The following is a 113,291-nucleotide window of genomic DNA, read 5'->3' as shown; positions in this document are numbered from 1 at the left end:
TCTCGGTCTTCTCACCGATCAGGTAGTCCGGCTTGTCGGCCGGGTTGTTCGCCCAGAACTCGACGAGCGTGCCGAAGATGTCGGCGGTGGACTCGCTCAGGCCGCCGGACTCGCCGCTGTTGAGCAGGTTCGCGGTCTTGTAGTCCAGGCCGTGCGCCACCTCGTGCCCGACCACGTCGAGCGAGGTGAACGGCTTGCCCGCCGGGCTGCCGTCACCGAACCGCACGCACTGGCACGAGTTGGCCCAGGACGCGTTGGCCTCGTTGCGGTCGTTGTGGACGTACGCGGTGATGCCCTTGCCGTCGCCGGCGATCCCGGAACGGCCGAACGTCTCCCGCAGGTAGTCCCACGTCTTCGCCATGCCGTAGAGCACGTCCGCGGCGTCGGTGGCACGGTCGGCGCGGCCGCCGTCGCCCCACTCGTTGTCCGCGTCGGTGAACTCGGCGAACTTGGCCGGGTTGGCGAAGTTGTCCTCGTTCAGGGCGTCGCGGACGGTGTTGCCGCCACGGTCCGGGTCGATCAGCGCGTAGCTGCCGTCGTCCCGTTTCGTGGTGCTCAACGGCACGTCGCCGTTGTGCAGCCCGTGCCCGGTGCCCGACTCGGCCGCGTCCACCAGGTCGAAGTCGCGCCGGATCGTCCCGGTGGTCGCGTCCACGATCACCACGTGATCGCCGTCGGTCACCTCCCAGGCCAGCGCGGGCTTGCCGGCGAAGGCGTCGACCACCTTGCGGGCGGTGCCGCCGCCGGCGATCTCGACGGCCCTCGCGCGGCTGATCTCCGCGGTCGTCGAGACGTCGATCTCCTGCTGCTGCGCCACGGTCGCGCCGGTGAACCGGCCGGCCGCGGTCGAGTGGACGACGAAGTCGCCGCCGAGGACGGGCAGGTCCTGGTAGGTCCGGTGGAAGCGGACGTGCTGGTCACCGCTCGGTTCAACGACGGTGTCGACAGCCTTGTACTTCTCGCCGGGAGCGGCCTTGACCGCGACGGCGTTCTGCTTTATCTGGGTCCGCGCGTTCTTGGCCGCCTTGGTGGGCGTGACCGCCGGAGTCACCTTTGTAGACTTTTCCGGTTTTTCCGGTTTTTCCGTTGCCGCAGGCTTTTCCGGCGTTGCGGTCGTTTCCGGCGGTGCAGTGAACACTGCCGCTTCTGTGCTGTTCCGGTCATTTGCGATCGCGACCCCACCGCCGGTCAGAACCAGCAGAAAGGTGAGCGCGATCAGGCCACGGCGATGCCGCACTGCCATCTCATCATCCCCCGTCGATCATCGATGACGGTGGAACGATACCGGACCGACCTTCTTAGCGCGTCACCGGCGCGGCAGCGCTGCGCGCAGCCTTCGCGACAGGGGCCTCTCGACGAAGCGGTGCACCAGGTAGGAGGCGAGCAACAGGATCGCGATGACCAAAACCAAGGTGACGTACGGGGGGAGCTCGCGCCGCAGTCCGTAGACCAACACCCAGCCGATCTGCTGGTGCAACAGGTACAGCGGGTAGGTCAGCAACCCGGCAGTGGTCAGAGCGCGCCATTTGATCCAGGACAGGCGGCCGAGGGCGACGGCGGCGATCACGACGAACACCAGCGTGACGAACGCGGCGATCGCGAGAGCCTGGTCGGTGTCGACGCTCTTCTTGGCGAAGCCGTGCGGGAAGTAGACGGCGTGGTGCTGACCGATCAGCCAGGACACCCCCACGATGCCCCAGAGCGTCAGGTCCGAGCCGAAGCGGCGGATCATGTAGAACGCGATACCGGCGACGAAGAAAGGTGCCGCCGACGGCTGGACGATCTCGGTGAGCAGCGCGTTGTCGACCGACATCGCGACCGCCGCGGCCACCGTCCAGGCGCAGCAGAACGTGACCACCCGCTGGTAGGTCAGGCCCTTCGCCACGACCAGCGCGAACAGCAGGTAGAACTTCAGCTCCGACCAGAGCGTCCAGTACACCCCGTCCATCGCCGGCACGCCGAGCGGCTCGTGCAGCATCGTCAGGTTGACCAGCATGTCGTTGAACCGGACGTTGCCCCGCATCATCGGCCAGATGCTCACCACGGTGAACGTGAGCAGCACCGCCGCCCAGTACGCCGGGTAGACGCGTACCACCCGGGAGCGGAAGAACTCGCCCAGGCTGCGGCCCCACGCGCTCATGCAGATCGCGAAGCCGCTGATCACGAAGAACATCTCCACGCCCAGCCACCCGAACTGCGTCACCTTCTGCAGCAGCGGGAAGACCTCGCGGACCGACTCGCCCCACGCCTGGGTCGGCCCACCGGCCGGCCGACCGGCCAGGTGGTAGAGCAGCACCATGAACGCCGCGATGAACCGCAGCCCGTCGAGCGCGACGATCCGGTCACCACGCTGCCCGATCTGTTGCGAGGCCGGCGCCGGCGCGGCGGGCTGGGACGGAACGGACGTCAGCGTGGAGGACGACATGAAACCTCAACCGGGGGGTGATCTAGACGGGGCGGCTGGTCAATATACCCGGCGTTCATCTCCCGGAAAGATCGTCCATCCGGTTCGCGGATTTCGGTAAACCTTCCGCCCGGGCTGCCGCGTGTAAGCCGTGTGACCCCCCGAACCGAACCGACGGATACGACCGACGACGGCTTCACGGCGTTCGTCGCGGCCGGCTGGAGGCGCTACCTCTGGACCGCGAGCGTGCTGACCGGTGATCGGCACGCCGGCGAGGAACTGCTCCAGGAGTGCCTCGTCAAGCTCTACACCCGCTGGCGGCGCGTGGCCCGCGACGGCGACCCGCACGCGTACCTGCGGCGCATGCTCGTCAACGGCAACGTCAGCCGGTGGCGGCGCTGGCTGCGCGAGAGGCCGATGGCCGAGACACCGGACCGGTCCGACGGCCGGTCGGCGCCGGTCGAACCGCACGACGCACTGCAGCGTGCCGTCCTGCGGCTGCCACGGCAGCAGCGCGCCGTGATCGTCCTGCGCTACTTCGAGGACCTCACCGAGAAGGAGGCCGCCGCCGTGCTCGGCTGCTCGGTCGGCGCCATCAAATCCACCCACTCCCGCGCCATGGCCAAGTTGCGTGCCGAATCGGCGCTCCTCGAGACCCGCGGCTGATCCCACCCGTTCTGGAAGGAATCCGATGAACGACATCTCCACCGCTCTGCACGACTGGGCCGAGCGGACGCCCGCCGGAGAACCGCCCGTGGCCGGCCTCATCGCGGCGGGCACCAGGCGGCGCAACCGGCGTCGCGCCGCGTCGGCCGGCGCCGCCACCCTCGCCCTCGCCGCCGTGGTCGGTGTGGCCCTCACGACGACCGGCGGCGCGACGGCCCCGCAGTCGCCCCTCGCGCAGGCCGAGACCTCGCCCGCGATGGAGCTGGCGGCGGCCGCCACCTCGACGGCGGGCACCAGCTTCAGGTTCCGGATCGACTCGACGCTGACGCTGTCCGAGTGGCAGATCGACCACGTCACGACGACCTGCACCGGCGCCGTCGACCCGGTCAAGGAGTCCGCGCACCTCGAGTCGCACCCGGTCGAGGCGCGCCTGGTGAACGGCCGGCACTTCATCAGCAAGGACGGCGAGCACTGGGTCGACCGCGGCAAGGGCACCCTCGCCGGATTCATGCTCTGCGGCGACGAGAACGTGCCGTCGCTGGTGGCCTCCGACCCGGCCACCGCACTGAAGAGCCTGAGGAAGGCGAGCATGGTCACCAAGACCGCCGGCGGATACCAGGTCACCGACGACGCGTTCACCGGCACGGTCAAGGTGTCCGGCGGCAAGATCACCGAGTTCAGCTACGCGGTCGACCAGAAGAAGACCAGCGACTATCCGGCGTACACGAAGAACGTGACCATGAAGCTCTCCGGCTATGGCTCGAAGGTCTCGGTCAAGAACCCCCTCTGAAAACGGCGAGGGGGTACGGCCGCCGGCCGTACCCCCTCGTTGGTCCGTCGTTCAGCAGTACAGGTTCCCGCCCGGGGTCACGCCCAGGATGCTCGTGAACCGGTTGTACGCGTCCACCCGGCTCTGCACCTGTGCCGGGTTGCCGCCGTTGCACTCGAGCGAGCCGTTGATGCTGCGGATCGTCTCGCCGAAGCCTCGGCCGTTCACGATCGCCTCGTGCGGCGTCATGGTGCCCGGGCCACGCTGCGTCATCCAGTACCAGACGGCGGTCTGGTAGGCCACCGACGACTCGTTCTTGACCCGGTCCGGGTTGTTGAGCAGGTCGATGCCGAGCGCGTCACCGGCCGCCTTGTAGTTGAAGTTCCAGCTCAGCTGGATCGGCCCACGCCCGTGGTACGCGCTCTGCCCGGCCGGGCACCCGTACGGCTGGCTGCGGTCGCAGTAGAGCGGCCAGTTCGCCTGGTTGATCTCCTCGACGTAGACCAGGCCGCCGGACTCGTGGTTGACGTTCGCCAGGAACGCCGCGGCCTCCTGCTTCTTGACCGTGTCGCTGCCGGTCTTGGTGAACGCCGGGAACTTCTTGATCGCGTCGATCAGCCCCGAGTACGAGTAGAAGGCGATCCGGTTCGGGAACATCTGGTTGAACTGCGCCTCGCTGACCGGGAACCCACCGGATCCGCCGCTGGGCGGCGGGGTCGTGGTGCCGCCACCACCGGAGCAGGTGTACGGCGACCAGTACCAGGTGCTGATGATCGGGTCGTAGCCCGGGTTCGCGTTGGTGGCCCGGTAGTAGAGCCCGTTGGTGTACCGCACGATCGAGCCGGCCGCGTAGTACTGACCCGCCACCCAGTTCGGGTAGTTGCAGCTCGTGCCCCCGCCCGGGGGAGTCGTGGTACCGCCACCGCAGGCGCCGTTGTCGGCCCACACCCCGGACCCGCCGGTGCTGGGCGTCTCGCCCTGCGTCCACCACTTGGCGGTCCAGTTGCGACCGTTGTACGAGGCACGCTGCCCACCGGTGTACACCGCCGAGCTGCTGTACGCCGCCACGCAGGCCTCAGCCGCGTTCGACGCTGTCATGGGCAGAATCGCCGCGGCGGCACCCGCCAAGGCGACGCTGATAGTGGCCACGATCGACAAAAGCCGTTTTCTGGGCATGGCTCACCTTCCGTGCGTCGGGGGACACACTGGCGCGAGGGGGATGAAGTATGCATCGACTCAACTAGATCCCAAGACCCCTCGTCAAGGTATCTGTTAAGAAAGTTCAAAACTTATTGCCCTCCGGACTCGCCCCGCTCCGGATTTCCGCGCTGCAAAGGTGTCATTGACACAAATCGATTGATGGCTGACTCTGGGAGCGCTCCCGTTCCGAGAGGGGAATTTGCCGTGCGACGTCGTGTGCTCGGGTTCCTGGTGGTCGTCTCGACAGTGTTGTCGGCAGCGGTGTCAGCGCCGGCGGCGCAGGCAGCGGTCGGTGACGGCACGCCGAGTGACACCAACATCAGCTTTGTGGGGCGCTGGAACAGGTCCAGTGCCTCGGCGTACGTGCCCTACTGGGCCGGTGCCTACCTGCGGGTCGGGTTCACCGGCCGGACCGTGAAGCTCAAGCAGCGGAACACGATTCAGCTGTGGGCGAGCATCGACGGTAAGGCGTTCACCGCCTTCAGTGGCTCCGGCACGATCAACCTGACCCCGACGGCGCTGGCCGCGGGCAACCACACGTTGATCGTGAGCTACCGGCAGGTGGCCGGCTCGTACACCGGCGACGCGGTCTTCCAGGGTCTCGTGCTCGACTCCGGCGCCACCACGTTCAAGGCGCCGGCGCGCACCCGGCTGGTCGAGTTCGTCGGTGACTCGATCACCGCGGGGACGACGAGCAGCCAGCTGGCCGTGACCGGATACGGCTTCAAGACCGGCGAGCGGCTCGGGTACGACCACACGCAGATCGCGATCGGCGGCATGTGCCTGGCCGAGACAGCGGACGGGTGCTGGGCGCACGAGACCCGGTACTGGATGTCCAGCGGCGGGCAGGCCGGCAGCGATCAGTGGGACTTCTCCCGATACGCGGCCGACGGAGTGGTGATCAACCTGGGCACCAACGACCGGAGCCACGGGGTGGGCAGCGCGGACTTCCAGGCGAAGTACACGAACTTCCTGACGAGAGTCCGGGCGAAGTTCCCGAACGCCAAGCTCTTCGCGCTGCGTACCCTCATCGGTCGTTATGCGTCGGAGACGCAGGCCGCCGTGCGTGCGCGAAACGCCGCGGGTGACCCCAACGTGTTCTATGTGGACACCACCGGATGGTTGCCGTCGGACGGGCTCAGCGACTCGGTCCATCCCAACGACAAGGGTCACCTGGCCATCACCGACCGGCTCGCCCCGATCCTCGCTGCGAGGCTCGCATGAGAAGAACACTGCTGGTCCTGACAGCCACCGCACTCACCGTCGCGGCCGGAGCTCTCGGCGTCTCCAGCGCCGGTGCGGCCGCCACCGCGTGCCGCGTCGACTACCGGATCACCAATCAGTGGACCGGCGGCTTCGGCGCCGATGTCACGCTCACCAACCTCGGCGACGCGGTGACCGGCTGGACCCTCGGCTGGACGCTCGCCGCCGGTCAGGGCGTCACGCAGGCCTGGAACGCCACGGTCAGCGTCTCCGGAACCGCGGTGACCGCCAAGAACGTGGGCTACAACGGCTCGGTGGCCACCGGCGGATCGGTCACCTTCGGCTTCAACGGCACGTGGAGCGGCAGCAATCCGGTCCCCTCGTCGTTCACGCTGAACGGCACCGCGTGCACCGGCGGCACGTCGTCACCGTCACCGACGCCGTGCACCGGGCCGAGCACCCCGCCCGCCACCGCACCGGTCACCGTCTGGATGGCCGGTGACTCGACGATGATGAACGCGAGCGCCTGCCCGATCGGCTGGGGCAGCCAGTTCGGGCCGAACTTCACCAGCGCTGTCACCGTGCAGAACAGCGCTGTCGGCGGGCGCAGCATCCAGACGTGGCTCTACGAGGGCAACGTGACCACGGTGAAGAACTCGGCGGGCGAGTGCACGCTGAGCTCGACCGCGTACAGCTCGCGGTGGACGGCGATGCTGAACGGCTTCAAGTCCGGCGACTACCTGATCGTCCAGTTCGGCATCAACGACGGCGACTCGGCCTGCCCGCGGCATGTCGGCACCGCGCGCTTCAAGGAGCTGCTCGGCGTGATGGCCTCGGCGGCGAAGGCCCGCGGCGTGCGACCGGTCCTCGTCACGCCCGTCGCGGCGATCACCTGCAGCGGCAGCGCCGCCGTCGGCAACCGCGGTTTCGTCACCGAGACGAAGGACGCCGCCGCGGCGAACGGCGTACCGGTGATCGATCTGCACGCGAGGAGCGTGGCGCTGTACAACTCGCTGCGGCTGTGCCCGAACAACGGCGACTACACCACCGGCGCGGTCGGCGCGTTCTTCTGCAACGACCACACCCACTTCGAGGCCGCCGGAGCGCGACAGATCGCCGGCCTGATCGCCACCGCCCTGCGCGAACAGGGCATCCCCCTCGCCGCCTACCTCAAATAGCCGCTATCCGGATCAACGCGTGGAAGCTGTACCGCGCCGGACCGCCGTCAGCGGGCACGGTCTTGGTCAGCAGGTGGCCGGCTCCCAGGTTCTCCAGGGAGGCGGCCACCTCGGCGTGGTCGGTCCCAGTCGCGGCCGTCGCGTCGGCCGCGGTGAAGTCAGCCGTGCCGCTCATCAGCCGAAGGAGCTGCCGGTCCGCGGGCCGCAGCGCACGGAAGGTGGCGGCGAACCTGGCACGGACGTCCAGGTCGGCGACGCGCAGCTCGTCGAGCCGCCGTGACTCGTCCCGCAGCAGCGCGGCGAGTTCCTCCAGCGGCCGGTCAGCGGCGCGGGCGGCGGCCACCCGTACCGCGAGCGGCAGCAGACCGCACAGCCGCACGATCTCGCTCGCCACAGTTCGCTCCTCCTCGTCCGGTTGCCGGCCGAGGACGTTGGCGAACATGGCGATCGCCTCCGGCTCGGCGAGGCAGCCGAGCCCGACGAACTGGGCGCCGTCGAGGCCGGCCAGGCGCCGGCGGCTGGTCACGAGTGCCGCGCAGTCGTCCGTGCCGGGCAGCAGGGCGCGTACCTGGGCCTCGTCCGCCGCGTTGTCGAGCAGCACCAGGACCCGGCGGCCGGCCAGCTCGCTGCGCAGCATCCCGCTGCGCTCGTCGCGGCCGTCCGGAACGCATCGCGGCGGCACACCCAGCGAGCGCAGGAAACGGTAGGCGATCTCCGCGGGGTCGGCCGGTTCGAGCTGGTCGCCCTGCAGGTCCGCATAGAGCTGACCGCCCGGGTACTGGTCGCGCACCCGGTGCGCCAGCGTCGTCGCCAGCGCGGTCTTCCCGGCGCCGGCGAGGCCGGAGATCGCCAGAATCGGCAGCGTGCCCTCCTCGGCGGAGGTGAGGATCCGGGCGCCCCGGGTCAGCTCCACCGACCGGCCCACGAAACCGGCGGCCGCGGGCGGCGTCAGGCAGGGCGCGCTGCGGATCCAGGGTGCGGGCCCGACCGGCTCCCCGGTCAGGATCGCGCGGTGCAGGCCGGTCAGCTGCGGGCCGGGCTCGATGCCTAGGTCGTTGGTCAGCGCGGTACGGGCCGACCGGAAGACCTCGAGCGCCTCGGACGAGTCGCCGCTCTGGTACAGCGCCCGCATGAGCTGCGCGTACGCCCGTTCCCGCAGCGGCTCCTCCTGGATGCTGCGGCGCAGCACCGGGATGACCTCGGCCGGCCGGCCGAGCATCAGCCGGCACTCGATCAGATCCGCCGTGACCTGCGCCCGGTCCTCCTCCAGGTGCGAGGCGAACGTGCTCAGCGCCGAGCCGTCCCGCAGGTTCTCCAGCACCGGCCCGCGCCACATCGCCAGCGCCCGCTCGAAGTGGTCGACCGCGGCCAGCGGGGTGCCGTCGTTCATCTTCGCCCGGCCGAGCCGTGCCTGGGCGCGGAAGTCGTCGAGGTCGAGGTAGTAGCCGTCACCGGTCAGCGCGAGCTGGTAGGCGCCAGGCTTCGCGATCACCTGGACGGTGGCCGGCCAGGCGTGCATGGAACGGCGAAGACCAGCCACATACGTACGCACATTGGCGGTCGCCGACGGCGGTGGCATCCCGCCCCACAGCTCCTCGACGATCTCCTCGATCGGCACCGTCCGGTTCGCGTTGACCAGCAGGTACGCCAGCAGGACGCGCGGCTTCACTCCGGAGAGCCGCACCGGCCGGTTCTCGCGGCGGATCTCCAGCGGGCCGAGCAGACGAAAGGTCAATGTCACCGCCACAGGCTCGTGGCGCGCGCTTACCCGTGGCTTACCCGCGCGAGGTCGTCGCAGGTCAGACAGCCTTACCCCGATCTTGACAGGCTGCCATTGATCGAGCTCCTAGAATGGCGCGGTGCGCCTCCCTTCTGGATGGTGGTCCGCCTGACCATCGAATTTCGGGTACTCGGCTCCGTCCAGGTGACTGTCGACGGCAGCCCGGTTCCCCTCCACGGCAAGCAGCGGACGGCCCTGTTGGCCGTACTGCTGCTGCACCACAACCGGGTGGTCAGCACCGCGCGGCTCGCCGACGTGCTCTGGGACGCCCGGCAGCCCCGCACCGCCCGGTCCGCCCTGCACGTACGGGTCTCCCAGTTGCGCCGCGCGCTGGCCGAGGCGAACGCCGGTGACGAGCGCCTGGTGCACCGCCCGCCCGGTTACCTGATCCGGGTAGAGAAGGGCGAACTCGACCTGCAGCGCTTCACCGAGCTCGCCGACCGCGGCCGCGAGCTGCTGGCGGGCGGCGACGCGGAACGCGCGGCCGAGTCACTCGGCGAGGCTCTGGCGCTGTTCTCGGGGACGCCCTTCGAGGACGTCGCCGCGCCCGCGCTGGAGGAGCAGCGCACCCGGCTGCTGCAACGCCGGCTGGCCGTCCTCACCGATCGCATCGAGGCCGACCTGCGACTGGGCCGGCACACCGCGGTGATCGAGGAACTCGGCACTCTGGTCGGCGACCACCCGCTCGACGAGGGCCTGCGCGGCCGGCTCATGCTCGCGCTGCACCGCAGCGGCCGTCGCGGCGACGCGCTCGCCAGTTACCGGGAGCTGCGGCAGGCGATGGCCGACCGGCTCGGCCTGGAACCGGGCGAGGAACTGAAACGCCTGCACAAACAGATCCTGACCGCGGACTCCGCGCTGAGCCTCGCCGAGCCGGCGACCGCGCAGGCGGTCGCGCCGGCCCAGCTGCCCGCCGACCACCCGCACTTCACCGGCCGCGTGGAGAGCCTGCGCAGGCTGGACGCGCTGCTGCCCGGCCGGGCGGCTTCGCCGGCGCCGGTGGTCATCTCGGCGATCGCCGGACTCCCCGGTGTCGGCAAGACCGCGCTGGCCGTGCACTGGGCCCGCCGGGTCAACGCGTCCTTTCCCGACGGACAGCTCTATCTCAACCTCCGCGGCTTCGATCCGTCCGCGCCGGCGGTCACCCCGACCGACGCGCTGCGGGTGCTGCTCGACGGGCTCGGCGTTCCACCGCAGCGGGTTCCCTTCGGGCTGGAGGCGCAGGCCGGTCTCTACCGCAGCATGCTGACCCACAAGCGGATGCTGGTCCTGCTGGACAACGCACACGACGCCGAGCAGGTCCGCCCGCTGCTGCCCGCCTCGCCCGGCAGCCTGGCGCTGGTCACCAGCCGCAACAGGCTGACCGGCCTCGTCGCGACCGACGGCGCGCACGTGCTCAGCCTCGACGTGCTCACCCCGCCCGAGGCGCGCGAGATGCTGATCGGCCGAATCGGTCACGCCCGGGTGACGGCCGAGCCGCAGTCGGCCGACGAGATCATCGAACGGTGCGCCGGGCTGCCGCTCGCGCTGTCCGTCGCCGGTGCCCGCGCTGCCGCGGACCCCGATCTGCCCCTTGCGGACCTGGCCGCCGAGCTGCGGGCCAGCGAACTGGACGCGCTGGCCGTCGGTGACACCGCCAGTGACGTACGGGTCGTCTTCTCCTCGTCGTACCGGATCCTCGGCGCCGGCGCGCAGCGACTGATCCGGCTGCTCGGGCTGCATCCCGGTCCCGACATCACCGTGCACGCCGCCGCCAGCCTGGCCGGGGTCACGCTCGCCGACGCCGAGGACAGCCTGACCGAGCTGTCCCGGGCCGCCTTCCTGACCGAGACGGTGCCGGGCCGGTTCGGGATGCACGACCTGATTCGGGCGTACGCGATCGAGACGGCCGGGCGTCACGAGGACGAGCTCGCCCGGCAGGCGGCGGTCGAGCGCCTCACCGATCACTACCTGCACACCGCCTGCGTGGCGGCGCACCTTCTCATCCCGCACAGCGATCCCTTCGCACCCGGAGAGCCGTCGTCCGGCGTCCTGCCGGAGACGTTCGCCGACGTCAAGGAGGCGACCGCCTGGTTCACCCGCGAGCAGGCCGTGCTGCTCGGAGCGTTCCGCACCGCGGTGACGGCCGGGCTCGACCGTCAGGTCGCCGAGTTCGCGTGGTCGCTGGCGCGCTTCTTCGACCTGCGCAGTCGCTACCACGACATGGCCGCCACCCAGCGTGAGGCACTCGCGGCGGCCGAACGTCTCGGCGACCAGGCGCGGCAGGCTCGGGCGCACCGACTCATCGGTCTCGCCGCCAGCCGCGAGGCCAGGTACGACGAGGCCCGTGAACACCTCGTCCAGGCGCTGGCCATGAACCGGGACCTCGGCGATCACGTCGCGCAGGGGCACACGTCGATGACGCTCGGCCAGCTCCACGCCCGGACCGGTTCGTACACCGACGCCCTCGGGTACGCCGAAGCCGCGTACGCGGCGTTCCAGGCCGGTGGCCAGCGCTACGGCCAGGCCAACGCGCTGAACTCGATCGGCTGGTACCACGCACAGCTCGGCCACTACGACGAGACGCTGACCCACTGCGGCCGGGCCGTGGAACTCGCCCGTGAGCTCGGCGACAACCGCAGCATGGCCGCGGCGTGGGACAGCCTGGGCTACGCCCACCTCCGGCTGGCGAACCAGCGGGAGGCGGCGGACTGCTACCGGCAGGCGGCGGACCTGTTCGCGGAGATCGGCGACGCGTACTTCGAGGCCGACACGCTGCTTCATCTCGCCGACGCGCTCCGCGCCCAGCAGGAGATCGGCGCGGCGGTCACGGCGGCGGAGCGCGCTCTCGAACTGCTGGAGGCGCTGGGTCATGCGGAGGTCACCCGCGCCCGGGAGATGCTGCAAACCCTCAGCCCGCCCTCTGGTAACCGGTCGCCTGAAGGCTGAACAGCTCCGCGTACCGGCCGCCGGCAGCCATGAGCTGGTCGTGACTGCCGAGCTCGGCCACCCTCCCGCCGTCGAGCACGGCGATGGTGTCCGCGTCCCGGACGGCGCCGAGGCGATGTGAGATCAGCAGGCTGGTGCGGCCGAACCGGTGCGCGTACAGCCTGCGGTGCAGGGCGTGCTCGGCCTCGGCGTCCAGGCCCGCGCTCGGCTCGTCGAGGATGAGCAGGTCCCGGCCCTCGCGGAACAGCGCCCGGGCGACGGCGAGCCGCTGCCACTGCCCGCCGGAGAACACCACCCCGGTGGCCGGCGCGTGATCGGCGTTCCCGTCGGTGTAGATGCGGCTCAGCATCGTGTCGTATCCCCTGGGCAGCGCCTCGATCGCCGTCGCCACCCCGGCGTTCTCCGCGGCGGCGGCGATCAGACGCGGGGTTCCGGGTGCGGGCTCGTCGAGATGCCGTACGTCACCGGCCGCGATGTTCTCGCCCACCGTGAGGTCGTATCGCATGAAGTCCTGGAACACCGCGCCGATCCGGTCGCGGAGCTCCGTCACGTCGAACTCGCGGATGTCGATCCCGTCCCACAGCACCGCACCGCGCTGCGGGTCGTAGAACCGGCACAGCAGGTTGACGAGCGTGGACTTGCCGGCGCCGTTCAGGCCGACCAGCGCGGTGGCACCGCCCGCGGCCACGGTGAGGTCGAGCCCGCTCAGCACCCAGGGCAGATCGTCGGCGTAGCGGAACCAGACGTCGCGGAGCTCTATCCCCCGGCGCAGCGGCGGCACCGGCCGCGTGTGCCCGGACGGCGCCGGTTCGAGGTCGGGCGCGACGTGAACCACGTACTCGTACTGCTCGAACAGCAGGAGTGCACGCCGGCCCTGGCCGATGGCGGCGATGGCGTTGCGCAGCGCGGCCTGCACCCCCGCGACCGACGCGACGAAGATCGTCACGTCGCCCGCGGTCAGCCGACCGGACCGAGCCGCCAGCACCGCCCAGACCAGACCACCGCCCGCCGCCACGGCGCCGAGGGCCGCCAGCAGCGCCTGGGTACCCAGCTCCCGGCGGTCCGCCCGGCGGTTCTCGCGGTCGATGACCCGCGCCTCGGCCAGCATCCGCCGGCCGAAGAAGTCGCCCAGGCCGAAGAGGCGCACCTCCCTGGCCGCCGTGACACTTGTCAGCAGCTCGGTGTAGAAGAACTCGCGGCGGCTCACGTTGCCCAGCTTCAGATGCATGGCGGTCCGTTCCCGGGCCAGCATCAGCTCCGCGTACAGGGTCGGCCCGGCCGCGATCACCACGACGAGGGCCATCCACGGGTTCAGCAGCGCCAGGGTGACGAGGAAGCCGGCGACCGTGACCGCGCCCTGACCGAGGCCGAGGCCGCAGCCGACGAGATCGGCCGGTGCGCTGCCACCCATGCCGGCCATCCGGAGCCGGTTGTGGAAGGCCGGATCCTCGAACCTCGCCAGGCCGCCGAGTCCGCTGATCGCCGTGTAGAGGCGTCGCTTGGCGGCGATGGTCACCGCGCGGCCGAGCTCACGGTCGGTGTGGTTGAGCAGGTGCGGCAGGACGACGGCCGCCAGGCCCGCGGCGGCCAGGGCCAGCACCGCAGGCAGGAGGCTCGCGCTGGTCGTGGCCCCGGTCAGGGTGTCGAGGACGGCCTTCGTCAGCCAGGCGACCGCCACCGGAGCGGCGCCGGCGGCCACGGCGAGCAGCACCTGAACGGTGAAGATCGACCGGGAAGCTTGCCACGCGTACCCAATGGCGGTCTTGACTTTCATGCTGTTGCGCGGATGGGCAAGGCCTCCATGTTCAGCGCGCCCGCCGCGACCACCCCGTCGGCGTCGACCACCGCGTAGGCCGGGAAAGCGTTGACCCCGAACGCCAGGCTGACGACCGGCTCCTCACCCTCGCGCACGACCCTGCCGACCACCTGGCCGAGCTCCTCGCAGAGCGCCCTCGACGACTCCGCGGCACCCATGACGACCGCGACCGTCCGGTCCGGCCCACCAGGCCAGGAAGCCGCCAGCTCCAGGAACTGGGCCAGCTGTGTCGCGCAGGCCTTGCAACCCGGTGAGAAGAAGCCCATGAGCGTGCCGTCGGCGAAATCGCCGCGCCGGAACGTCCGGCCGTCCACAGTGGTCGTGGTGAAATCTTCGGCGGTCTCCCCCGCCTGCCTGATCGACGGGCCCGGCGGCACCCGGTTGGCCAGGAGTTCGGTGTGTTCGCGCAGCCGCCGGATGACGCCCAGCGTGAGCACGAGGTTCGTCAGTCCGAGTGCGCCGACCAGTACGACCGCCGCTACCAGGTAGACCATCGTCGGTTCCTCTCGTTGCAGGGGGTCCGGGCCGCTGCTGGAGCGGCCCGGACGTGGTGTCTCTTGTTTCTTAGGTGCAGCTTCCGATGGCGTAGAGCCAGTAACAGCGCTCGTCACAGCTCGCCAGCAGGTGGCATTCGAGCTGGTAGAGCGTGCCGCAGCAGTTGCACTTCTGCGGGTAGTACGTCTGGGGCCGGCAGGCCGCGGACGCCTCCGCCTTGGGCACAAGGAACCGGAGCATCCGGTCCGCCAGGGCATTCACCATGACGCCTCCTTCGTAGTCGGTGTACGGACTGTGGCAAAGCCGCATACATCCCGAATACAGGCGATTACTGCATCTTTCGTCTCACGACTCCGAGGACCCGGTCCAGTGGCAGGTAGCCGAGCTGGCGCGAGTCCAGGCTGTGCGTGACGTCGCCGAGGACCAGCAGGCTGCCGGGCGGCACCGGGCCGTCCGGCACTGCTGACATCAGGCCGTCCGGCACCCGTTCGCCCGGTGTCGCGACGACCCGTTTGACGAGCCACCGGCGGCCGCGGGCCCGCCGTCCGGGCGGCGTGCTCCATCCGCCGGCGTCGTCGGGGCGCTCGATGACGACCAGGTCACCGGTGCGCACCCGGCGCCCGGCGACCCGACGCACCAGCACCAGATCGCCGGGTCTCAGCGTCGGCGCCATCGAGCCGCCGACGACCTCGACCTGCGTGTATCGGAGCCTTGTCACCACGACGGCTATGGAGACCGCACCTGCCAGAAACGCCAACACGTACACGAGTCGCCAACGTAGGCAGGCGGTGTACAGCGCTTATACATGTCGATGCGGGTTACCGTCGCGCCTCATGAGTTACTTCGTCCTGGGCAGCGCGATCGCACTGGCCGTGGTGTTCCTGGTCTCCGGGATCAGCAAGGTCCGTGACTGGCCGGCCTTCCTGGAGTCCACCGCACAGCTCCTTCCGCCCGGCTCGCTCCCGGTGACCCCGGTCGCCTGGGTGGTGGTCGTGGCCGAGTTCGCCGCGGTGGCGCTGATGCCGGTGGTGCCCGCTCTCGGCCTCGGCCTCGCCGCTCTGCTGCTGATCGCGTTCGGGATCGCCACCGCGGTGGCTGTGCGACGTGGGCAGCGCGCGGCGTGTCGTTGCTTCGGCGCTCTGTCGGGGCGGCCACTCGGTGTCGGGCATGTCGTTCGCAACGGTGTCCTGGCCGTGCTGGCACTTTCGGCGCTTTTGGCGCTTTTTCGGGGCGGCGCTCTGCATCCGGCGGGGATTGTGCTGGCCGTGGTGGGCGGCTCCGTGGTGGCGGCGCTCGTGGTCCTCGGCGACGACATCGCCGATCTGTTCGTCCCGGATCGTCTGTAACTCAGCTGTATGTCGGGTTCCTAGGGTCGTTCTCATTGCTCACGCCGGTTAGCCGGCACGGTGTGCCGGTTCAGCCGGCTCGGGGAAAGGACACCACCATGCGCAGGAACATCGCTCGCCTGGCAGTCACGGGCACCCTCGTCGCAGGCGCCGTCGCCGCGGTCGCCGTGCCGGCCTTCGCCGCGCAGCCGTGGACCCGGCACGGCTTCTACTCCTCCTACTCCGACTGCTCGCGCGACGGCAGTGCGGCCGTCCGCGGACCGGACTGGTCGGAGTACAACTGCGAGTACGCGGGCCTCCGGGGTTATGAGCTGTGGCTCCGCTGAGCCTCGCCTGAACCTCCGCGGGAGCCGTGACCTCAGACCCTCAGGTCACGGCTCCCGCCGGTCAGCGCCAGGCGTAGCCGTTCGGTCTTTCGCACACCGAACCGCTCGGGCACCTCAACGTCCTCGGCCCCTTGCGCCTGGAACCAGACGAAAGCGTGTTCACCCGCGCGGACCGGCAGGGCCGGGAAGTTGTTCTCGGCATACTCCGTCCACAGGACACACTCCGCACCAGTGTTCTGCCCCGCGAACCACTCCGCGAACGCCTCGTCGAACGGCCGGTCGCGGTACCAGATGGTCGCCTTCTGGTCGGCCTTGATCGCTTTCACACTGCTGCTGTCAATGGTCCTCAGCAGCAGCACGTCGTCGGAGTCGATCATCGTGGCGTTGGCCGCCGGCCCGTGCTCCTTCCACACCGGCCCGCCGTAGAACTCCCGCAGCCCCCGGCCCCGCACCTCCATGTCGGCGAAGCCGCGCAGCCACACGAACATGTCCGGCCGGTCGAGATCACGGAACCGGCCCAGCACGGCCATCCCGAGCTCCTCCTGCGACTCGACGAACTCCCGCTCGAACAGCTCGATCAGCTCGTCCCGCCGCCCGGGGTGCAGGGTGTACCGCCGCAGCTCAACGATCACGCCAGGATCCTCTCCAACATGCCGGCGATCGTGCGCCGCGCCAGCGCCGCCTCGAACGCCGCGGTCGCCTCGTCATAGACATCTGTCAGAACCGGCCGGATACCCCGGCCCACCGGGCACTCCTGGTTCGGCTCGGTGTGATGCAGGCCGAGCAGCGGCTCCGCGGCGACGGCCTGCCACACGTCGAACATGGTGATCTGCTCGGCGGGCCGAGCCAGCGAGAACCCCGCCCCGGTGCCACGCCGGGCCGTCACCAGGCCGGCCCTACGCAAATCACCGAGACTGCGCCGCAGAATCACCGGGTTCGTGTTGACACTGGCCGCCACCTCGTCGGAGGTGAGCGACGGCCGCCCGCGCCGGCGCGCAAGCTCAAGCCACGCGAGCGCATGCGCCGCGATCGTCACCCTGCTGTTCGAAGCCATCGTAACTATGTTTATTACATTGTGCTGCGGTCCGCAACACGGGTGGGCACGCTTGGCGGGATCCGGTCAGGCCACCTATGTCCGCGGTACCGCCAGCCAGGTTGCTCGTCTCAGGTTCACAAGCAATCAGTCAAGCGAGATCAGCACGATGTACGGGCGCATTGAGCGGCCGATCTGGGCAAATGTCGGCCTGTCGGAGGATCATGCGGTGGCGCTCACCCGGACCGCGCTCGGTGCGACCGGTCTGATCGACGAGATCAGCGACGACGACCTGGTTGCGACGTCGGTTCAGATGTTCGTACACGTCGTCGAAGACATGGAGCCAGAAGGCGCGGGGACACCCACGCGCCATCGCTATTGCGTGAAGCCCCCCAGCCGCAGCAGTGCCGCCGCCGCGGTGACTGCCGATCGTGGGCTGGTCAGCACCTCGCCGTCGATCAGGTCTGCTGCGGGTGCCATGCTCGCCTGCGCCAGCACGACCACATCCACCGACGGTGCCACCTTTCGGGCCGCCTCGGCGATCTCCTCGTAATAAGCCGGGAGATCTCCGGCCTCGAAGTGCCGCCAAGCCTCCGAAACCACCACCGGCACCACAGTCACCGACGGCGGGAACAGTGCCAGCGTTGGATCCAACGTGGACGGCGTGGTGACGATCACGGCGATCCGGGACCCCGCCGCCACCGCGGCCTCGGCCATCGGGCGGTCTGCGCGGATCACCGGGACGCCGATCTCAGCCGCCGCTTCCTCGGCGATGCCGCCGATGGTCGAGCACGTGCACACGATCAGACCCGCGCCGGAATCGGCCAGCGAGCGCAGCTGGGAACGCACCCGCTCAACCAGAGCGGGCGTCAACCCGTCGTCCCGGGCACAGGACAGCAGGCTCGGGTCGACCAGATGGCGCACTTCCACATCCGGAGCGATCTCCGATGCCAAGTCACCGAACGTCGCCACGTGTACTTCGGCTGTGTGCAGGAAACCGATCACTCGAAGATCACCGCCGCTTCGGGCACCTCACGGGCTCGGGCCACCTCGGCGGCCTCGGCCTCCACACGCTTGCGATCGACCCGGTCGAACAGGGTGACCGTCAGATCAACCCGCTTGCGTCCCGCCATCCGTGCGCGCCACACCCCGGCGACCTCACCGTCGACCAGCAGGATGCCCGGGTTGCCGAGCGTTCGCCACACCTCTTTCTGCTGGTCGCGTGACGGCACGAGCAGATCACGATCACGGGCCTGCAGGAACGGGTCCATGGCCGGCAGCCACCGCACGCCGCTCGGGGTCGAGGCCGTGGTCAACGCGGAGACCTGCTCGTCTGGAATCCACGCCTTGCGGCCGTCGAGATCAACCTGGGCCAGGTCCGCGGGCCAGACCGCGCGGAGCGCGGCGGTGGAACTGCCCAGATATTTCGCCACCGAGGCCGGCGTGGCCGGGCCGAGGAAACGCAGGTAGGTCGCGATCAGGTCGGCGATGCCGACATTCGACGTCGGGATCGGCGGGGCGTCCGGCAGTGGCCCGAGCTGGGCGTCGCGGCCACGAGACAGCACTTCGACGCCGCCAGCTAGGCCCGCATGCTGCCAGACGTTGCCGGCGACGTGGCGTGCCTTGCAGCTGCGGCAGTCATAGGTCAGCGAAGGTGGCACCAGCCGGGACACACCCGTGCTGGCCTCGCCTCGGGGCATCGGAGCGGTCACGACCTCGCGCAAGGCTGACGCCGTCGCCGTGAACGCCTGGATGCCGAGCCGGACCCCGTCGGGGATCTGGGCGCTGTTGATCCGGGCGCTCGCGTCGGCGTCCGAGACGGGCCAGAGTTGTTCGACCAGGGAGCCCAGGTCGGCACTGCGGTGCAGGTGTGGCGCGCCGCGGGCGGCCCAGACGGTGGTCAGGCGGTCGTCGGCCGGATCGGCGGAGGTGCGGGCGGTGAGGGCGACCTGGGCGGAGCCGGGTGTGTACTCCTGGATGCCGAGATCGAGCACCGGCAGGTCGGCGGGCCGGTCACCGCTGCGGTCGGTCAGGCCGAGAGCGGCGATCCGGTACGCCAGAACGCGTTGCCGGTCCACACTGATCATCGACGCCCACCGTACCGCCGGTAGGCGACATTTCTCTGCCGTTCCGGCCTGGTAGCCGACCTGCCGTCGACGTATTCCCAGGTCTCCAGGCGGGTCGGCCCGTACGGACCTTCCTGCACTATGGGAGGCTCGCCGGTCAGCCAGTATCCACAGCGGCGGGCTACGAGGGTGCTGGGCACGTTCGCCGGGTCGATTCTCAGGAGCAGCCTTCTCAATCGGAGCGTGCCGCACGCGTACCCCGAAAGGGTTGACAATGCCGCCGACGCGAGGCCTCGCCGCCGATGAGGGTGACCCACCAGATAGCCGAGCTCCGCTTCGCGGAGATCGTGATTGACGCTGAAGAGCAGCACCTCACCGAGCGGGCGGCCACCGTCCGTCGTGATCGCGAGCTGGATGCGGCTGCCGCTGGTGCGACCCTGATGGGCGCGTTTCAGATAGGCCTTGCCGGACTCCTCGTCGAAGGGTGACGGCATCGGCGTCCAGCGCGCTATCTCCGGTTCGTCGAGCAGGGCGATCAGGTCCGTCAGATCCTCGGGCTGCCACTCCCGCAGCACGATGCCGGTGCCCGTCAACCTCAGCGGGTAGGGCAGAGGGTCGGCGGTCACTGGAGAATCCTGCCCATAAGGATTCGGATGCGGCTAGTAGCGTGCGAATCACACTCGCCTCCGCCGGTCCGATGGAATCGCTCGTGACCAGCCGGGGCCGTTGGTGAGCAGCGCCGCTTTGCGTTGTTTGCGAGATCTTCGCGCTGAGATGATCAGGCCATGCCGGATCACTGGGCTGAGTACAACGCACGTCAGGCCACACGCGACATCCGGCCACTGTGCCGCCGGGCCATGGATCTGGCCGGTTCGGGCGCCGGGCGCACGGCCATCGACCTGGGGTGCGGCGGTGGCCGCGAGACGCGGGCGTTGCTCGAGGCAGGATGGCGGGTCACGGCCGTGGACAACGAGCCGGGCACGCAAGCGCGCCTGTTGCGCACCGTTGGGGGCATTCATGCGGCTCTTACCGTACGGGTGGAAGCGTTCGCAAAAGTGAAGGATCTACCGCCGGCCGATCTCGTCTACGCCGGATACTCCCTGCCCTTCACCGGCCCCCCGTCCTTCTCGGCCCTGTGGACGCTCTTGCGGTCGACGCTGCGCCCCGGCGGCCGGCTGGCCGTGAACCTGTTCGGGGTCCACGACTCCTGGGCCGGCCGTCCGGAAATGACATTCCTCGACGCCGCCGGGGCACGATCGCTGGTGGACGGCCTCGACATCGAGTACTGGGACGAGGAGGACGCGCCGGGCATGGCCTACAGCGGGCCCAAGCACTGGCACGTCTTCTCGATCATTGCTTGCTTGCGGTGATCTCCATCCCGGCCGTGCGGAGGCGGTCGACCAGCGCGTTGCCGATTCCGGTCGCCGGGGTCAGCACGCCGCCGCCGGACGACGGCAGCCGGTCCCGGTCCAGCGCGAGGGCCAGAGCTGATTCGCCGAGCATGACGGCCGTCGCCGCGTACCCTGGATCGCCCTTCGCCCGGAAGCGGGCCGTGTAGCGCGAGCCGTCCGTCGTGGTGGTGAAGATGTCCATGGTGAAGTGGCCGTTCTGCTGCGTCTGCTCGCTCGGGCCGGTGCCCGGCTTCGGCAGGAAGCGATCCAGCACGAACCGGGACGGCGGCACCGCGAGCCCGACAAACAGGCTGTTCAGGCCAGCTTTGATCACGCGGGCGCGCATCGGTGAGCTGACGCGCATGACCTCGCGATAGCGGAACTGGCGGCCATACGCCCAGTTCAGGAGCGCGTTGCTGCGCCGGACCACGCGCGTGTTGTAGGACGCCATCACGAACGGCGCGAGATGACCGCGCAGACCGGGATCCACTTCGGAGGCGGGCATGGCGAGCATGTCCGGCTGGCGGCCCAGGTCCGGCTCCGCTTTGCGGTCCGGGCTGAGGGAGTACGCGCTCGCGCCGATCGCCCGCAATCGCCGGTCCTTCTTCATGACGTCGACCTGGTAGCGCATCGAGTCGATCGTGCCGCCGCTCACACCACCGCGTAGGTGTGTCACCACCAGCGTGGTGTCGGTCAGTTCGCCCGCGTTGTCCGCACGCACCCGCTCGTGCAGGACGAAAACTCCGATGTCGGACGGGATGGAGTCGAAGCCGCAGGAGTGGACGATCCGCGCGCCGGTGCGTTTCGCCGTCTCGTGGTTGTCGTCGATGCTGTCGCGTGCGAACAGGACCTCGCCGGTCAGGTCCACATAATCGGTGCCCGCTTCGGCGCAGACACGGGCCAGGATCCGGCCGTACTTCGCATAGGGACCCGCGGTGGTGATGACGACGCGCGTGCTTCCGGCCATCGTGGCCAGCGCCTCCGCGTCCGTGGCGTCCGCGACGACGATCGGCCACTCGACACCGAGACGGGCGCGGACCGACTCCAGTTTCTCCGGTGAGCGTCCGGCGAGTGCGATCCGGGTGCCGGCCGGTGCGTTCGTGGCCAGGTGCCGTGCCGTCAGGACACCCACGAAGCCGGTGGCACCGTAGACGATCACGTCGAACTCGCGTGCTGGATCGCTCATGGGTGCCGATTGTGCACTGTCGCTGAAAAATTCGCACCGCCGCGACGCGCCGCAAGAAATCTGCTGATTAAGTCACACAAAAGAAGATCAAAGCGGCTAATTTGGGTGAACAAGGTCACCGGCCCCGCTTGCAGGCATGGCCAGCCTGGTCGGGTGGTGGCTACCGTCGGCAGTCCGCAATCGCGGATTCCGTGGCCGGAACGCCGAGTCCTGCCGCCGACCACGGATCAAGACACAAAGGCATGGAGCGGGGGACCCAAGAGTTCCTCGGCGCTACGGCGCCTCGGGGTGAAGCCGCATCGCGCGGCCGGGCACCTCTGCCCGAACCCGACAGCTGACCTCGCAGGCGTGGAGGACAAAAGTCATGGTTCACATCAAAAAGCGGGTTCGTCGTGCCCTGGGCGTGTTTGCTGTCGGGCTGGCTTTCGTCGTAGTCGGGCCCACACCCGCCGCTTCCGCCGCGTCCAACGTGAATTGGGACGCCATCGCACGATGCGAGTCCGGTGGACGTTGGAGCATCAACACCGGCAACGGGTACTACGGCGGCCTGCAGTTCAGCCGCGGGACGTGGCGCTCCTACGGCGGCACGAAGTACGCGAGAACCGCCAACCTGGCCAGTAAGGCCGAACAGATCTCCATCGCCGAGCGGGTGCTGCGGCGCCAAGGGCTCGGTGCGTGGCCGCATTGTGGGCGGCGTAACGCGTACAAGCCGCAGAGCCAGCCGGCGCGGGCTGCGGCGACCAGCACCACGGCGTCTGCGCGTACCCATGTGGTCCGGCCCGGGGACACGTTGGCGAGCATCGCGGCTCGTTATGGGGTGTCGGGTGGGTGGCGTGCTCTTTACCAGGCCAATGACGGTGTTCTGAAGAGCCCGCATCTGCTGTACGCCGGTCAGCGCCTGGCCGTCTGACGGGTTTCGCTCTCGTTCGGGCGGCGGCGTCGTGCCGCCGCCCGTTCATCACTCGCCCAGCAGGCCGGCCAGGACACGCGACACGGTGTCCTCGAAGCTCGGTGCCGGCACGAGCGAACCGCGGCTCAGCGCCGCCGTCAGGTGGGCGTGCCGCCCCGCCGCGATCACGTGGGCCAGGTAGGCGCCCTGCCTCTGACGAGCAGCGGAGCCACCGTTGAGCTCGTTCAGGGCGAGCGCGGCGGTGAGCGTGGTCATCACGGCGTACGTCTCCAGCTTGCGCCCCACGCTCGCCGGATGTTCGGCGAGAACCGCGAGCACGTGTTCCAGCAGGTCGGTGCCGTGCGGGCCGAGTGCCGAGCGGGTGAGCACCAGTTCCGGCAGCCAGCCGTGCCGCAGCATCAGCTCGCGTGCCTGCCGGCACACCTCCAGCAGCCCCGGCAGCCACGGACCACCCGGCGGCGGCAGCTGATACCCGGCGGCCACCTCGTCGATCATCAGGTCGAGCAGGTCGTCGCGGCTGTCGACGTAGCGATAGAGCGACGCGGCTCCGGTGCCCAGCTCAGCGGCGACACGCCGCATCGAGACCGCGGCCAACCCCTCGCGATCCGCCAGCGCGATCGCCGCGGCCGTCACCTCGGCCCGGGACCGCTCTGCGGGCCGGCCCACTCCCGCGCGCCGTTCCCGAAGCCATACCGGCACCGCCTCCATGCGCCCACCCTATCGTTCCGATACAGTGTTCGCGAACACCGTTCCCGAATAGGTGAGGCGGCCATGACCCGAACCCCGTGCACCGCACGCAACGGCGACGTACACCTCGCCGTCGACGACCTCGGCGGCGCCGGCGGCGACCCGCTGCTGCTGATCATGGGCCTCGGTGTCTCCCGCTTCTGGTGGCCCGACGGCCTGGTCGACGCGCTCCTGGACGCCGGCTTCGGCGTCGCCTCGTTCGACGGCCGCGACTCCGGCGGCTCCACGCGCTTCGACGACACCCCCGCGGACAACCCGGTGACCGCCCTGTTCCGCCGGCGCCCACCCGCCTACACCGCCGAGGACATGGCCGACGACACCGTCGCGGTCCTCGACGCGCTTGGCTGGCAGCGCGCGCACCTGTTCGGCGTCTCCCAGGGCGGACTCGTCGCCCAGCGCACGGCACTACGCCATCCCAGCCGTGTGCACACCGTGACCTCGTACGCCGCCGTCCCCAGCGACGTCCGTGGCGCCGCCGTCCTTCGCTACGTCCGCCTACCGTTCCTGGCCCGCCTGACCCGGATGCGCCACCCCGCCGGTCGCGACGGCGACATCGCGGCCGGACTGGCCCTGCTGCGGGCTCTCGCCTCTCCCGGCCACCCCTTCGACGAGCAGGACGCCCGCCTCCGAGTCGTTCGCGAACTCGACGCCGGCCTCCCCAGCGGAGTCCGCGACAGCCGAGCCCAGGCCCGGCAGACCGCAGCCACCTGGCACGGCCCCCGCCTGCGCGAACTCCGCGCACCCACCCTGGTCGTGCACGGCGCCCAGGACCCCTTGATCCGCCCAGCCGCCGGCCGCCGCACCGCCTCATCGGTGCCGAACGCCCGTTACGTCGAACTCCCCGGCGTCGGCCATGACCTACCCCGCGAGATCTGGTCGGCGGTGGTCCGCGAGATCCGCTCGCTGGCCGGCTCGACCCGTCTGGGTTGATCCAGTTCTGATGGTATAAGCGGATTTCGTCCTGGTTGGACAGTTGGTCAACCTTCGAGCGGGTTCGCTTCGAGGCCGGCCGGGATCAGATCGCTGCGCAACTGCCGGGCGCGCTCGGACCACGTCGTGTCGGCGCCGTCGAGGCGGGCGAGGACCTGCGCGGCGTCGAGTTCCGCCCAGGGCAGCGGCTCCGGACCGGTGGCCATGCGGTGGGCGGCCTCGGCGGCGTCGCGTGCGCGGTTCAGGTCCTCTTCGTCGCCCGTCGCGATGAATCGGTCCGCGGCGATACGCGCCTGAACGGTCAGGCCCGCCGCGTGCGTGATGACCAGATCACGGGGTGCCGCCGCGTCGATCGCCTCGGCGGCGTGAATGTCAGCGGTGTCCAGGTCACCGCTCACCCGGTCCCGCTCGGCTGCCAGCACCAGGGCGCCGGCCAGGTCCGGCAGGTTGTCACCGGCCCGCAGCGTGGCGAGGGCGGCGTTGACGTGCGTCGCGGCGCGTACGACGTCGCCCGCTCTCAGGTCGAGAGCGGCGAGGATCGCCCGGCAGCGGGCCGCGTCGCTGTGGAGCCCGTGTTGCCGGCATACGGACAGGTTGGCCTCGGTCAGCGTGCGCGCGGCCGCCGTCCGGCCGGTCCGTGTCAGATGTTCGCCCCACCAGACCCCGGAGATTCCGTAGAGCAGCGCACCGCGGCGACCGGGCATCAGCCCCGCGGCTTTGCGGACGTGCGTGTCGGCGATGGCCGTGTCGCCGGCGAGGCCCGACACCCAGGCGACCCGGCTGTGCGCGACCCAGAGTTCCGCCGAGTCCGAGGTCCCGGTGGCCACCTCAAGCGCCTCCGCGGCCGTGTGGCTCGCGATCAACAGGTGCCCCTGCTGCCCAAGGCAGCGTGCCAGGTTGCCGAGTACGCGGGACAGGCCGAGCTGCTGAGTGCTGTTCCGGAGCAGCTTGATCGAGTCGCTCAGATGGGTCACCGCCGCGGTCATGTCCCCGGCGGTCATCGCGAGCAGACCGGCCTCGTTGACGAAGAAGACCAGATGCCGGCTCGAAAGCGCCTTCCGGCAGTCGTCGCGTCGCACGGCGGTCGCCACGAAAGCGGTGGCCACCCGCTGCCCCAGCCACGCGGCCGGAAGGTTGAACCAGACCTGGCCGTTACGGGTCCGCCGCCGGTAGAGATCCTCGGCCGCACGCCACTGACCCGCGTCCAGGGACAGCTCGATCGCCTCGGCCACGCGGAGGGCCTCGTCCCGGCTGGTCAGCACCGAACTGGGCAACCCGGCCAGGGTGACGTCCGCCGCGACGCCGGCCGCGCCGAATACCAGCGGGCGGAAGGTGTCCCGGATCAGCGGGTGGGCCGAGATGGTTCCGTCCGGGTGCTCGGACAGCAGGCCGGCCAGCGGACCCCGCACGGCAGCGCGGATCCGCATGCTGTCCCAGCCCTCGAACAACCGCGCGAGGTCACGATGATGGGCGACAGCCAGGATCTGCTCGGCGGTGACCGGCCTGGTGAAGAGCGCGACGATCCCGGCGAGGTGCCCCTGCGGCGACGTGAGCCGCTCGGCATAGAACGTCAGGACCCGGCCGATCTTCTGCCGGGTACGGGTCGTGGTGGCCAGCCGGGAACGCAACTCCGCGGCGGTGTCCGCGTCCGGCTGGGTGGCCAGCAATGAGGCCATCACGGCGACCGCGAGCGCATGGCCGTCGACGTGGGCGACCAGGTCCCGAAGGCCGGCATCGGTGAAAACGCCCGGTGCGGCCTCGGCGAGCAGCGAGGCGCCCTCGGCGGGGGTGAACGGCGGCACGTCGAGCACCCGCAGGCCGGAACCGTCGAACCGCTGCAGATCGGCGAAGGGGAACCGGCTGGTCAGCACAATCAGTGAGGCGTGCCGGCGCCGGCACGCCGCGGTCAGCACCTCGCGCAGCAGACCGTCCAGCAGACGGCCGTAACCGCCGCTGTCCGGGCCCTCCTGCACCACCTCGAGCCCGTCGAGCACCAGGATCACCGGCACCTGGTGCAGAAGCCGTACCAGCGCGCCGGCGATCTCCTCGGGTGCCTCGGGTGGCGGCGGCGCCGAGAACGTGGCATGTGCCCAGGCCAGGAGCCGTGCCGCCCACTGCTCGGCGGACGGGTCGGTGTAGAAACTCCAGCCGAACATCGCCACCGCACCCGCGCGCCGGCCCAACCCGCCGGCATCGCTGAGCCAGTGCGTGACCAGGGCGGTCTTGCCGGCGCCGCCCCAAGCGTTGACGGCGACCATCCGTACCTGCGGGTCGGCCGCCCACCGGTCCAGCCGGGCCAATTCCTCCGTGCGGCCGACGAACCGCTGCGCGGGCTGTGCGCCGTGCTCCCACAGGGCCGGGACCGTTGCGGGGCGCGCGGGTGCCGGTGAGGGCAGGGCGGCCGCGGCCGGTAACCCGGGATCGGCCAGGGCCTCCAGCAGGATCTCCAGCGCTCCGTGGTCCTCGCCGCGCACGGGGTAAATGACCAGGTCAGCACCGAACTGCGTGGCGGCCAGCCGTCGCAGCATCTGCAGGTCGCGGCCGGTGCCCGGGTCCCAGGGCAGCACCGCGACATGGCGCGCCTCACCGTCGGCCCCCGGGTAGACGCCGGTGCTCTCGGCCGCCGCCTTCAACATCGTCGTGAGGTGGCCGTCGCTGTGGTCGAAACCGAGCCAGACGACGTGCTCGTCGTCGATCAGCCGGCGCAGCACTGGCGCGAGCCGGCCGCCGTACACGTTCTTCAGGTCGGACTCGACCAGCAGCAACGAATCGGGCTGGTTGTGGTGGCCGTTTCCGTACAGCACCGGCAGTTCGACGTCCTCGAAGACTCGGCCCTTGCTCCATCGCCGCAGGCCCGCGTCGTCGATCCAGGAGGTGAAGCCGGTGCCGGACGCGTACGGGCGGACCCGCATCCGGGCATCCACGATCCCCGGGTCGAAGGTGGTCGTCAGCACCCCACGCAGCGCCCATCGGCAGATCAGTTCCTGGATCGGCGTCCAGGTGCGGCCGGTGTCCGGGTTCCGGCGAGGGCGCATGGCCTCGCGAACCACCGCCTGATAGGAGTCCAGATCGAGCAGCTCCCGTACTCGCGCGATCGCCTGATCAGGCCGCGCTGACTCGACGAAGGCACGGCATTCGGCCGCCGCCTGCTCGTCGAGGCCGTGCTCGACGGCGCCCTCGACCAGGTCAGCGACGGTCTGCCGCCGCGCCGGATAGAGCGGCATGGCGGTACGCGGCCCGAGCACCGCCACCAGGTTTCCGGTCCGCAGGTAACGGCGCAGAGCGGCCAGCCCGGCCCGGTTGACCTTCCGCAGTGCGGCGGCATCCGCGGCTGTCAGCCCCGTCAGATAGCCGTCCGGGAACGGCCGGTCGTCGTCCACGGGCATCGTCACCGGGTCCGGGGCCGCAGCCCCGAAGACCTGCTCCCATTGCGCCGACCCGGAGTCGTGCGGCATGTCGGCACCCTGCAGCCACATCGCCACGGGCGTGGCCAGGCCACCGAGGTCGGAGTGTGGGTCCCGGGTCGCCTTCACGACGCCGACCACCGCACGCCGCCGCGGGCAGAGCAGCGGCGCGCCGGAAAGCCCGGGTGCAACCTGCCCACCCTTCAGGCGCAGGAAGCCGTCGCCGTCGACCCCTTCGAACCGGAACGATGCCGGCGAGCCGGGGCTCTCCCGTCCCCGCCGGGGATAGCCCCAGGCGTGAAGGTCCACGTCGGACGCGGGGTCCTCCTCAGGGCGATCGTGCAGACGTACCCAGGCGTGCTCGATCGGATCACGCAGGCGCAGCACCGCGACGTCGGGGAAGGGCCAGAGGTCGCGTTCCGGGCCGGGCGGTGCCGAGGAGAACTCCACTTCGGCTTCCAGCGACGCGCCGCGGTGCGGCACGACACGGACGGTGTCTCGCCCGCCGACGACGTGTGCGCAGGTCAGAGCACGTCCGGGAGCGAAGAAGAACCCGGTGCCGAGCACACCACCCGCCGGGTCATCGACACGAATCACGAACTGCGGCAGCTGCCGGGAGTTGACCGTCGGCAACGGCTGCACCGGCTCTCCCGTCTGAAGTCGAGAACCAACAAATAGCCGATCCACAACCCACACGGAACACCCCGATCGGATCACACCGTCGCTACTTCAGGACAACAAGACCCCCAGTTGACCCCAACGCGTGCTTCAGAATCGGCGCATCACCTACAGCTGCGGCGGCAAAGGCACCTTCGTGCACCCCGACGCCTTCGACCTGCTCTGCGGCGTGGTCCTACAAGAACCGATCACCGAGCCGGAGTTGCATGGCCGGGTTGCCGCGTACCTCGCCGACCAGCAGCCCATCATCCGAGGCTTTCCACGCCCCCGCACCGGTCGAGGCAGTGACGATCCCGTCACCAGCCGCCCCTTTGGCGAGCGCTTACGAGGGTCGCCGCCGCACCGCTAAGCGGACGCCACACGAAGATCCCATCACCAGCGCCGACATCTGGAGCCGGACCAGGAAGCATTAATCGACATGGGTATCACGTCGATCTCGTTGCGGTCGAGCCAGTACACCCATTCGAGTTCGGCGATGCCGGGTGAGCGCTGTTCGTAGGCGTCGTCGACCGCAACCGAGGCGGACTCCGACGCCCGAAGACGCCGGAGCGCGCAAACAGAGACGACTATGCGGTGGAAGGTTGCGGTTCCCGTACCTTCTCCTGATATCGCTCTAATAGATCGACGAGCACGTCCGTTAACCCAGCCTCGCAGTCTGCCGGAACCCGGTCAAGAGAAATCTCGCCCTCCAAAATGCCAGCCACCTTGGTAGAAGCGATCAGGTAGGACCAATGAACGGTGGAGCCGTGACCGAAGATCCGATCCGCGACATAATCGCGGAACCCAGCCAAGGGCACGCCATCGAACGCGGCGTTGTATCCCTCAACGAACGCGACCGCCGTAGCGAATCGATCATCCAATAGATACATCCGCCGCCGGTGCCGAAGATGGAAGCACAGCTCAGAGACGTTCACGATCCATCACCCCACCGGAGTAAACGAAAGGTACTCACCATACTCCCATTGGGCGCGATACGTATCCAATGGCATGCCTGTTCGCCCGGTGAACCCATCATAGACCGTACCATCCTTAATGACAGCATAGTGCTCAGTCCACTTGCCATGGGGATCACGAACTGATGGCCCGAGCGCCGGGGCACCGTACGCATCCTTGATATGAACAACGTCGCCGCCGACAATCTTTTGGATCTCCGTAGCGCACGCTTTGCAGTTGTCCATGGTTGGCACAGGCCACCCGTTCGGGCCAATTTCACAAGCTGGCCCAGTGTTGTGGACGAGTACGGGCGTTGTGCCGGCGAGCACATAGTACGTGTGGATGTCCTTGACCGTGAGGTCGTCCATCCAACTCAGGCCGGTCCAGACCTTGATCGCGGCAACGGTCTGGGTGGTTCACCGTCGGCGTTGCGGAGCTTGTCGCCCGGCTTGAGGTCCTTGGCTTCGGTCCACTCGCTGGTGGTGGCGTTCCAAAACGGATGGTTCGCGGTCGTCTTGACCATACTGGTCGTACCGGTCTTGTCGTCTTGACCGTGATATCGGCCAGGTCGGTGTCCTGAAGGTGGTGCAGGACACCGACCTGCTTCGCCTGCGTATCGCCGGTCTCCGGATCCGTCGCTAGAACCTCGTCGCCGAGCTCCACCTCAGCGATCTCCTTGGCGGAGCAGTACCGGCCCGCCCTGCTGAACGGGTTCCTCGCCAAGACCGGCCTGGCCGTCCCGTCCCAGCCGTCTTAGTCAACTCATTCTGACCATTCAACCTCGGTAGATCCTCAGCGATGGTCAGAGCTGTTCGGCGTCGGGCGGGGCATACCGATCCTTGATGACGCCGGGCGCACGAGCCAACAACTCTTCGGCGAACCGCCTATCCGGAGAGTGCGGGGGGCGTGTCAGCGCCCACCCCAGGAGCGGATCGGCGCCCTCGAAGGAAAAGAACGCATCACGGGCAGCTGCATCACCCGCACCGGACGCTTTAAGCGCGTTCCAGTACCCAAATCCGGCTTCAGGGTCCTCCAGAGCGGTCACGACACCGACGTCGCCGGCACGAAGACTCAGCCGCCAGCGCCCCAGCCGGGTGGACCCGAGAACAACAGCCGTCACCCTTGCACCCACCATCGGCCACTCGTCCGGACGAACGGGACGATCCGAGACGTCGGAAGAGTCGACGAAGCCCTCTTCACCGCCTTCCAGATGCAGGAGCAAGCCGTACTTCTTGTGGCCGGAAACGACACCTGCAACGATCGAGTACCTGGGCATAGAGGGCCCGGGAGACGTCACTCTTCACCTGGCTTCCAGGGCGTACGCCCAAAACGGTTGAAATCGGGGATCAGGTCCCGCGGAATGAGGTATTCCAACTGGGAATCTTCGAGACCTTCCCAGATCTCGATATCGTTGTCGTCGATCCACTGCTGCGGCACCCTCACCTTAAAGCCGTCGCCGGCCCGATGCGGGTTGTTGACCGCGAAGTCGGTCGTCCTGGCGCTGTTCCCGAAGTGAGCCGCACCTGTCGCAGGATCCCCGTTCTTATCAACATCAGGAAAGTCGTTGGGATCCAGCCCTCCAACTCGCTCACTAGTACCCTTGTCCGGGTCAGAGACTCGGCAAAGCTCAAGATCTCCACCCGTGTTGTGTACGAGCACCGGTGTATTGCCGGCGAGCACATAGTACGTGTGGATGTTGGCGACGGTGAGGTCGCGCATCTCCTTGGTGTCGTTGTAGTTGCGGGTCGTGTTGACGGTCAGAGTGCTGCCGTCGGCTGTCTCGAGTTTGTCGCCGGGCTTGAGGTCTTTGGCTTCGGTCCAGGCCTGTTCGGTCTCGTTCCAGAGGGGATGGTTCTGGGTGGTGTTCAGGACCGACGATCTGCCGTGCTGGTCCTTGACCGTGAGGTCGGTGAGTTCGTGGTCGGTGTTGCGGTGGAGTTGGGTGACCGGCTGTGCGGTCTGCTTGCCGGTGTGGGGGTCGGTGGCGATGACCTTGTCGCCGATGTTGATGTCCTCGATCGGGCGGTTGGTACCGTCGGCCATCAGGACCTGGGTGTCCGGCTCGAAGCTGTGGGGCTTCTTGTTCTCAGCAGCTTCCCCGGGACAACTCGGCCCGGCGGAGATGCCGAGGTCGATCAGACCGGCTGCCGACTTCAGGCCGCCGGACGGGCCTCCTGAGGTACTGGCGCCGCCGCCCTTCTTGCCGCCGCCTTTGAGGGCGTCGAGGCCGGGAACCATGCCCATGATCGCGGCTTTGGGGTCGATGCGGCCGGTGGTGGCGGCTTGGTTGATGACTTCGTCGACGCCGTTTTCGATGGCTTCGGTGCCGAGGCGGCCGAGGATGCCGGTGCCGAGTTTGCCGGCGACGAGGGTGCCGACTTTGCCGGCGATGGCGCCGCCGACGCCGCCGACCAGCCCGGACAGGGCGCCGGTACCGAGGGAGCCGAGGGCGTCGCCGAACGAGCTGATGTTGCCTTGGGCGGCGTCTTTGGCGAGGTTGACCAGGGCGCTGGCGCCGACCATGCAGGCCAGCGCACCCGCCCCGGCCGTCACAAAGGTGCACGCGAGGCCGGCCACGATGCCGAGGCCGACAGCGGCGACTTCGAGGATGGCGTCTTTGTGTTTGGCTACGAACGTGGCGGTGGCTTTGGCCGCGTCCTTGATCGCGGCGACCGGGTTCTTGACGGCCCGCTTCGCCGCCGACGCGATGGCTTTGCCGGCTTGTTTGGCTTTCTTGACCGCCGACTTGGTTATCTTGGCGGCTTTGTTGAGGGCGGCTTTGGCGAACTTGGTGGTCTTCTCCTTGACCTTCTTGATCGCCTTCGACGCGTACCGCTTCACCTTCGACGCGGTCTGCTTGACTCGTTTGACCGCCTTACGGACGGTGCTCTTGACCGCCTTCTTCGCCTTGGCGTAGCTGGTCTTCACCGTGTTCTTGGCCGCGTTATAGGTGCTCTTCACACTGCTGTACGCGTAAGACGCGTAGGAGCGGGTGTAGCTGTACGCCGACGACGCATACGACGAGACCGTGCTGGATACCCGCGAATAGGTCGACGAGACGGCCTTGCTCGCCGCCCGCCACGCCGATCCGATACCCCAGTGACCGGTCGGGTCGGTGACCGTCAGCGGGTTCGCGTCGCCGTACTGGTAACGGTTCGCACCTACCGAGTTACCTGCGGGGTTGGCGTTGTAGGTGTCGCGGGTGTCGAACTGGCCGGTGTCGGTGTTGTACCAGCGAGCCGCCATGTTCACCCGGCTCGTCGACGGCTCCGTCCACTCCGACTGATAGCCGAGGCTGCCGATCATGGCGCCGGCGCTGCCGATCACCTTGCCCAGCGGGTCATAAACCGTGGAGGCATCCAGGGCGGTACCGGCGGCAGTGAACTGGCCGACAACATCACTGTGCAGGTCGGTCCAGGCGTAGCGGGTACCGCCGGTGTTGGCCTCGGCGACCACCTGGCTGGCAGTGCCGCGAATGTAGGTGGCCTGACCGTCGGCAGCGAGGTCGTTGCCGGTCCCGGTGTAGGAGAACCCGGTCTTGACGGCCCGGCCGAGAGCGTCGTAGTCGTAACGTTGCACCCCGCCGCCGCTGGTCTGGCCTTGGGAGACGACCTGACCGAACGCGTCGGTCTTGGTCTCGGTGGTGCCGGCGTAACGCAGTGATCCGCGGGCGGTGTAGTTGTAGGTGGTGTTGTCGCCGGTGAGCAGCCGGTTGCGGGCGTCGTACGTGAACAGCTTGCCGCCGTTCTGCAGCCGGTTCCCGGCCTTGTCGTACGCATACACCGTGGTCGCGGTGCCGTTGTTCCACGAGGTGAGCCGGTCGGCCAGGTCGTAGCTGTACGTGTTGGTGACCGTGCCCGCCCCGCCGAATCCCGTGGTCTTCTTCGACGTCAGGTCGTCGTTGGCGTTCCACCCGTACTCGATCTTCGCGATCGACGTCCCAGACGCCGTCTTGAGGTCGTCGGCGACGGGGCGGTACCGGTCGTCGTAGGTGTAGTTACGGCTGTTGCCGGTGCCGTAGGTGATCTTCTTGAGCATGCTGCGGGCGTCGTAGGTGTAGCTCTGGTCGACGCCCTTGCTCGTGTTGGTCAGTTTCGACAACCGGCCCGCGGTGTCATAGCTGTAGTCGGTCTTGCCGGCAGCGTCGGTGCGTGAAGTCATCGCACCGTCGCCGTTGTAGGTGAAGCTCGAGCTACCCGAACTGCCCTGGATCGACATAGGCAGACCACGATCGTCATACGTGACCGTGTTCGCGCCGCCGACGCCGGAGAACTCCTTGATCCGCCCGCCGTTGTCGTACTTGAACGTGCGATCAACCGTGGCAGCCTCGGCGCCGGTACCCGCCTGCTTGGTCAGCTGGCCGAGGATGTCGTAGGTATTGGTGATCGTCACGCCGCCCGGCTGGACCTGTTTGACAGCACGGCCGCCGGCGTCGTAGCTGGTGGTGAAGGTGCGATCGGCAAGGTCCGGGTGCGCCGCGGTGGCCGGTTCGATCTGGGCCTCGGGCATGCCCCAGGTGTTGTAGGTGGTCCAGAACGCGACGTCACGGCCGTCGGTGAACCGGGTGCGGTTGCCTTCCAGGTCGTAGCCGAACTTGGTCTCGATCGCGTCGGAGCCGTTGATCGGCTGCCGTTCTTTGACGAGCAGGCCGGTGGCGTCGTACTCGGACCTGCTCTTGCTCAGCAGAACCTTGGCCGCGTTGTACGTGCCTGAGGTCAGGACCCAACCAGACATGTCGTAGCCGCCGTCCGAACGCACCGTGCGGGTCGAGGCGTCCTGGCGTGCACGGCGAAATGAAATTCGGGTGGGGTGTCGGATTGTGGGGGTGGGGTTCGTGGAAGGGGCAGGAAGAAGCGGATCTCACGCAGGGAGAGCATCATGACCGCGACGTACACGTTTGACGTCTTCTGCAGCCTTGACGGGTTTGGGTCGTACGGCGAGGGCGGGGACTGGGGTGGCTACTGGGGGAAGCAGGGGCCCGAGTTTCTCGAACGGCGGCTTGCCATGTACGGCGAGGGGCAGCGGATGGTTCTCGGGGCGAAGACGTTTCGGGACTTTGTGGAGATTCTCGGGGCGGACGCTGAGGAGTCCACGGTCACGGACCCGGTGAACACTCGGATGCGGAACATGCCCACGACGGTGGTGTCGACGACTCTGGAGGCGCCGCTCGCCTGGGCGAACGCGACCCTGGAGAACGGTGACGCCGTTGACGTCGTGGCGCGGCTCAAGAAGGAGTCAGACGTGCCGCTGCGGTCGCACGGGAGCCTGTCGATGAACCGGGCTCTGATGGCTGCCGGCCTGGTCGACCGGGTTCAAGTGTCGATCTTCCCAGTCATCACGGGGCAGACCGGGACTGAGCCGATCTTCCAGGGTGCGGCCGATTTCGACCTCGAGCTGATCGAGAGCCGGACGTTCGACGGCGGCATCCAGGAGCTCATCTATCGGCCGCGTCTGCACCACGGGTGAACTCGGGCTGGTCGAGGACGCGCAGCCAGCTCCCGTCAGGCTGACGGCGCACGACCTGGGCTCGTGCGCCGGAGCCGTCCCTGGGTGGGGTCGACGTGAGTGCCAGGTCGTCGCTGAGCAGTGTGGGCAGCGGATCCTCCGGCTCGAACCGCGGCATCTTCGGCAGGAGCCGCGCCCACAGCTCTCGGATGGCTTCGCGGCCGCGCGTCTGACTGCCGGGCGGGTAGGCCATCACGGCGTCCTCCTCGTAGAGCAGGGCCAGGCCGTCGGCATCCTTCGCGTTTGCCCGCTCGACGAACAGCCGGGTGAGGTCCTCGGGGCGGTAGGCCTTCTCGTGATCAGTCATGCCTTTAGCCTCTCGTCATCCGAGTGACAAGTCCAACGCATGGTTCTACTGCCAACTACAATTTTCAGTCATGGATTTGCGGCAGCTGGAGTACTTCGTCGCGGTCGCCGAGACGGCCAACTTCACCCGGGCCGCGGAGCGGGTGCACATCACCCAGTCCGGGGTGAGTGCGCAGATCAAGGCGCTCGAGCACGAGCTCGGCGCGCGGCTGTTCGACCGCAGCGGCCGGACCGCGCGGCTGACCGACGCGGGTGAGGCGGCGCTGCGTCACGCGCGGGCCGCGTTGGATGCCGCGGCCGATTTACGGTACGCGATAGACGACGTGAACGGCCTGGTCAGGGGTCGTCTCACGATCGGCATGGTGATCGGCTGCGAGGTCGCGCCGCTCTTCGACGCGCTCGCCGCCTTTCACCACGATCACCCGGACATCGACCTCGAACTGCAGGAGGCGAACTCCGACCATCTCGTGGCCGGCGTTCGGGCCGGGAGCCTCGATCTGGCACTGGTCGGACTGGCCAGCGAGACGCCTGAGCACCTCAATTCTCACGTGCTCGCCAGTGAGGGCCTCGTGGCGCTGACGCCGCCGGGAACCGAGCTCGCGACACGGACACGAATCGCGGTGACGAAGCTTTCCGCGTACCCCCTGATTTGTTTGCCGGTGGGGACCGGAATCCGCAAGGTGCTCGATCAGGCCCGCACCGCACTGGGCATTGATCCCTCGGTCGCCCTTGTGGCGACCTCGCCGGACACCGTCGCCGGGCTGGCGCGCCGAGGTCTCGGCGTCGCCATTTTGAGCGAATCCATGGCCGCCTCGTTTCCCGACCTGATCGCTGTGCCGATCGACGGCATCGACATTCCCGCGTTGCTCGCCCTCGTCTGGCAGGAACGCGGCAACCCGGCTCTGGCCGCCTTTCTCCGTAAGTTCCGATAAGCGTCAGGCGGCGAGCAGGTCGCGGAAGAGGACGCTGCGGCCGCGACCGGATCGCTTGGCCCGGTACATCGCCACGTCGGCACGGCGGATCAGGTCGTGCTCGTCGTCGTCGGTGTTCAGGGCGATGCCCACGCTGGCGCCGATGGTGGCGAGGCGGCCGTCGGGCATGCGGTAGGGCCGGGACACCTCGTCGATGATGCGGGTGGCGACCGTGGAGGCGTGCCGTTCGCCGGTCGGTGACAGCACCACGGCGAACTCGTCGCCGCCCAGGCGGCCGGCCATGTCGGTGGAGCGGACCACAGCCTGCAGGCGGCGGGCTACCTCCAGCAGGAGCAGGTCGCCGGCGTCGTGTCCGAGGGTGTCGTTGACCTGCTTGAACCGGTCCAGGTCGACGAAGAGCAGCGCCACCTCACCGGCCCGGCTCTCGGTCAGGTAGTCCTGCAGCCGTTCGTGGAACAGGGCGCGGCCGGCCAGCCCGGTCAGGCCGTCGCGGCGGGCGGCCTCCATGTCGAGGGCGGTACGCGCGTCGGTGAGGGCGAGGCTGATGTGTTCGGCGAACGAGAGCACGCTGTCGTCGAGACGGTTGCCGGTGGTCACGGTGAGTGCCCCGACGGTGCGGCCGTGCTCGTGCACAGGTACCGAGATCACCGCACGTCCCGACTCGTCGGTGTGATCAAATGCCGCCGAGGTGCGGACCACGATCGCGACCGGATCGTCACCGGTCGCCGGGCGCATCGGCCATTCCTGCCCGCCGACCTCGGTCCCGGTCAGCCGGAGTTCGACAGTTCCGTGCGGGCCCGCGACGATGTCCCGGGTAGCGGCCAGCGTCGTACGCAGCACCTCCGCCAGCGGTGCGCGGCGCGACAGGGACCGCTGGATCTCGTACAGGTGGCGCATGAGGCGTTCCTGCCGGCGCTGCGCGTGCAGGGTGCGCAGCATCCGCAGGGTCAGGCCCAGCACCCGGGCCATGCCGCGGATCAGGTTGTGCTCGGCGACGGTGAACGGTTCGTCGATGCGGGCCAGCACGAGCGAACCCTCGCCGGGGCTGCCGAGCACGGCGGCCCCGGTCTCGCAGACCCCGACGCCGGGAATGGTCAGCGAGCCGCGGCCGGACCGTACGCCGGCGAGCAGCCGGTAGTCCGGTGAGCCCTCCGGGAGTCCGACCGCGGTCAGGACCGTGTCGTCGACGACCAGGCCGCAGATCTCCGCCTGCAGTGTCTCCGCCGCGCGTTCGACAGCGGCCCGGATGGCGGACTCCTCGTCGTCGCAGCTGGACACCACGGCGAGCAGTTCCACCAGGTGCTGCGCCGCCAGCGAGTGATCCGACATCCGAGCTGTCTCCAAAGGTCAGGCGAAAGCGAGAACGACCATCGTCTGGTTGTGGAAGCCGTTGATCCCCTTGGTCCGGGCGATCTCGCCGTACGTGTAGAAGCCGGCAAACGGAATCCCCTTCGCCTCACCCGCGATGCGCGCGCCCTCCTCGGCGATGCCCTCGTCCCCCAGCACAGCCCGGCAGGCAGCACAGCTGAAGGTGAGCAGCCCGACCGGCGGCAGATCGCCGAGCTGGTCGATCGCTGACCGGCAGGCCCGCGCCGACGCGGTCAGCACGGACTCCTCGTCGCCCTCCATGGCGTACGCCAGAGTGCCCAGCGACAGCTCGCCACCGCCCCCGATCGTCCGCCCGTCGAGGTCGACCTCGGTGCTCATGTTGCGCACCTCGACACCGCTCCGGCGCTGGACCCCGAGAGGCCGGCTGAGCACGTAGTGCTGCAGGGCGGTCTGGTCCTCGCGCACCTCGGCCGGTGCCCCGATCCGCTCCAGGTACGCGTCGAGCGCCGGAGCCTCGTCGAGCTCCTGCACACGGCCGTCACCGCTCTGGGTCACCACCATCGGCTCGCCGGTCGGGCGCCACCCGTGGTCGATCCCGATGGCGATCGGCGCGTCCGACCCGATGCAGGCCGCCACCACGCCGTTGGTGAACGTCTCCTTGCCGTGCAGCTGGAACGTCCCGGACATCTGCCAGCCGTCACCGGCCGCGCCGCCGAAGAGCGGGACACCGGCGCCCAGTACGCCGTACGCGCCGCGCACCACAGCCTCCTGGTCGCGCGCCAGACCGTCGGTGAGCAGCAGAAGCACCCGATGCTGCCGGTCGCTGACCTCGGCGGCGCAGCGTGCCACCTCGGCGCCGGCCTCGCGCTGGCGCCCACTGATCTCCGGCGCCGATGCGGTGGACACGGTGAAACCGCTGCCGCCGAGCGCGGTCACCACGACGGTGCCGTCGCTCGGGCCGCCCGCACTGATCTCCCCGTGCGTGGAGCAGCCGATCACCGGTACGCCCGGTGCCACCGCCTGCACGGCCTCGGCCAGCCGGGCGGCGTCGTGCCGGATGCCGGCGAGAACGATCAGCAGCCGGGGTTCCGGCCCGGTCACCGCGGCCCGCGTCGCCTCCAGCCCCGCCTCGTACGAGTCAGCAGCCGCCGAGTGCCCGACCGTCATCTATCGCGTTGCCGTCACCGTGCTCATCCAGCCCCCTTTGTCCGACGGTTTCTCATCGGAGGCGGCGCTCCGGAGCTTAGGAAAGGCACTGATTGACCACATTGGACCGTTGGTGCTGAGCGTTGTAACCGGTCTGGATACCGGATTCCTACGATCGGCCGCAATCGATGTTGCGACGGCGTGGGGGACGGCGTGGACGAGCGCGAGGTCAGATCATCGGTCTTCGAGCACCTATGGCCATGGATTCGCAGGTCAGTGCTGACTTTGGCGGCTGTCGTGCTCGCCGCCACGCTGCCGTATGTGGGTAGCGCGAAAGCCGCACCCGTGAGAGAGAAAGCAGCGCCGGACCGGTCGGTGCCGGTGGGCGAGGTCGCCGTCCGTGAACCGCAGCCCGCCGGGCAGTCGCAGACCGAGCAGTGGGCAGCGCCGAAGGTCAGCTGGCCGGCCGCGGGTGCCACCGAGGTCCCGCTGGGCGCGGAGGTGCCGGGCCAGCCGGTGCGAATCGGGGCGAAGACGGCTAGAACCCCCACGAAGGTGACCTCCGAGGTGCTCAGCCGGGAGCGGACACAGGCGGCCGGCGTCACCGGCATGATCGTGGCGCTGACCCGTGCGGACGGGGTGGCCGAGTCCGCACCGGTGTCGGTGGCGATCGACTACTCGAGTCTGCGGCAGGCGTACGGCGGTGACTACACGCGCCGGCTGGGACTGGTGCGACTTCCGGCGTGCGCGTCGCGTACCCCCGAAAAAATCGACTGCCAGGCGGCGACCCCGGTGACCGCGACCAACGACGCGGCGTCGGAAACTCTCGTCGCCGACGTCGGCGTAGCCGGCGAGTCGACAGTGCTCGCCGTTACCGCTGCGGCCGCCAGCCCGGACACCGGCACGTTCGCCCGCAGCAGCCTGGCCGCCTCCGGCTCCTGGGTGGCCGGCGACCCCTCCGGCGACTTCAACTGGGCCTATCCGGTGGATGTGCCGCCCGCGCCCGGTGACATCGAGCCCGAGATCGAGCTGACCTACAACTCCGGGTCGGTGGACGGGCGCACCAACGGCGAGAACAGCCAGACGTCGTGGCTGGGTGAGGGCTGGGACTACGAGCCGGGGTACATCGAGCGGCAGTACCGCGGTTGCCGCGACGACGTGACCGGAGCGACCACCGCGCAGTACACCAACGCCACCGACGACCTCTGCTACCGCGACGCCAACGCCACGCTGTCCTGGAACGGCAAGAGCACCGAGCTGGTGCTCGACGACGCCACCGGGCGCTGGCGGCCGGCCGACGACGACGGCTCGTACGTCGAACTGGTCACCGGCGGCTCGGGCACCGGGCTGTACAACAACGAGCACTGGAAGCTGGTCACCCCGGACGGCACGCAGTTCTGGTTCGGCAAGACCCGGCTGCCCGGCTGGGCCGACACGCAGCGCGTCACCAACTCGGCGTGGGGCGTGCCGGTGTTCGCGAACCGGTCGGCCGAGCCCTGCTACAAGACCGGTGGCTTCGCCGGCTCCTGGTGCTCGATGGCCTGGCGCTGGAACCTCGACTATGTCGTCGACCCGCACGGCAACTCGATGTCCTTCTGGTACCAGAAGGAGGCCAACAGCACCAAGCTGGCCGGTTCCAACACGGTTGCCCGGTACGACCGGGGCGGCTGGCTGGAACGCATCGAGTACGGCACCCGCACCGGCAGCGAGGTGACCGCCACAGCGCCGCTCAAGGTGGAGTTCGGCGTCGGCGACCGCTGCCTCGCCACCTGCTGGAGCGGCACCAGCCCGGTCGCCGCGAACTGGCCGGACACCCCGTGGGACCTGCAGTGCAACGCCGCGCCGTGCACCAACAACCCGTCGCCGACGTTCTGGAACTCCAAGCGGCTCGTCAAGATCACCACGGCGGCCGACGAGTTCGCCCTCACGCACGCCTTCCCGGCCACCGCCGAGTCGACCGTCTCGCCGTCGCTGTTCCTCGGCAGCATCACGCGGACCGGCAAGACCGGCGGCTCCCAGGCGCTGCCGAGCGTCGCCTTCTGGGGCACGCGGTACGCCAACCGCACCGACTACAACACCGCCAGCGGAGTGCCGGCGGTCAACCGGTACCGGGTCACCCGGATCGTCGACGAGACCGGCGGCGAGGTGAGCATCGCGTACGAGTCGTCCGACTGCACCACGGCCTCGCAGGCGAACCCCGACTCCAACCCGAAACGGTGCTTCCCGCAGTACTACGCGCCACCGAACACCGCCGCCGGTTGGTCCTGGTGGAACAAGTACCGCGTCCGCACCGTCACGGAGAAGGACCTGGTCGGCGGGTCCCCGAGCGTCGTGGAGACGTACGACTACGCGACCACCGGCTCCAATACGACCGTTCTGTGGCACCACAACGACGACCAGAAGTGGTCGCTGCCGCTCGCCCGCCGAAGCTGGTCGGACTGGCGTGGATACTCCTCGGTCACCGTGACGACCGGCGCCACCACCGGCAGCAGGACGAAGGTGCAGTCGCGGTACTTCCGCGGGATGCACGCCGACCGTACCGACGCGGGTGAGACGGCACGGACCGCGTCGATCACCGACAGCCACAACACCGTCTGGACCGACCACAACCAGCTCGCCGGCTCGCTGCTGGAGGTGGTCGCCTACGCGGCGGACGGCACGACCCCGCTCTACAAGAGGCGCCTTCAGCCGTGGACGAGCCAGTCCGGCCAGCGTGTGGAGAGCTCGGCGCACGTCGCGCCGACCACCAGCCGGTCGTACTTCGCGAACGTGCAGCGCGAGGAGATGTTCGAGTACCTGCCCGACTCGTCGACGTGGCGCGAGCACGAGATCGAGTACGAGTACGAGACGGTCCACGGCCAGATGACCAAGGAGACCGACCGGAACCTGGTCAGCGACACCGGCGACGACATCTGCACCACCACGTCGTACGCGCGGAACACGCTCGGCACGTTCTGGCTGATCGACTACCCGGCCGAGGAGCTGCTGACCGACTGCGGAACCCAGGTGCTGGGCGGTCAGCGGACGTACTACGACGGCGCCTCGGTGCTCGGTGCGGGACCCGCGCGGGGGTTGGACACGCGTACCGACGACCTCGCCGAGAACGGCGTCTGGGTGACCAGCGGCACCGCCATCTATGACCCGCTCGGGCGCGTGCTCAACGAGGAGGACGCGCTCGGGCGCACCGACTGGACCAGCTACACGGAGTCCGGCGGGCGGCTCACCAGGATCACCGAGACGAACTGGGCCGGGCACACCGAGGTCTCGGAGCTGGACGTCCGCGGCAACGTGATCACCGAGACCGACGCCAACCAGCGGGTCACCACCGCGGCATACGACCCGCTGGGCCGCCTGGTGAAGATGTGGCAGCCCGGCCGGCCCACCTCGGGGACGCCGAACGTCGAATACGTCTACGGGGTGCAGGGCAGCGCCGGCCCCAGCTGGGTGCAGACCAGGGAGCTGGGCCCGAACGGCAACCAGATCAGCGGCTACGACATCTACGACGGGTTCCACCGGCCGCGGCAGAGCCAGGAGACCGCGCCGGACGGCAAGCGGGCGATCAGTGACACCCGGTACGACGATCGCGGCCTGGTCAGCGCCGAGACCGAGTTCTACAACAGCGACTCGGGACCGGCGGCCACTCTCGCGTCGTTCGCCGACACCGCGGTGGACACGCAGGATCGGTACACGTACGACGGCCTGGAGCGGGTGACCGAGGACGCGCTCTGGTCGCGCAACGTCAAGCAGTGGTCCACCACCACGGCCCACGCCGGTGACCGGACCACCGTCACGCCGCCGGCCGGCGGCACCAGGACGACCACGTACGTCGACGTCACCGGCGAGCCGGTGCGGCTGCTCCAGCAGGACCAGGCCACCACGTACAAGTACGACAGGCTGGGCCGGCTCACCACGGTCACCGACCCGGGGAACAACGTGTGGACCCGCGCGTACGACCTGCGCGGCCGGCTGACCGACGCGCTGGACCCGGACAACGGCTCGCAGAAGTACGAGTACGACAACGCGGACCGGCTCACCACGATGACCGACGGCCGGGGCCGGAAGGTGTGGCGCAAGTACGACGACATCGACCGCGTGGTCGAGACCCGGGAGGGCGGGCCGACCGGCGCGCTGCGGGCGTCGTGGACCTACGACACCCTCGCCAAGGGGGAACTGACCTCGGCGACCCGTTACCAGGACGGGCGTGCCTACACCCAGACGTTCACCGGGTACACGGACTCCTACGAACCTCTCGGTGTGACCGTCGGCATCCCGGCCGGGCACAGCGGCCTGACCGGCAACTACACGATCGGTTACACGTACCGGGCGGACGGGTCACTGGCCACGGCGACCTATCCGGCGGTGGCGGGGCTGCCGGTCGAGCAGGTCGACCTGACCTGGACCGACCAGGGTGACCTGACCTCCATGCAGGGGATCGACACCTACCTGGCCGCCGCGACCTATGCCTGGCACGGCGGGGTGAAGCAGCGGCTGCTCGGTTCGGGCGGCAAGCGGGTCAGGCTCGACGAGGCGTACGAGGACTCCACCTTCCGCCTGACCAAGTCGCAGGTCTCCACCGAGCGGCCCGGCGCGGCGAACACGTTCGACGAGCAGCTCACCGAGCTCTACAAGCACGACGCCGCGGGCAACATCACCGCGATCAACGAGGTCCGCGAGTCGGCGGGCGGGGCCACGGTCACCCAGCAGTGCTTCCAGCACGACGCGCTGCGGCGGCTCACCGAGGCCTGGTCCACCACGGCGGCCACCTGCCAGAGCACGCCGGCGCAGAGCGGGCCGGACGCGTACTGGCAGTCGTTCACCTACGACGCGGTCGGCAACCGCAAGACCGACACGGTGCACACGGCGGCGGGGGACACGGTCCGGGACTACGTCACCGGGCCCGCCGGTGGCAGGCAACCGCACAGCCTCACCCGGCGTGAGACCAGGGGCGGCGGGCCGTCGACCGATTTCGGGTACGACGACGCGGGCAACCTGGTGAGCCGGACCCGCGGCGGCGGAACCGATCGGTTCACCTGGAACCTGGAGGGCCAGCTCGAGGAGATCACCACCGCCGAGGGCGGCCGGCACCGCAACGTGTACGACGCCGGCGGCACCCGCCTGCTGGTGAGCGACGCCAGCGGCACCACCCTGGAGATGGGGCACACCGAGGTTCGGGCCTCGGCCACCGGCCAGGTCACCGCGACCAGGTACTACGGCGACGCGATCCGGACCAGCGACGCCGGCCTGATCTGGATCGCGACCGATCATCACGGCACCGGGCAGCTGGCCGTGGACGCGACCGGGCTCACCACCGTGCGGCGGCGCACCACCCCGTTCGGGGAGGCGCGCGGGACGGCGGTGACGTGGCCGGACAACAAGGGCTTCGTCGGCGGGGCGGTCGACAGCACTCTCGGGCTGGTGCATCTCGGCGCCCGCGAGTACGACCCGAGCACCGGGCGGTTCCTCAGTGTCGACCCGCTGATCGACTACTTCGATCCGTCGATGCTCAACGGGTACGCGTACGCCAACAACAGCCCGGTGAGCTTCAGCGATCCGGACGGCATGCGCATCCCGGTGGCCGGTGGAGGCGGAGGTGGTGGCGGCGGGGTGTTCATGCCGCGCGGGCCGGGGCCCATCATCCGCCTGCCCAAGCTCAAGCCGAAGTCCAAGGTCAAGATCCGCAAGAAGGCCCCCAAGGGCAAGCCCTCGCCCAAGAGCAGTTCGTCGCGTTCGATCGCTGATCGCGAGAAGCAGATCATGCGGCAGAACCCGGCCCGCCACAGCAAGGCGAAGCCGAAGAAACCGACCACGACGAAACACAAGAAGCCGACGCAGAAGCGAGGGAGCGGCAACAAGAAGTCGACCGGCAAGAAGCCGGCCAAGACCAAGAAGTCGAACGGCGGAAAGCGGACCGGCAAGCCGAGCGGACAGAAGAAGCCACCGAAGAAGCCGAAGAAGACGCCGCACACCACCAAACCGAAACCGCCGGCCGCCAAACCCCAGGGGAAACCGCCCACCCTGCCGGACTACCACGGGCGTGCGCAGAAGCTGCAGGACCTCATCGACAAGGCGAACCGGGACGCGCAGGACCTGGTCGGCAACCTGCTCGATCAGCTGCCCGACGACGACATCGGTGACTTCCCGGGCTTCGCGGGTTCACTGGCCGACGGTGCCACCGCTGAACCCGGCGTCGCTCAGCCACGCGGTCCACCCGGCGTCACCCACAACAGTCCCGCGGGTGACGGGATCGACCCGGCGAATGCGACAAGCCTCGTCGTCGCGATAGTTTGGATCATCATTCGGGCAGCGAGAAAGCGACGATGACACCTGAGATCCGTTTGCTCGGCGCCGCACTGCGCGGCGCCGAGCAGGACCGCGACCGGATCATGCCGACCGCGATCCTCACGGCCGTGTTCGTCGTCGCGGCCCGGCGCCGCTTCCCGGCCGATGTGGACCGTCGCGCGGTCACTCGTTTCGCACGTCAGGTCAGGGACATCGTGCCCGGCGGCACGGACTTTCCGATGCGGGACATCGAGGCCGCGGTGCGAGGCGTCACCGGCGAGGTCACCCTTATCGGTGGTTCCGGTTCACCCCAGCTGATGTACGCGACGACGCTCGCACTCGCCGACGAGCTGGAGCTCACCGGCAGTGAGATCGACGCGCTCCTGTCCGAGGCCGAGCGGGAAGCCGCGTCGGCGCGCGAACTGGCAGCGCCACCGGACGACGAAGTGGTCCCGGTCCACCGCTACCGGCGGATCCACCGGCGCCTCCTGACCGGCACTGATCTGCGCCCGGCACGGGAACCACGGCCGCACCGCACCGTCCCGTCCGACCTGCACCGCGGCCGTCCGTCCACTCCGGCCGGCCGCCATCTGCACGGTTCGCTGATCCCCTCGGCCCGGACCCCGGCACCCGGTGCCGTGGACAGCACGGCGCGCTTCCGGATCCTGCGGGCGACGCTGGCCGGGGCCCTCCCCCGCTATCTGCCGCCGTCGCCGGAGGTCCACGAGGTGGCGGCGCTGGTGCGAGCGGCCCAGTCGATCTCCACGGCCGAGGTCGACCCGATGAAGGCTGAATACGTGGCGCGGATCCTCCTGCTGGAGGACCTGCCGCTGGACGGCTTCACGAAACGTGACATCTACCAGAACGGCGCCGCCCTGCTCCAGGCCATCACCGCCGCCTGGAACCACGACGACGCGGTGTTCGCGGCACTGATCGCCGAGGCGGAGGCCACCCTCGCGGGCTAGCCGGTTACTCCGAGTTGATCGGCCATCCAGTCGGCGATCATCGGACGGGCCTTGGACGGCAGGTTGGAGACGCCGTGGTTGCCGTCGGGGAAGAGCACGAACTTGCCGTTCGGCGTCTCGTCGGCCTGGCGTTGTGTCTGTTGCCAGGGGATCAGGCGGTCCAGCTTGCCGGTGACGTAGAGCGCCGGGACCGCGATGTTCCGGCAGACGCCGGTCAGGTCGAGAGTCAGCGCCAGACGGCGGCCCTCCTCGTCGTCCCGGGCGCCGGACTTCACGACGAACGTCTGGCGGGTCATGGGCGGCAGGTCGTCCCACATGTCACCGAAGCGGAACGGGCCACTGATGCCCGCCACCGCCGCCACCCGCGGTTCGTGGGCGACCGCTCTCGGGGCGTAGTAGCCGCCCAGGCTCACCCCGGCCACGCCGATCCGCCCGTGGTCCAGGTCGGTGCGGGTGGCCAGCAGGTCGAGCAGCGGGGTGACGGCCACCTCGTACTCGGCGCTGATCGGCAGCGCCAGGCCGGTCTCGCCCTGGCCGGGACCGTCCAGGGACACGGTGGCCATACCGCGGTCGAGGAACGACTGCTCGAAGTAGAAGAACTCCTCCTTCGTCGAGTCCAGGCCCGGGATGATCACCACGTAGGGCGGGCGGACGGCACCCGGCGGGCGGCGAAGATTGGCGTACGCGGTGCCGTCCCGCAGTGACACCTCCAGCCGCTCGCCGGACGGGTCGAGCCGCGCCAGCGCCGTCATGGTCTCCTGGACCGACCGGCGGGTGGCCTCGGCGGCCAGGTCCTGGTCGACCATCCAGACGAACTTGCCGAAGTGCCGGTTCACCGACGCCCTCCGCCACGCCTGGCCGGCGGTCAGGCGGTGCCCGGCCGCGTCCGCCTCGCGCGCGAACTCGGCCTGCTCGTCGGCCGTCCGGTTCCACTCCGGAAGCCAGTCCGCCCAGGTCCGGGTGCGGGCGACGGTCGCCATCAGATCGTTGTAGTCCACCCCGTTCTGAATCAGGCGTGGCGCCCAGTGGGCGAGCGCGGTCTCGATCGCGGCGTCAGGCATGGGGAACCTCCATCAGGCGAGGATGCGGAGCGGGGCCTCGAGCAGGCCGAGGAAGTGGGCCATCCAGGCGGCGGCGAGAGCGCCGTCCACCGGGCGGTGATCGACCGAGAGCGTCACGCGCAGCACGGTGGCGATCGCGAGTTCGCCGTCGACGGCAACGGCCTCGGGCCGCGCGGCTCCCACCGCCAGGATCGCCGCCTGCGGCGGGTTGATCACCGCGTCGAACTCCTCGGTGCCGAAGACGCCGAGGTTCGTGACGGTGAGCGTGCCGCCCTCCAGCTCGTTCTGCCGCAACCGGCCGTCCCGCGCGCGGGCGACGAGGTCGGCGCTCGCAGCGGCCAGCGCGGACACCCGCATTCCCGACACCCCGCGGACCACCGGTGTGACCAGGCCCCTGTCCGTGGCCACGGCGATGGCGATGTCGACGTCACGGAACTTCCGCACCGCGTTCTCGGTCCAGATCACGTTCATGTCCGGGATCGCCACATGGGTGCGTGCCGCCGCTGCCACGATCAGGTCGTTCAGCGAGATCTTGACGCCGGCGCCCGTGTTGAGCTGCGCCCGCATCTCCAGCAGCGCGTCGACCCGCGCGCTCCCCCGGATCGTGAAGACCGGCACGTCTCGCGCGCTGTCGGAGAGCCGTTCCGCGATGGCCCGCCGCATGCGCGAGTGCGGCACGTCCTCGACATCAACCGGCTCAACGGGTGCGGACGTGGCGGGCGCGGTCCGGGTGGCCAGAGCTCGGTGGATGTCGGCTCGGACGATCCGGCCACCGGGCCCGGTACCGTCCAGGTCGGCGAGGGTAAGGCCGTTGTCGCGGGCCAGCTTCCGGGCCAGCGGGCTGGCGAACCTCCGCTCGGGCCGGTCGACAGCGGCGGGCTGCGAGCCGGTCAGGTTCGAGACCAGCGCATCCACATCGTCGATCACCTCGCCCGGTGCCGCCAGCACCGCCAGGGGTGTGCCGACAGCCACCGTGCGCCCCGGTTCGATCAGCGTTTTGAGCAGGACGCCGTCGGTGTCTGCCGGGATGTCGACGACGGCCTTGTCGGTCTCGACCGTCGCGATCGGGTCGCCGGCGGAGAACGACGCGTTCTCGGCCAGCGGCCACTCGTTGAGCACGGCCTCGGACAGGTTGGCGGAGATCGCGGGCATCCGCAGCAGGGCGGCCATCTCAGACCTCCTCGATGTGCCGCAGGGCGGTCGCGATCTCCTCGCGGCGGGCGATGGCCGCACGTTCGAGGGCCTTGCTGATGCTGGGTGACGCCTCCCCGCCGGTGACCCGCTGGATCGGGGCGTCCAGCCAGTCGAAGAAGCGGCGCTGGATCTCGTCGGCCAGCCACCCGCCGTACGAGGTACCGATTGGGCCCTGCTCGACGACGAGGATGCGATTGGTCTTGCGGATGCTGGCGCCGACGGTCTCCCAGTCGAGGCTGGCCCGGTCGAGCCACCGCAGGTCGATCACCTCGGCGTCGACCCCGGTTTCCTCGGCGGCGGCGAGTGCCTCCGCGACCATGGAGAGGTACGCGATGACGGTGACCGCCGCACCGGTACGCCGCACCGCCGCCCGCCCGACCGGCAGGTGATAGTCGTAGTCGTCGACCGGGCCGTCGCCGGTGCTGTTGTAGAGGTCGACGTGTTCGAGCACGACGACCGGGTCCTCGCACCGCAGGGCCGTGTTCATCAGGCCCACGTAGTCGTACGGGTTGGACGGCGCGACGATCCGCCAGCCGGGAGCGGTCGCGAAGATGCCGGCCGGGTCCATCGAGTGCTGTGACCCGTACCCGGTGCCGGTGGCCACCTTGCTGCGCAGCACGAACGGCACCGGGCCGTCCCCGCCGAACATGTGCCGGGCCTTGCCGACCTGGTTGAACAGCTGGTCGGCGGCGACCCACATGAAGTCCGCGTACATGAACTCGACCACCGGGCGGAACCGGCCGTCGAGCGCGATGCCGCCGGCCAGGCCGGTGAACGCGTTCTCGCTGATCGGGGTGCCGAGGATGCGGCCGGGGAAGGCGGCCGCCAGGCCCTTCGTGGCGCCGTTGGTGCCGCCGTTGAGGCGGTGCACGTCCTCACCCATCACGACGATGCGATCATCGGTCTCCATCCGGCGGCGCATCACCTCGGCGACGGCGTCGATGAACTTGGTCTCGCGGATCGCGATGCCGTCGTCGGCCATCCGGGCGCCGTCGAGCTCGCTCAGGTCGCCGCGGACGCCGACGTCGACGAACGCGGGGTCGGGCCACTCGGCCGGGCGGATCCGGCGCTCGCCGGGTTTGCCGCCGGGCAGCGCCTCGAGCAGTGTCTCGCCGGCCCGGTCCATGGCCGCCCGCGCCCCGGCCACCGCCGCGGCGCGCGCCTCCTCGGTGAGCAGGCCGCGGCGGATCATGTGCCGGGCGGTCAGGTCGATCGGGTCGCGCTCGCGCCAGCGGGCCTCCTCCTCCCGGTCGCGATAGCGGAAGGCGCTGCCGGGGAACGGTCCGTTCTGGTGGAAATACCGGTATGTGTCGGCCTCGACCAGGGCCGGGCCGTGTCCGTCGCGCATGTGGGCGACCGCCTCCCGCATCGCCAGGTGGACCGCGAGTGGATCCATCCCGTCGACCCGCCAGCTCGCGATGCCGAACCCGGGGCCACGGGCCGAGAGCCGGGGCTCGCCGGTGGCCTCGGCAACGCTGGTGGAGACCGCGTACTGGTTGTTCTCCACGAAGAAGCACACCGGGAGCCGCCAGGCGGCGGCCAGGTTGAACGACTCCAGGGTGGACCCGATGTTGGCGGCGCCGTCGCCGAAGTAGGTCACCGCGACCGCGTCGGTGGCGGCCTGCCGGGCGGCCCAGGCGAAGCCGGCCGCGAGCGGGACACCGCCGCCGACGATCGCGTTGGTGCCCATCGCACCGGCCTCCTTCCACTGCAGATGCATCGAGCCGCCCCGGCCGTGGCTGTAACCGCGGTCGAGGCCGCAGATCTCGGCCAGCGTGCGCAGGAGCACGGTGTGGATCTCGGCGGACACCTCGGCGGTCAGGTCGAAGCCCTTGGGCGCGACGTGCTGCAGCGCCTTGGCGAGGAACTGGTGGTGGCCCCGGTGCGAGCCGTTCACCGCGTCACCCGGCGCGAGCGCGAGGACCGAGCCGACCGCGCCGCCCTCCTGCCCGATGCTGGAGTGCGCCGGGCCGTGCACGAGGCCGGCACCGGCCAGCTCCAGCACGTATTCCTCGAAGGCGCGGATGAGCACGAGTTGGTGGAACATCGCGGCGAGCAGCTCGGGATCGGCCGCGTCCCAGTCGGCGTCGGTGGCGGCGATCTCGGTCCAGGGTGCGTCGGGGTGCAACGGCTGACGGTCCGGCATGGAGGCCAGACTGCCACTGATTGGATCCAATCGCTAGCCCTGTCAGGTTCTCCGACGCAAATGTAGGCTGAATTGGATCCATACTTGAGGAGGTGTGCGGATGGGACTGCCAGGACTGCGGCGGCTCGACCACGTCGGCTTCACGGTGCCCGACCTCGACGAGGCGCAGGCGTTCCTCGTCGACGTGCTCGGCTGTGAGTACCTGTACTCGCTGGGCCCGTTCGCCGACGACGGCTCGTGGATGGCCGACCACCTCAACGTGCACCCGCGCGCGACCATCCCGGAGAACCGGTTCTTCCGGCTCGGCGACCAGGCGATTTTCGAGGTGTTCGCGTACACCGCACCGGATCGGCGCACCGAGCCACCGCGCAACAGCGATGTCGGCGGCCACCACGTCGCGCTCTACGTCGACGACCTCGACGCGGCGGTGGCCCACCTGCGCGAGCACGGCGTCACCGTCTGCGGGGAGCCGACCTCGAGCCGCGGGCCGCACGAGGGCCAGCGGTGGATCTACTTCCTGGCACCATGGGGCATGCAGTTCGAGCTGGTGTCCTACCCGCACGGCCGGGCCTTCTTCCGGAACGAGAGAAAATGACCGTCGCCACCCAGCGCGTCGCCGACCATCTGCGCCGCGCCATCCTCGGCGGCGCCATCGCCCCGGGCGAGCGCGTCCGCCAGGAGGACGTCGCCCAGCAGCTCGGCGCCAGCCGGCTACCGGTACGCGAGGCGCTGCAGATGCTCGCGGCCGAGGGCCTGGTCGAGCACGAGCCGAACAAGGGCGCCCGGGTGCCCTGGCTGTCGATGCACGAGGTCGACGTCATGTACCGGATGCGTGAGCAGCTCGAACCACTCGCACTCGGCGAGAGTCTGCCGCTGCTCGCCCCCACCGATCTGGTACGGCTCGACGAGATCCAGGACGAGATCGAGAGCGGCGTCGACGTCGAGCGCTTCCTGACGCTGGACCGGGAGTTCCACCTGCGCACCTACAGCGCCTGCGCGATCGACCAGCTGACCACCACGGTGACCCGGCTGTGGAACTCGACGCAGTATTATCGGCGGGCGTTCATGCAGATCACCGGGCCGAGCCGGCGCTGGGTGGTGAACGCCGAGCACCGCCTGCTGATCGACGCGGTCGAGCGGCGCGACGAGGTCGACGCGGGCCGCCTGCTGGCCGGGCACATCCGGCGGACCCGCATCGAACTCCTGCGTCATCCCGAGGTGTTCGAGAAGAACGTCACCAGGTGACGGCGATGTATTTCGACTCGAGGTAGTCCAGCATGCCCTCGTGGCCGCCCTCCCGGCCCACCCCGCTCTGCTTGACCCCGCCGAACGGCGCGGCCGGGTCGCTGACGAGCCCCCGGTTCAACCCGATCATCCCGGCCTCGATCGCCTCGCTCACCCGCAGGCCACGGGCCAGGTCGGTGGTGTAGACGTACGCCACCAGGCCGTACTCGGTGTCGTTGGCCATCGCGACCGCCTCGGCCTCCGAGCCGAACGTGACGATCGGCGCCACCGGGCCGAAGATCTCCTTGCGCAGGATCGCCGCGTCCGGTGCCACACCGGTCAGGACCGTGGGCGGGTAGTAGTAGCCGGGCCCGTCCGGCCGCGCGCCACCGGTGGCAGCCACAGCTCCGGCGGCCAGCGCGTCCCGGACGAGCCCGTCCACCTTGCCCACTGTGTCCTCGTTGACCAGTGGGCCGACCTCGGTCCCGGGTGACGTTCCCGGGCCCACCCGCAGCGCCGCCATCCGCGTGGCCAGGCGCGACGCGAAGTCGGCGGCGACCGACTCGTGGACGTAGAAGCGGTTGGCGGCCGTACAGGCCTCCCCCGCGTTGCGCATCTTCGCCACCATCGCCCCGTCGACCGCGGAGTCCAGGTCGGCGTCTTCGAAGACCAGGAACGGCGCGTTGCCGCCCAGCTCCATCGACGTGTTGACGACGTTGTCGGCGGCCTGCGCGAGAAGAATCCGGCCCACCTCGGTCGACCCGGTGAACGACACCTTGCGTACGCGCGGGTCGTGCAGCATCGCCGAGACGACCCGGCCCGAGCTGCGCGACGGCAGTACGTTCACCACGCCGGCCGGAACGCCGGCCTCGGCCAGGATCTCGGCCATCGCCAGGGCGGTCAGCGGAGTGTCGCTGGCCGGTTTGAGAATCACCGTGCAACCGGCCGCCAGCGCCGGCCCGATCTTGCGGGTGGCCATCGCGGCCGGGAAGTTCCACGGCGTGACCAGCACGCACACCCCGACCGGCTGCCGCACGACGAGGATCCGGTTGGCGCCCGACGGCGCGGTCACCACCGTCCCCTCACCCCGCACGGCCTCCTCGGCGTACCAGCGGAAGAACTCCGCCGCGTACGCCACCTCGCCACGGGCGTCGGTCAGCGCCTTGCCGTTCTCCAGGCTGATCAGGTGCGCCAGCTCGCTCGCCCGCTCCGTCATCAGCTCGAAAGCCTTACGGAGCACCTCCGCTCGTACCCTCGGAGGTGTCGCGGACCAAGCCGGGCCCGCACCCGCCGCCGCCTCCACCGCGGCGATCGCGTCTGTCTCGTCGCCGTCGGCGACCGACGCGATCACCTCGCCGGTCGCCGGGTCCAGCACGTCGAATCGGCCGGCCGCGGGCACCCACTTGCCGCCGATGAACAGGTCCGTCTGCACAGAAACTCCTAGTACGGGTTGGCGACGACCAGGTCCTCGGCCGGGAACAGGGTGAGAATGCGCGGCCCGTCGGCGGTCACCACGACCTCCTCCTCGATCCGGGCGGCCGAGAAGCCGTCGCTGGCTGGGCAGTACGTCTCGAGGGCGAACACCATGCCGACCTGCAGCTCGACCGGCTCGGTCATGCTGTTGAGCCGCGAGATGATCGGCCGTTCGTGCAGGCCCAGCCCCAGCCCGTGGCCGAACTGCAGGCCGAACGCCGCCATCTCGTTCTCGAAGCCGAACTCGGTGGCCTTCGGCCACACCGCCGCGATCTCGTCGGTGCCCACGCCGGGACGGACGACAGCGATCGCCGCGTCCATCCACTCCCGGGCCTTGGCGTACGCCGCACGCTGCGACGCGGTCGAGCGGCCCACCGAGAGCGTGCGGTAGTAGCAGGTCCGGTAGCCGTTGTACGAGTGGATGATGTCGAAGAACGCCTGGTCTCCCGGGCGGATGATGCGGTCGGAGAAGTTGTGCGGGTGCGGGTTGCACCGTTCTCCCGACACCGCGTTGATCGCCTCGACCTGGTCGGAGCCCATGTCGTAGAGCCGCTTGTTGGCCAGCGCCACGATCTCGTTCTCCCGGATGCCCGGCTTGAGCACCTCGACGATGTCCTGGTAGACGCCGTCGACCATGGCCGCGGCCTGGTTCAGCAGCATGATCTCGTCGTTCGACTTGATCAGCCGGGCGTCCAGCATGAGCTGCTGGCAGTCGACGACCCGCAGACCCTGCCGCTGCATCTCGAACAGGAACGCGGGTTCGACGATGTCCACGCCGACGGGCTGGTCGGCCAGGCCGGCGTCGGTCAGCATGCCCTTGATCTCCCGGACCGCCGACACCATCAGGCCGGCCGACGGGGCGATCGCGCCGCGCATCCCGAGCATCCCGGCCCGGCAGTCGTCCGGGTCAAGCCACGGCGCGTAGAGCCTGTGGTGCCGGGCGGCCGACCCGAAGTCCCACAGCACCGGCGAGGCGCCCCGGGTCAGCAGTGCGTAGCGGGTCATCTTGTCGCCGAGCGCACCGCCGATCCAGGTCTGCGTCGTGTACCGGATGTTGTAGAAGTCGAACAGCAGGAAGGCGCCGCACTCGGAACCGGCCAGGGCTTTCTGGGCGCGATCGAGGCGGTACCGGCGCAGCCGGTCGAAGTCGACCCGCTCCTCGTAGTCGACGGCCATGTGCCCCGGCGCGGGGATCGGGCGGCTCATGCCGAGAGCCCGTCGTCGACCTGGACGTCCTCGGGCTTCAGGGTCACGCCCGCGGCGGCCGCCTGCTGGTCCAGCAGGATCGCGAAGTCCTCGGTGACCCGGCCGCTCGACACGGTCTGCTGCACCAGCTGGGCGGTCAGCGCGGCCAGCGGCATCGGCACGTTCAGCTCGTGACCGGCGGCCAGGCCGAGGTCGAAGTCCTTGCGCAGCAGCAGCGGGGTGAACGTGGCCGTGTAGTCGAGGTTGACGAACGCCGGTGACTTGTACCGGGTGAACACCGAGCCCATCACGCTGTCGTTCAGGAACGCCAGGAACGCCGCCCGCGACACCCCGCCCTGCTCGGCCAGGACCGTGACCTCGGCCATGCACTGGGTCACCACACCGAGCATCAGGTTGTGGCAGATCTTGACGAGCCGGGCCACGTCGCCCTCGCCCACGTACGTCACCGAGCGCCCGATGTAGCCCAGCAGGTGCTCGACCCGCTGGTAGGCGTCGAACGGGCCGGAGACGGCGATGCTCAGCTTGCCGGCCTTGACCACCTTGCCGTTCCCGCTGACCGGCGCGGCCAGGAAGGCGACTCCCCTGGCCAGGCACTCGGCCCGGACATGCTCCGAGGCCTCGGTGGACACGGTCGAGCAGTCCACCACCATCCCGGGCAGCCGGGACGGATCGGCGAGCAGGCCGTCGTCACCCAGCAGGACCGCGTGCAGGTCCGACGAGGTGGACACCATCGTGAACACCACATCCCGATCGCGCAGGTCGGCGACCCGGGAGGCCACCGAGCACCCGTGCTCGACGGTCGCCTCCGCCTTGGAGCGGGTGCGATTCCAGACGGCCGGGGCCACTCCGGCCCGGGCCAGCCGGATCGCCATGGCGGCGCCCATCCGGCCCGCGCCGATCCAGCCGACGGTGAGGTCGTTGTCTGCCATGTTCATCTACTCCTTGTAAAACGGATCAGGAGGCGGACGGTGCGGGCGTCGTGCCGCCCAGGTAGAGCGAAGCCATCTCGGGGTGGTCGCGGACCTCGGCGGCGGTGCCGACCAGCCGGACCTTGCCGCCCTCCATCACCACGCCGTGCGTGGCCAGGCCGAGTCCGAGCCGCACGTTCTGCTCGACGAGGAGCACCGTGGTGCCGGCGGCGTTGAGGCTCTGGATCAGATCGGCCACGCCGGCCATGCTCCTGGGGTCGAGGCCGAGCGACGGTTCGTCGAGCAGCAGCAGGCGCGGGTCGAGCATCAGGCAGCGGGCGATCTCCACCATCCGGCGCTGCCCGCCGGAGAGGTTGCCGGCGTTGTCACCGGCCCGCTCGGCGACGATCGGGATGCGTTCGCGGACCGCGTCGAAGCGTTGCGCCAGCAGTTTCCGGTCGCGCCTGATCAGATACCCGCCGAGCAGCACGTTCTCCCGCACCGACATGCCGGGGAACAGTGCCTGCGACTGCGGCACCTGGGTGACCCCGAGGGCCAGCACCCGCTCGGGCGGCAGCCCGTCGGTGCGGGTACCGGCCATCTCGATCGAGCCGGTCCGGCACTTCAGCAGCCCGCTGATCACCTTGAGCACCGTGGACTTGCCCGCCCCGTTCGGGCCGACGATGCAGGTCACCGTGTTCGCCGCGCAGTGCAGGTCGACGCCCTGCAACACGTTGCCGCCGCCGTATCCGGCCGTGACGTCCTTAAGCGTGAGCATTCTGCGGCCTCCAGTCGTCGCCGAGGTACGCCTCGAGCACCAGCGGATCGTTGCGGATCTGCGCTGGCGGCCCGGAGGCGATGCAGGTGCCACGGGCGAACACGTGGACCGGGTCGCACAGGTCCAGCACGAGCGGGATGTTGTGCTCGACGATCAGGAACGTGATGCCGCCGCGGTTCAGTTCGCGGATCACTTCGGTGAGCCGGCCCAGCAGGCTCGGATTGACCCCGCCGGCCGGTTCGTCGAGCAGGATCAGCTGCGGTTCGAGCATCAGCACCTGGGCCAGTTCGACCAGCTTCTGCTGGCCGTACGAGAGCGCTCCGGCCTTCTGCTGCTCGAAGCTGCCCAGCCCGACGATGTTCAGCAGTTCCCGGGCCCGGGCGGCCTCGGTTCCGCTGACCGCGTCGGCCAGCATGGTGCGCAGCTTCGCGTCGGGCTGCGGCGCCACCACGTTCTGCAGCACCGTCATCTCCTTGAACAGCCGGGTCACCTGAAAGGTGCGGCCCAGCCCCAGATGCCCGCGGGTCCACGGCGGCAGCTTCTCGATCCGCTTGCCGTTGAACGTGATCGCGCCGGCGTCGGCCGGCATGCCGCCGGTGATCAGGTTGAACAGAGTGGTCTTGCCGGAGCCGTTCGGGCCGATCAGCGCGGTGATCGATCCCTGCTCGACGGTGAGGTCCGCGTTGTCGACCGCGGTGAGTCCACCGAAGCGCTTGGTGACGCCCCGCACCTCGAGCAACGGCCCGGGTCTGGCCTCCGGTACTCGTTCCCGCACCACCGCGATGTTGTGCGACAGCGCGCCGATCTGGTCGGTGTACTCGACCTTCACCGGGTGCCGCTTGCGCCAGGCCGCCTCGATCGTCGGCAGCAGCCCGGCCGGCAGGAACAGCACCACCGCGACCAGGATCAGGCCGAGGATCAGCACCCTCGACTGCGAGCTACCGCCGTAGACGGTGGCCGCCTCGTTGACCAGGCTGACGATGAACGCACCCAGCACCGGGCCGTACAGCGTGCCGCGCCCGCCGAGCAGCGCCGAGAGCACGATCAGCACGCTGCCGAGGATGGCGAACGAGCCGACCGGGTTCAGGAACGTCTGGTAGTACGCGTACACACCGCCGGCCACGCCGATGAAGAAGCTGCTGGCCCCGTACGCAAGGATCTTGAAGATTGTGGTGTTGACGCCGATCGAGGCTGCTTTTCCCTCGTCCTCGCGGATCGCGACGAGGCCGGTGCCGAACTTGGTGCGCGCGATCCAGGCGCTGAACAGCACGGTCAGCACCAGCAGGAAGAGGAACGCGTAGTAGAACGGGATGTTCTGGAAGTCGGCGCTCCAGAACGGCAGTTCGAGGGTGATGCCGTCGGAGCCGTTGGTCAGCGATTTCCAGTTCGTCGCCACGATCTGCGCCGACAGCAGCAGCGCGATCGTGATGATGACGAACGCGTGCCCCCGGGTACGCAGCACCACCGACCCGAACGCGACCGCGATCAGGACCGCCGTGACGCCGCCGATCGGAGCGACCCACAGCGGGTTCACACCGGTGTGCAGGGCGATGATCGCCGCTGTGTAGGCGCCGACGCCGAGGAACATGCTGTGCCCGAGCGAGATGTAACCGGCGTAGCCGGAGATGAGGTTCCAGCTCGCGGCCTGGACGGCCAGCAGGAACATCATCAGCAAGACCCCTTGGGGGTACGGCTGCCAGGGGTTGATCACCGGGTACAGGACCAGTGCGAGCAGCACGATGCCGGCGATCAGGTGCTGGCGGGGAACCCTTCGGATGACGTTCATACGGCGTCCTCCCGCAGCCGTGCGCCGAACAGGCCCTGCGGCCGAACCAGCAACACCGCCATGATCACGAGGTAGAAGACGAGCGTCGACCACTGCAACGACCCGTAGGTTGCCGTCAATGTCTCGGCCAGGCCGAGCACCAGCGCCCCGACAAGCGCGCCGGGCAGACTGCCCATCCCGCCCAGCACCACGATGCCGAGCAGCCGGGAGATCCAGTCGTAGTGCGACGCCGGGAAGAACGGGTAGAGCACCGACAGGATCGACCCGCCGACGCCGGCGCTCGCACTGCCCAGCGCGAACGCCAGCGCCGCGGTGGCCGCCGCGGCGATCCCGACCAGCGACGCTGCTGACGGGTTCTGCGAGGTGGCCCGGATGGCCCGGCCGGTCCAGGTACGGGTGAGCACCAGATAGAGCACGCCCAGCACCACGACCGCGGCGAGGAAGCCGTAGACCTGTGCCTTGGGCAGCAGCACGTCACCCACCCGGAAGCTCTGCTCGAAATACGCCGGGGTGGCCGACCGGAACCGGTTGCCCGTCACGATGCTCAGGGAGCCCTCGATGACCAGCGCCAACCCGAAGGTCAGCAGCACCGACATCGACGCCGCCTGGCCTCGGATGCGGGAGACCACGAACCGGTAGAGCAGCCACCCCAGGCCGAACATCAGCGGGGCGGTGATGACCGAGGCGAGGATCGGGTCGAGCCCGAGCGTGCGCCACAACCACCAGGTGAGCGTTGCGACCAGGATCAGAAAGGCACCCTGGGCGATGTTGACTATCCGAAGCACACCGAAGATCAGCGTCAGGCCGGAGGCCATCAGGGCGTAGATGCCGCCGATCAGAACGCCGAGTGCTATCGCCTGGACGAACTGGGCCATGCCATCACTTCCAGTCGGGCTTGGGGTTCACGATCGTCTGGGACGTGGCCGCTTCGGCCGGCGCCACCACCTGAGCCTTGCCGGACTGCCACTGCCCGAGGAGGAACTTCCCCTTCGGTTCGCCGGTCTCCTCCCAGGCCAGCGGGCCCAGGATGGTCTCCACCGTGTTGGCGTGCAGCCAGTCACGGATCTTGACCTGATCGACCGCGCCGACCGCGGTGGTCGCCGCCGCCAGCACCTCGGCCGCCGCGTACGCGTCGGCTGCGTCCTCGGCCGGGTCCGCGTTCGCGAACATCGCCTTGTAGCCGGCCACGAAGTCGGTGTTCTTCGGCGTCTTGGCGTCCTGGTGCCAGCTGACCGTGTAGAAGATGCCCTCGGTGCTCTCCACCCCGACACCCGAGCTGTACTGCCCGGCGTTGCTGGGCGCGGACGTCTGGAACAGCATCTTGGGCGAGTAGTCGAGCTGCTTGAGCGAGCGGACCAGACCGACCCCGTCCTCGAACACCGCGCCCTGTGCGATCAGGTCGGGCTTCTTGGCGGCCATCTGGCTCGCGATCGACTGGAAGTTCGTGGTGTCCGGCGGGTAGAGCTCGCTGTACACCGTCTGCACCCCGAGCGCCTCGAGCTGCTTCTGCATGCTCTGGATGACCGGCGCCGCGAACGGGTCGTCCTGCATCGGGTACGCCGCGGTCTTGGGCCTCTGGTCCTCGGGCAGCGACTTGATCCAGTCGACGAACACGTCGGCCTGGTGCGGCGCGGTGGCCGGCTGTGCGAAGAACAGGTATTTGAATCCGCGGTTGAACATGTTCGGCGCGCCGCCGGCCGGCTCCACGAAGACCATGCCGTTCTTCTCCGCGACGGCCGAGGCCGGGAAGTTGAGCAGCGAGGAGAACGTGCCGAGCAGCAGGTCGACCTTGTCCTGCGTGATCAGCTTGGTGTAGTCGCTGACGACGGTGTCCTGGTTGCTGGCGTCGTCGACGATCTTGAGCTGGACCTGGCGGCCGAGCAGCCCGCCGGACTTGTTGATCTGGTCGGCCCAGACCTCGTACCCGCGCTTCGCTTCGGTGCCGGGCTGGGAGAAGTCGCCGGTCAGTGGCAGCGAGATGCCTATGACCAGGGGTTTGTCGGTTTGTTCGGCGGCTTTCTCGGACGGGCGGGAACCGCAGCCGGTCATGCCGATGCCGATGGCGCTGACGAGTAAGGCGGCGAGGACAGAACGTCGGGAGACGGATTTTTCGATCATCAAGGCCCTCCACTTCGAGGATCTCCCCGGCGGGGTCGGCTCCGGGGAGACAGGCCGCAATCGTTTGCGAAGTCAGGATGTACGTGATGTTACGCACGTGTCAAGAGTGCGAATAGAAGCAGCTCGCAAGCGGATAAATCAAGGTCTGTTGCGCTGCAATCGGTTGCGGTTACGCTCCTGCCATGACGACCATCGTCCGGCTCGGCTCGTTCACCCCGTCAGTGCTCCTGCGTGTCGCGCGCCGGCTCGGCCGCCTCGAGTCCGATGTGGTCGAAGAGCTCGTCCCGTCGTCACCGGCACAGTTCCGCGCGCTGATCGACGGTCGCTACGACGCGGTCCTGACCAGCCCGGACAACGTCCTGGCCTACCGGTACAGCCCGGTCAACCCGCTCGGCGAACACGCCGGGGCCGAGATGGTCGCCGCCGTCGACCGCGGCATGGGCCTGGCCCTCTACAGCAACCGCGACGACCTGCGCGGCGCGCGGCTGGCCGTCGACGTCCCCGGCTCCGGATTCGCCTTCGCGATGTACGCGCTGGCCGAGTCTCTCGGGCTGCGCCGGGGCGACTACGAGGTGATCGCCCTCGGCTCGACACCGAAGCGGCTGCAAGCGCTGCTGGCCGGAGAGTGCGACGCCACCATGCTCAACGCCGGCAACGAACTGCTCGCGGAAGCCGCCGGATTCCGTGCCCTGGCCCGGGCCTCCGAGGTCTGCCACCCCTACCTCGGCACCGTTCTGGCCGCACTCGACCCGGCACCGGTCACCGGCCTGGCGTCCGCGCTCACCGCGGTCGCCGCCGAGATCACCGGCGGCCGGCACGACCAGCTCGTCGCCGACGAGGCGACGGCGGCCCTCGGCCTCGACCGGCCACTGGCCGAGCGCTACCTGCAACGGCTGCGGACACCGGCCGAGGGACTCGTGCCGGACGGCGTGGTCGACCGGGAGTCCCTGCGCACGCTGGTCGGCCTGCGCCGCCGGTTCGGCCCGGCACTGGACGGCGACCCGCTGTCCGCGGCGCTCACATGACCGGTCCCAGCCGCCGGTCGCTGCGGCTGCTCCAGATCACCACATTCGTCAGCACCACGGACCGGTTCCTGATGCCGCCGATGCTGATCATCATGGCGCGAGCGCTCGGGGTCCCGCTGGCCTCGGTGGTCCACACGGCGAGCCTCTACTTCCTCGCGTACGGGCTGATGCAGCCGGTCTGGGGCATCGTCTCCGACCGGCTCGGCCGGGTACGCACGCTGCGGATCACGCTGACCGTCGCGGCTCTGGCCACCGGCGCGTCGGCGGCGGTCGCGGACGTGACCCAGCTCGGCGTGACCCGTGCGCTGGCCGGGGCGGCGTTCAGCGCCGCCGTGCCGGCGAGCCTGATCTACATCGGCGACACCGTCCCCGGCCCGCGGCGGCAGACCGAGGTCACGAACCTGATGGTCGGCGTTGCGGTGGGCACCGCGATCGCGTCGGTCGGCGCCGGCGCGCTGGCCCAGGTGATCAGCTGGCGGGCGGCGTTCGTGGTCTCCGCGATCGGCGCGCTCGTCCTGGCCGTGCTGCTGCGCGGGCTGCCCGAGCCGGCTGTCGAACGGCCACGGGAGAGCCCGCTGGCCCCGCTCGGCCGGGTGGCGCGCTCCGGGTCGACCCGGCTGGTGCTGCTGCTCGCGCTCGTCGAGGGCGGCGTGCTGCTCGGCGCGATCACCCTGCTGCCGCCCGCCGTCGAGTCCACCGGGGTCAGCCCGGCGGTCGCCGGCGCGGTCACCGCGGTGTACGGCGTCGCGGTGCTCATCTTCGCCCCGGTCACCGGCCGGCTGTCACGCCGCTGGCCGGTGTGGCGCCTGATCGCCGTCGGGGCCTGCGCCGCCGTGGCCGGGTGCGCGCTGGCCGCGTTCTCGCAGCACGTCGCGACGGCCACCGCGGCGGCCACGCTGATCGGCGTGGCCTGGGCCGCCATGCACTCCTCGCTGCAGACCTGGGCGACCGAGGTGCTGCCGTCGGCCCGGGCGACCGTCGTCTCCGGGTTCGCCGGGTCGCTGTTCGCCGGCAGCGCGCTGGCGGCGGCGCTGCTGGCGGGACCGGCCGACGCCGGGAGCTATGGCACCGTGTACGCGGCCCTGGCTGTCGCGGCCGTCCCGCTGGGCATCCTCGCCACCGTGGCTCGCGCACGCTGGCGTCCCACCGTCCCGGCAGCCGGAGGCTCACATGGGCACCCCTAAAATCGGACGGGTGACCACGCCGACGCTCCGCGACGTCGCACTGATCGCCGGAGTGCATCCCGCAACCGCCTCGCGTGCGCTCAACCCGCTGACCCGACCGCAGGTCAACGCGGAGACGGCGCGCAAGGTGCTGCGCGCCGCCGAGTCGATCGGCTACCAGCCCAACCCGATCGCCCGCAGCCTCAAGACCGCCCGCAGCAGCACGATCGGCCTGGTCATCCCCGACCTGACCAACCCGCTGTTCCCGCCGATCGTGCGCGGCATCGAGGACGTGCTCAACGCCGCCGGCTACAACGCGTGGATCGTCAACACCGACAACGACCCGGATCGGGAGGAGACGCAGATCGAGTCGCTGCGCTCCCGGCAGGTCGAGGGACTGATCGTCGCCACGGCCCGGCGAAACCATCCGCTGCTCGTCCAGTTGCACGCGCAGGGCGTACCGATGGTGTTGGTGAACCGGAGGGTGGACGGCCTGGACCTTCCGTCGGTGACCGCGGACGACGACACCGGGATCGGCCTCGCGGTCGCGCACCTGGTCGAGCAGGGCCACACCCGCATCGCCCACCTGGCCGGCCCACAGGGCACGTCGACCGGGGTGAGCCGGGCCCGCGCGTTCCGGAACGCGCTGCTCGACCACGGGCTGGTCAACGACGCGGCGCTCACCGTCGAGTGCGGTTACTGGTCGGAGAGCGAGGGGGCGATCGCCCTGCGCAAGCTCCTCGACTCGGGCACGACGTTCACCGCGATCGTGGCCGGGAACGACCTGATCGCGCTGGGCTGCTACGACGTCTTCGCCGAGCGCGGCCTGCACTGCCCCGACGACATGAGCGTGATCGGCTTCAACGAGATGCCGTTCCTGGACAAGATGCGGCCGCCGCTGAGCACCGTCGCCATCCCGCAGTACGACATCGGGGTCGAGGCCGCCCGGCTGCTCCTGGACACGATCGAGGAGCCGGATCGGCACGCCCGGTCGATCCTGCTGGCGCCGTCGCTGGTGGTGCGCTCCTCCACCGCACCACCCCTCAGCCGCTAGCGCGACCCCATCACGGTCGCCGGGTCCAGGCCCAGGTCGGAAAGCACCTTGCGGGCGCTGTTGCGGCCCGGACGGCCGCTGACGCTGCCGCCGGGGTGACTGGTCGAGCCGGTCAGGAACAGGCCGCCGACCCCCGTGTCGTAGTCGGGCCAGCCGACCAGCCACTCCCCTCCGGGCAGCTGGAACTCGCCGCCGTGACACGAACCGCCCAGGTTGTGGGTGTTGTGTGCGGCCACGTCGCGGGGCGACTCGGCACGCAGCGCGAGGATGTCGTCCGGTTCCAGGCCGCCGACACGCTCGCGGACCCGCTGCACGATCTGCTCGGCGAACTCGTGTTTGGCCTCCGACCAGGGCCGGCCGTCGGACCGGTCCCAGGGCGCGATTGTCAGGATCTTGAAGGTGCCGGCGTCGCCGGGCGCCCGGGTCGCGTCGACGACGCTCTGGTTGACCACCAGCAGCCACGGGTCGGTGGCGTCGGTCTCGCCCCGGGCGAACGCGTCGAGCTGACGGGCGATGCCGTCGGTGCTGCCCAGACCGGCCGCGGCCGATCGCGTGGAGAGGTCGCCGCGCAGCGCGGCGTGCACGGCGAAGACGCTCAGCCCGGGACGCCACGCGTCGCGGGCCGTGGCCAGATCATCCGGCACCGAGTCGAGCATGTCGGGCAGACGAGCCAGGTGGCTGCCGGCGATCACGGCGCGGCGGGCAGCGAACCGGCGGCCGTCGGCGGTGTGCACGGCGACCGCGCGGCCGTCGCGTACCTCGATGTGCTCGGCCGCGGCGCCGCAGACGACCGCGCCACCATGGGCCTCGAGCAGGCGGATCAGTGCGGCCGGCAGCGCGCCGGACCCGCCGATCGGAGTCGACCAGCCGAACCGCAGCCGACCGGCAGTGATCGAGGACGGCAGCACGCCGGTGCCGGGACGGCGCGGATCCTGGATCGTCGCCAGGGACAGCCACAACATCAGATCGCGGACGGCCGGATGCTCGAACCGCTCGTGGATGACGTCCCAGGCCGAGCGGGACCGCAACTCCCGGTACGCGTCAGCGGCCGCCCCCGCGCCCAGCTCGAAACCCGACGACCAGCGGCCGTGCACAGCCGCGAGCCCGCCGTTCCACTCCCCGATGAGCTCGCGGAACGCCGCCGCGTCGGCCGCCGACCACTTGCCGATCTCGTCGGCGGTGGCGTCCAGGTCACGATGCACGGTGATCGTCTCACCGTCCGCGCGAGGCAGCACCACCGCCGGGTCGGTGTGCACGTATTGCAGACCCCACCGCGACAGCAGCCCCAGCTCGTCGTCGGCCAGCAGCGGGTTCGACTGGATCAGCACGTGCGCCGACGAGCACGAGTCGTGCGCGAACCCCGGCAGGGTCAGCTCCTCGGTGATCGTGTTGCCGCCCGGCCGTTCGGCTGCTTCGAGCACGAGCACCTGGAGCCCGGCCGCGGCGAGGTAACCGGCGCAGACCAGTCCGTTGTGGCCGGCGCCGATCAGGACGACATCAGCGGTATCTGTTACAGCGGTATCTGCTTCAGCGGTATCTGTTGAAGAACTCGACGATGGCCCCGAGGGCTTCTCGCTGGACGTCATCGGGCTCGCCCTCCGGGTAGATGTATCCGTGCACGTCATGACTCCACGAACGCCACTCGGCGTCGGCGCGCCTGGCCGCCAGCAACTCGTATGTGAGCCGGAAGATCCCCTGCAGTTCGTCCTGCTCGCGGCCGAGCACGAGCACCGGGATGTCGACGCCGTCGAGCCGCCGGGAGACCTCGTCCGGGTCGGTGATCGCCCGCCGGGCACGCTCGGTGCTGCGCATCTCGAGGCTCTCGATGTCGCGCAGGCCGTGCTCCTGTTCGACGTCCAGTTTCAGCGTCAGCAACTCGTGCGAGGCCGGCTCTGCCGCGACACCCGCCCGGAGCAGCCCCGGGTACTGCGAGAGCAGCTTGAACAACATCTCGCCGGCGTGGCTCACGCCCAGGTGGAACAACCGGTCGCCGTCGACGGCCGGCAGCTTCGCGACGTGCCGCAGGACGGCGACCTCGTCCTCGAACTCCAGCGGCGCACGGCTCATCAGGTCCATCCCCTGCCGTACGTCGGTGTGCAGCACGCCTCCGGTCTGGTAACCGAGCTCGACCTCGGTGCGATAGCGGCTCCACGCACAGGCGTATCCGGCTTCGAGCAGCACATCCGTGACGTACCGGAACCGGTGCACCCGGTCATGCAGCCAGTCCATGCCGCCGCCCCCGTTGCCGTAGGCGACGAAGACGAACGGGTGCGGTCCGTCGCCGGGTGGAAGGCGCAGAGCGTACGGCGTGTAGAGACCGTCAAGAGTCTCCGCCAGGTAGTAGTGCGCGGGGCTGTCCGACCCGGGCAGCGGCTCGACGCGCACCGGGTTCCAGCCGGTCATGCGACGGGTGGCCAGGTCGGGATGACACCGCGGCCGGACGGGAAGCGGATGTTCTTGGAGCGGACGAACTCGTGCAGGGTCTCGATGGCGTTCTCGCGGCCGAACCCGCTGCCCTTCTGCCCGCCGAACGGCGAGCCGAGGAACGCACGCCGCATGTAGTTGTTGACGAACACCATGCCGACCTCGAGCTGCTGCGCGATCCGGTATGCGCGGCCCTCGTCAACGGTGCACAGGGCCGCGGTCAGCCCGTACGCGGTGTCGTTGCAGATGTCGATCGCCTCCTGCTCGTCGGAGAAGCGCATGACACACGCGATCGGCCCGAAGATCTCCTCCTGCGCCAGCGTCATCGACGGAGTGACGTCGGCCAGCACGGTCGGCGCCACCCAGTACCCGTCCTTGAGCCGCTCATCGGTCGGCAGCGCACCCTGCGTGACCAGGCGCGCGCCCTCCTCCAGGCCGATCTTCAGGTACGTCAGCACCTTGTCGCGCTGCGCCGCGTCGACCATCGCACCGATGTCGGTCGCGGGATCGAGCCCGTCGCCGACGACCAGCCGCTCGGCCGCCCGGGCGAAACGCTCGAGGAACTCGTCGTGGATCGAGTCGTGTACCAGGATCCGCGCGGTGGAGGTGCAGGCCTCACCCTGGTTGTAGAACATGCCTTCGAGCGCCACGTCGATGGCCACGTCGAGGTCGGCGTCGTGCAGGACCAGCAGCGCGTTCTTGCCGCCCAGCTCCATCGTCGCGAACGTGAGGTTCTCGGCGGCGCTGCGCAGCACCCGCTGCCCGGTGACGGTGGCGCCGGTGAACGTGATCCGTTCGACCCGAGGGTGGGTGGATAGCGCCGGCCCGGCCGTGATCCCTGGGACGGCGTTCAGCACACCGGGAGGCAGCACCTCGTTGGCCAGCTCGACCAGGCGCAGCACGGTCAGCGGCGCCTGCTCCCCCGGCTTGATGATGACGGTGTTGCCGGCCGCGAGGGCGGGCGCGGACTTCTTGCTGAAGTGAATCGGCGGCCAGTTGAACGGCAGGATGGCGGCCACCACCCCGTACGGCTCGTAGATCACGCGGGCCTCGATCGGGCCCTGATCGATGATCTCGCCGTGCAGCGTGTCGGCCAGTCCGGCGTAGTAGTCGAACGCGGCGTGGCTGTAGGAGATGTCGAAGCGGAAGGCATCCCGGCGAGGTTTGCCCACCTCACGGGCCTCCAGGTCGGCAAGCTCGTCGGCATGCTCCCGAATCTTCGCCGCGACCCGCCGCATGAGCCGCCCACGCTCGCGCGGCGGCATCGCACGCCAGGCCTTCCCGGCCTCCCGCGAATCGGCCACCGCCCGGTCGACCAACTCGGCCGGCGTATCGAGAACCCGCGCGATCGGCCGCCCGGTCGCCGGCTCGTGCACGGTGAACGTGTCGCCGCCCTCAGCGGCCACCCACTCGCCACCGATGAACGCGCTCCAGAGCTCACGCCCGCTCTGCTCGGACGGCGTCTGCGAAGGAAGGGTAACGGTCAAAGGAGGACTCCTTCCGGCAGGCATCGCAATCGATTGCGATCCGCTGTGCTCGGAGACTAGGCTCGTAATCACGCCGAAATCAAGTATCCAGCCACAAACGATTGCCCCAGCGCTGGGCCATCCCGCCAGCCATGAACAGGAAGGCGCCCGAACGGCCATGACCGGGCGCCCCGTGGCTTCTACCAGCAACTACGGTGTCGCACCGTGTGGCTCCGAGCCTTGAGAACTCACCGTCCGCCTCGAGACGGCGGCTCGCGCCCTCTGGGCCTCGGCCGCCGGCGGCCGCGACCGAGGCTCGTAAGAACCACCTACCGATCGCATGTGGTCGCTTCAGAAGGCCCTACGGCGACAGTCGGGCGTTGTCGAGTGGAATTCCACAACCCTCAACCAATTCGAGATTTTCAGGACTCTGAATCACGTACCAGTCAACTACTCTGACTGGTACGTGTGATGAAGCACGCGCAACCAGGAGGTCAACTTGGCCGACTCAGCACATTCTGATCATGGCGAATCTCCCGACGCGGCATCAAGGGCGGTCGGGCGTATTGATCGTCGGACCGTCCACGATATTGAGCGCAGGATCAACATGAGACAAATGTCAGACTCAGTTGATTCGGCCAGCTTCGCACGTCTTTATGACGCGGCAAGACAGTCGGATCGGATGAACATTGAGCGGGCTTACGCGGCGATTTCGGCTCAGCAGGAAAGTCGCCTCTGGCGAATGAAAAGTTTCATCTTGGCCCACTTGCCTGGCCGGGTCTCGCGGCTGGTGTTAGCTGACTGGTTCGAGAGGAACGTGCGACGCTCCAAGGTGACGTTGGCGCTTTTCTTAGTCCTGACGGCGTTAGTTGCAGCCAACCTGCTTGTCGCTGTCGTCTTTCTCGTGAGGGTCGCGAATTGACTTCGCCAAAAAATGAGGCTTCCGCTGAAGCCGGGCTGATCTTCGCGGACTTTGCCGCAGGGGAGCTTAAGCTAGAACGTGAGCGGCGTGTCATGCTAGATCAGCGCGGCATAACAGTAATAACCTCGTCCAGCACGCTTGTCACCATCCTGTCTGGCCTGGCGGCCCTTACCCTGGTTCGGCCGACGACATATCGACCTACAGCGATTGCAGTTGCAAGCTTTGCGCTTGCCATTCTATTCTTGGCCACCGCTTCGCTCTACGCACTATTGGCGAATCGTTCCCGCTTCTACAGCGTCGTTGACGAGAGTAGCATCCTCTCGCTTAGGGAGGATGACGCCTGGGGTTTGTCGGCGGGTGATGCGCGATGGCTTATCATCGGCCTGAACGTCAAGACTTTAACCACTGTCCGCGCCGGAAACATAACGAAGTCGCGTCACGTTAATAGAGCACTTCTCGCTCAGCTGGTCGCCATCATGTTCTTAGCAATAGCGGTACTCGCCGAGACGTTAAGGCTACTGCTGAGTTGATGCTGCGCTTTCGTCACCGCCTGGTGTCCTCGCAAAGCACCATGACTCACGTGCTCGGTCAGGTCGCGCCGGTGCCCGGTCAACGGATCGGTACCCGCGTAGACCTTCGCCCGAAGGGAACCGCTGGGATGCTTCTCGATGCGGCCAGGGTCGCGGCCCGTGGCACCGGACCCACCTGCCATGACGTTGGCCGTGGTGGATTCGTGCCATGAACCGCACCATGTGACCAGCTCAAACGAGCCGATCAAGACTGTGGCCTGGGTGCCCCCGGCAGGAATCGAACCTGCGACACACGGTTTAGGAAACCGTTGCTCTATCCCCTGAGCTACGAGGGCGCGACGCTCAGGATAGCGTGCCCGCCGCCGAGCCCGAGCGTCACCACCCGCGCGGCGTGCAAGGATGCGGCGTGGTTCCCGATCAGCCGCTGAGGCCGCCGACGACGGCGGAACTCGAGTCGTGGGCGGGCACCGGCCGTGTCCTGCGTGCGACCGAGGCAGAGGTGGCGGCGTGGCTGCTCCCCGGGACGGCGAAGGCCGTGCTGATCTCCAGTGGCGTGCCGTTGGTCGACGATTTCGTCAGTGAGGTCTCGTTCGGCGCCGCGCCGATGATGTACCGGCTGGGGCGCGACGCCGGGCCCGCGGACATGACCTTGGAGTACGGTGCCGTGCCGGAAACCGGTGAGGTTCGGCTGTGGTCGCCCGGCGGGCACGGGGAGAGCTCCTTCGTGAACTCCTCGATCACTCAATGGCTGTGCTCGCTGCACATGGTCGGCACCTGGCTGACCGAGTCAGCCGTCATCGACAGCTGGGACGAGAGTGACGAGGCGGAGGAGCAGGCTCACGCCGAGCTTGCCGAACTGCTCCGCCGCATCGAAGCCGTCGACCCGGAAGCCATCGCCGACGGTGACCACGAGAGGCAGTTCTGGCCCGGGGTGCTCGATCGGTGGCTCTACTGAACAGGCCTGGGGTCACAGCAGGCCGGCGAGTTTGTACAGCACCAGTGAGCCGGCTACGGCGACGTTGAGGCAGGCGCCGGTGCCGATCATGGGGATCTCCACCGCGCCGTCGAGTAGGTCGAGGGCGTCGGGTGGGATGCCGGTGGCTTCGTGGCCGAGGACCATGACGGTCCGGCGCTGGGCGGTGGGCAGGTCGGCGAGCCTTGTCGCTTCGTCGGCGAGTTCCACGCCGAGGATGTTCGTGCCTGCGGCGCGTTCGTCGGCGAGCCAGCGCAGCGGACTGCCGACGCGGTGCACGCACGTCGGCTGACGAAGCGTGTTTCCGCGGGCGAGGGCCCGGTCCACCCAGTCGAACGGTGGCACCGCCAGGCACGCGCCGACGGCGTCACAGGTGCGCAGCAGGGTGCCGAGGTTGGCGCCGTGCATGGGCCAGAGAGGCGCTGCGATGAGGTGGCCCCAGCAGCGGTGCCGGCGGGGGCGCCGAGCCGACCGGATTTCTTGCGGGGTCCGGACCCGGATGGCGGGCCTCACCGGACGGGGCGGAAGCGTTCCAGATTCATGAGTGACGTGCTTGTCGGCGCACGATGCCATCGACGTCGGACGGTACACCCCAACGATACGGTGTGAACTAGCGCGGCCGCACCGCGTATGTCAGGTGCGTAACTCGCGGCGACGGCTCCGAGCGGATCGGCTCCAGGGCGACCCGGGACTCGTCCACCCCGTCGAACAGGCGGGTGCCCGCGCCGAGCAGCACCGGTGACAGCGCGATCGAGAACTCGTCGACCAGGCCCGCGTTCACGTACTCGAGGATCGTCGCGGCGCCGCCCGCGATGCGGACGTCTCGGGTGCCGGCGGCCTCGCGGGCCTGGTCGAGGGCCGACTTGATGCCGTCGTTGACGAAGTGGAAGGTGGTGCCGCCCGGTCGCTCCCACGGGTCGCGCTCGGTGTGCGTGACGACGTAGACCGGGGTGTGGAAGGGCGCCTCCTCGGGCCACGTCGGCTCACCGAGGTCGAACATGCGCTTGCCCATGATGCTGGCGCCTGTCCTCTCGTACGTTTGCTTTGCGATGTTGTTGTCCCGCCCCTCCTCGCCGCCATCGCCCAGCTTGAGGTTCTCCCGGAAGAAACGCAGCGGGAACATCCACGCATGCAGCTCCATCCACTGCCCCACCCAGCGGTCGAGGCGAGGGTCCTGTGCCCGCTCCTCGGGTGTGGCGAGGATGCCCCGCATCGACGGGGGTGCGATGAAACCGTCCAGCGACATCGCCACGCTGAAGAAGACCGTCACCGGATCATCTCGCCCACGTAGGCGGCCAGGTTGTCGAGGGTCTGCCGGCCGCCCTCGATCGCGTGGTACTTCTCGATGGCCTCGTCGCGCAGCTCGCTCGTGGGGAACACCGTGCGCATCACGATCTGGGTCGCCACGCCGTCCGGGGCGAAGGTCAGGATCGACTCGAAGGCGTTCGGGTCGTCGCGGAACTCGCCGTGCAGCAGCGTGATCCGCTCCGGCGGGACGATCTCGGTCCAGGTGATCCACTCGGAGTAGTCGGTGCCGTCCGGCCCGTGCATCACGAAGTCCCAGACTCCGCCGGCGTGGAACTCGAAGGAGCGCGTGGTGGTGCTGAACCCGGACGGGCCCCACCACCGGGAGAGGTGCTGGACCTCGGTGAACGCCTTGAAGACCAGCTCCCGCGGTGCGTCGATCACCCGCGAGATGACGATCTCCCGATCTGCCTCCGTCATCGGTCATCCTCCTTGAGGTCCCGCACGTACGCGTCCAGCCGGTCGAAGCTCTCGCTCCAGAACTGCTCGAATCCGCCGATCCACTCGTGGACCGGCCGCAGCCCGCGGGCATCGAGGCCGTAGAGGCGCTGCTTGCCCGCCTCACGGACCCGCACCAGCCCCACCTCGCGGAGCACCCGCAGGTGCTTGGACGCGCCGGGCTGGCTCATCCCCAGCTCCCGGGCCAGATCGGTCACCGGCCGCTCACCCGCCCGCAGCAGCGCCAGGATGTCCCGGCGCTGCGGCTCGGCGATCGCGTTGAAGGCGTCCGACGTCGTCGCTGCTCGTGCCACGGCAGCAATCATATTCCCATATGGGAAAGCGTCAAGCGGCAGACAGAACGTCCACCACGAAGCGGAGCACCCCGGCCGGCTGCGTGCCGCTCGGCTTCTCCCCGTACGCGAGCTCAGCCGGAATGTCGAGCTGAACCCGGCTACCCACCTTGACCCCGACCAGACCCTGGTCCCAGCCCTGAATGACGCTGCCGGCCCCGACCGCGAAGCTGAACGACTCCGAACGACTCCAGGACGAGTCGAACTCCTTGCCGTCGGCATAGGTGACGCCCACGTAGTTCACGTCGATCGTCTGGCCCGACTCGACCGCCGCGCCCGCGCCCTGAACGAGGGTCGTCGTCTTGAGCTTGTCGACCTTGCCGGTGCCCGCCTTCACGACCGGCTTCGTGCTCAGCGCCGGGTCCGCGCCCTCGGGCAAGGGCGGGAAGGCGGCCGCGCTGGGAGCGGCGGCGGCCGGCTCGGGCGCCGCACTCGCGGCCGGATCAGGCTGCGTCGGCGACGAACTCTTGATCCACAGGACCAGACCGGCGAGGAGGGCAACCACGACCACCGCCGCCCCGACCATGGTCAACACCTCGCGGCGCTTGCGGGCCGCCCGGGCGCGCGCCTTGGCCACCTTCGCCTCGGCCCGTTTCTCGGCCTTTGTCTTGAGTGGCTGCGGACCAGCGGCGGGACGTTTGCTCTTCACGGATTCCGGCACCGCCCGACAATACGACAAATGATCCCGACGAGTACCGTGTCAAATCGAGACACATACCCGCTAAACCGGAGAAAATAGCGGGATGATTAGGTCACGCATTGCGGTACCGGCACTCGTCGCCCTGGTCACGCTCATCGGTGTCCACCCGGCCCCGGCCGCCGCCGCACAGGAAACCGACGAACCACGGGAAGGTGTGGTGGTCACCGGAACCGGCGAGGTGTTCGGTGAACCCGACACCCTGACCGCGAACTTCGCTGTCGAGACCACCGCCGCCACCGTCGACGCCGCCCTCACCAGCGCCAACACGGCGGCCACCCGGATGCGGGACGCGCTGGTCCGCGCCGGGATCACGAAGGCCGACCTGCAGACCTCCGAGGTCAGCATCACCTCGAAGCAGAACGACGACCGGGTGATCACCGGCTACACCGTGCTGCAGGGCCTCACCGCGAAGACCCGTAACCTGCCGCAGGCCGGCGCGATCATCTCCGCGGCCACCGCGGCGGGCGGTGACGCGGCCCGGCTGAACGGTGTGTCCTTCGCGATCGAGGACGACGCCGCACTGCTCGCCGACGCGCGCAAGAAGGCGTTCGCCGACGCCCGAGGGAAGGCCGAGCTGTACGCCCAGGAGGCCGGCCGGAAGCTCGACCGGGTCGTCCGGGTGAGCGAGGAGAGCGCGCGGTACTACGCGGGCGGGGAACAGAACAAGCTGGTGGCGGCCGACTCGGCGGTCCCGATCGAGCCCGGCCGGCAACAGCTCACCGTCATGATCACCGTGGAGTGGACATTCGTGTAAGGATGAGCTGCGAACCGCGAAGTTCATCGATCCGAAACAGGTCTGTCTTCCGTATCTCGTGATGGAGGTGCCAGGTGGCAGACGTCGAGTTCCGCCTCGGGTCGGAGGGTGAACCCGGATCCCATGGCGGAGCCGACGGGATGCCGGTCGCCGGGCGCCCGGTCCCGGCCTTCGTGGACGAGGCCACCGATCGTCTGCCCATCATCAAGCCCGCGATCACCCGCCGCCCTCCGCCGCCGCGGGTCGCCGGGCGGGTCGTGCTCATCTACGAGCACCAGATCCGCAAGCCGTGGCGACTGCTCGTGTTCACGGCCGCGCTCGTGTCGCTCACCATCGGCGTGGTGCTGGGCCAGACCGAGGCCTACCAGCCGCCGTCGCGTCCGGCGGCGGCCGCGCAGATCAGCGCGCCGGTGCCGTCCCCGGTTGTCCAGCCGCCGGCACCGCTGACCGCCCCGCTCGGCGCCGTCAAGGAGCGCCGCCTCGAGCTCTCCGGTGCCGCGACCACGCTGCGTGTGCGTACGGCCGACCTGGGCGAGTCGCTGTTCACCGCCGCCGCACCTGACCAGGGCGCCGGGCTCCAGCTGACCGACACCGCCCAGGGTTCGGTGCTGACCCTGACCCCCGGGCCGTCCGGCACAGTCGGCGCCGAGGTGGTTCTCAACACCAGGGTCGCCTGGACGCTGAAGCTCACCGGCGGGGCGATCGACCTCGACGTGGACTCGCGTGCCGGCGGTCTCGTCGGCATGGAGCTCGCGGCCGGTGTCTCCCGCGCCGTGCTGCAACTCTCCGAGCCCAAGGGCACGGTTCCGCTCACGATCACCGGCGCGGTGAGCGATCTGACCGTTCGCACCGCGACCGGGGCCCCGGCCCGGGTCCGCCTGGGTAGGGGCGCCGGCCTGGCCACCCTCGACGGCAAGCCGCGTCGTGACGTCAAGGCCGGTGCCACCCTCCGCGAATCCGGCTGGTCGACGGCGAAGAACCGGTACGACGTCCGGGTGACCGCCGACGTCAGCACGATCCTGGTCGACCGCGTTCAGTCCGCCGGATAGGCGCGCGTCTCGCTGGCCTTGACCGCCACCCACATCTCCCGCCCCGGCTCCAGTCCCAGCTGCGCCGCGGCCGCCGGCGTGATGTCCGCAGCCACCGAGATCGGCCCCTCCAGCCGTACCCGCAGGCTGTCCCCGTGCCGCTGGATGTCCGCGAGCACCGCCTGCCACGTGTTGCGCGGGCTGCCCTCCGGGCGCCGTGGATGCAGCGCGACAGCCGCCGGCGGGAACGCCACGAACGCCTCACCCTCCACGCTGTCCGTCGCGGTCAGCGCGAACTCGTCACTGAGCGCCACGGTGTGCCCGGCGGCCCGCCCGCGGTAGAGGTTCAGCCCGACCAGCCGGGCCACGTAATCGGTACGCGGCCGAGCGGTGATCGCCGACGCGTCGCCCTCCTGGACCACGCGCCCGTCCTCCACGACCACCAGCCGGTCGGCGAGGACCAGCGCGTCCAGCGGATCGTGGGTGACGAGCAGCGTCGCACCCGGGTGGGCGGAGAGATGTCGCCCCAGTTCGGCGCGGGTCTCCAGTCGCGTACGCGCGTCCAGCGCCGCCAGCGGCTCGTCGAGCAGCAGCAGAACCGGGTCGACGGCGAGCGCCCGTGCCAGGGCCACCCGCTGAGCCTGTCCTCCGGAGAGGTGCCGCGGTTTGCGGCGGCCGTAGTCGGCGAGGCCCACGCGGTCCAGCCAGCGTTCGGCGGTTGCGTACGCCGTACGCCGGTCGACCCCGTGCCGCCGCGGCCCGAAGGCGACGTTGTCCCGCGCGCTGAGGTGCGGGAACAGCAGATAGTCCTGGAACACGACCCCGATCGGCCGCTCCTCCGGCGGCATCCACAGCCGGGTCTCCGGCACGTCCAGATCCCGGCCGTCGAGGGTGAGCCGCCCGCCGGAGAGCGGGGTCAGCCCGGCGAGGGCGCGCAGCGCGGTGGTCTTGCCGGCGCCGTTCGGCCCGAGCAGCGCGACCGTCTCGCCAGGGTCGATCCGCAGGCCGACGTCGAGGGTGAACGTGCCGCGCTGCACGACCAGGTGGGCGTCGAGGAGGGTCACGGCGCGGTCAGCCAGCGGTCGCGGAGGCCGGCCAGAATGGTGACCGAGACGGCGAGCAGGATCAGGCTGAGCACGACAGCGCCCTCCAGGTCACCGCTCTCCATGGTCTGGTAGACCGCGAGCGGCATCGTCTGAGTGATCCCCGGAAAGTTGCCGGCGAAAGTGATGGTGGCGCCGAACTCGCCGAGCGCTCGCGCCCAGCAGAGCACCGCGCCTGCCGCCACGCCCGGTGCGACCAGCGGCAACGTCACGTGGGTGAAGCTGGTCCAGCGGGTGGCACCGAGGGTCGCCGCCGCCTCCTCGTACCGGGTGTCGGCGCCGCGCAGCGCACCCTCGACGGCGATCACAAGGAACGGCAGCGCCACGAACGACTCGGCGATCACCACGCCCGCGGTGGTGAACGGCAGCGTGATCCCGAACGTGCTGTCCAGCCACTGCCCGACCAGCCCGCGCCGGCCCAGCGCGAGCAGCAGCGCGATGCCGCCGACCACCGGTGGCAGCACGAGCGGGACGGTGATCAGCGCGCGGACCAGGCGGCGCCCGGGGAACTCCACGCGGGCCAGCAGCCACGCCAGCGGCACGCCGAGGACGAGGCAGAGCACGGTGGCGACGCTCGAGGTGATCAGCGACAGCTTCAGCGCGGCGACGACCTCCGGCTCCGCGAGCCGCTGCGGCAGCGTCGACCAGGGCGTCCGTGCGATCAGTCCGGCCAGCGGAAGGATCAGGAAGATCAAACCCAAAACCGCAGGCAAAAGCAGGGGTACGGGTACCGAAGCGCGCCGCGACCTGCTCATGCGGGTCTCACGGTTGCCTTCCCCGGCCCGCCCGCTCGACCACAACGGTCGTCGACTTGATCACGGCGACGGCGACCGAGCCGACCTCGAGGCCGAGTTCGTCGACCGCTTCCCGGCTCATCAGCGACACCAGCCGGAACGGCCCGGCCTGGATGTCCACCTGCGCCATCACGGTGTCCTTGACGACCGCCGTGACGATCCCGCGCAGCCGGTTGCGTGCCGACGACTCGTCGGCGCGGTCGTCCGGCTCGGCGGCCTGTGCCCGGCAGAACGCCGCCAGCTCCACCCCGTCGATCACCCGGTGTCCGTGCTCGTCACGTCCGGCAGCCAGCCGCCCGGCGTCGACCCAGCGGCGAACCGTGTCCGGGCTGACGCCGAGGAGCTCGGCCGCCTCGCCGATCTGGAACGTCGTCACGAGATCACCTTAGCGGCCTGGACCGTTGTCTTTCATGAAGCTAGCGATATATCGTTAGCGTCATGAGAGGACACCCCGGCCGGCGAATGCCGCGCGGCGACGTGCGCACCGCCGTCCTGCTGCTCCTCGCCGAGCACCCGATGCACGGCTATCAGTTGATGCACGCGATCGCGCACCGCACCGGCGGGCGCTGGCAACCCAGCCCCGGCGCCATCTATCCGACCCTCAGCCAGCTCGAGGACGAGGGGCTGGTCACGATCACGGCGAGCGCCGGGCGCAAGCTCGTGACGCTCTCCGAGGCCGGCCGGCGGCACATCGCCGAGCAGGGTGGCACCTGGTCCGACCCGTTCGCCGCGTTCCCCGAGCGCACCGGCGGCACCGACCTGCGCCCCCTGCTGGAGCAGGTGCACGACGCCGCCCGGCAGGTCGGGCGGACCGGGACACCGTCCCAGGTCGAGGCGGCCGCCCGGATCCTGGCCGACACCCGCCGCGCGCTCTACCTACTGCTGGCCGACGGACCCGAGGAGAAATCATGACCGCACAGCACACCGCCACCGCCAGCGTGGCCACCGACAACGCCCCGCGTTACGCCAAGCAGCTCGCCTCCCACCTGGGCCGGCGCAGCGAGATCCGCGAGATCGGCGAGGACGTCGCCATCGTGCTGACCGTCGGCGAGTGCCGGCTGCACAGCACCCCCGCGGCACTGGAGCTGACCGCCACCGCCGGCTCCGACGACGACCTGCGGGTCGTCACCCGGGTCGTCGGCTCACACCTCGAACGCTTCGGCCAGCGCAACGAGCTCGCCGTGACCTGGGAATACCCGGCCCCGTAAAAAAGATCAGGATCCCGGGCAACCTTTCCGGCCGCCGCGACCACCTATGCGTGTCCCCCAACGACACTCATAGGTGGTTCGATGTCTCATCCCCAGCATCGCCGGCGTCCCGCTTCCCGTACGAGGCGGAGAGCGCTGGCGGGCGGCATCGCCACCGCCGCGGTGCTGGCCGGCGCCGGCCTGTTCGGCGTCGGCCAGCCGTGGGCCAACGCCGCGGCGAACGTCAGCTTCGACACCGGGACCGGGCTGGCCTTCACGGTCAACGGCACGAACGGCAACGTGACGTCGCTCAAGCACAACGGCACCGAGCTGGCCGCCTCCGGGCAGGCCGCCGGTCAGTTCCAGTCGGGCTGGTCCTCGGCCACCGTGACGAGCCAGACGTTCAACAGCGGCAACTCGATCCTGGTCAGCGCGGCGAACCCCGGCATCGGCGTGACGATGTACTACTTCGCCCGCAAGAACGACAACACGCTCTACATCGCCACCGACATCACCAAGGCGCTGAACCCCGGCGAAGCCCGTTTCATCAGCCGGCTCAAGTCGTCGCTGCTGACCACGTCGCCGACGGCCGCGAAGACCGGCGGCACCACGGCCACCGTCGAGGGCTCGGACGTGTTCTCCTTCACCGACGGGCGGACCGCGTCGAAGTTCTACAGCTCACAGCGCCTGATCGCCCAGCAGCCCTTCGGCGCGAGCGGCAACGGGCACGGTGCGTACGTCATCCCCGCGTACACCGACATGACCTCCGGCGGCCCGTTCTTCCGTGACATCGAGGTCAACGACACCGGCAGCGCGGTCAACATCACCCACTACATGTTCAGCGGCCACCAGCAGACCGAGCCGTTGCGGTTGGGACTGCACGGACCGTACGCCCTCGCCCTGACCGACGGCCCCGCGCCGGCCGCCCGCAGCATGGATTTCCTGGCCGCGTTCCTTCCCGGCATGCTCTCCAACGCGCAGCGTGGCGGGGTCAGCGGCACCGCCGGCGGCACCTGGAACGGCCTGCGGGCAACCGTCGGGCTGGCCGGCCCGAACGGTCAGTACTGGGGCCAGGTCAAGGCCGGCCAGTTCGTGATCGGCCACGTCAAGCCCGGCACCTACACCGCCACCCTGTACGCCGGCGAGCTGGCCGTGGGCGCCACCAAGACGATCACCGTGACCGCCGGCGCGACCACCCAGCTGGCCCTGACCGGCAGCGTCCCCACCGCCGGCACCCTCTTCCAACTGGGCACCTTCGACGGCACCCCGGCCGGCTTCCGCAACGCCGACAGGATCGAGACGATGCACCCGTCCGACTCCCGGATGTCCTCCTGGACGGGCACCCACAACGTCTCCGCCGGCGCCGCCACCTTCCCGATGGCCGAGTTCAAGGCGGTCAACTCCCCGATCGCGCTGACCTTCACCCTGTCCGCGGTCCCCACCAACGGCGCCCGGCTGCGCGTCGCCACCACCTCGTCGTTCGCCGGCGGCCGCCCGGCCGTCACCATCGGCAACTGGACCTCACCGACCTCAGCGTCACCGGCCCCCACGAACCTCAACTCCCGCAACATCACCCGAGGCACCTGGCGGGGCCTCAACACGACCTCCACGTTCACCATCCCCGCGAGCGCCCTGAAGGCCGGCACCAACACCCTCTCCCTCTCGGTCCTGAGCGGCAGCAGCGGCACCACGTTCCTGAGCCCCAACTTCATCTTCGACGCCCTGGCCCTCGACCCGGCCTAGGCGCCCCGGAACCGAAGGGCCCGGCTGCCATCGAGGGGAGGCGGCCGGGCCCTTCGCCATACGCGGCGCTAACGACGGGTCTTGCGCACCGCCGCGGCACGAAGCGCGAGATCCTCGGCCTCACGCCCCAACTCGGGCGCCGCACCGTCCGCACCGCAACACGGCGGCTTGGTGCGCTTCTCTCCCGGCTCCGGCTCGTGTCCGATAAGCCGGTACAACTCGGCGTATATGTTGAACTCGGGATCTTCATCGTTGTGATCAGCCACGAGCAGGAGCCACGCTTTGGTCTGCGATTCGAATGCGACCACTGCCCGCAACGCGCCACCAAGATGTTTGTCGCAGAGTCGTTCCAGAGGGCTCGTGCCCGTCAACCGGTACGACAGAGCAGCGCACCCGTTGGTCTCAAGGTCCCGCAAGAAGGCGAGCGCCCGTTTCTGCCCGCTTCGGTGGAGGCTCTTCAACTGCTGATCGGCGCGAGGCGTCCGCGTTATCGAGACTTTCATGTGACTAGTCCGCGAGCCCCAGCTCTCGCTCCAGTTCGTCGATGTCGGTGGGGATTCCGTCACCGCCGCGCATCTGCGCCAGGCTCTCCCGAAGGTCATCGCGGTCGAGAAGAGCCTGATCGGCGAGCCGGGCCCAGACCTTGTTCAACAAGTCATGGTTGTGCCCGGCGGCGCGCAGCTCGCGAACCAGGACAACGACGTCGTACAGGCGGCGCACATCCAGCCCACCACCCGGCGGGTCAGCGTGTATCAGCAGGCCGCGGCGGACCCAGCTCCTGACCGTGGGTTCGCTGACATCGAGCAGCGGCGCCGCCACAGACGCGGGAATCGGATCCAGGTCGTCGAGGAAGTCCCTGCTGACCTGGAGGATCTCGGCTCGGCTCTGATCGTCGCCGGTGATCCGGCTAGCGATCCGCTCCAGTCTTCCGACACGGGACAGGACACGCTCGACCTCCGCGCGTCTCACCCTGCGCCTCCCGGCTTGCTTGAGAGCGCGCTGTCTCGCCTTCTTCGCCGTGAAGCTCACTGGCCACCCCCTCTGCCGCCTCCGCACTTTCGAGTATGGGGCAGTTTTCCGAAAGTCTGAAGGCGGCAGCAGCGGCACCACGTTCCTGAGTCCCAACTTCATCTTTGACGCCCTGGCCCTCGACCCGGCCGAGGCGCCCCGGAACCGAAGGGCCCGGCTGCCATCGAGGGGAGGCGGCCGGGCCCTTCGCCATCTCCGGCGCCCGTCTGTTCGTTGCTGGCCGGCTCGGGCACGACCAGATTCTGGGCGGCCAGGTGTCGGGCGATGGTGGCCCGCGAGACGGTGACGTGGTGGGTGTGCTGCAGGTGCCAGCGGATCGTTTCCGGCCCCGCGTCCAGGCCGCGTTCAGCCAGCCCCTTACGGACTGCCACGATCAGCTCGACGACGCTCGGGCCGATCGCAGCGGGTGAGGTGTTCGGCCGCCGGGAATGCGGCTCGAAGGCGGCCTCACCCTCGGCCCGGTACCGGGCGATCAGCTTTGAGACCCAGCCTTTCGAGACCCCGTAGGCGCGGGCGGTCTCGGCCTGGCTACGGCCCTCGATGACAACAGCGGTAATCACGAGACGGGCTTTGGACACCCGCGACGATCACCACCATCCAGGGTTTCCTATGTCCTGACACACCGGTTTCCGATGTCTTGAGACAGGGGTTTCCTATGTCATGAGCCAGGACACTGCCGGGGGCACCTGATCCTTCTCTAGTAATCCGCTCTGAGCTGGGCGGACACGAATCGTCGATGTGCCACCCGGTCGCCGTCGAGACACTTGGCGTAGACCTGAGCATCGAGCACCGGCCACCGGCTCGGCAACCTCGGCGCGCTGTCCGCGAGCGTGGCCACTCTGCCCGGCCACAGACCGTGAAACGAGCTCAAGTTGCGGATATGCGAGTGACGGACCGGTTGATCGTGAGATCAAATGGGGCATGGATCGCTTCGAGGGCCGCTGCTGGCTGGACTGGTGGGCCAACTCCTCGACCAACCTTGCCGGTGACGAGGTCACAGTCGTCATCACCACGACCGACACCGGTTGGGACGCGCACGGCCGCCTGGTCAGCGCGAGCGAGCAAGCGCATGAAGGCATGACGATCCTCTGTGAGATCGACCCTGTCTTCACGCTGCGGTTCGACGACCGAACCTCGATGCCCGTGACAGTGCACCTGCTCGAAGAAGCGGGCCACTTCGTCATGACTGAGTAGCCCTCAAATCCCAAGGCGTTGAAGCCGCACCTCCTGAGCGTCATCAACCCAAAGGCACCCACTCGCCGGTCTCTGCCGAGAGGGCGACCGCCTCCAGCACCTCCGCCGCCCGGATCGCGTCCTCCAGCCCCGCTCCATACCCCACGCCCTCCGAGATGGACCGCAGAAACAGCGCCGCCTCGATCACCTTCAAATCGTCGTAGCTCATCGCGATCCCCGCCCCCGGCTGGAACGACGAATACTCCCCGTCCCCCGGACCCACGAACACCACGGCGTCGCCGATCCGCAGCTCGCCCATCCGCCGGAAGTCCCACTCCAGCCGGCCGCGAGTCCCGTGAATGACGAAGCCGTACTGGTTCTGCGACCCGACCGCGACCCGACTCGCCTCCACCGTCACCCTCGCACCCGACACCATCCGCAGCACCGCCGAGAACCAGTCCGGGTTCTCCACCGGCCCGAGCGCACCCGAGCCCACCGCATGCCCCGTCGTAGCACCCACGGCCCGCGGCCGAGCCGGGATGAAAATCGCCGTTTCTCCCCAGATCTCCGAGACGGGACCCAGCAGGAACCGCACCATGTCCACCGCATGCGACCCCAGATCGCCCAACACCCCGTTGCCACCCCGCGCAGCAGAGAACCGCCACGTCAAAGCCCCCGAAGGCGACGCAGCATAGTCACTGAACCACCGGAACCGCGCATGCGTGACCCGTCCGATCGCCCCGTCCCGCAGCAACGACATCGCCCGCGCCACCGCCGGCGCGTGCCGATAGTTGAACCCCACACAAACCTGCCCCGGCCCCACGATCGCCCGGGCATCGGCCGCCGACAGTCCCACCGGCTTCTCGATCCAGATGTGCTTGCCGGCCGCCGCGAACGCGCTACCCATCTCCCGGTGCAGGAAGTTGGGCGCGGTAATGCTCACCGCCTCGATCCGCGGGTCATCAACGAGGTCCCGCCAATCCTCAAAAGCAGCCAAAAATCCGTACAAGTCGGAAGCGTCTGCAGCCCTCCCCGGCACCTCGTCAGCGACGCCCACCAGCACCGGCGCGGGAAGCGACGGATAGTGCTGCCGCACCCGGCTATACGCCTGCGCATGAACCCGCCCCATCCACCCGAACCCGACAACACCGACCCCGACCGACCGCATCCGAAAGACCTCCGTGGGATAGCTGTGAACTTCCTGGGTACACAGTGAGCAACATCACTTAGATGGAGGTGAATCCATGGCGCAGAGCCTCGGCTCACCAGCCCCGGCCTCCGACTCGGGAACCATCCGGAGCCTGATCCCAGCTCGCATCGACCGGCTCAGCTGGTCACCGTTCCACACCAGAATCATCCTGGCGCTCGGCACCGCCTGGGTCCTCGACGGACTCGAGATCACGGTGGCCAGCGCGGTCGGCCCGGTCCTGGCCGAACAGGAGACCCTGGCCCTGAGCTCCACACAGGTCGGCCTGATCGCCACGGTCTATCTGCTCGGTGAGGTCTTCGGCGCGCTGTTCTTCGGCCGCCTCTCCGACGCCCTCGGCCGCAAGAACCTGTTCATCATCACCCTCGCGGTCTATCTCGGCGGCAACGCCCTGACCGCACTGACCTGGGGTAACGGCCCAGCCGCACTGGTCTTCCTGTATCTGACGAGATTCATCGCCGGAGCCGGTATCGGCGGCGAGTACGCCGCGATCAACTCCGCGATCGACGAGATGATGCCGGCCAAGTACCGCGGCCGCGTCGACATCGGCGTCAACGGGACCTACTGGGGCGGCGCCATCATCGGCACCCTGGGCACCTACATCCTGCTCAACAACGTTGAGCTCAACTGGGCGTGGCGGATCGCCTTCCTCATCGGCCCGCTCATCGGTGTGGCCATCTGGGGCCTGCGCCGGCACCTGCCGGAGAGCCCGCGCTGGCTGATCATGCACGGCCGTGAGGAGGAGGCCGAGGAGAACATCGCGCGGATCGAGCGCGCCGCCGAGGCCTCCGGGCAGACGCTCGCCCCGCTGGACGACTCCAAGGCGATCGACATCCAGCCGAGCAGGCCACACGGCTACCTGTCGCTGCTGCGGGTGCTGTTCAAGCTCTATCCCACGAGATCGATCCTGGGTGCCACGCTCATGATCACTCAGTCGTTCCTCTACAACGCGATCTTCTTCACGTACACCCTGGTGTTGACGAAGTTCTACGGCGTCGACGAGAAGAACGCGCCGCTCTATCTGGTCGCGTTCGCGCTCGGGAACCTGATCGGCCCACTGACCATCGGCCGGCTCTTCGACACCGTCGGGCGGCGCAAGATGATCGCCGGGACGTATCTGCTGTCCGGCGCGCTGCTGGCGATAACGGCGTTCCTCTTCGACGCCGGTGCGCTCAACGTGACGACACAGACGATCGCCTGGAGCGTGATCTTCTTCTTCGCCTCGGCGGGTGCCAGCTCGGCATACCTGACGGTCAGCGAGATCTTCCCGCTGGAGATCCGGGCGCAGGCCATCGCGGTCTTCTTCGCCATCGCGCAGTGCTTCGGCGCGATCGGCCCGGTCTTCTACGGCGCGCTCATCGGCGAGGGCGACGATCCGAGCAAGCTCTTCATCGGCTATCTCATCGGCGCCGCGGTCATGGCGGTCGGCGGTCTGGTCGAGGCGTTCATCGGCATCGACGCCGAGGGCAAATCATTGGAGGAGGTCGCCACCCCGCTCTCCGCGGTCACCTCCAGGCCGCGGGCCACCGGCTGATTTTTACGGTACGCGCAATCGCGTACTCATGAGGAATGACTCGCGACCACCTGCCGGGTCCCGGCCGCAGCGCGGCCGCCGGGACACGGCGGGGGGTCGCGGGATGACCGCCCCCTCAGATGAGCTGCGGCTCCAGCAGCCCGGCGCTGCCCGCCAGCGCGGCGGCCTCGGTACGGCTGGAGACCTTCAGCTTGCGCAGCAGGCTCGCGGTCAGCCGCTTCACCGTGCGGTCGGAGACGTGCAGCACCCCGGCGATGTCGTTGGTCGACGCGCCCTCGGCGATCAGCCGCAGCAACCGGCGGTCGGCGTCGTCGAGGTGGGACGCGGCGTGCGCCGACGGCGGGCGGCTCTTCTCGGCCAGCGCGGTCAGCAGGTGCGGCGGCAGGACCGCCCACCCGTCCAGCGCCGCCAGCAGCGGCTGCCTCAGCTGGGCCGGGTCGGTGCTGCGCCGCATGAAGCCGGCCGCTCCGGCCCGCAGCGCCTCGATCACGAGAGCGGGGTCCTCGTCCTCGGCGACGGTCAGGATCCGGGCGCGGGGAGCGGCCTCCCGGACCGCGCCGAGCGCGCGGAGCCCGCCGACCGGCGGCAGGTGCAGGCCGAGCAGGACCACCTCGGGCACGCTGTCACGTACCGCACGCCGCGCCTGCCCCACGTCCGCCGCGGTCGCCACGACGGCCGCCCGACCCCCGCTCACCTCGGGGATGAGCGTCTCCAGGGCACGGACGAACCGCTCGTTCTCGTCGACGACCGCCACCCGAATCCGGTTCTCCATGCCGCTCGCATGCCCCGATCGGGCCAAAACATTCCTGCGATTTCCCTCCGACCGTTTCCGATCGTCGAGCGAGGGTCGTGTCAGCGGGGGTTGGTGGCCACGAACTCGGCGATGTACTCGTCGAGCCGGCGCTCGGGGCGCCACCCGACCTCGCCGGCCTTGGTGATGTCGGCCTGGCCACGGGTGCGCTCGCCGGGCAGCGCCGGGACCATCACGTGTTCCCCGCCGAACATCTTGGCCACGTCCAGCAGCGGCCACTCGGTGCCGGTGCCGAGCAGGTAGCCGTCGCCGGCGCCGCCGCGGGCGACCAGCACGAGGCCGCGGATGATGTCGTCGATATGGGTGAAGTCGCGGGTCTGCGTCCCCGGTGAGACGACGGTGAGCGGCTCACCGGCCAGGTACTGCCGCTCGAAGATGCCGATCACGGTGGCGTACTTGCCGTTGCTGACCTGCCCCGGCCCGTACACGTTGTAGAAGTACGTGATCGCGTAGTCCAGTCCGTACCAGTTCGCGTAGTTCCGGATGTACTCGATGTTCTTGGCCTTGGTCCACGCGTACGGATTCAGGTTCTCGTCCTGGCCGTCGTTGCCGAACTTCGAGCTGGACCCGGCGTAGATCAGTTTCGCGCCGTGCCCGGCCGTGAACTTCACCACCTCCTTGGTCCCCAGCATGTTGAAGTCCCAGGTCAGGTCGTGGTCCTGGAACGACTGGACGATCCGCGAATACTCACCCATGTGGAAGACCGTCTGCGGCGCGGGCAGGCCACGGTCGGCCCAGATCTTCGCGATGTCCGTCGTCGACCCGTCGATGTAGGTGACGCGGGGGTCGTTGACGTGGTTCTCCGGGGTCCCGATGAAGTAGTTGTCCAGGGAGACGATCGCCGCGTCGGGGTAATCGACCAGCAGCGACCTGATCAGTGCACCGCCGACGAAACCGGCACCACCGGTGACCAACAGCGTTCGGCTCAACGTTCTCCCCATCTCCAGATCCCTCGAAGCGCGACAAGGCTACCCAAGCCCCCGGGCCGGAAACCAACTGCTCACTTACCGTGGGCCGGCCCTAATCTCTCAGTGTCAACGACCGAGGGGAGAGCGGAGTGCGCCGCCGGGCCCTGATTCTTCTCACCCTGCTCCTCGGTGCGTGCACCACCGCGCCCGCCGGACCAGCGTGGATCCGGCTCGGCCTGCCCGGCGCGCCGAACGCCGATCTGCGGGCGATCGCCGACTGCGACGGCCGGTTCTACCTGGTCGGCGGTCACGTCGACGACGAAGGCGACACCCGGCCGGCCGGGTGGACCAGCGCCGACGCGATCTCGTGGGAACCGGTCGGGTTCGACCCGCTGCCCACCAGCCAGTACGGCCCGCAGAACGTGATCTCCGCGGTGGCGTGCGCGGCCGGACGGGTGGTCATGCTCGGCTCGGCGCGCGGCGGAGCGCACGGCAACCCCCGGGTGAGCACGTGGCACCGGCTGCCGAACGGGCGGATGGCCGAGAACGCGGCGCCCTTCGAGACGTACGGCGGTGACACCGCTGTCGACGTGGCACACCTGGCGGCCGGGCCGCGCGGCTTCGCGATCGCCGGCAACCGCTCCAGCGGCGCCGCGGCCTGGCTCTCCCCGGACGGCACCGGCTTCACGCTCTTCGAGAACGCACCCGGTCTGGCGTCGACAGCCGCCGCACCAACCGCCGCCCGGGACGCCGTCGCGCTGCCGGACGGCCGATGGCTGGTGATCGGCAGCCGCGGCAACCGGGCCGCCGCCTGGACAAGCCACGACGGCCGCCGCTGGCACCTGTCCACGCCACCCGGACCGGACGCGCCGCCGCCCGGATCGACCGCGCCGCCGGCCGGATCGGAGTGGTCGGAGATGCAGCGAGCGGTCGTGATCGACGGCACCGTGGTGGCGGCCGGCCCGCGCGGCACCTCTTTCGCCACCTGGCGGCTGCGCGACGACACCTGGACCGAGGAGCCGTCCTTCGGCGGCGCACCCAGCGGCGTGCAGTCGCTCGCGGCGGTCAGCGGACAACTGGTGCTGGCCGGCGGAGGCCTCTGGATCGCCGCGGACGGGCGGACCTGGCGACAGCGGACGACCCCGGAGACACCGGTGGCCGCAACCGGCCGCGACGACATCCTGCTGGTCGTCACGGCCGGCGCGGCCTACCGGTCAGTGTTCTGAAGCGAGGATCACCACGGCGCGGGCGCGGGCGGCGCCACCACCGGCGGACGGTCGTTGCAGGTGATGACGTTGGGCAGGTACGGCCCGAGCCAGCCGCCGTCGTTGCCGCCGAGGTCGGTGAGGCCGAACTCGGAGCCCGCCGGCGTGAAGTGGAACCGGCCGCAGTTGTTCACCCCGACCGCGCCGACGTTGCGGGCGTCGACGTTCTCGAAGCTCGCCGAGCCGCCCACTCGGGCACTGAGAACGCTCGTACCCGTACCGTCGACTTTGATGTCCTTGAACTTGACGCCGTTGATCGAGTAAAGGTCCTTCACCGGCCAGTCGGCCACCAGCATGATCGCGTTGTAGGTGTTGTCCAGGAAGTGGTCACCGGTCACCTGGACGTCCGCGTCGATGTCGCGCTCGAGGGCGTAGAACCAGATCGCCCCGAGCCCGATGTTCCAGTTCAGCTCGTACGTCCCGGCACGCACCGTGGTGTTGTCCGTGAAACGCAGCTTCCCGGTGAACGGCTGCGCGCCGAACCGGCTGCCCGCGTGCAGCGCGCTGCCCTCCCGGACCGGATCCGCGACCAGGTTGTTCGACACAATGATGTCGTTGCCGCCGTAGATCGCGATGCCGTTGGCCAGCGTCGGCGACTGAATCGTGTTGCGGTCGAAGGTGTTGCCGGAGTTGGTGGTCTTCTCCGCCCACATCGCGAGCGCGTCGTCGCCGGTGTTGCGCACGAAGTTGTCACGCACCAGCGAGCCGGTGACCCCGGTGTGGAAGTTCAGCCCGTCGGCGATCTGGTCGACGATGACGTTGCCGGTCACCCGGGTGTTCGACATCGGGCCGTCGAACCACAGGCCCACCTTGGTGTGCTGGATGTGCAGGCCCCGGATCGTGGAGTCGCTCATCGCCCCGCCGATACCGTTGACCTGGTCGGTGTCGATGCGCTCGCGCACGTCGCCCTGGATCGCGAAGTCGGCCAGGTGCACGTTGCGGCTGCCACCCTCCTCGGCGGTCCGACCGTAGAAGCCGACGCCCGTGTGCACCGAGCCGTCCGGTGCGGGTTCGCTGAGCGCCACCTCGCGGCCGCGCACGATCGTGTACCAGTTCCCGGCGCCGGTGATCGTCACGTCGTCGACCAGGATGTGCCGGTTCACCTGGAACACGCCCGGCGGCAGGTAGACGCGGCGGTGGGTCTTCTTGGCGTACGCGATCGCCTTCTCGATGGCCGGCGCCGCGTCCCGGCGCCCGGTCGGGTCGGCGCCGAAGGCCAGCACGTTGACCGCGGTGAGGTCGACCTTCGGCAGCCCGACCAGCTCGGAGTCGAGCAGGTCGATCGTGGTCGGCACGGTCTTCGCGGTGAGCCGGACCCTGTCGCCGGCCCGGTACGTGAGCCCGAGCAGCAGCCGCTGCTCGTCGTAGAAGTGGGCGGGCCGGAACGGCTTGGTGATCACCGGGCGCGGCTCGGTCGCGGCCGGCACGCACTGGCACTCGGTGATCCACCAGTCCGGGTGCAGCAGGTCGGCCTGGGGGTCGTTGGTGAACGGGTACTGGTTGTAGAGCCAGGAGTACTGCGAGGTCAGCGTCATCGTCCGGGTGCCGTGCTTCGTCGTCACGGCCAGCGGGGCGGTGATCCCGCCGCCGCCCGGCGCGTCCGGAATGCTGTATCGCACGGTGATCGCGTTGGCGGACCGGGGCAGCGTGAACTCGACCCACTCCCCCGGGTCCAGCGTCACGGCGGACCGGCCGGACGCCTCGGCGGGCAGTGTGTAAGCGGTCCGGTCCGGCCCGATGACCGTCCCGTTGGTGTTCGCGCGCTCGGCCTCCTGCTCCAGGAAGGCGACGGTGGCGCCGCGCCCAGCGACCAGAGCGGGGTCGAGAGCGGCTCGGGTGACGGCCGGTGCGGCCGTGGACGCGGTTGCTGGTGCGCCGGCGGCGGCCTGCGCGGTGCCGGTCACGCCGACCACCACGCCGACGGCCAGGGCGGTCCAGCGCGGTGGAACGCCGGCCCGCCTCGCTTTCAATGACATCGAGGGCTCGTTTCTCTTCGATTCCTCGTCAGGAACGACGGGGTTCCTCGTCAGGAGCGACGGGTGAGCCGACGATAGACGCCCGGTGATCTAACTCACAAGAGTACGTAGATGTTTTTCGTCTTTCTGCTCTCTTCTTGCAAGAGCAGGCCAATTAGTTACAGCCGGAAACGCTCCACCACGCGACGCAGGTCGTCGGACATCCCGGCCAGGTGCGCCGCGGCCCGGTCGGTCTCCGCGACGCCGGTGGTGGTCTGCTGCACGGACGCGGCCACCGCGGTGATGGTGTCGGCGACCCGGCCGCCGGCGCCGGCCGCCTCGGTGACGTTGCGGCTCATCTCGTTGGTGGTGACGGTCTGCTCCTCCACCGCCGAGGCGATGGTGGTCTGGAAGTCGTTGATCTGCCGGATGATCTCGCTGATCTCGGCGATCGCCGCCACCGCGCCGGCCGTGTCGGCCTGGATCGCCGAGACGCGCTGCCCGATGTCCTCGGTCGCCCGGGCCGTCTCCTGGGACAGCTCCTTGACCTCGCTGGCCACCACCGCGAAGCCCTTGCCCATCTCACCGGCCCGAGCCGCCTCGATCGTCGCGTTCAGCGCCAGCAGGTTGGTCTGCTCGGCGATCGCGGTGATCGTCTTGATCACGTCGCCGATCTCCGCCGACGACTCGCCCAGCTTGGCCATCACCGCGCTGGTGTTGGCGGTGACACCCACCGCGCGCGACGCCACCTCCGCGGCCTGGGTCGCGCTCTCGCTGATCTCCCGGATCGAGGCGCCCATCTCCTCGGCGCCGGCCGCCACCGTCTGGATGTTCAGCGACATCGTCGCGGCCGAGTCGGCGACCGTCGCGGCCTGCCGGGCACCCTCGTCGGCGCTGCTCGAGCTGACACGGCTGGTCTCGGCCAGCGAGCCGGCCTGTGCCGCCAGCGCCTTCGAGTGCGCGGCCAGGTCGGTGACGGTCTCCCGGAGGGTGCCGGTGGCCCGGCGCAGCGCGTCGGCCATGTGACCGAGTTCGTCGCGCTGCTCGACCCGCGGATCACCGGAGAGGTCGCCCGCGGCCACCTGGTCGAGCACCAGGCCGACCCGGCGCAGCGGGTGGACGATGAGGCGGGCCACGTAGAGGGCGCCGGCCACCGCGAGCACCAGCACCACGCTGAGCACCACGATCGTCTCGGTCCGCGCCTGCGTCACCATGTGATCGAAGTCCTCGCCCTCGAGCAGCGCCCGGTTGGCGTACTCGATCTCGGCCCCGAGCAGGCCCTCGTACGTCTTGCGCAGATCGCGGTTCGCGCCCAGGGCGATCTCGGTCGCCGCCGCGGGACGCTTCTCGAACAGCTCGAACTCCGCGGCCAGCGCGGTGAACCAGGCGTCGGTGGCCGCCTTGATCGCGTCGACGCGTGCCGCGGCGGCCGGCTCGGCGACCGCGCGGGCGTTCGCCAGCGCCTCGTCCACCTTCGCCTGACGGCCGAGCGCCTCCTTCGCGAAGTCGGCGTTGCCCTTGATCAGATAACCGCGCTCGTCGTTGGCGGCGCTCTTCGCCATCAGCGCCGCCTGGTTGAGATTGGTGCTGTACGGCAGCACCTTCGCGATCTCGCCGTTGCGGGTGTCCTGCAGCTGGGCGATCCCCAGGATGCTCAGCGCACCGGTCGCCACGGTCCCGGCGATCGCGATACCGGCGACCGCGAGCACCTTCGTGGAAACCTTGCGATCCCGGCACCACTGCGCCGGCCCACGATTAGCTGCCATGCCAATCCATCGGCCCGGCCGGGTAGGGACTTAGCCGACTAAAATCAACAGACCGTCAGAATTCACTCGGCGGGACGTTGAACGGCGTGATCACCTGCACCGCGGACGGGCGGGACCGGATCGGGCCGGGCAGCGCGCCCTGCGCCCGCAGGATCGCCAGGCAGGCGTGCCGCAGATCGGCGCCGAGATCCTGATGCAGCACCGCGGAGAGCTGCTGGGCGCGCAGCAACTCGACGTTCTCCCGGTCCAGGCCGTGCGCCACGAACACGTCATAGTTGCGGCGCTCGGCGGCGAACGCGGCGACGACTTCGGCGTTGCCGCAGGTGCCCGCCGAGTACACGGCACGGATCGACGGGTTCGCCGCGAGGGTGGCACGCACGAGCGAAACGCCGGCGCTGTCGACGGTGAGCAACCGCCGGGCGGGCGCTCGTTCCACCAGCACCGCGCGGAATCCGGCTTCCCGGTCACCTCTGCCGTTGATCACCAGCACGTCGCCGGCCCGGTCGGCGAGCCGCTGCTCGACCAGGTATGCCGCGGTCGCACCGGAGTCGAAGTCGGAGACGCCGACGTGGGCGATCCGCTTGCCGGCCGGCAGGTCGCCGTTGAGCGTGACCACCGGAACGCCCAGCCGGGCGACCGCGTCCGCCACGTCCGGGCCCGGTGGAGCCATCACGATCGCTCCGTGCGAGCGGGACCGGCCGACCTGATCGAGGGCCTGGATCAGGTCGGCACCGGGTTCGACCGTGGCGAATCGCGGCTTCAGGACAGCCGGGGCAAAATCCGGCACCTCGGCCTCCACCGCCGCCCGGACCGCGGCCCCGTTGCGCCGCGAGGTGAACAGGATCACGTCGATCAGAAAGGTGCGCCCGCCGAGCGGCGCCTGGGACTCCTGCCGGTCGAGTTCGGCGATCGCCTGATGCACCTGACGGATGGTGCTGTCCCGCACGCCCCCGCGGTTGTGCAGCACGCGATCCACGGTGGCCTGGCTCAGCCCGGATTGCGCGGCGATCTCCCGGATGCGGTACGGGTGCTTCACACGTACCAGAGTGAGGGTTTTTTGATGGTCTATGGAAGGTCCTTGATGTGTTTCCAACCCCTTCGCGTGACGAATTGAACCCGGATTAGGCTCGCACCGTGCCCGTGATCTCTCGCCTGACCGATCAGGGCGTCGAGGTCTTCGACGCCGCGCTGGACCTCCTGCACACGATCCCGGCCCCGAGCGCGGAGTCGCACGCGGTCACGTCCACGTTGGACGGCATCGCTCTGGTGACCGATTCAGCGGTGGCGCTCGTCCGCCCCGACGGCACCGAGGTGTGGCGTCTCGAGCTCGGCGCGCAGCGGCCCCGGGGCAACAGTTGTGCGGGCTGTGCCTTCTCCCCCGACGACCGCCTGCTCTGGGTCTACCTGCCCAACGAGATGGCCGGTCGGGACGGCGGTGACCAGTGGCTGATCGTCGAGGCGGCCACCGGAGAGGTGCGACGGCGGCACGCGCTGCCGACCGCTGGACACGGCGGCAGTCATCTCGCCCTGAGCGACGGCCGGATGCTGCTGGATGTCGGCGAGGGCCAGGACGGCACCCGGATCTTCCTGGCCGGGCCGGACGGCGAGGTGCGGGCGTTCCCGTGGATCGACCGCTCGGTGTCCGACGTCTCGCCGGACGAGAGTCAGTTCATGACCGTGCACCACGAGCAGGAGGACGTGGCCTTCCACGCGTTCCCCGGCGGTGAGGTGCTGGCCCGGGTGGAGATCGCGGAGGCGTCCTTCGAGTGGACCGGCGGTTATCTGGATGCCGACACCGCGATCGTGGTGATCTCCGGCGAGGATTCCCGAGGGGACGAGTGGTGGCGGCACTTCCGCGTCTCCACCAGCACCGGTGAGGTGCTCGGTGAGCTGCCGATCGTCACGATCGACCCGTACGACCTGAGGCCGATGGGCGACGGCACCTTCGTGATCACGGACACCGACGGAACACTCCGGCGGATGTGATCTAGCGCCGCGTTGGCTAAGGTGGTTCCTGCCCGTTCGAGAGGCGCTGCAACGGATCCGCGGATCCGCCACGCTCGGCCGGGTTCAATGACGCAAGGGCGCCTCCTGAGAGGGAGGAGCCCTCTTTTCATGTCCGAGAAGTTCCGTTCCATCAACGGCCTCGACTTCGCGGTGGCCGACCTGAGCCTGGCCGAGGCCGGCCGGCACCAGCTGCGTCTCGCCGAGCACGAGATGCCCGGCCTCATGTCTCTGCGCACCGAGTTCGGTGACTCGAAGCCGCTGGCCGGCGCCCGGATCGCCGGCTCGCTGCACATGACCGTGCAGACCGCCGTGCTGATCGAGACGCTCGTCGCGCTCGGCGCCCAGGTCCGCTGGGTCTCCTGCAACATCTTCTCCACCCAGGACGAGGCGGCCGCCGCGGTCGTCGTCGGCGACGGCACCGTCGACGCGCCCACCGGCGTCCCGGTCTTCGCCTGGAAGGGCGAGACGCTGGAGGAGTACTGGTGGGCCACCATGCGGCTGTTCGATTTCGGCAACGGCCTCGGCCCGAACATGATCCTCGACGACGGCGGTGACGCCACCCTGCTCGTGCACAAGGGCGTCGAGTTCGAGGGTGCCGGCGCCGTGCCGCAGCCCACCGAGGACGACGTCCACGAGTACCGGATCATCCTGGAGACCCTGCGGGGCAGCCTGGCCTCGGACGCGCAGCGGTTCACCAAGATCGCCGCAGAGATCAAGGGCGTCACCGAGGAGACCACCACCGGCGTGGCCCGGCTCTACAAGCTGGCCAAGGAGGGCACGCTGCTCTTCCCGGCGATCAACGTCAACGACGCGGTCACCAAGAGCAAGTTCGACAACAAGTACGGCATCCGCCACTCGCTGGTCGACGGCCTGAACCGGGCCACCGACGTGATGCTCGGCGGCAAGCTCGCCGTGGTCTGCGGCTACGGCGACGTCGGCAAGGGCTCGGCGGAGACGCTGCGCGGCCAGGGCGCCCGCGTCGTCGTCACCGAGGTGGACCCGATCTGCGCGCTGCAGGCGGCGATGGACGGCATGCAGGTCGTCCGGATCGAGGACGTGGTCGGCGAGGCCGACATCTTCATCACCACCACCGGCGGCACCGACATCATCACGGTCGACCACCTGTCGGCGATGAAGCACAACGCGATCGTCGGCAACGTCGGTCACTTCGACGACGAGATCGACATGGCGGGCCTGGCCAAGGTCGCCGGCATCGAGAAGGTCGAGATCAAGCCGCAGGTGCACGAGTGGCGCTTCCCGGACGGCCACTCGGTGATCGTCCTGTCCGAGGGCCGGCTCATGAACCTCGGCAACGCCACCGGCCACCCGAGCTTCGTCATGTCGAACTCGTTCACCAACCAGGTGATGGCCCAGATCGAGCTCTGGACCAAGCCGGGTGAGTACGACAAGCAGGTCTACGTCCTCCCCAAGCACCTGGACGAGAAGGTGGCGCGCCTGCACCTGGACGCCCTGGGCGTACGCCTCACCACCCTCACCAAGAAGCAGGCGGAGTACCTGGGCGTGGACATCGACGGGCCGTTCAAGCCCGAGCACTACCGCTACTGATCCACTTCTGATTTGCGAGATCGGGCCGGGCAGGCGGCATCCCCGCAAGCCCGGCCCGGTCCCGTTCGGGTGAGCGACCAATGCGCCCGTTTCATCCCGATATCCTGCGGTTATGCCTTTTCGTAACCTCATCGCCGCGCTGGGCGTCCTCGCCGCTGTGCTGGCACCCGCCGCCGTCGCGCAGGCGCATCCGCAGACCCCGCCGCTCGCACCGGCCGTGGTCCGGCCGGTCGGACCGGACGCCGACTTCCTGATCGCCGCGCACCAGGCGAACCTGGCCCAGATCAAGATCGGCAAACTGGCTGGTCGCAAGGCCGCCGGCACTCCGGTCCGCGACCTCGGGCGCGAATTCGCCTCCTACCACCGCAAGCTCGACGTGTCGGTGCGCAAGGCCGCCGCCGCCATGGACGTCAACCTGCCCAGCACGCCGAACTCCGAGCAGAAGACCCTGATCGCGCAGTACAGGGCGGCCTCGGGCGCGGAGTTCGACACCCTGTTCGTGTCCACCCAACTGGCCGCGCACGAGCTCGCCCTGAAGCTTGCGAAGATCGTGCTGGCCACCGGCACCGAACCGGCCGTCCGGAAGATCGTCACATCGGCCATCCCGGTCGTCGAGCAACACCAGGCCGCCCTACACAAGATCAGCGATCATTCACACAGGTGATCCATCACCGGATCGGTGATGCCGCCCGTCAGTGATCAATCACCAGCAGCGACAATGATCAAATGAAACCCGAGGAGATCCTCCTTTTCGCCCTGGGCGCCGTCGCGGTGATCGTGGCGGTCCGCTGGGTCACCGAGAAGACCGGCCTCCCCGCGGCCGTGCTGCTGACCCTGATCGGCATCATCTACGCCTACATGCCGGGCCCGAACGTCGAACTCGAGCCCGAGTGGATCCTCACCTTCATCCTGCCACCGCTGCTCTACAACGCGGCACTCGATTCCTCACTGCTGGACATCCGGCGCAACATGCGTACGGTGATCAGCCTCTCCGTGGTGCTGGTGCTGGTCACCGCACTCCTGATCGGCGTCGGCTTCTCCCTGTGGGTAGCCGGCGCCACCCTCGCGGCCGGTGTCGCTCTCGGCGCCGCGGTGGCACCGCCCGACCCGGTGGCGGCTCTCGCCGTCGGCCGCAGGGCGGGCCTGCCAGGCAAACTGGTCACCCTGATCCAGGGCGAGGGCCTGCTCAACGACGCCACCGCGCTGACCATCCTGACCGTGGCGGTGACCGCGGAGCAGACCGACAACTTCAACTTCGACAACGCGGTCGGCAAGTTCGTGATCTCCGCGTTCGGCGGTGTCCTGGTCGGCATCGCGGTCGCGTACGCCGTACGCATGCTCAAAGCCCTGCGCGCCGACCCGCTGAACTCCAACGCGCTCTCCCTGATCACCCCGCTCGCCGCGTACCTGATCTGCGAGAACTCGTTCGTCCACCACTACGTCTTCATCTCCGGCGTCCTCGCCGTCGTGGTGGCCGGCCTGATCATCGGCCACGACACTCCTCGCTACGCCACCGGCGCCAGCCGCCTGCAGACGAGCGCCGTCTGGCGGCTGATCGACTTCCTGCTGGAGGGCGCGGTCTTCCTGCTGATCGGCATGCAGGTGCCGGACGTGCTGCGGGGCCTGTCCAACTACTCGACCAGCACGATCGTCATCGCGCTGTCGATCACCCTCGGCGTCGTCCTGCTGCTGCGCCCGCTCTGGCTGGTGGCGACCCAGCTCCTGCCCCGGCCGCTGCACACCCGTCTCGGCGGCCAGGAGGGCAGCGAGGCGGACGACGACAACAGCACCACGATGCGCGAGGCCCCGCTGAACAGCAAAGAGGTGACGGCGCTGAGCTGGGCCGGCACCCGGGGCGTCATCACGCTCGCCGCGGTGTTCACCCTGCCGCACGGCTTCCCGGACCGCGAACTGCTGTTCTTCTGCGCGATCTCGGTGGTGCTGGTCACCCTGGTCGGCCAGGGCCTGACGTTCGCACCACTCGTGCGCCGCCTGGGCCTGCGCGCCAACGAGAAGGACAAGGCCCGACTGCGCAACGAGGCCCGCTCGGCGGCGGTGCGGGCCGCCCTGGACCGGCTCGACGACATCCAGGAGCAGCAGCACGACAACGTCGAGGAGGAGGCCATGGAGACCATGCGCCGCCAACTCGAGGTACGCCTCGACCGCTACCGACGCCGCCTGGACCTCCTCGACCAGGTGGAGTCCCACGAACTGCCGAAGTCCCCCCAGTACGAAGCAGCCCTCATGGTCCGCCAGGCGGTCATCGACGCGGAGCGCGAGGAGTTGCTCCGCTGGCGCGACGCCGGCCGCCTCAACGACGACAGCCTCCGAGTCCTCAACCGCGAACTCGACCACGAAGAACTCGTCCTCCCCAAACGCCCCAAGGACTAACCCGCGTGTGGAGTTGAGGCGCGCACCGGGGCCAAACTCCACACACAAACAAGCGCTCAACCCAACGTGTGAAGTACGACCCCCATACACACCCCAACTCCACACACCAAAAGCCACCCAACCCAGTGTGTGGAGTTCGGCCGCGGAGCGGGGCCGAACTCCACACACGAGGGTTCAGGCGGGGATGTCTCGGCGGTGGAGGGTGAGCAGGCCGGCGCCGCCCAGCGCCACCGCGACCACCGTCAACACCACCAACGGCAGCGCACTCAGCTCCGACCCCGGCAGGTGCGGAACGTGCGTGAACGGCGACAGGTCCAGCACCCACTGGTCAACGGAGAGCAACGGCCCCACGAGCAGGACCAGCAGGCAGACCGCGATCGCACCCCAGGCCACCGCCGCCAGCCGCGGCAGCACACCGATCAGCAACATCGTCACGCCGGCCAGCACCCACACGGCCGGCAGCTGAGCCATCGACGCGCCGAGTACCGGGCCGAGGTCACGGTGCACGAGACCCGCGAGCAGCCCCTCAGCGAACAGCGCACAGGCCGGCCCGAGCAGCGCGAACAGCAGGTGACTGCCGGCCCACGCGTATCGGCTCACCGCCGTACTCAGCAGCGCCTCCGCATGCCCCGACTGTTCCTCATCGCGCATCCGCAGCGCCGCCTGCACCGCGTAACACGCCGCGATCAGCCCGCACATAGCCGCGGTAGTCGCGAAGTAGGCGTCGCTGATCGCCCCCGCGCCCCCGATCCTGGTGAACATGTCGCTGACCCCACCGGCGTCCTCAGCGATCTGCACCACACTGCTGCCGACACCACCGAAGATCAGGCCCAGCGCCGCGAACCCAGCCGTCCAGCCCGCGAGCAGCCCCCGGTGCAGCCGCCAGGCCAGCGCGACGGGCGAGCGAAGACCCGCGGCCGCCGTCGCCGGTCCGAGCCGTTGGGCGAGCAGGCCAGCGCCGAGGTCACGCTTCTTCAGGAGGTACGCCGAAAGCACGCACAGTCCGAGCGAGGAGGCGACGGCGAGTAGCGCCGGACCGAAATTGTTCACGCCGTAGGGAAAGATCCGATGCACCCAGCCGATCGGTGACAGCCAGGACAGCCACTCCAGGCGCCCGTCCCCGAGCGTCGAGATGTCGCCGCCGAGGCGGAGCACGTACGTCGCTCCAAGAACCACGACCGCGAGCGTGCGCGCCCCGCGTGCCCCGCCGCTGACCTGGGCAGCGACCCCGCCCACGCCGGCGAAGATCCAGCCGGAGAGCGTGAACACCGCACCCAGCGCGATCGACCCGCCGGCCGGCTGTCCCGCGTTGATCATCGTGACCGCCACGATCACGCCCGCGACCAGGCAGGCACCGGCCGTCGCCAGCAGCGCGGCGGCGAGCGGGGCGAACCGGCCGACCACAGTGGCGCCGATCAGCTCGGTCCGCCCGGCCTCCTCGTAGGCGCGGGTGTGCCGGATGACGGTGAGCAGCGCGGCCAGCCCGATCATGACCGGGATGAATCCGCCCCGCCAGACCACGAGCTCGCCGAGGCTGTATCCGTGCAGCGGACCGTAGAGCGCCACGAACCCGGCGTTCTCGGCGCTGAGCCGCGCGTAGTCGATCCGCTCCTGATCAGTGGCGAACAGCGTCTCGAAGCTGGCGAGGTAGACCGCGGGCAGGACGCCGAACACCAGGATCCAGATCGGCATGATGACCCGGTCGCGCCGCAGGATGAGCCGGATCAGCCGGCCGCACCCCGTCATTTCTCACTCCTCGCGTAGTGCCGCAGGAACAGCTCCTCCAGCGAGGGCGGCTGGCTGACCAGGCTGCGCACCCCGGCGGCGACCAGTGCCTGCAGGGCGGGCTCCAGCGCGTCGGCGTCCACGTCGAACGTCACCCGGCCGTCGTCGCCGACCAGGTCGTGCACGCCGGAGAGGGTGGCGAGACCGTTCACCGGGCCGGTCAGCTCGGCGCGGATGCTGGTCCGGGTCAGGTGCCGCAGGTCGTCGAGGGTGCCGGTCTCCACCGCACGCCCGGCCCGGATGATGGTCAGGCGGTCGCAGAGCACCTCGACCTCGGCGAGGATGTGGCTGGAGAGCAGCACCGTCCGGTCACCGCGCCGTTTCTCCTGCAGGATCACCTCACGGAAGACCTCCTCCATGAGCGGGTCCAGGCCGGAGGTGGGCTCGTCGAGGATGAGCAGCTCCACATCGGAGGCGAGCGCCGCGACCAGGGCGACCTTCTGCCGGTTGCCCTTCGAATACGCCCGGCCCTTCTTGCGCGGGTCCAGTTCGAAGCGCTCGATCAGGTCGTCGCGGCGTTTCTTGTCGAGGCCACCGCGCAGCCGGCCGAGCAGGTCGATCACCTCGCCGCCGGTGAGGTTCGGCCAGAACGTGACGTCGCCCGGCACGTACGCCAAGCGGCGGTGCAGCGCCGTCGCGTCGGCCCACGGGTCGCCGCCGAGCAGCCGCGCGGTCCCGCCGTCCGGCCGCATCAGCCCGAGCAGGATCCGGATGGTGGTGGTCTTCCCGGCGCCGTTGGGGCCGAGGAAGCCGTGCACCTCGCCGGTCCGCACCGTCAGGTCGAGCGAGTCCAGGGCGGTGACCGCCCCGAACCGTTTGATCAGTCCGTCGACATCAATTGCCTCGGTCATGACACTCCCTCAGGGGTTGCCCAGCCGATCCAGTGCCTTGAGTGCCTGGTCGGTCTGTTCGGGAGTGAGTAGCGGCTGCGAGAAGATCTCGATCGACGCCCGGATCATGCGCAGGTAGCCCGGTATCTCCCGGACATCCTCGCCGAGCACGGCCGTGAGCTGGTCGCCCATCAGGAACATGCCCATCTTCATGGCGCCCAGGACAGCCACGTACGCCCGCCGGTCGGACGTCTCGAGGTGGGTGCTCGCCAGCCAGATCTCGCCCTGCTCGACCGCCTGCTTGAACATGGCCGCGCCCCGGGGGGAGCCGTCCATCAGTGACCGCACCAGGTATTGCTGGAGGGCCACCACCTCGGGTGTCAGCGGGCCGATCGTCTGCGAGTCGGTGAATCGCATCTGCAGCTGGACGATCTGGCCCATCGCCCACTCGTCGCAGGCGTCGCGCAGGCCCTCCTTCGACCCGAAGTGGTGCCTCAGCAGTCCCGACGAGACGTCGGCGGCCTGCGCGATGTCCCGGATCGTGGCGCCGGTGATGCCGCGCTCGGTGAAGAGCGCGATCGCGGCGTCACGGATCCGGGCGCGGGCGGTCAGGTCACTGTCACTACTCACACGTGTAGCGTACTACACGCGCGTGTAGCTAGGCGGTCTTCGATGCCCCGTTCACTGTCGCCTCGGTGACACCGCTGCTCTGCAGTCCCCACCGGGTCAGCAGCTCGGTGTAGGTACCGGAGTCGATCAGCCGCTGCAGCGCCGCCTGCAGGCAGTCCCGCAGCGCCTTGTTCTCCTTGTCCACGGCGATGCCGAACTGGCCCGGCTCGTACTGCTCGTCGTTGGCGAGCTGGTAGAAGGCGCTGGTCCGCGAGTCGGCGACCAGGTAGGCCGCGGGCGGGGAGTCGATCAGCACGGCCGCCACCCGCCCGGTGCGCAGCTGCACGAGAGCGTCCGCGTTCGTACGGCGTGAGTCGATGACGATCGGCCAGGCCGCGCACTCCTTCTTCTGCAGGCGCTGCAGGATCTCCTCCTGCAGGGTGCCGTGCTCGGTCGCCACCTTCTGGCCGCAGAGGTCCTTCATGGCCGAGATCGTCCGGGGGTTGCCCCGCTGCACCACGATCGCGGTGCCGGCGTTCAGGTAGTCGACGAAGTCGGCCTTGTCGCGCCGCTCGGGCGTGTCGGTCATCGACGAGAGCACACCGTCGTACGTGCCCGCGTCGACCTCGTCCAGCGCGGTGCTGAACACCCCGGTCACCATGTCGACCCGGATGCCGAGGACGTCACCGAGCGCGGCGGCCAGGTCCGGCGAGAAGCCGATGACCGTACGCCCGTCGGCCGCGAAGTACTCCATCGGCGCGTAGCTGGCGTCGGTCACCAGTCGCATCGAGCCGCGGGCGCGCACCGACTCGGGCAGCCGAGCGTGCAGGTCCTGATCCATCGCCACGGCGCCGGTCGCGTCCAGGACGCTCGCCTGCGTACTCGCCTTCTCGGCCGTGCCGCATCCCGCGATCGCGAGCACCAGGAGGGTGCCGGTCGCCGCCAGAGTCCGTCGGAAATACCTCATAGTCCTGCCCCCTCCAGTACCGGTGCTGTTACAGAAATCTCGGGCCATGGCGCCGGGCGGCCGAAGAAGTAGCCCTGCGCCTGGTCACAGCCGGCCGCGGCCAGCCAATAGCCGATCTCGGCCGTCTCCACCCCTTCGGCGGTGACGTGGCTGCCGAGACCGTGGGCGAGCTCGATCACCGACCGTACGATCGCCTGACTCTGCGGGTCGCGGACCACGTCGGAGACGAACGCGCGGTCGATCTTGATTTCGGTGATCGGCAGGCCGCGCAGGTACGCCAGACTGGTGTAACCCGCGCCGAAGTCGTCGACCGAGATGCCGACGCCCAGCTCACCGAGCTCCATGATGGTGCGGAGCACGCTGTCCGTGTCGGACGCCAGCGCGGTCTCGGTGATCTCCAGGATCAGCCGCTCCGGCGGGGTGCCGAACTCGACCAGCATGTCCCGGACGAGCTGCGGGAACCCGGGCACCTCGAGGTTGCGGGCCGACACGTTCACCGACAGCGACCAGTCCCAGCCGTACGCCGTCCACCGCGCCTGACCGGCCAGCGCCCGGCGCAGTACCCACTCGGTCAGCGGCACGATCAGGCCGGAGTGCTCGGCGGCGGGCAGGAACTCGCCCGGCGGGAGCAGCCCACGCTGCGGGTGCTGCCAGCGCACCAGCGCCTCCACGCCGCTGATCTCGCCGGCCGGGAGACCGACCTTCGGCTGGTAGAAGAGCACCAGTTCGTCGCGCTCCAACGCGTGCCGCAGCTCGGCCTGGATCACCAGCCACTGATGCGACTGCCCGGTGTCGCCACCTGCGTACACGACGACGTCCGCCGCGCCGCGCTTGCCCTGGTACATGGCCGTGTCCGCACGCTGCTTCAACTTCTCCAGCTGCAGCCCGTGCTCGGGATAGAGAGCCACGCCGAAGCTCGCCTCGATGCTCAGCGGCACGCCGTCGAGGACCATCTCGTCGGAGACCCTGTCGCGCATCGACTCCAGCAGGGCAACCGCCTCGTCGCGGGCGCGGCCGGGCAGCAGGATGGCGAACTCGTCGCCGCCCAGCCGCGCCAGCAGGTCGTCCGGCCCGAGCGCGGAACCCATCCGGTCCGCGACCACCCGCAGCAGCTCGTCGCCGGCGTGGTGGCCGAGGGTGTCGTTGACCTCCTTGAAGCGATTGAGGTCGACCAGCACGATGGCGCCGATCGCCCCGTTGCGCTCGGCGTTCCCCAGTACCACCTCGGCATGCGCCCGGTACGCCGCCCGGTTCGGCAGGCCGGTCAGCGCGTCGTGGGTGGCCTGGTACTCCTGGCGGGCCGCGTACCGGCTCAGCGACCGGGTGGTGGACCAGGCCAGCAGGGCCAGCACCAGATAGAGGGCGACCAGCGCGCCACCCAGCCGCCACCAGGTACGTTCCATCTGCGCGTGGATCTGGTCGGCGATCGCGTCGTACGGCAGATACACCTCGAGGACGCCGACCGACTGCCCGGAGGCGCTCGCCACCTGCGGCTGGACCACCCGGATGACCTGGATCTGCTCGGCCATCACGGCGGCACGGGACTCGCCCGCCGCCGCGGCCTGGAAGTCGGGGTCCGAGGTCAGCACGCCGCCGCTGGTCGAGCCGTCGTCGGAGAAGACCACCCGGCCGGTGAAGCTGCGCAGCCGCAGCCGCAGCACCGAACCGCGGAACACGGCCTGCTCGGTGGCGGCCCGCATCCCGTCGAGCTGCGCGGTGGTCAGGCCGTCGTTGAGCCCGTCGCTCGGCAGCGTCTCACCGGTGTTCAGCGCGGGCGCGATCGCCATCTCGGCGATGACCGCCGCCTGCGAGAGTCCCTGCGCTCGACCTTGCTCGGCGGCGTCCGCGCGATAGGTCTGCACCATCATCGCGCCCAGCGCCATGACGGGCACCAGGCTGGCCGCGGCGTATGTCGCGAACAGCCGGGTGCTCGTGCGTGCGCCAGGACGCCTGCGGGCTCGGCGGGGGAACATGCGACACAGATCGACGTGACCCGCCGCACCTTGAGGGATTCAGCCCCGCAGCATCGGAGCAAGTGTCGCGGTGATCCACTGCTCCAGCGTCGTGGGCGTGGTGGTCACCGCGGTCCGCGCCTGTTCCGGCCGGAAGTCGTCGCGGGTCCCGGCGGTCATGCCGACCAGTGCGCCCGCCGCCGCGTCGGAGAGGCCGGCCTGCCGGAGCCCGTCGAGCATCGCCTCGTCCGGCACGACGTCGAGGCGCACCTTCACCCCGGTGGCCGCCGCGATCGCCTCGGCGACACCGGCCCAGGTCAGATCGGCGGGGCCGTGCACGGCCTGAACCACCGTGCCGGACCAGCCGGCGGCGAGCAGCCGGGCCGCGGCGACCTCGCCGACGTCGCGCGGGTCGACCCAGGGCACCGGACGGTCGGCCGGCATCGTGGTGGTGAGCCGGCCCTCGCGCAGCTCGTCCAGGTTGCCGAGCAGGTTGGTGAAGTAGTAGCCGTTGCGGAGCACGGTCACGTCGGCACCGGTCGCCGTGAACACCTCCTCGGCGTGTGCCAGCCCGTCGATCAGGCCCGCGCCGTGGCGCCGCTCCGCTCCGACACTGCTGATCAGCACGACCCGGCGTACGCCTGCTGTTTTGATCGCGGCGGCGCCGCTCTCCGCCACCGTGACCATCTCGCCCAGCGGGTCCACCGCGGTGAAGTTCTCCGGCGTCACCCAGAGCAGTGCGTCCAGCCCGGCCGCGGCACCGGCGACGAAATCCCGGTCCCGCAGGTCACCGGTGCGCACCTCGGCCGCCTCGGCCAGCCCGGGCTCGAGCCGCCCGGGATCGCGCACCAGCAGCCGTGGCCGCTCGCCCGCCTGGACGAGCAGGCGTGTCACCCTCGATCCGACATTTCCCGACGCTCCGGTAACCCCGATTGTCATGCCTTGGCTGTACCCGCCTCATCCGCGGCGGAACCCGGCGCCGGCGCCGCTCCCGTCATGATCGCCACCGCGTCGGACATGGAGTGGGACTGCGGGGTGATCACCGCGACCCGGCGGCCGAGACGCTGGATGTGGATGCGGTCGGCGACCTCGAAGACGTGCGGCATGTTGTGGCTGATCAGGATGACCGGCAGCCCGCGGTCCCGGACGTCGCGGATGAGTTGCAGCACCCGGTTGCCCTCCTTGACGCCGAGCGCCGCGGTGGGCTCGTCGAGGATCACCACCTTGCTGCCGAAGGCGGCGGACCGGGCGACCGCCACCGCCTGCCGCTGGCCGCCGGAGAGCGACTCCACGGCCTGGCCGATGTTCTGCAGGGTGGCCACGCCGAGCTCGCTCATGTGCCGGGCGGCCTCCGAGCGCATGTGCTTCTTGTCCAGCATCCGGAAGACCGATCCCAGCGGGCCGGCCCGGCGCTCCTCGCGGCCGAGGAACAGGTTGTCCGCGATGTCGAGACCCGGTGCGACCGCGAGAGTCTGGTAGACGGTCTCGATCCCGGCCGTGCGGGCCTCCATCGGGTTGCGGAACTGCACCGTCTTGCCGTCCAGCAGGATCTCCCCGGAGTCCGGGATCAGCGCGCCGGAGAGCGCCTTGATCAGGCTGGACTTGCCGGCGCCGTTGTCGCCGATCACCGCGAGGATCTCGCCGGGCAGCAGTTCCAGGTCGCTGCCGTCGATCGCGACGACCCGGCCGTACCGCTTGGTGAGTCCCCTCGCCTCGAGAACCGGAGTCGTCATCAGCCCTTCACCTTCCTGATCCACTGGTCCAGCGAGACCGCGATCAGCACCAGCAGGCCGATCGCGAAGCCCTGCCAGACCACCTCGACGCCGGCCAGCTGCAGGCCGTTGCGGAAGACACCGACGATGAGCGCGCCGATCAGCGTGCCGATCACCCCGCCGCGGCCGCCGAACAGGCTCGTGCCGCCGAGCACGACCGCGGTGATCGAGTCCAGGTTGTACTCGGTGCCGACGTTCGGGCTGGCCGAGGCGAGCCGCCCGATGAGGATCCAGCCGGCCACCGCGTAGAGCAGCCCGGCCGTGGTGTAGACCGAGAACAGCACGCGACCGGTGCGGATGCCGGCGAGCCGGGCCGCCTCGATGTCGTCACCGGTGGCATAGACGTGCTTGCCCCAGGCCGTCGAGCTGAGGACGTACGCGAAGAAGCCGAACAGCAGCAACATGATGATCGTTCCGTAGCTGAGCCGGAAGTTCCCGATCGGGATCGACTCGCCGGTCCACGTCATCAGCCCCGGCATGTCCGCGCCACGGACCGTCTCGCTGTTGCTGACCACCGAGTTGAGCGAGAAGAAGATGGTCAGCGTGCCCAGCGTGACGATGAACGGTGGCAGCTTGATCCGGGTGACCAGCATGCCGTTCAGCGCGCCCATCGCGGTGCCGCAGGCGAAGCCGAGCAGCAGCGCGATCGGCCCGGGTATCCCGGCGTCGGTGCAGAAGAGCGCCATCAGGATCGACGAGAAGACCGCGATCGCGCCGGCCGACAGGTCGATGCCCGCGGTCAGGATGATCAGGGTCTGCCCGAGCGCCAGCGTGGCGATCACGGTGACCTGCAACAGCACCAGGGAGAGGTTCGCCGCCGAGAAGAAGCGGGCGTTGACGATCGAGAAGGCGATGATCGCCACGATCAGGACGGCCAGCGGGCCGAGCACCGGGTTGCTGTGCAGCCGGTGCTGCAGGCGCAGGCCGAACGAGTCGTGTTGGCGGGTCTCGAAGTCCGCGGTGGCGGTAGCCATGGTCAGCCCCAGCAGTTCTGCTTGCCCCACGCGGAGTCCTTCGCCTCCACGCCGGCCTGCGGCTCGTCGGTGATCAGTTCGACGCCGGTGTCCACGAAGCTCTTACCGGCGGTGTTCTGCGGCAGCGTGCCGTCCTTCGCGTACTGCGCGATGGCCTCGACGCCCATCTGCGCCATCTTGATCGGGAACTGCATCGAGGTCGCACCGATCACGCCGGCCGCGACGTTGTCCACACCCGGGCACCCGCCGTCGACCGAGACGACCGTGACGTCGCGCTCCTTGCCGGCCGCCTTGAGCGCCTCGTACGCCCCCGCTGCCGCCGGCTCGTTGATGGTGTAGACCAGGTTGATCGACGGATCCTTCTGCAGCAGGTTCTCCATCGCGGTCCGCCCGCCCTCCTCGTTGCCGTCGGTGACGTCGTGGCCGGCGATCCGCGGGTCGTTCTCGTCGCCGATCCGGGCCGGGTCGCCCACCTGGATGCCGAAGCCCTCCATGAACCCCTGGTCGCGCTGCACGTCGACGGAGACCTGGTTGGCGTTGAGGTCGAGCATCGCGATCCTCGCCTGCTTGCCCTCGGAGTCGAACTTCGCCTTGGCCCACTGCCCGATCAGGCGGCCGGCCTCGAAGTTGTCGGTGGCGAACGTGGCGTCCGCCGCGTCGGGCGGATCGACCGGCGTGTCCAGCGCGATGACCAGCATGTCCGCCTCGTGTGCCCGGTCGATGGCGGGCACGATGGCCTTGGAGTCGTTCGGGGTGATCAGGAAGCCCTTGGCGCCGAAGGAGATCAGGTTCTCGATCGCCAGCACCTGTGACTCGTTGTCGCCGTCCACCTTCCCGGCGAACGTCTGGAGCTCGACCCCGTACTGGGCGGCGGCCTCCTGCGCGCCCTTCTTCATGGTCACGAAGAACGGGTTGGTGTCGGTCTTGGTGATCAGTCCGACGACCGGTTCGCCGGAACCTCGGTTGCAGGCCGTCAGGCCCGCGAGCAGCAGGACCGCACAACCGGCGGCCGCGAGCAACGGTGATCGCTGGCGCATGCCTCCTCCGGGCTTCGAGAGACGAGACATCGAAAGACAACGTTGTCTTGGAGTAGACGCCCAGCCCTCCGGAGTGTCAACAATGAGTTTCCAACACGTTGCGCCGAGTGATCGTGGGAGTGGGCCATGGCGCGGCCGACCATGAACGACGTCGCCCGTACCGCCGGCGTCAGCCTGAAAACCGTGTCCCGTGTGGTCAACGGCGAGCCGACGGTCGCCCCTGACCTGGCCGCCCGCGTGCGTGCGGCGGTCGAGTCGCTCGACTACCGGCCGCACCTGGGCGCCAGCATGATGCGGCGGCAGGACCGGCGGACCCGGACCATCGGGGTGCTGCTGGAGGACGTGTCCAACCCGTTCTCGGCCGCCCTGCACCGGGCGATCGAGGACCAGGCCCGCAGCCGCGGGGTGCACGTGCTGGTCGCCAGCCTGGACGAGGACGAGCGCCGCGAACGGGATCTGGCGCGCGCGTTCCGGCAGCGGCAGACCGACGGCCTCATCGTGGCGCCGACCGCTTCCGATCAGTCATACCTGACCCGGTTCACCGGTACGCCGGTGGTCTTCGTGGATCGCGGCCCGAGCGGTTTCCAGGCCGACACGGTGGTCTCCACCAACGTCGCGGGCGCCGCCGGTGCGGTGCGGCACCTCGTCGCGCACGGGCACCGGCGCATCGCGTTCCTCGGCGACTACCAGCGCATACCCACCGCGGGCGACCGGTTCCGCGGCTACCTGCAGGCGCTCGGTGGCCGGGCCGGGCCGGTGCTGCACGACCTGCACGGCGAGGTCGCCGCTGAACGCGCCACGCTGGCGCTGATGCGCCGCGCCGGTGCTCCGACCGCCCTTTTCACGAGTCAGAACCTGATCACCATCGGGGCGGTCCGCGCGCTGCGCCGGCTGGGCCGGCACCACCAGGTCGCCCTGGTCGGCTTCGACGACTTCCCGCTCGCCGATCTGCTGGATCCGGCCGTCACCGTGGTGGCGCAGCATCCGGCCCGGATAGGCCGAGCGGCCGCCGACGCGCTCTTCGAGCGCATCGACGGCCACGACGGCCCGCCGCGCGAGATCAGGGTGGCGACAACCCTGATCCCGCGCGGCAGTGGTGAGTTGCCGATCAGGGGAAGTTGACCACGTAGGACGGTACGGTCGCGGTGCCCTGCGCCGGCCCACCGGTGGTGTTGACGACGTTGTCGATCACGCCGTTGCCACCGAGCGAGACGGTCAGCAGGTTGTGCAGACGGACGCCGGACTTCACCGGCACCTCGAAGCCCCGGTCCGCGTGGATCGACGGGTTGACGTTGAAGTAGCAGTAGCTACCCATCGCCCACGCCTCGTGCGTGTTCACCGAGTCCGCCACCTTGTACGCGGCATACCCTTCCGCCCCGGTCCGCCAGGCCGCCTGGGTCGGCGGGTCGTACGGCATCTCGTTCTGGAAGAAGTACGTCCGGCCACCGTTGCCGTTCCAGATCACCTGGTACTTCTGGTAGTGCTCGACGAACAGCCCGTACGCCGTGACGTCGTTGCCGTTGACGATCAGGCCGTGGTCACCGAGTGCGGTGTCCCAGTTGTAGGTGCCCGCGTTGCCGTGGTCGGCACGCCACGCCCAGATGTGGTCGATGATCACGTTGTTGCTGTTGACCAGCAGGCTGTTGGTGGCCTTGCCGGCGATGTAGCCACCGACCCGCAGGAACACGTCCTGCACCGACGACGGGTTCGCGGCGTGGTTCGCCGTCGACCCGCTCTGGCCCATCACCAGCAGGTTCGGCGAGAGCGTGGTGCCCGCGTCGAAGAGGATGCCGGCGACCTTCACGCCGTCCACATCGGCCACCTGCATCGCGGTGACGCCGTTCTCCGGGATGACCGTGGCGTAGCCGAGGCCGAGCACCACGGTGTTGGCCCGGTTCACGTTGATCGTCTGGTTCACCCGGTAGATACCCGGCTGGAAGATCAGGTTGAGGCCCGAGGCGAGGGCCGCGTTGATCGTCGCCGCGCTGTCGCCCGGCTTCGCCACGTAGAACTGGCTCAGCGGGATGCTGGTACCGGGCGTGTTGCCGTTCACCCAGCTCGCGCCGACGCTGTTGGTCCGCAGGTTCGGCACGAACACCGCGTAGTCGGAACCGGTGTGGTACAGGTACGGCTTCTCCCGGATCACCGGGGTGTTCGCAATCGTGGTGTACGGCGGGTTCGGGTAACCCGCACCCGACGGGGCACCCTGCACACCGACGAACGCCTGGTTCCACACCGCGTTGGTGTTCGAGGCGATCGAGCTGTTGCGCGTGAGCCACTGCTGCTGGGAGTACTGCCCCAGCGTGCCGCTGATCCGCGAGTCGGCGACGTAGCCGCCGGAGGCCCAGCCGTACCCGTTCGGCGCCAGGTTCAGGTTGCCGTGGATGTCCATCCGCCGGAACGGGGCGGCCTGCGAGACGGCCCACCGGTTGGTGCCGTTCACCGGGTAGACGGAGAGGTTCTCGGTGGAGCGCCAGAAGTTCTGGGTGGCGTTGCCCGCGAACCAGCCCGCGTCGACGGTGATGTCACCGTTGATCCGTACGTCCTGCGGGTTCTGACCGAGACCGACCACCGAGGTGTAGAAGCCCACCTGGATGTTCAGGTTGTTGTAGGTGCCCGGCCGGAACGCCAGCACGTAGCGGCCGGTGCCGAACTGGGCGGTCTCCTGCTGGCGGAAGATCTCGTCGGCGCGCGCCTGGATGCTGGCCGACGACATCGACGGGTCGAAGACGATCACGTTGGCGCCGAGGCTGCCACCGCCCGGGACGCTGGTTCCGCCGTCCTCGCCGAAGACCTTGAACTCCCACAGCGAGTAGCCGTATCCGGTGGTGCGCTGGGTGCCGTACATACGCACGTAGCGCCCGGTGCCGCTGACGGTCAACGACTGGTTGCCACCGGTGCCGGTGGTGGTCGAGTAGATGGTCGTCCAGGTCGAGGCGTTGTTCGACACCTGGATCTGGAACGCCCTCGCGGCGGCCGTCTCCCAGTTCAGCTCGACCCGGGTGATCGCCTGCGACGTGCCCAGGTCGACCTGGATCCACTGCGGGTCGGAGAAGGCGGACGCCCAGCGGGTGCCGGTATTGCCGTCGAACGCCTCAGCGGGGTTGTACGCGCCCGCCGCCTCGGTGGAGGAGGCCGTGGCCGGCTTGCCCTGGGACAGGAGGACCTCGGCGGCCGAGGCCGATGTGGTGGTGACCGCGGCGAACCCGGCCACCATGGCGGTCACCAGACCACCGATGGCGGCGAGGCGCCAGGGGGAACGTCTCATTGCTTCTCCTCGGGGAGCGGGACGGACGGCAAGGGGACGGCTTGCGCACCCGGGAAGCGCTCTAACGGATCTTGGGAGAGCGCTTCCCGGCCGAACGTAAGGAGAGCAACGAATTCATGTCCATAGTTGGTAACAGTTCCGGAACCTGCACGTCTTCTCGCACAAAACCCGTGCTAGGCGGCCTCAACTGGGATTACGCCCGCTGATAACACCGAAGCCGGAACCGGTTCCGGCGACGCGCGCGAGAACGCCCACACCACGCAAGAAGGAATAATCAGTATTCATGGTACGAGACCGTTGCGCGGAAGCGCTTCCCGACAGAAAACCGCCCCCGCCGGCGTGGGGCCGGCGGGGGCGGTGACGGAAACAGATCAGCCGAGATCGACCGACGGGTACAGCGGGAACGGGGCCAGCAGCTCCGACGCCTGCTTGCTGATGCGGTCGGAGAGGGCCGCGTCCAGGGTGAACTTGGCCTTGGAACCCTCGGCCGGGCTGGTGGCCGCGAGCACGTTGTGGATGAGCTCGGCGATCTGGTCCATCTCGCCGACGCCCAGGCCCCGGCTGGTCAGCGCCGGCGTGCCGACGCGGATGCCGGAGGTGTACCAGGCGCCGTTCGGGTCGTTCGGGATCGCGTTGCGGTTGGTGACGATGCCGCTGTCCAGCAGCGCCTGCTCCGCCTGGCGTCCGGTGATGCCGAACGGGTGCACGTCGATCAGCACCAGGTGGTTGTCGGTGCCGCCGGAGACGAGCTGCACGCCACGCTTGAGCAGGCCCTCGGCGAGTGCCTGGCTGTTCGTGACGATCTGCTGGGCGTAGGTGGCGAACTCGGGCCGCCGCGCCTCCGCGAACGCGATCGCCTTGGCCGCCATCACGTGCGGCAGCGGGCCGCCGAGGACCATCGGGCAGCCGCGGTCCACCTGCGACGAGAGCTCCGGCTGGCAGAGCACGGCACCACCACGCGGGCCGCGCAGGCTCTTGTGGGTCGTCGTGGTGACGATGTGCGCGTGCGGGATCGGGTTGTAGTCGCCGGTGAAGACGCCACCGGCGACCAGGCCGGCGAAGTGCGCCATGTCGACCATGAAGGTGGCGCCGACCTCATCGGCGATCTCGCGCATCGTCGCGAAGTTCACCTTCCGGGGGTACGCCGAATAGCCGCCCACGATCACCGCGGGCTTGAACTCCTTGGCGGTCTCCCGCAGCGCCGCGTAGTCGATCTGGCCGGTGGCCGGATCCACGCCGTAGCTGCGCTGGTCGAACATCTTCCCGGAGATGTTGGGCCGGAATCCGTGGGTGAGGTGACCGCCGGCGTCCAGGGACATGCCGAGCAGCCGCTGGTTGCCGAACGCCTGCCGCAGCTCGGCCCACTCGGCGTCGGTCAGGTCGTTGATCTGGCGCTTCTCGAACTTCTTCAGGTACGGCACCTCGACCCGGTCGGCCAGGATGGCCCAGTAGGCGACCAGGTTCGCGTCGATGCCGGAGTGCGGCTGCACGTAGGCGTAGGGCGCGCCGAACAGCGCCTTGGCGTGCTCGACGGCCACCGACTCGACGGTGTCGACGTTCTGGCAGCCGGCGTAGAACCGGCGGCCGATCGTGCCCTCCGCGTACTTGTCGGAGAGCCAGTTACCCATGGCGAGCAGGACGGCCGGCGAAGCGTAGTTCTCACTCGCGATCAGCTTCAGCGACTCACGCTGATCGGTCAGCTCCTTGGCGATCGCGTCGGCAATGCGCGGCTCGACGGACCGGACCACCTCGAGGGCGGAGCGAAAGGCTACGGATTCCGCGTTCAACTCAGACATGGGACCTCCCTATCACGTAGTGAAGAGGCCCAGGCGCACGGCAAGTCGTCGTCTCGACGAGGCCGCTCCCCGATGGTCAACCATCCGAACGCGCCAGTCACGGCCCGTCCGTCAGCATACCGGCGACGACGGGGAACCTGACACCCGTTAGCCGCTCCGACACCTCCCAGAGCCGCCGTTGTGCCACCGGGTCGTAGGCCGCCTCCACCGCCAGCACCCGCACGGGCCGTCCCGTGTTCTCCCCTCTGCCGTCCGGTCCGTAATACTCGCCGCCGCGAGCGGCGACATCGGTGGCGGCCCGGAGAATCGGTTGCGCTCCTGCCAATTGGTCTTGGATCAACCAAGACATAACCCATTTCGTACGCCGTGACGCCGCCAGCCGGTAATGCCACGGACTGTGCCGCATCAACGGAGTCCTCGCCGCCCCCGGGTGCGCGCCGATGCTCACCAGCCCGGGGTACCGACGCTGCAGCTCGAACGCGAACAGCAGGTTGGCCAGCTTCGAACCGCAATACGCCCCCCACGGGTCGTATCCCTTCTCGGCCCGCAGATTCTCGAAGTCCATGACCCCGCGCCGATGCCCGTTGCTGCTGACCGTCACCACCCGAGCGCCGGGCGCCGCCAGCAGCCGATCCAGCAGCAGACCAGTGAACGCGAAATGCCCCAGATGATTGACCCCGAACGTGAGCTCGAACCCGTCGCTCGTCAGCTCGAACGGCGGAATCATCACGCCCGCGTTGTTGACCAGCAGATCCAGCCGCTCGTGCCGGTCCCGGAACTCCTCGGCCGCGGCGCGCACCGACCCGAGATCGGCCAGATTCAGCAGCAGCGCCTCCCCTTTGATCTCCCGTGCCACGGCACCGATCCTCGCCGGATCCCGCCCGGCGACCACCACGATGGCACGCCTGCCGGCCAGCTCCCTCGCCACCTCGTACCCGATACCGGAGTTCCCGCCCGTCACCAACGCCACGCGCCCACGCAGGTCAGGGATGTCAGCTGCGCTCCACATACTGAGCCTCCTATAATCGGGACACCCGTCCCGCTTACCGCGACGATACGGGACGCCCATCCCGTTTATCAACCAGTCGTTCCCCGGAGATCAGATGCGAGCAGACGCCGAACGTAACCGCGCCAAGGTCATCAAGGCCGCGATGACGGCCTTCGCCACCGAGGGCCTGTCCATCTCGGTCGCGGAGATCGGCCGCCGCGCGGGCGTCGGCACCGGCACCGTGAGCCGGCACTTCCCCACGAAGGAGTCTCTCTACGCCGCCATCGTCCTGGCCAAGGTCACCGAGATCGCCACCGAGGCCCGCACGCTGATCGAAACCCTGCCGCCGGCCGACGCGTTCTTCGCGTACTTCGCCTACATGGTCGAGGAGGCCGCCACCAACCGCGGCCTGGCCGAGGCCATGTCAGGCGGCGGCTACGACATCGAAAAGGCCGTCGACGGGACGGAGGAGGACCTGGCCACCCTGGAGTCAACCCTGCTCCACAACGCCCAGGCCGCCGGCGCAGTCCGCTCCGGCGTCACCCGCGACGAGGTCAAGGCCCTGATCGGGGCATGCGTCGCCGTCCCGTCACGCACCCACATGGTGGAGATCGTGTCCGCCGGATTACGCCCCTGAAATGCAGAAAGGCCCACCCCGGAGGGTGGGCCTTTCTGTTCACGTTGAGTCCGGCGGCGTCCTACTCTCCCACACCCTCCCGAGTGCAGTACCATCGGCGCTGGCGGGCTTAGCTACCGGGTTCGGAATGTGACCGGGCGTTTCCCCACCGCTATGACCACCGAAACAACCATCAGCACTGAACCAACCAGCAACCCACACGTGGTGGGGTGGTTGTTCGTTTGCTGTGAATCACACAGTGGACGCAAGCGCAAAGTATTAGGTGGTTAAGCCCTCGGCCTATTAGTACCGGTCAACTCAACACGTTACCGTGCTTACATCTCCGGCCTATCAACCCAGTCGTCTAGCTGGGAGCCT

101 protein-coding genes, 1 tRNA gene, 2 rRNA genes, 1 pseudogene and 3 riboswitches (1 of these 108 running past the window's edge) are annotated in these 113,291 nt (G+C 69.3%); of the genes and pseudogenes, 37 read left to right on the top strand and 68 right to left on the bottom strand.

Going from position 1 to position 113,291, the window contains the following annotated elements; translation table 11 throughout:
- Both AB0M02_RS07105 and AB0M02_RS07100 read right to left on the bottom strand, forming a co-directional pair.
- Positions 1-1,051, bottom strand: the start of a protein-coding gene (locus tag AB0M02_RS07105; RefSeq protein ID WP_364222947.1) for a M4 family metallopeptidase. The gene continues 1,823 nt to the left of window position 1, outside the view; only the first 1,051 of its 2,874 coding nucleotides appear in the window; the start codon lies at positions 1,049-1,051; the stop codon falls past the left edge of the window.
- 255 nt (positions 1,052-1,306) lie between these two features.
- Positions 1,307-2,425, bottom strand: coding sequence for an acyltransferase (locus tag AB0M02_RS07100; RefSeq protein ID WP_364222944.1), 1,119 nt, complete (start codon positions 2,423-2,425; stop codon positions 1,307-1,309).
- A 132-nt stretch (positions 2,426-2,557) separates the two neighbouring features.
- On the opposite strand from AB0M02_RS07100, the gene AB0M02_RS07095 reads away from it, so the two are divergent.
- Together AB0M02_RS07095 and AB0M02_RS07090 are read left to right on the top strand one after the other, a co-directional pair.
- Positions 2,558-3,070, top strand: coding sequence for a SigE family RNA polymerase sigma factor (locus AB0M02_RS07095; RefSeq protein WP_364222941.1), 513 nt, complete (start codon positions 2,558-2,560; stop codon positions 3,068-3,070).
- Between the two features lie 25 nt (positions 3,071-3,095).
- A complete protein-coding gene (locus AB0M02_RS07090; RefSeq protein ID WP_364222938.1) occupies positions 3,096-3,860 on the top strand; it encodes a hypothetical protein in 765 nt (254 codons plus the stop codon).
- A 51-nt stretch (positions 3,861-3,911) separates the two neighbouring features.
- Here the strand turns inward: AB0M02_RS07090 and AB0M02_RS07085 are convergent, their stop codons facing one another.
- Entirely contained in the window at positions 3,912-5,015 is a 1,104-nt protein-coding gene (locus tag AB0M02_RS07085) for a glycoside hydrolase family 19 protein (RefSeq protein WP_364222935.1), read from the bottom strand.
- Between the two features lie 228 nt (positions 5,016-5,243).
- On the opposite strand from AB0M02_RS07085, the gene AB0M02_RS07080 reads away from it, so the two are divergent.
- Complete coding sequence (locus AB0M02_RS07080; protein WP_364222932.1) at positions 5,244-6,263, top strand: GDSL-type esterase/lipase family protein; 1,020 nt, start codon at positions 5,244-5,246, stop codon at positions 6,261-6,263.
- Positions 6,260-7,420, top strand: coding sequence for a cellulose binding domain-containing protein (locus AB0M02_RS07075; protein ID WP_364222929.1), 1,161 nt, complete (start codon positions 6,260-6,262; stop codon positions 7,418-7,420). The genes AB0M02_RS07080 and AB0M02_RS07075 overlap by 4 nt, the downstream gene beginning before the upstream one ends.
- Here AB0M02_RS07075 and AB0M02_RS07070 read toward each other — a convergent pair.
- Positions 7,413-9,161, bottom strand: coding sequence for a BTAD domain-containing putative transcriptional regulator (locus AB0M02_RS07070; RefSeq protein ID WP_364222926.1), 1,749 nt, complete (start codon positions 9,159-9,161; stop codon positions 7,413-7,415). The two genes, AB0M02_RS07075 and AB0M02_RS07070, sit on opposite strands and share 8 nt — an antisense overlap.
- Before the next feature lie 135 nt (positions 9,162-9,296).
- Here AB0M02_RS07070 and AB0M02_RS07065 point away from each other — a divergent pair, with 135 nt between their 5' ends.
- The gene (locus AB0M02_RS07065) at positions 9,297-12,128 is read left to right on the top strand and encodes a BTAD domain-containing putative transcriptional regulator (RefSeq protein WP_364222923.1); all 2,832 of its coding nucleotides are present in this window, start codon (positions 9,297-9,299) and stop codon (positions 12,126-12,128) included.
- Here the strand turns inward: AB0M02_RS07065 and AB0M02_RS07060 are convergent.
- The 4 genes from AB0M02_RS07060 to lepB all read right to left on the bottom strand — a co-directional run bounded on the left by AB0M02_RS07060 (position 12,091) and on the right by lepB (position 15,199).
- The gene (locus tag AB0M02_RS07060; protein WP_364222920.1) at positions 12,091-13,902 is read right to left on the bottom strand and encodes an ABC transporter ATP-binding protein; all 1,812 of its coding nucleotides are present in this window, start codon (positions 13,900-13,902) and stop codon (positions 12,091-12,093) included. The two genes, AB0M02_RS07065 and AB0M02_RS07060, sit on opposite strands and share 38 nt — an antisense overlap.
- Positions 13,899-14,438: a redoxin family protein gene (locus AB0M02_RS07055; RefSeq protein ID WP_364222917.1), complete on the bottom strand. Its 540-nt coding sequence runs from the start codon at positions 14,436-14,438 to the stop codon at positions 13,899-13,901. Before AB0M02_RS07055 ends, AB0M02_RS07060 begins: the two co-directional genes overlap by 4 nt.
- 70 nt (positions 14,439-14,508) lie before the next feature.
- The gene (locus tag AB0M02_RS07050) at positions 14,509-14,703 is read right to left on the bottom strand and encodes a hypothetical protein (protein ID WP_364222915.1); all 195 of its coding nucleotides are present in this window, start codon (positions 14,701-14,703) and stop codon (positions 14,509-14,511) included.
- Between the two features lie 64 nt (positions 14,704-14,767).
- Entirely contained in the window at positions 14,768-15,199 is a 432-nt protein-coding gene (gene lepB / locus AB0M02_RS07045) for a signal peptidase I (RefSeq protein ID WP_364224475.1), read from the bottom strand.
- 73 nt (positions 15,200-15,272) lie between these two features.
- Here lepB and AB0M02_RS07040 point away from each other — a divergent pair, with 73 nt between their 5' ends.
- Together AB0M02_RS07040 and AB0M02_RS07035 are read left to right on the top strand one after the other, a co-directional pair.
- Entirely contained in the window at positions 15,273-15,785 is a 513-nt protein-coding gene (locus tag AB0M02_RS07040; RefSeq protein WP_364222912.1) for a MauE/DoxX family redox-associated membrane protein, read from the top strand.
- Positions 15,786-15,883: 98 nt separating this feature from the next.
- Positions 15,884-16,111 (top strand): hypothetical protein, encoded by a 228-nt coding sequence (locus AB0M02_RS07035; RefSeq protein ID WP_364222909.1) that lies wholly within the window; start codon positions 15,884-15,886, stop codon positions 16,109-16,111.
- Between the two features lie 32 nt (positions 16,112-16,143).
- Here AB0M02_RS07035 and AB0M02_RS07030 read toward each other — a convergent pair whose 3' ends face one another.
- From AB0M02_RS07030 to AB0M02_RS07010, 5 genes are all read right to left on the bottom strand, one after another.
- Positions 16,144-16,743 carry an NIPSNAP family protein gene (locus tag AB0M02_RS07030; RefSeq protein ID WP_364222906.1) on the bottom strand — a complete coding sequence of 200 codons (600 nt, stop codon included), beginning with the start codon at positions 16,741-16,743 and terminating at the stop codon, positions 16,144-16,146.
- Positions 16,740-17,165, bottom strand: a complete 426-nt coding sequence (locus AB0M02_RS07025) for an Rrf2 family transcriptional regulator (protein ID WP_364222903.1) — start codon at positions 17,163-17,165, stop codon at positions 16,740-16,742. The genes AB0M02_RS07030 and AB0M02_RS07025 overlap by 4 nt, the downstream gene beginning before the upstream one ends.
- A gap of 354 nt (positions 17,166-17,519) precedes the next feature.
- Positions 17,520-18,098 carry an aspartate/glutamate racemase family protein gene (locus AB0M02_RS07020; RefSeq protein WP_364222900.1) on the bottom strand — a complete coding sequence of 193 codons (579 nt, stop codon included), beginning with the start codon at positions 18,096-18,098 and terminating at the stop codon, positions 17,520-17,522.
- A gap of 47 nt (positions 18,099-18,145) precedes the next feature.
- Positions 18,146-19,231: a crosslink repair DNA glycosylase YcaQ family protein gene (locus tag AB0M02_RS07015; RefSeq protein ID WP_364222897.1), complete on the bottom strand. Its 1,086-nt coding sequence runs from the start codon at positions 19,229-19,231 to the stop codon at positions 18,146-18,148.
- The gene (locus tag AB0M02_RS07010) at positions 19,228-19,836 is read right to left on the bottom strand and encodes a GNAT family N-acetyltransferase (RefSeq protein ID WP_364222894.1); all 609 of its coding nucleotides are present in this window, start codon (positions 19,834-19,836) and stop codon (positions 19,228-19,230) included. The genes AB0M02_RS07015 and AB0M02_RS07010 overlap by 4 nt, the downstream gene beginning before the upstream one ends.
- A 159-nt stretch (positions 19,837-19,995) precedes the next feature.
- Here AB0M02_RS07010 and AB0M02_RS07005 point away from each other — a divergent pair, with 159 nt between their 5' ends.
- Positions 19,996-20,580, top strand: coding sequence for a class I SAM-dependent methyltransferase (locus AB0M02_RS07005; RefSeq protein WP_364222891.1), 585 nt, complete (start codon positions 19,996-19,998; stop codon positions 20,578-20,580).
- On the opposite strand, the gene AB0M02_RS07000 is transcribed toward AB0M02_RS07005, so the two are convergent.
- Positions 20,561-21,787: a saccharopine dehydrogenase NADP-binding domain-containing protein gene (locus tag AB0M02_RS07000; RefSeq protein ID WP_364222888.1), complete on the bottom strand. Its 1,227-nt coding sequence runs from the start codon at positions 21,785-21,787 to the stop codon at positions 20,561-20,563. The genes AB0M02_RS07005 and AB0M02_RS07000 overlap by 20 nt on opposite strands.
- Before the next feature lie 191 nt (positions 21,788-21,978).
- A riboswitch (cyclic di-AMP (ydaO/yuaA leader) is annotated at positions 21,979-22,151 on the top strand.
- Between AB0M02_RS07000 and AB0M02_RS06995 the strand changes: the two genes are divergently transcribed.
- Positions 22,152-22,697, top strand: coding sequence for a transglycosylase family protein (locus tag AB0M02_RS06995; protein WP_364222885.1), 546 nt, complete (start codon positions 22,152-22,154; stop codon positions 22,695-22,697). It abuts the riboswitch before it with no gap.
- Positions 22,698-22,745: 48 nt separating this feature from the next.
- Here AB0M02_RS06995 and AB0M02_RS06990 read toward each other — a convergent pair whose 3' ends face one another.
- Entirely contained in the window at positions 22,746-23,405 is a 660-nt protein-coding gene (locus AB0M02_RS06990; RefSeq protein ID WP_364222882.1) for a TetR/AcrR family transcriptional regulator, read from the bottom strand.
- A 63-nt stretch (positions 23,406-23,468) separates the two neighbouring features.
- Here AB0M02_RS06990 and AB0M02_RS06985 point away from each other — a divergent pair, with 63 nt between their 5' ends.
- Positions 23,469-24,374: an alpha/beta hydrolase gene (locus tag AB0M02_RS06985; protein WP_364222879.1), complete on the top strand. Its 906-nt coding sequence runs from the start codon at positions 23,469-23,471 to the stop codon at positions 24,372-24,374.
- Between the two features lie 47 nt (positions 24,375-24,421).
- Here the strand turns inward: AB0M02_RS06985 and AB0M02_RS06980 are convergent, their stop codons facing one another.
- Positions 24,422-28,420: a trypsin-like peptidase domain-containing protein gene (locus AB0M02_RS06980; RefSeq protein WP_364222877.1), complete on the bottom strand. Its 3,999-nt coding sequence runs from the start codon at positions 28,418-28,420 to the stop codon at positions 24,422-24,424.
- 121 nt (positions 28,421-28,541) lie between these two features.
- Here AB0M02_RS06980 and AB0M02_RS06975 point away from each other — a divergent pair.
- A pseudogene (locus tag AB0M02_RS06975) lies at positions 28,542-28,703 on the top strand (GntR family transcriptional regulator); the annotation flags it as partial.
- Positions 28,704-29,022: 319 nt separating this feature from the next.
- Here AB0M02_RS06975 and AB0M02_RS06970 read toward each other — a convergent pair.
- The 4 genes from AB0M02_RS06970 to AB0M02_RS06955 form a co-directional block, all read right to left on the bottom strand.
- On the bottom strand, positions 29,023-29,370 hold the full coding sequence (locus tag AB0M02_RS06970) for a hypothetical protein (protein ID WP_364222874.1): 348 nt from the start codon (positions 29,368-29,370) through the stop codon (positions 29,023-29,025).
- A gap of 6 nt (positions 29,371-29,376) precedes the next feature.
- Positions 29,377-29,757 (bottom strand): hypothetical protein, encoded by a 381-nt coding sequence (locus AB0M02_RS06965; protein WP_364222871.1) that lies wholly within the window; start codon positions 29,755-29,757, stop codon positions 29,377-29,379.
- 434 nt (positions 29,758-30,191) lie between these two features.
- Positions 30,192-30,611 carry a hypothetical protein gene (locus AB0M02_RS06960; RefSeq protein WP_364222868.1) on the bottom strand — a complete coding sequence of 140 codons (420 nt, stop codon included), beginning with the start codon at positions 30,609-30,611 and terminating at the stop codon, positions 30,192-30,194.
- A gap of 71 nt (positions 30,612-30,682) precedes the next feature.
- Positions 30,683-34,123 carry a polymorphic toxin-type HINT domain-containing protein gene (locus AB0M02_RS06955; protein ID WP_364222865.1) on the bottom strand — a complete coding sequence of 1,147 codons (3,441 nt, stop codon included), beginning with the start codon at positions 34,121-34,123 and terminating at the stop codon, positions 30,683-30,685.
- 144 nt (positions 34,124-34,267) lie between these two features.
- Here AB0M02_RS06955 and AB0M02_RS06950 point away from each other — a divergent pair, with 144 nt between their 5' ends.
- Positions 34,268-34,855, top strand: a complete 588-nt coding sequence (locus AB0M02_RS06950; RefSeq protein ID WP_364222862.1) for a dihydrofolate reductase family protein — start codon at positions 34,268-34,270, stop codon at positions 34,853-34,855.
- Here AB0M02_RS06950 and AB0M02_RS06945 read toward each other — a convergent pair.
- Complete coding sequence (locus tag AB0M02_RS06945; RefSeq protein WP_364222859.1) at positions 34,824-35,201, bottom strand: nuclear transport factor 2 family protein; 378 nt, start codon at positions 35,199-35,201, stop codon at positions 34,824-34,826. The genes AB0M02_RS06950 and AB0M02_RS06945 overlap by 32 nt on opposite strands.
- A gap of 70 nt (positions 35,202-35,271) precedes the next feature.
- Here AB0M02_RS06945 and AB0M02_RS06940 point away from each other — a divergent pair, with 70 nt between their 5' ends.
- Positions 35,272-36,132, top strand: coding sequence for a LysR family transcriptional regulator (locus AB0M02_RS06940; RefSeq protein ID WP_364224473.1), 861 nt, complete (start codon positions 35,272-35,274; stop codon positions 36,130-36,132).
- 3 nt (positions 36,133-36,135) lie between these two features.
- Here AB0M02_RS06940 and AB0M02_RS06935 read toward each other — a convergent pair whose 3' ends face one another.
- Entirely contained in the window at positions 36,136-37,461 is a 1,326-nt protein-coding gene (locus AB0M02_RS06935; RefSeq protein ID WP_364222856.1) for a GGDEF domain-containing protein, read from the bottom strand.
- Positions 37,462-37,479: 18 nt separating this feature from the next.
- A complete protein-coding gene (locus tag AB0M02_RS06930; RefSeq protein ID WP_364222853.1) occupies positions 37,480-38,628 on the bottom strand; it encodes an FIST N-terminal domain-containing protein in 1,149 nt (382 codons plus the stop codon).
- 324 nt (positions 38,629-38,952) lie between these two features.
- Here AB0M02_RS06930 and AB0M02_RS06925 point away from each other — a divergent pair, with 324 nt between their 5' ends.
- Both AB0M02_RS06925 and AB0M02_RS06920 read left to right on the top strand, forming a co-directional pair.
- Positions 38,953-44,928 (top strand): RHS repeat-associated core domain-containing protein, encoded by a 5,976-nt coding sequence (locus AB0M02_RS06925; protein WP_364222850.1) that lies wholly within the window; start codon positions 38,953-38,955, stop codon positions 44,926-44,928.
- Positions 44,925-45,851 carry a hypothetical protein gene (locus AB0M02_RS06920; RefSeq protein ID WP_364222847.1) on the top strand — a complete coding sequence of 309 codons (927 nt, stop codon included), beginning with the start codon at positions 44,925-44,927 and terminating at the stop codon, positions 45,849-45,851. The genes AB0M02_RS06925 and AB0M02_RS06920 overlap by 4 nt, the downstream gene beginning before the upstream one ends.
- Here the strand turns inward: AB0M02_RS06920 and AB0M02_RS06915 are convergent.
- The 3 genes from AB0M02_RS06915 to AB0M02_RS06905 are packed head-to-tail and all read right to left on the bottom strand — an operon-like array spanning position 45,848 to position 50,252.
- Positions 45,848-46,912, bottom strand: coding sequence for an alpha/beta fold hydrolase (locus AB0M02_RS06915; RefSeq protein ID WP_364222844.1), 1,065 nt, complete (start codon positions 46,910-46,912; stop codon positions 45,848-45,850). The genes AB0M02_RS06920 and AB0M02_RS06915 overlap by 4 nt on opposite strands.
- Positions 46,913-46,924: 12 nt before the next feature.
- A complete protein-coding gene (locus AB0M02_RS06910; RefSeq protein WP_364222841.1) occupies positions 46,925-48,082 on the bottom strand; it encodes a dihydrolipoamide acetyltransferase family protein in 1,158 nt (385 codons plus the stop codon).
- Between the two features lies 1 nt (position 48,083).
- On the bottom strand, positions 48,084-50,252 hold the full coding sequence (locus AB0M02_RS06905) for a thiamine pyrophosphate-dependent enzyme (RefSeq protein WP_364222838.1): 2,169 nt from the start codon (positions 50,250-50,252) through the stop codon (positions 48,084-48,086).
- A gap of 100 nt (positions 50,253-50,352) precedes the next feature.
- On the opposite strand from AB0M02_RS06905, the gene AB0M02_RS06900 reads away from it, so the two are divergent.
- Both AB0M02_RS06900 and AB0M02_RS06895 read left to right on the top strand, forming a co-directional pair.
- Positions 50,353-50,847: a VOC family protein gene (locus tag AB0M02_RS06900; protein WP_364222835.1), complete on the top strand. Its 495-nt coding sequence runs from the start codon at positions 50,353-50,355 to the stop codon at positions 50,845-50,847.
- Positions 50,844-51,497, top strand: coding sequence for a GntR family transcriptional regulator (locus AB0M02_RS06895; RefSeq protein WP_364222832.1), 654 nt, complete (start codon positions 50,844-50,846; stop codon positions 51,495-51,497). The genes AB0M02_RS06900 and AB0M02_RS06895 overlap by 4 nt, the downstream gene beginning before the upstream one ends.
- Here AB0M02_RS06895 and AB0M02_RS06890 read toward each other — a convergent pair.
- The 7 genes from AB0M02_RS06890 to AB0M02_RS06860 are packed head-to-tail and all read right to left on the bottom strand — an operon-like array spanning position 51,487 to position 59,745.
- Positions 51,487-52,908 (bottom strand): NAD-dependent succinate-semialdehyde dehydrogenase, encoded by a 1,422-nt coding sequence (locus tag AB0M02_RS06890; RefSeq protein WP_364222829.1) that lies wholly within the window; start codon positions 52,906-52,908, stop codon positions 51,487-51,489. The two genes, AB0M02_RS06895 and AB0M02_RS06890, sit on opposite strands and share 11 nt — an antisense overlap.
- Before the next feature lie 8 nt (positions 52,909-52,916).
- Positions 52,917-54,155: a Xaa-Pro peptidase family protein gene (locus AB0M02_RS06885; protein ID WP_364222826.1), complete on the bottom strand. Its 1,239-nt coding sequence runs from the start codon at positions 54,153-54,155 to the stop codon at positions 52,917-52,919.
- Positions 54,152-55,084 (bottom strand): NAD(P)-dependent oxidoreductase, encoded by a 933-nt coding sequence (locus AB0M02_RS06880; protein WP_364222823.1) that lies wholly within the window; start codon positions 55,082-55,084, stop codon positions 54,152-54,154. Before AB0M02_RS06880 ends, AB0M02_RS06885 begins: the two co-directional genes overlap by 4 nt.
- Before the next feature lie 25 nt (positions 55,085-55,109).
- Positions 55,110-55,841: an ATP-binding cassette domain-containing protein gene (locus AB0M02_RS06875; RefSeq protein ID WP_364222820.1), complete on the bottom strand. Its 732-nt coding sequence runs from the start codon at positions 55,839-55,841 to the stop codon at positions 55,110-55,112.
- On the bottom strand, positions 55,828-57,627 hold the full coding sequence (locus AB0M02_RS06870) for a branched-chain amino acid ABC transporter ATP-binding protein/permease (RefSeq protein ID WP_364222817.1): 1,800 nt from the start codon (positions 57,625-57,627) through the stop codon (positions 55,828-55,830). Before AB0M02_RS06870 ends, AB0M02_RS06875 begins: the two co-directional genes overlap by 14 nt.
- Complete coding sequence (locus tag AB0M02_RS06865; RefSeq protein ID WP_364222814.1) at positions 57,624-58,502, bottom strand: branched-chain amino acid ABC transporter permease; 879 nt, start codon at positions 58,500-58,502, stop codon at positions 57,624-57,626. The genes AB0M02_RS06870 and AB0M02_RS06865 overlap by 4 nt, the downstream gene beginning before the upstream one ends.
- Positions 58,503-58,506: 4 nt before the next feature.
- Positions 58,507-59,745, bottom strand: a complete 1,239-nt coding sequence (locus tag AB0M02_RS06860) for an amino acid ABC transporter substrate-binding protein (RefSeq protein ID WP_364222811.1) — start codon at positions 59,743-59,745, stop codon at positions 58,507-58,509.
- Positions 59,746-59,927: 182 nt separating this feature from the next.
- On the opposite strand from AB0M02_RS06860, the gene AB0M02_RS06855 reads away from it, so the two are divergent.
- The 3 genes from AB0M02_RS06855 to AB0M02_RS06845 are packed head-to-tail and all read left to right on the top strand — an operon-like array spanning position 59,928 to position 62,987.
- The gene (locus AB0M02_RS06855; protein ID WP_364222808.1) at positions 59,928-60,770 is read left to right on the top strand and encodes a PhnD/SsuA/transferrin family substrate-binding protein; all 843 of its coding nucleotides are present in this window, start codon (positions 59,928-59,930) and stop codon (positions 60,768-60,770) included.
- Complete coding sequence (locus tag AB0M02_RS06850; RefSeq protein WP_364222805.1) at positions 60,767-61,954, top strand: MFS transporter; 1,188 nt, start codon at positions 60,767-60,769, stop codon at positions 61,952-61,954. Before AB0M02_RS06855 ends, AB0M02_RS06850 begins: the two co-directional genes overlap by 4 nt.
- 10 nt (positions 61,955-61,964) lie before the next feature.
- A complete protein-coding gene (locus tag AB0M02_RS06845) occupies positions 61,965-62,987 on the top strand; it encodes a LacI family DNA-binding transcriptional regulator (protein WP_364222802.1) in 1,023 nt (340 codons plus the stop codon).
- On the opposite strand, the gene AB0M02_RS06840 is transcribed toward AB0M02_RS06845, so the two are convergent.
- Genes AB0M02_RS06840 through AB0M02_RS06830 form a run of 3 tightly spaced genes read right to left on the bottom strand, consistent with a single transcriptional unit; the run spans position 62,984 to position 66,898 of the window.
- Positions 62,984-64,573 carry an NAD(P)/FAD-dependent oxidoreductase gene (locus AB0M02_RS06840; protein WP_364222799.1) on the bottom strand — a complete coding sequence of 530 codons (1,590 nt, stop codon included), beginning with the start codon at positions 64,571-64,573 and terminating at the stop codon, positions 62,984-62,986. The genes AB0M02_RS06845 and AB0M02_RS06840 overlap by 4 nt on opposite strands.
- Positions 64,515-65,390 (bottom strand): hypothetical protein, encoded by an 876-nt coding sequence (locus AB0M02_RS06835; RefSeq protein WP_364222796.1) that lies wholly within the window; start codon positions 65,388-65,390, stop codon positions 64,515-64,517. Before AB0M02_RS06835 ends, AB0M02_RS06840 begins: the two co-directional genes overlap by 59 nt.
- On the bottom strand, positions 65,387-66,898 hold the full coding sequence (locus tag AB0M02_RS06830; protein ID WP_364222793.1) for an aldehyde dehydrogenase family protein: 1,512 nt from the start codon (positions 66,896-66,898) through the stop codon (positions 65,387-65,389). The genes AB0M02_RS06835 and AB0M02_RS06830 overlap by 4 nt, the downstream gene beginning before the upstream one ends.
- Positions 66,899-67,376: 478 nt before the next feature.
- On the opposite strand from AB0M02_RS06830, the gene AB0M02_RS06825 reads away from it, so the two are divergent.
- Positions 67,377-67,799: a hypothetical protein gene (locus AB0M02_RS06825; RefSeq protein ID WP_364222790.1), complete on the top strand. Its 423-nt coding sequence runs from the start codon at positions 67,377-67,379 to the stop codon at positions 67,797-67,799.
- Positions 67,796-68,329 (top strand): hypothetical protein, encoded by a 534-nt coding sequence (locus AB0M02_RS06820; RefSeq protein WP_364222788.1) that lies wholly within the window; start codon positions 67,796-67,798, stop codon positions 68,327-68,329. The genes AB0M02_RS06825 and AB0M02_RS06820 overlap by 4 nt, the downstream gene beginning before the upstream one ends.
- A 262-nt stretch (positions 68,330-68,591) precedes the next feature.
- Here the strand turns inward: AB0M02_RS06820 and AB0M02_RS06815 are convergent.
- Positions 68,592-68,664 (bottom strand) — tRNA-Arg (locus tag AB0M02_RS06815).
- A gap of 71 nt (positions 68,665-68,735) precedes the next feature.
- Here AB0M02_RS06815 and AB0M02_RS06810 point away from each other — a divergent pair.
- Entirely contained in the window at positions 68,736-69,284 is a 549-nt protein-coding gene (locus tag AB0M02_RS06810; protein WP_364222785.1) for an SUKH-4 family immunity protein, read from the top strand.
- Between the two features lie 12 nt (positions 69,285-69,296).
- Here the strand turns inward: AB0M02_RS06810 and AB0M02_RS06805 are convergent, their stop codons facing one another.
- The 5 genes from AB0M02_RS06805 to AB0M02_RS06785 form a co-directional block, all read right to left on the bottom strand.
- Entirely contained in the window at positions 69,297-69,710 is a 414-nt protein-coding gene (locus tag AB0M02_RS06805; protein ID WP_364222782.1) for a TrmH family RNA methyltransferase, read from the bottom strand.
- Between the two features lie 202 nt (positions 69,711-69,912).
- On the bottom strand, positions 69,913-70,572 hold the full coding sequence (locus AB0M02_RS06800; RefSeq protein WP_364222779.1) for a dihydrofolate reductase family protein: 660 nt from the start codon (positions 70,570-70,572) through the stop codon (positions 69,913-69,915).
- Positions 70,569-71,027, bottom strand: coding sequence for an SRPBCC family protein (locus AB0M02_RS06795; protein ID WP_364222776.1), 459 nt, complete (start codon positions 71,025-71,027; stop codon positions 70,569-70,571). The genes AB0M02_RS06800 and AB0M02_RS06795 overlap by 4 nt, the downstream gene beginning before the upstream one ends.
- Positions 71,024-71,359: a metalloregulator ArsR/SmtB family transcription factor gene (locus AB0M02_RS06790; RefSeq protein ID WP_364222773.1), complete on the bottom strand. Its 336-nt coding sequence runs from the start codon at positions 71,357-71,359 to the stop codon at positions 71,024-71,026. Before AB0M02_RS06790 ends, AB0M02_RS06795 begins: the two co-directional genes overlap by 4 nt.
- 31 nt (positions 71,360-71,390) lie before the next feature.
- Complete coding sequence (locus AB0M02_RS06785) at positions 71,391-72,059, bottom strand: FKBP-type peptidyl-prolyl cis-trans isomerase (protein ID WP_364222770.1); 669 nt, start codon at positions 72,057-72,059, stop codon at positions 71,391-71,393.
- Positions 72,060-72,141: 82 nt separating this feature from the next.
- On the opposite strand from AB0M02_RS06785, the gene AB0M02_RS06780 reads away from it, so the two are divergent.
- Both AB0M02_RS06780 and AB0M02_RS06775 read left to right on the top strand, forming a co-directional pair.
- Complete coding sequence (locus tag AB0M02_RS06780) at positions 72,142-72,852, top strand: SIMPL domain-containing protein (RefSeq protein WP_364222767.1); 711 nt, start codon at positions 72,142-72,144, stop codon at positions 72,850-72,852.
- A 74-nt stretch (positions 72,853-72,926) separates the two neighbouring features.
- Complete coding sequence (locus tag AB0M02_RS06775) at positions 72,927-73,901, top strand: hypothetical protein (protein ID WP_364222764.1); 975 nt, start codon at positions 72,927-72,929, stop codon at positions 73,899-73,901.
- Here AB0M02_RS06775 and AB0M02_RS06770 read toward each other — a convergent pair.
- The 3 genes from AB0M02_RS06770 to AB0M02_RS06760 are packed head-to-tail and all read right to left on the bottom strand — an operon-like array spanning position 73,886 to position 76,153.
- A complete protein-coding gene (locus AB0M02_RS06770; protein ID WP_364222761.1) occupies positions 73,886-74,944 on the bottom strand; it encodes an ABC transporter ATP-binding protein in 1,059 nt (352 codons plus the stop codon). The genes AB0M02_RS06775 and AB0M02_RS06770 overlap by 16 nt on opposite strands.
- Entirely contained in the window at positions 74,941-75,738 is a 798-nt protein-coding gene (locus tag AB0M02_RS06765) for an ABC transporter permease (protein WP_364222758.1), read from the bottom strand. The genes AB0M02_RS06770 and AB0M02_RS06765 overlap by 4 nt, the downstream gene beginning before the upstream one ends.
- 7 nt (positions 75,739-75,745) lie before the next feature.
- Positions 75,746-76,153 carry a TOBE domain-containing protein gene (locus AB0M02_RS06760; protein WP_364222756.1) on the bottom strand — a complete coding sequence of 136 codons (408 nt, stop codon included), beginning with the start codon at positions 76,151-76,153 and terminating at the stop codon, positions 75,746-75,748.
- A gap of 62 nt (positions 76,154-76,215) precedes the next feature.
- Here AB0M02_RS06760 and AB0M02_RS06755 point away from each other — a divergent pair, with 62 nt between their 5' ends.
- The 3 genes from AB0M02_RS06755 to AB0M02_RS06745 all read left to right on the top strand — a co-directional run bounded on the left by AB0M02_RS06755 (position 76,216) and on the right by AB0M02_RS06745 (position 78,707).
- On the top strand, positions 76,216-76,689 hold the full coding sequence (locus tag AB0M02_RS06755; RefSeq protein WP_364222753.1) for a PadR family transcriptional regulator: 474 nt from the start codon (positions 76,216-76,218) through the stop codon (positions 76,687-76,689).
- Positions 76,686-76,985, top strand: a complete 300-nt coding sequence (locus tag AB0M02_RS06750; RefSeq protein ID WP_364222750.1) for a DUF2218 domain-containing protein — start codon at positions 76,686-76,688, stop codon at positions 76,983-76,985. The genes AB0M02_RS06755 and AB0M02_RS06750 overlap by 4 nt, the downstream gene beginning before the upstream one ends.
- A gap of 81 nt (positions 76,986-77,066) precedes the next feature.
- Positions 77,067-78,707: a rhamnogalacturonan lyase B N-terminal domain-containing protein gene (locus AB0M02_RS06745; RefSeq protein WP_364222747.1), complete on the top strand. Its 1,641-nt coding sequence runs from the start codon at positions 77,067-77,069 to the stop codon at positions 78,705-78,707.
- Between the two features lie 68 nt (positions 78,708-78,775).
- Here the strand turns inward: AB0M02_RS06745 and AB0M02_RS06740 are convergent, their stop codons facing one another.
- The 3 genes from AB0M02_RS06740 to AB0M02_RS06730 form a co-directional block, all read right to left on the bottom strand.
- On the bottom strand, positions 78,776-79,210 hold the full coding sequence (locus tag AB0M02_RS06740) for a hypothetical protein (protein WP_364222744.1): 435 nt from the start codon (positions 79,208-79,210) through the stop codon (positions 78,776-78,778).
- 4 nt (positions 79,211-79,214) lie between these two features.
- Positions 79,215-79,676, bottom strand: coding sequence for a hypothetical protein (locus AB0M02_RS06735; RefSeq protein ID WP_364222741.1), 462 nt, complete (start codon positions 79,674-79,676; stop codon positions 79,215-79,217).
- Between the two features lie 158 nt (positions 79,677-79,834).
- Positions 79,835-80,314, bottom strand: coding sequence for a helix-turn-helix domain-containing protein (locus AB0M02_RS06730; protein WP_364222738.1), 480 nt, complete (start codon positions 80,312-80,314; stop codon positions 79,835-79,837).
- Between the two features lie 343 nt (positions 80,315-80,657).
- On the opposite strand from AB0M02_RS06730, the gene AB0M02_RS06725 reads away from it, so the two are divergent.
- The gene (locus AB0M02_RS06725) at positions 80,658-80,930 is read left to right on the top strand and encodes a hypothetical protein (protein WP_364222735.1); all 273 of its coding nucleotides are present in this window, start codon (positions 80,658-80,660) and stop codon (positions 80,928-80,930) included.
- Positions 80,931-80,973: 43 nt separating this feature from the next.
- Here AB0M02_RS06725 and AB0M02_RS06720 read toward each other — a convergent pair whose 3' ends face one another.
- On the bottom strand, positions 80,974-82,077 hold the full coding sequence (locus AB0M02_RS06720) for a Gfo/Idh/MocA family oxidoreductase (RefSeq protein ID WP_364222732.1): 1,104 nt from the start codon (positions 82,075-82,077) through the stop codon (positions 80,974-80,976).
- A 76-nt stretch (positions 82,078-82,153) separates the two neighbouring features.
- Here AB0M02_RS06720 and AB0M02_RS06715 point away from each other — a divergent pair, with 76 nt between their 5' ends.
- The gene (locus tag AB0M02_RS06715; protein WP_364222729.1) at positions 82,154-83,650 is read left to right on the top strand and encodes an MFS transporter; all 1,497 of its coding nucleotides are present in this window, start codon (positions 82,154-82,156) and stop codon (positions 83,648-83,650) included.
- A gap of 115 nt (positions 83,651-83,765) precedes the next feature.
- On the opposite strand, the gene AB0M02_RS06710 is transcribed toward AB0M02_RS06715, so the two are convergent.
- A complete protein-coding gene (locus AB0M02_RS06710) occupies positions 83,766-84,422 on the bottom strand; it encodes a response regulator transcription factor (RefSeq protein ID WP_364222726.1) in 657 nt (218 codons plus the stop codon).
- Between the two features lie 80 nt (positions 84,423-84,502).
- Positions 84,503-85,402: an NAD-dependent epimerase/dehydratase family protein gene (locus tag AB0M02_RS06705; RefSeq protein ID WP_364222723.1), complete on the bottom strand. Its 900-nt coding sequence runs from the start codon at positions 85,400-85,402 to the stop codon at positions 84,503-84,505.
- A gap of 116 nt (positions 85,403-85,518) precedes the next feature.
- Between AB0M02_RS06705 and AB0M02_RS06700 the strand changes: the two genes are divergently transcribed.
- On the top strand, positions 85,519-86,595 hold the full coding sequence (locus tag AB0M02_RS06700; protein ID WP_364222720.1) for a hypothetical protein: 1,077 nt from the start codon (positions 85,519-85,521) through the stop codon (positions 86,593-86,595).
- Positions 86,596-86,603: 8 nt separating this feature from the next.
- On the opposite strand, the gene AB0M02_RS06695 is transcribed toward AB0M02_RS06700, so the two are convergent.
- From AB0M02_RS06695 to AB0M02_RS06685, 3 genes are all read right to left on the bottom strand, one after another.
- Complete coding sequence (locus AB0M02_RS06695; RefSeq protein WP_364222717.1) at positions 86,604-88,610, bottom strand: glycosyl hydrolase family 28-related protein; 2,007 nt, start codon at positions 88,608-88,610, stop codon at positions 86,604-86,606.
- Between the two features lie 158 nt (positions 88,611-88,768).
- Positions 88,769-90,355 carry a methyl-accepting chemotaxis protein gene (locus AB0M02_RS06690; protein WP_364222714.1) on the bottom strand — a complete coding sequence of 529 codons (1,587 nt, stop codon included), beginning with the start codon at positions 90,353-90,355 and terminating at the stop codon, positions 88,769-88,771.
- Positions 90,356-90,410: 55 nt separating this feature from the next.
- Positions 90,411-91,391 (bottom strand): LacI family DNA-binding transcriptional regulator, encoded by a 981-nt coding sequence (locus tag AB0M02_RS06685; protein WP_364222711.1) that lies wholly within the window; start codon positions 91,389-91,391, stop codon positions 90,411-90,413.
- 98 nt (positions 91,392-91,489) lie between these two features.
- On the opposite strand from AB0M02_RS06685, the gene AB0M02_RS06680 reads away from it, so the two are divergent.
- From AB0M02_RS06680 to AB0M02_RS06665, 4 genes are all read left to right on the top strand, one after another.
- Positions 91,490-92,341, top strand: a complete 852-nt coding sequence (locus AB0M02_RS06680) for a hypothetical protein (RefSeq protein WP_364222708.1) — start codon at positions 91,490-91,492, stop codon at positions 92,339-92,341.
- Positions 92,342-92,373: 32 nt separating this feature from the next.
- A riboswitch (S-adenosyl-L-homocysteine riboswitch) is annotated at positions 92,374-92,452 on the top strand.
- Positions 92,453-92,470: 18 nt separating this feature from the next.
- Positions 92,471-93,928 (top strand): adenosylhomocysteinase, encoded by a 1,458-nt coding sequence (ahcY, locus tag AB0M02_RS06675; RefSeq protein ID WP_364222705.1) that lies wholly within the window; start codon positions 92,471-92,473, stop codon positions 93,926-93,928.
- 112 nt (positions 93,929-94,040) lie between these two features.
- The gene (locus AB0M02_RS06670) at positions 94,041-94,592 is read left to right on the top strand and encodes a DUF4142 domain-containing protein (RefSeq protein ID WP_364222702.1); all 552 of its coding nucleotides are present in this window, start codon (positions 94,041-94,043) and stop codon (positions 94,590-94,592) included.
- 62 nt (positions 94,593-94,654) lie between these two features.
- Complete coding sequence (locus AB0M02_RS06665; protein ID WP_364222699.1) at positions 94,655-96,319, top strand: Na+/H+ antiporter; 1,665 nt, start codon at positions 94,655-94,657, stop codon at positions 96,317-96,319.
- 174 nt (positions 96,320-96,493) lie between these two features.
- Here the strand turns inward: AB0M02_RS06665 and AB0M02_RS06660 are convergent, their stop codons facing one another.
- Genes AB0M02_RS06660 through AB0M02_RS06620 form a run of 9 tightly spaced genes read right to left on the bottom strand, consistent with a single transcriptional unit; the run spans position 96,494 to position 106,245 of the window.
- Positions 96,494-98,065 carry an ABC transporter permease gene (locus tag AB0M02_RS06660; protein WP_364222696.1) on the bottom strand — a complete coding sequence of 524 codons (1,572 nt, stop codon included), beginning with the start codon at positions 98,063-98,065 and terminating at the stop codon, positions 96,494-96,496.
- Complete coding sequence (locus AB0M02_RS06655) at positions 98,062-98,955, bottom strand: ABC transporter ATP-binding protein (RefSeq protein ID WP_364222693.1); 894 nt, start codon at positions 98,953-98,955, stop codon at positions 98,062-98,064. Before AB0M02_RS06655 ends, AB0M02_RS06660 begins: the two co-directional genes overlap by 4 nt.
- Before the next feature lie 9 nt (positions 98,956-98,964).
- Positions 98,965-99,564, bottom strand: a complete 600-nt coding sequence (locus AB0M02_RS06650; RefSeq protein WP_364222690.1) for a TetR family transcriptional regulator — start codon at positions 99,562-99,564, stop codon at positions 98,965-98,967.
- A gap of 28 nt (positions 99,565-99,592) precedes the next feature.
- Positions 99,593-100,510, bottom strand: a complete 918-nt coding sequence (locus AB0M02_RS06645) for an ABC transporter substrate-binding protein (RefSeq protein ID WP_364222687.1) — start codon at positions 100,508-100,510, stop codon at positions 99,593-99,595.
- Complete coding sequence (locus AB0M02_RS06640) at positions 100,507-102,483, bottom strand: bifunctional diguanylate cyclase/phosphodiesterase (RefSeq protein ID WP_364222684.1); 1,977 nt, start codon at positions 102,481-102,483, stop codon at positions 100,507-100,509. Before AB0M02_RS06640 ends, AB0M02_RS06645 begins: the two co-directional genes overlap by 4 nt.
- A 39-nt stretch (positions 102,484-102,522) precedes the next feature.
- A complete protein-coding gene (locus AB0M02_RS06635; RefSeq protein ID WP_364222681.1) occupies positions 102,523-103,401 on the bottom strand; it encodes an NAD(P)H-binding protein in 879 nt (292 codons plus the stop codon).
- The gene (locus tag AB0M02_RS06630) at positions 103,398-104,195 is read right to left on the bottom strand and encodes an ATP-binding cassette domain-containing protein (protein ID WP_364222678.1); all 798 of its coding nucleotides are present in this window, start codon (positions 104,193-104,195) and stop codon (positions 103,398-103,400) included. Before AB0M02_RS06630 ends, AB0M02_RS06635 begins: the two co-directional genes overlap by 4 nt.
- On the bottom strand, positions 104,195-105,238 hold the full coding sequence (locus tag AB0M02_RS06625) for an ABC transporter permease (protein WP_364222675.1): 1,044 nt from the start codon (positions 105,236-105,238) through the stop codon (positions 104,195-104,197). Before AB0M02_RS06625 ends, AB0M02_RS06630 begins: the two co-directional genes overlap by 1 nt.
- Positions 105,211-106,245 (bottom strand): sugar ABC transporter substrate-binding protein, encoded by a 1,035-nt coding sequence (locus AB0M02_RS06620; RefSeq protein WP_364222672.1) that lies wholly within the window; start codon positions 106,243-106,245, stop codon positions 105,211-105,213. Before AB0M02_RS06620 ends, AB0M02_RS06625 begins: the two co-directional genes overlap by 28 nt.
- Before the next feature lie 126 nt (positions 106,246-106,371).
- Here AB0M02_RS06620 and AB0M02_RS06615 point away from each other — a divergent pair, with 126 nt between their 5' ends.
- Positions 106,372-107,367, top strand: coding sequence for a LacI family DNA-binding transcriptional regulator (locus AB0M02_RS06615; protein ID WP_364222669.1), 996 nt, complete (start codon positions 106,372-106,374; stop codon positions 107,365-107,367).
- Here the strand turns inward: AB0M02_RS06615 and AB0M02_RS06610 are convergent.
- The 3 genes from AB0M02_RS06610 to AB0M02_RS06600 all read right to left on the bottom strand — a co-directional run bounded on the left by AB0M02_RS06610 (position 107,354) and on the right by AB0M02_RS06600 (position 112,318).
- On the bottom strand, positions 107,354-109,513 hold the full coding sequence (locus AB0M02_RS06610; protein WP_364222666.1) for a discoidin domain-containing protein: 2,160 nt from the start codon (positions 109,511-109,513) through the stop codon (positions 107,354-107,356). The genes AB0M02_RS06615 and AB0M02_RS06610 overlap by 14 nt on opposite strands.
- Positions 109,514-109,884: 371 nt before the next feature.
- Positions 109,885-111,309: a glycine hydroxymethyltransferase gene (locus AB0M02_RS06605; protein ID WP_364222663.1), complete on the bottom strand. Its 1,425-nt coding sequence runs from the start codon at positions 111,307-111,309 to the stop codon at positions 109,885-109,887.
- Between the two features lie 20 nt (positions 111,310-111,329).
- Positions 111,330-111,420: riboswitch (ZMP/ZTP riboswitch) on the bottom strand.
- On the bottom strand, positions 111,407-112,318 hold the full coding sequence (locus AB0M02_RS06600; protein ID WP_364224471.1) for an oxidoreductase: 912 nt from the start codon (positions 112,316-112,318) through the stop codon (positions 111,407-111,409). Its footprint overlaps the riboswitch before it by 14 nt.
- Positions 112,319-112,412: 94 nt before the next feature.
- Between AB0M02_RS06600 and AB0M02_RS06595 the strand changes: the two genes are divergently transcribed.
- Positions 112,413-112,934: a helix-turn-helix domain-containing protein gene (locus tag AB0M02_RS06595; protein ID WP_364222660.1), complete on the top strand. Its 522-nt coding sequence runs from the start codon at positions 112,413-112,415 to the stop codon at positions 112,932-112,934.
- Between the two features lie 48 nt (positions 112,935-112,982).
- Here AB0M02_RS06595 and rrf read toward each other — a convergent pair.
- Together rrf and AB0M02_RS06585 are read right to left on the bottom strand one after the other, a co-directional pair.
- Positions 112,983-113,099: ribosomal RNA gene (rrf, locus tag AB0M02_RS06590) — 5S ribosomal RNA — on the bottom strand.
- A gap of 97 nt (positions 113,100-113,196) precedes the next feature.
- Positions 113,197-113,291: ribosomal RNA gene (locus AB0M02_RS06585) — 23S ribosomal RNA — on the bottom strand; the annotation flags it as partial.

Origin of the sequence: Actinoplanes sp. NPDC051861 (assembly GCF_040681145.1) — a bacterium.
Taxonomy (GTDB): domain Bacteria; phylum Actinomycetota; class Actinomycetes; order Mycobacteriales; family Micromonosporaceae; genus Actinoplanes.
This window is presented reverse-complemented; position numbering and strand designations above follow the sequence as displayed.

Bases quoted from the DNA above. Each gene is read 5' to 3' on its own strand.
- AB0M02_RS07100 (WP_364222944.1), bottom strand. From the start codon at position 2,425: ATGTCGTCCTCCACGCTGACGTCCGTTCCGTCCCAGCCCGCCGCGCCG.
- AB0M02_RS07090 (WP_364222938.1), top strand. From the start codon at position 3,096: ATGAACGACATCTCCACCGCTCTGCACGACTGGGCCGAGCGGACGCCC.
- AB0M02_RS07085 (WP_364222935.1), bottom strand. From the start codon at position 5,015: ATGCCCAGAAAACGGCTTTTGTCGATCGTGGCCACTATCAGCGTCGCC.
- AB0M02_RS07075 (WP_364222929.1), top strand. From the start codon at position 6,260: ATGAGAAGAACACTGCTGGTCCTGACAGCCACCGCACTCACCGTCGCG.
- AB0M02_RS07065 (WP_364222923.1), top strand. From the start codon at position 9,297: ATGGTGGTCCGCCTGACCATCGAATTTCGGGTACTCGGCTCCGTCCAG.
- AB0M02_RS07060 (WP_364222920.1), bottom strand. From the start codon at position 13,902: ATGAAAGTCAAGACCGCCATTGGGTACGCGTGGCAAGCTTCCCGGTCG.
- AB0M02_RS07055 (WP_364222917.1), bottom strand. From the start codon at position 14,438: ATGGTCTACCTGGTAGCGGCGGTCGTACTGGTCGGCGCACTCGGACTG.
- AB0M02_RS07050 (WP_364222915.1), bottom strand. From the start codon at position 14,703: ATGGTGAATGCCCTGGCGGACCGGATGCTCCGGTTCCTTGTGCCCAAG.
- AB0M02_RS07040 (WP_364222912.1), top strand. From the start codon at position 15,273: ATGAGTTACTTCGTCCTGGGCAGCGCGATCGCACTGGCCGTGGTGTTC.
- AB0M02_RS07035 (WP_364222909.1), top strand. From the start codon at position 15,884: ATGCGCAGGAACATCGCTCGCCTGGCAGTCACGGGCACCCTCGTCGCA.
- AB0M02_RS07025 (WP_364222903.1), bottom strand. From the start codon at position 17,165: ATGGCTTCGAACAGCAGGGTGACGATCGCGGCGCATGCGCTCGCGTGG.
- AB0M02_RS07015 (WP_364222897.1), bottom strand. From the start codon at position 19,231: ATGATCAGTGTGGACCGGCAACGCGTTCTGGCGTACCGGATCGCCGCT.
- AB0M02_RS07005 (WP_364222891.1), top strand. From the start codon at position 19,996: ATGCCGGATCACTGGGCTGAGTACAACGCACGTCAGGCCACACGCGAC.
- AB0M02_RS07000 (WP_364222888.1), bottom strand. From the start codon at position 21,787: ATGAGCGATCCAGCACGCGAGTTCGACGTGATCGTCTACGGTGCCACC.
- AB0M02_RS06995 (WP_364222885.1), top strand. From the start codon at position 22,152: ATGGTTCACATCAAAAAGCGGGTTCGTCGTGCCCTGGGCGTGTTTGCT.
- AB0M02_RS06990 (WP_364222882.1), bottom strand. From the start codon at position 23,405: ATGGAGGCGGTGCCGGTATGGCTTCGGGAACGGCGCGCGGGAGTGGGC.
- AB0M02_RS06985 (WP_364222879.1), top strand. From the start codon at position 23,469: ATGACCCGAACCCCGTGCACCGCACGCAACGGCGACGTACACCTCGCC.
- AB0M02_RS06965 (WP_364222871.1), bottom strand. From the start codon at position 29,757: ATGGACGACCTCACGGTCAAGGACATCCACACGTACTATGTGCTCGCC.
- AB0M02_RS06955 (WP_364222865.1), bottom strand. From the start codon at position 34,123: ATGTCTGGTTGGGTCCTGACCTCAGGCACGTACAACGCGGCCAAGGTT.
- AB0M02_RS06950 (WP_364222862.1), top strand. From the start codon at position 34,268: ATGACCGCGACGTACACGTTTGACGTCTTCTGCAGCCTTGACGGGTTT.
- AB0M02_RS06945 (WP_364222859.1), bottom strand. From the start codon at position 35,201: ATGACTGATCACGAGAAGGCCTACCGCCCCGAGGACCTCACCCGGCTG.
- AB0M02_RS06940 (WP_364224473.1), top strand. From the start codon at position 35,272: ATGGATTTGCGGCAGCTGGAGTACTTCGTCGCGGTCGCCGAGACGGCC.
- AB0M02_RS06935 (WP_364222856.1), bottom strand. From the start codon at position 37,461: ATGTCGGATCACTCGCTGGCGGCGCAGCACCTGGTGGAACTGCTCGCC.
- AB0M02_RS06930 (WP_364222853.1), bottom strand. From the start codon at position 38,628: ATGACGGTCGGGCACTCGGCGGCTGCTGACTCGTACGAGGCGGGGCTG.
- AB0M02_RS06920 (WP_364222847.1), top strand. From the start codon at position 44,925: ATGACACCTGAGATCCGTTTGCTCGGCGCCGCACTGCGCGGCGCCGAG.
- AB0M02_RS06915 (WP_364222844.1), bottom strand. From the start codon at position 46,912: ATGCCTGACGCCGCGATCGAGACCGCGCTCGCCCACTGGGCGCCACGC.
- AB0M02_RS06910 (WP_364222841.1), bottom strand. From the start codon at position 48,082: ATGGCCGCCCTGCTGCGGATGCCCGCGATCTCCGCCAACCTGTCCGAG.
- AB0M02_RS06905 (WP_364222838.1), bottom strand. From the start codon at position 50,252: ATGCCGGACCGTCAGCCGTTGCACCCCGACGCACCCTGGACCGAGATC.
- AB0M02_RS06900 (WP_364222835.1), top strand. From the start codon at position 50,353: ATGGGACTGCCAGGACTGCGGCGGCTCGACCACGTCGGCTTCACGGTG.
- AB0M02_RS06895 (WP_364222832.1), top strand. From the start codon at position 50,844: ATGACCGTCGCCACCCAGCGCGTCGCCGACCATCTGCGCCGCGCCATC.
- AB0M02_RS06885 (WP_364222826.1), bottom strand. From the start codon at position 54,155: ATGAGCCGCCCGATCCCCGCGCCGGGGCACATGGCCGTCGACTACGAG.
- AB0M02_RS06880 (WP_364222823.1), bottom strand. From the start codon at position 55,084: ATGGCAGACAACGACCTCACCGTCGGCTGGATCGGCGCGGGCCGGATG.
- AB0M02_RS06875 (WP_364222820.1), bottom strand. From the start codon at position 55,841: ATGCTCACGCTTAAGGACGTCACGGCCGGATACGGCGGCGGCAACGTG.
- AB0M02_RS06870 (WP_364222817.1), bottom strand. From the start codon at position 57,627: ATGAACGTCATCCGAAGGGTTCCCCGCCAGCACCTGATCGCCGGCATC.
- AB0M02_RS06865 (WP_364222814.1), bottom strand. From the start codon at position 58,502: ATGGCCCAGTTCGTCCAGGCGATAGCACTCGGCGTTCTGATCGGCGGC.
- AB0M02_RS06860 (WP_364222811.1), bottom strand. From the start codon at position 59,745: ATGATCGAAAAATCCGTCTCCCGACGTTCTGTCCTCGCCGCCTTACTC.
- AB0M02_RS06855 (WP_364222808.1), top strand. From the start codon at position 59,928: ATGACGACCATCGTCCGGCTCGGCTCGTTCACCCCGTCAGTGCTCCTG.
- AB0M02_RS06850 (WP_364222805.1), top strand. From the start codon at position 60,767: ATGACCGGTCCCAGCCGCCGGTCGCTGCGGCTGCTCCAGATCACCACA.
- AB0M02_RS06840 (WP_364222799.1), bottom strand. From the start codon at position 64,573: ATGACGTCCAGCGAGAAGCCCTCGGGGCCATCGTCGAGTTCTTCAACA.
- AB0M02_RS06835 (WP_364222796.1), bottom strand. From the start codon at position 65,390: ATGACCGGCTGGAACCCGGTGCGCGTCGAGCCGCTGCCCGGGTCGGAC.
- AB0M02_RS06805 (WP_364222782.1), bottom strand. From the start codon at position 69,710: ATGCACGGCGCCAACCTCGGCACCCTGCTGCGCACCTGTGACGCCGTC.
- AB0M02_RS06795 (WP_364222776.1), bottom strand. From the start codon at position 71,027: ATGACGGAGGCAGATCGGGAGATCGTCATCTCGCGGGTGATCGACGCA.
- AB0M02_RS06780 (WP_364222767.1), top strand. From the start codon at position 72,142: ATGATTAGGTCACGCATTGCGGTACCGGCACTCGTCGCCCTGGTCACG.
- AB0M02_RS06765 (WP_364222758.1), bottom strand. From the start codon at position 75,738: ATGAGCAGGTCGCGGCGCGCTTCGGTACCCGTACCCCTGCTTTTGCCT.
- AB0M02_RS06755 (WP_364222753.1), top strand. From the start codon at position 76,216: ATGAGAGGACACCCCGGCCGGCGAATGCCGCGCGGCGACGTGCGCACC.
- AB0M02_RS06750 (WP_364222750.1), top strand. From the start codon at position 76,686: ATGACCGCACAGCACACCGCCACCGCCAGCGTGGCCACCGACAACGCC.
- AB0M02_RS06745 (WP_364222747.1), top strand. From the start codon at position 77,067: ATGTCTCATCCCCAGCATCGCCGGCGTCCCGCTTCCCGTACGAGGCGG.
- AB0M02_RS06740 (WP_364222744.1), bottom strand. From the start codon at position 79,210: ATGAAAGTCTCGATAACGCGGACGCCTCGCGCCGATCAGCAGTTGAAG.
- AB0M02_RS06725 (WP_364222735.1), top strand. From the start codon at position 80,658: ATGGATCGCTTCGAGGGCCGCTGCTGGCTGGACTGGTGGGCCAACTCC.
- AB0M02_RS06720 (WP_364222732.1), bottom strand. From the start codon at position 82,077: ATGCGGTCGGTCGGGGTCGGTGTTGTCGGGTTCGGGTGGATGGGGCGG.
- AB0M02_RS06715 (WP_364222729.1), top strand. From the start codon at position 82,154: ATGGCGCAGAGCCTCGGCTCACCAGCCCCGGCCTCCGACTCGGGAACC.
- AB0M02_RS06710 (WP_364222726.1), bottom strand. From the start codon at position 84,422: ATGGAGAACCGGATTCGGGTGGCGGTCGTCGACGAGAACGAGCGGTTC.
- AB0M02_RS06705 (WP_364222723.1), bottom strand. From the start codon at position 85,402: ATGGGGAGAACGTTGAGCCGAACGCTGTTGGTCACCGGTGGTGCCGGT.
- AB0M02_RS06695 (WP_364222717.1), bottom strand. From the start codon at position 88,610: ATGTCATTGAAAGCGAGGCGGGCCGGCGTTCCACCGCGCTGGACCGCC.
- AB0M02_RS06690 (WP_364222714.1), bottom strand. From the start codon at position 90,355: ATGGCAGCTAATCGTGGGCCGGCGCAGTGGTGCCGGGATCGCAAGGTT.
- ahcY (WP_364222705.1), top strand. From the start codon at position 92,471: ATGTCCGAGAAGTTCCGTTCCATCAACGGCCTCGACTTCGCGGTGGCC.
- AB0M02_RS06670 (WP_364222702.1), top strand. From the start codon at position 94,041: ATGCCTTTTCGTAACCTCATCGCCGCGCTGGGCGTCCTCGCCGCTGTG.
- AB0M02_RS06665 (WP_364222699.1), top strand. From the start codon at position 94,655: ATGAAACCCGAGGAGATCCTCCTTTTCGCCCTGGGCGCCGTCGCGGTG.
- AB0M02_RS06660 (WP_364222696.1), bottom strand. From the start codon at position 98,065: ATGACGGGGTGCGGCCGGCTGATCCGGCTCATCCTGCGGCGCGACCGG.
- AB0M02_RS06655 (WP_364222693.1), bottom strand. From the start codon at position 98,955: ATGACCGAGGCAATTGATGTCGACGGACTGATCAAACGGTTCGGGGCG.
- AB0M02_RS06645 (WP_364222687.1), bottom strand. From the start codon at position 100,510: ATGAGGTATTTCCGACGGACTCTGGCGGCGACCGGCACCCTCCTGGTG.
- AB0M02_RS06640 (WP_364222684.1), bottom strand. From the start codon at position 102,483: ATGTTCCCCCGCCGAGCCCGCAGGCGTCCTGGCGCACGCACGAGCACC.
- AB0M02_RS06635 (WP_364222681.1), bottom strand. From the start codon at position 103,401: ATGACAATCGGGGTTACCGGAGCGTCGGGAAATGTCGGATCGAGGGTG.
- AB0M02_RS06630 (WP_364222678.1), bottom strand. From the start codon at position 104,195: ATGACGACTCCGGTTCTCGAGGCGAGGGGACTCACCAAGCGGTACGGC.
- AB0M02_RS06620 (WP_364222672.1), bottom strand. From the start codon at position 106,245: ATGCGCCAGCGATCACCGTTGCTCGCGGCCGCCGGTTGTGCGGTCCTG.
- AB0M02_RS06615 (WP_364222669.1), top strand. From the start codon at position 106,372: ATGGCGCGGCCGACCATGAACGACGTCGCCCGTACCGCCGGCGTCAGC.
- AB0M02_RS06610 (WP_364222666.1), bottom strand. From the start codon at position 109,513: ATGAGACGTTCCCCCTGGCGCCTCGCCGCCATCGGTGGTCTGGTGACC.
- AB0M02_RS06605 (WP_364222663.1), bottom strand. From the start codon at position 111,309: ATGTCTGAGTTGAACGCGGAATCCGTAGCCTTTCGCTCCGCCCTCGAG.
- AB0M02_RS06600 (WP_364224471.1), bottom strand. From the start codon at position 112,318: ATGTGGAGCGCAGCTGACATCCCTGACCTGCGTGGGCGCGTGGCGTTG.
- AB0M02_RS06595 (WP_364222660.1), top strand. From the start codon at position 112,413: ATGCGAGCAGACGCCGAACGTAACCGCGCCAAGGTCATCAAGGCCGCG.